The 113,764-nt window shown below is 62.8% G+C and carries 105 protein-coding genes, 1 tRNA gene, 2 pseudogenes and 1 riboswitch (2 of these 109 cut by a window edge); of the genes and pseudogenes, 64 read left to right on the top strand and 44 right to left on the bottom strand.

From position 1 onward, the window contains the following. Window positions 1-56, top strand: partial view of an ABC transporter substrate-binding protein gene (locus tag IVA95_RS20325; RefSeq protein WP_247512070.1) — the final stretch only. It extends 1,159 nt beyond the left edge of the window; the window shows 56 of its 1,215 coding nt (coding positions 1,160-1,215); its start codon lies off the left edge, out of view; its stop codon occupies window positions 54-56. Window positions 57-395: 339 nt separating this feature from the next. Continuing rightward, window positions 396-1,975, top strand: a pseudogene (locus IVA95_RS20320) (tannase/feruloyl esterase family alpha/beta hydrolase). 35 nt (window positions 1,976-2,010) lie between these two features. Here IVA95_RS20320 and IVA95_RS20315 read toward each other — a convergent pair. Continuing rightward, window positions 2,011-3,285 (bottom strand): NAD(P)/FAD-dependent oxidoreductase, encoded by a 1,275-nt coding sequence (locus IVA95_RS20315; RefSeq protein WP_247512069.1) that lies wholly within the window; start codon window positions 3,283-3,285, stop codon window positions 2,011-2,013. Window positions 3,286-3,481: 196 nt separating this feature from the next. Here IVA95_RS20315 and IVA95_RS20310 point away from each other — a divergent pair, with 196 nt between their 5' ends. The 7 genes from IVA95_RS20310 (at window position 3,482) to IVA95_RS20280 (ending at window position 9,820) form a co-directional block, all read left to right on the top strand. Next, window positions 3,482-3,811: a hypothetical protein gene (locus IVA95_RS20310; protein WP_247512068.1), complete on the top strand. Its 330-nt coding sequence runs from the start codon at window positions 3,482-3,484 to the stop codon at window positions 3,809-3,811. Then, entirely contained in the window at window positions 3,812-4,699 is an 888-nt protein-coding gene (locus IVA95_RS20305; protein WP_247512067.1) for a sigma-70 family RNA polymerase sigma factor, read from the top strand. It begins immediately after the preceding gene. Between the two features lie 330 nt (window positions 4,700-5,029). After that, the gene (locus IVA95_RS20300; RefSeq protein WP_247512066.1) at window positions 5,030-6,205 is read left to right on the top strand and encodes an ABC transporter substrate-binding protein; all 1,176 of its coding nucleotides are present in this window, start codon (window positions 5,030-5,032) and stop codon (window positions 6,203-6,205) included. 260 nt (window positions 6,206-6,465) lie between these two features. Beyond that, complete coding sequence (locus IVA95_RS20295) at window positions 6,466-7,383, top strand: branched-chain amino acid ABC transporter permease (protein WP_247512065.1); 918 nt, start codon at window positions 6,466-6,468, stop codon at window positions 7,381-7,383. Further along, a complete protein-coding gene (locus tag IVA95_RS20290) occupies window positions 7,380-8,327 on the top strand; it encodes a branched-chain amino acid ABC transporter permease (RefSeq protein ID WP_247512064.1) in 948 nt (315 codons plus the stop codon). Before IVA95_RS20295 ends, IVA95_RS20290 begins: the two co-directional genes overlap by 4 nt. Before the next feature lie 4 nt (window positions 8,328-8,331). Then, on the top strand, window positions 8,332-9,099 hold the full coding sequence (locus tag IVA95_RS20285; RefSeq protein WP_247512140.1) for an ABC transporter ATP-binding protein: 768 nt from the start codon (window positions 8,332-8,334) through the stop codon (window positions 9,097-9,099). Then, complete coding sequence (locus IVA95_RS20280; RefSeq protein WP_247512063.1) at window positions 9,092-9,820, top strand: ABC transporter ATP-binding protein; 729 nt, start codon at window positions 9,092-9,094, stop codon at window positions 9,818-9,820. Before IVA95_RS20285 ends, IVA95_RS20280 begins: the two co-directional genes overlap by 8 nt. Window positions 9,821-10,012: 192 nt before the next feature. On the opposite strand, the gene IVA95_RS20275 is transcribed toward IVA95_RS20280, so the two are convergent. After that, window positions 10,013-11,449 carry a glutamine synthetase family protein gene (locus IVA95_RS20275; RefSeq protein ID WP_247512062.1) on the bottom strand — a complete coding sequence of 479 codons (1,437 nt, stop codon included), beginning with the start codon at window positions 11,447-11,449 and terminating at the stop codon, window positions 10,013-10,015. Between the two features lie 183 nt (window positions 11,450-11,632). After that, entirely contained in the window at window positions 11,633-12,991 is a 1,359-nt protein-coding gene (locus IVA95_RS20270) for an aromatic ring-hydroxylating dioxygenase subunit alpha (RefSeq protein WP_247512061.1), read from the bottom strand. A 95-nt stretch (window positions 12,992-13,086) separates the two neighbouring features. Here IVA95_RS20270 and IVA95_RS20265 point away from each other — a divergent pair, with 95 nt between their 5' ends. Continuing rightward, on the top strand, window positions 13,087-13,878 hold the full coding sequence (locus tag IVA95_RS20265; RefSeq protein ID WP_247512060.1) for an IclR family transcriptional regulator C-terminal domain-containing protein: 792 nt from the start codon (window positions 13,087-13,089) through the stop codon (window positions 13,876-13,878). A 186-nt stretch (window positions 13,879-14,064) separates the two neighbouring features. Here IVA95_RS20265 and IVA95_RS20260 read toward each other — a convergent pair whose 3' ends face one another. The 3 genes from IVA95_RS20260 to IVA95_RS20250 form a co-directional block, all read right to left on the bottom strand. After that, window positions 14,065-14,292 (bottom strand): hypothetical protein, encoded by a 228-nt coding sequence (locus IVA95_RS20260; protein ID WP_247512059.1) that lies wholly within the window; start codon window positions 14,290-14,292, stop codon window positions 14,065-14,067. A gap of 26 nt (window positions 14,293-14,318) precedes the next feature. Continuing rightward, window positions 14,319-14,678 carry a PilZ domain-containing protein gene (locus IVA95_RS20255; protein WP_247512058.1) on the bottom strand — a complete coding sequence of 120 codons (360 nt, stop codon included), beginning with the start codon at window positions 14,676-14,678 and terminating at the stop codon, window positions 14,319-14,321. Between the two features lie 162 nt (window positions 14,679-14,840). Beyond that, on the bottom strand, window positions 14,841-15,782 hold the full coding sequence (locus IVA95_RS20250; RefSeq protein WP_346658027.1) for a helix-turn-helix transcriptional regulator: 942 nt from the start codon (window positions 15,780-15,782) through the stop codon (window positions 14,841-14,843). Window positions 15,783-15,873: 91 nt separating this feature from the next. Between IVA95_RS20250 and IVA95_RS20245 the strand changes: the two genes are divergently transcribed. From IVA95_RS20245 to IVA95_RS20220, 6 genes are all read left to right on the top strand, one after another. Next, entirely contained in the window at window positions 15,874-17,430 is a 1,557-nt protein-coding gene (locus IVA95_RS20245; protein ID WP_247512056.1) for a benzoate-CoA ligase family protein, read from the top strand. A 214-nt stretch (window positions 17,431-17,644) separates the two neighbouring features. Further along, complete coding sequence (locus tag IVA95_RS20240; protein WP_247512055.1) at window positions 17,645-18,463, top strand: alpha/beta hydrolase; 819 nt, start codon at window positions 17,645-17,647, stop codon at window positions 18,461-18,463. Window positions 18,464-18,502: 39 nt separating this feature from the next. Further along, complete coding sequence (locus IVA95_RS20235) at window positions 18,503-19,021, top strand: DUF309 domain-containing protein (protein ID WP_247512054.1); 519 nt, start codon at window positions 18,503-18,505, stop codon at window positions 19,019-19,021. Between the two features lie 106 nt (window positions 19,022-19,127). Beyond that, on the top strand, window positions 19,128-20,816 hold the full coding sequence (boxC, locus tag IVA95_RS20230; RefSeq protein WP_247512053.1) for a 2,3-epoxybenzoyl-CoA dihydrolase: 1,689 nt from the start codon (window positions 19,128-19,130) through the stop codon (window positions 20,814-20,816). Between the two features lie 161 nt (window positions 20,817-20,977). Then, entirely contained in the window at window positions 20,978-22,414 is a 1,437-nt protein-coding gene (gene boxB, locus IVA95_RS20225; RefSeq protein ID WP_247512139.1) for a benzoyl-CoA 2,3-epoxidase subunit BoxB, read from the top strand. Between the two features lie 25 nt (window positions 22,415-22,439). Beyond that, the gene (locus IVA95_RS20220) at window positions 22,440-22,724 is read left to right on the top strand and encodes a hypothetical protein (RefSeq protein ID WP_247512052.1); all 285 of its coding nucleotides are present in this window, start codon (window positions 22,440-22,442) and stop codon (window positions 22,722-22,724) included. Window positions 22,725-22,881: 157 nt separating this feature from the next. Here the strand turns inward: IVA95_RS20220 and IVA95_RS20215 are convergent, their stop codons facing one another. After that, window positions 22,882-23,682 (bottom strand): SDR family oxidoreductase, encoded by an 801-nt coding sequence (locus tag IVA95_RS20215; protein ID WP_247512051.1) that lies wholly within the window; start codon window positions 23,680-23,682, stop codon window positions 22,882-22,884. A gap of 175 nt (window positions 23,683-23,857) precedes the next feature. Next, window positions 23,858-24,916 (bottom strand): polysaccharide deacetylase family protein, encoded by a 1,059-nt coding sequence (locus IVA95_RS20210; protein WP_247512050.1) that lies wholly within the window; start codon window positions 24,914-24,916, stop codon window positions 23,858-23,860. A 167-nt stretch (window positions 24,917-25,083) separates the two neighbouring features. On the opposite strand from IVA95_RS20210, the gene IVA95_RS20205 reads away from it, so the two are divergent. The 10 genes from IVA95_RS20205 to phoB all read left to right on the top strand — a co-directional run bounded on the left by IVA95_RS20205 (window position 25,084) and on the right by phoB (window position 34,898). Continuing rightward, entirely contained in the window at window positions 25,084-26,478 is a 1,395-nt protein-coding gene (locus tag IVA95_RS20205; protein ID WP_247512049.1) for an OmpA family protein, read from the top strand. Between the two features lie 2 nt (window positions 26,479-26,480). Next, complete coding sequence (locus IVA95_RS20200; protein WP_247512048.1) at window positions 26,481-26,777, top strand: hypothetical protein; 297 nt, start codon at window positions 26,481-26,483, stop codon at window positions 26,775-26,777. A 276-nt stretch (window positions 26,778-27,053) separates the two neighbouring features. Then, on the top strand, window positions 27,054-28,112 hold the full coding sequence (locus IVA95_RS20195) for a lysylphosphatidylglycerol synthase domain-containing protein (RefSeq protein ID WP_247512047.1): 1,059 nt from the start codon (window positions 27,054-27,056) through the stop codon (window positions 28,110-28,112). Between the two features lie 46 nt (window positions 28,113-28,158). Beyond that, window positions 28,159-29,457, top strand: a complete 1,299-nt coding sequence (locus IVA95_RS20190; protein ID WP_247512046.1) for an ATP-binding protein — start codon at window positions 28,159-28,161, stop codon at window positions 29,455-29,457. A 139-nt stretch (window positions 29,458-29,596) separates the two neighbouring features. Next, entirely contained in the window at window positions 29,597-30,607 is a 1,011-nt protein-coding gene (pstS, locus tag IVA95_RS20185) for a phosphate ABC transporter substrate-binding protein PstS (protein WP_247512045.1), read from the top strand. Window positions 30,608-30,788: 181 nt separating this feature from the next. After that, window positions 30,789-31,787 (top strand): phosphate ABC transporter permease subunit PstC, encoded by a 999-nt coding sequence (gene pstC / locus IVA95_RS20180; protein WP_213254660.1) that lies wholly within the window; start codon window positions 30,789-30,791, stop codon window positions 31,785-31,787. A gap of 4 nt (window positions 31,788-31,791) precedes the next feature. Further along, window positions 31,792-32,637, top strand: a complete 846-nt coding sequence (gene pstA / locus IVA95_RS20175) for a phosphate ABC transporter permease PstA (protein WP_213254658.1) — start codon at window positions 31,792-31,794, stop codon at window positions 32,635-32,637. Continuing rightward, on the top strand, window positions 32,634-33,455 hold the full coding sequence (pstB, locus tag IVA95_RS20170) for a phosphate ABC transporter ATP-binding protein PstB (protein ID WP_213254656.1): 822 nt from the start codon (window positions 32,634-32,636) through the stop codon (window positions 33,453-33,455). The genes pstA and pstB overlap by 4 nt, the downstream gene beginning before the upstream one ends. Before the next feature lie 11 nt (window positions 33,456-33,466). Then, entirely contained in the window at window positions 33,467-34,183 is a 717-nt protein-coding gene (phoU, locus tag IVA95_RS20165) for a phosphate signaling complex protein PhoU (protein WP_247512044.1), read from the top strand. Window positions 34,184-34,193: 10 nt separating this feature from the next. Beyond that, window positions 34,194-34,898: a phosphate regulon transcriptional regulator PhoB gene (phoB, locus tag IVA95_RS20160; RefSeq protein ID WP_028351834.1), complete on the top strand. Its 705-nt coding sequence runs from the start codon at window positions 34,194-34,196 to the stop codon at window positions 34,896-34,898. A gap of 174 nt (window positions 34,899-35,072) precedes the next feature. Here phoB and IVA95_RS20155 read toward each other — a convergent pair whose 3' ends face one another. Next, on the bottom strand, window positions 35,073-35,582 hold the full coding sequence (locus IVA95_RS20155; RefSeq protein ID WP_028351833.1) for a GcrA family cell cycle regulator: 510 nt from the start codon (window positions 35,580-35,582) through the stop codon (window positions 35,073-35,075). Between the two features lie 494 nt (window positions 35,583-36,076). Here IVA95_RS20155 and IVA95_RS20150 point away from each other — a divergent pair, with 494 nt between their 5' ends. The 3 genes from IVA95_RS20150 to IVA95_RS20140 all read left to right on the top strand — a co-directional run bounded on the left by IVA95_RS20150 (window position 36,077) and on the right by IVA95_RS20140 (window position 39,388). Then, window positions 36,077-37,285, top strand: a complete 1,209-nt coding sequence (locus IVA95_RS20150; RefSeq protein WP_247512043.1) for an aspartate aminotransferase family protein — start codon at window positions 36,077-36,079, stop codon at window positions 37,283-37,285. Next, complete coding sequence (argF, locus tag IVA95_RS20145; protein WP_247512042.1) at window positions 37,285-38,211, top strand: ornithine carbamoyltransferase; 927 nt, start codon at window positions 37,285-37,287, stop codon at window positions 38,209-38,211. The genes IVA95_RS20150 and argF overlap by 1 nt, the downstream gene beginning before the upstream one ends. A 175-nt stretch (window positions 38,212-38,386) precedes the next feature. Further along, on the top strand, window positions 38,387-39,388 hold the full coding sequence (locus IVA95_RS20140) for an Hsp33 family molecular chaperone (protein ID WP_247512041.1): 1,002 nt from the start codon (window positions 38,387-38,389) through the stop codon (window positions 39,386-39,388). A gap of 157 nt (window positions 39,389-39,545) precedes the next feature. On the opposite strand, the gene IVA95_RS20135 is transcribed toward IVA95_RS20140, so the two are convergent. From IVA95_RS20135 to IVA95_RS20110, 5 genes are all read right to left on the bottom strand, one after another. Then, on the bottom strand, window positions 39,546-39,773 hold the full coding sequence (locus IVA95_RS20135) for a hypothetical protein (protein WP_247512040.1): 228 nt from the start codon (window positions 39,771-39,773) through the stop codon (window positions 39,546-39,548). Window positions 39,774-39,911: 138 nt separating this feature from the next. Then, entirely contained in the window at window positions 39,912-40,283 is a 372-nt protein-coding gene (locus IVA95_RS20130; RefSeq protein WP_247512138.1) for a signal transduction histidine kinase, read from the bottom strand. A gap of 1,789 nt (window positions 40,284-42,072) precedes the next feature. Further along, window positions 42,073-42,852, bottom strand: a complete 780-nt coding sequence (locus tag IVA95_RS20120) for a sensor histidine kinase (protein WP_247512038.1) — start codon at window positions 42,850-42,852, stop codon at window positions 42,073-42,075. 106 nt (window positions 42,853-42,958) lie between these two features. Beyond that, window positions 42,959-43,342 (bottom strand): response regulator, encoded by a 384-nt coding sequence (locus IVA95_RS20115; RefSeq protein WP_247512037.1) that lies wholly within the window; start codon window positions 43,340-43,342, stop codon window positions 42,959-42,961. A gap of 206 nt (window positions 43,343-43,548) precedes the next feature. Beyond that, window positions 43,549-43,782, bottom strand: a complete 234-nt coding sequence (locus tag IVA95_RS20110) for a hypothetical protein (RefSeq protein WP_247512036.1) — start codon at window positions 43,780-43,782, stop codon at window positions 43,549-43,551. Window positions 43,783-44,259: 477 nt separating this feature from the next. On the opposite strand from IVA95_RS20110, the gene IVA95_RS20105 reads away from it, so the two are divergent. Further along, a complete protein-coding gene (locus tag IVA95_RS20105; RefSeq protein ID WP_247512035.1) occupies window positions 44,260-44,520 on the top strand; it encodes a DUF1488 domain-containing protein in 261 nt (86 codons plus the stop codon). A gap of 193 nt (window positions 44,521-44,713) precedes the next feature. On the opposite strand, the gene IVA95_RS20100 is transcribed toward IVA95_RS20105, so the two are convergent. Then, window positions 44,714-45,031 carry a hypothetical protein gene (locus tag IVA95_RS20100; protein ID WP_247512034.1) on the bottom strand — a complete coding sequence of 106 codons (318 nt, stop codon included), beginning with the start codon at window positions 45,029-45,031 and terminating at the stop codon, window positions 44,714-44,716. A 742-nt stretch (window positions 45,032-45,773) separates the two neighbouring features. Continuing rightward, window positions 45,774-46,166 (bottom strand): Co2+/Mg2+ efflux protein ApaG, encoded by a 393-nt coding sequence (gene apaG / locus IVA95_RS20095; RefSeq protein WP_028351829.1) that lies wholly within the window; start codon window positions 46,164-46,166, stop codon window positions 45,774-45,776. A gap of 249 nt (window positions 46,167-46,415) precedes the next feature. On the opposite strand from apaG, the gene IVA95_RS20090 reads away from it, so the two are divergent. From IVA95_RS20090 to IVA95_RS20080, 3 genes are read left to right on the top strand one after another with little or no spacing between them, the layout of a single operon-like run. Further along, entirely contained in the window at window positions 46,416-47,660 is a 1,245-nt protein-coding gene (locus IVA95_RS20090; protein ID WP_247512033.1) for an OpgC domain-containing protein, read from the top strand. Further along, window positions 47,657-48,418: an SGNH/GDSL hydrolase family protein gene (locus IVA95_RS20085; protein ID WP_247512032.1), complete on the top strand. Its 762-nt coding sequence runs from the start codon at window positions 47,657-47,659 to the stop codon at window positions 48,416-48,418. The genes IVA95_RS20090 and IVA95_RS20085 overlap by 4 nt, the downstream gene beginning before the upstream one ends. Window positions 48,419-48,430: 12 nt before the next feature. Next, window positions 48,431-49,462 carry an SGNH/GDSL hydrolase family protein gene (locus tag IVA95_RS20080; protein WP_247512031.1) on the top strand — a complete coding sequence of 344 codons (1,032 nt, stop codon included), beginning with the start codon at window positions 48,431-48,433 and terminating at the stop codon, window positions 49,460-49,462. A 127-nt stretch (window positions 49,463-49,589) separates the two neighbouring features. On the opposite strand, the gene IVA95_RS20075 is transcribed toward IVA95_RS20080, so the two are convergent. After that, window positions 49,590-50,783: an O-succinylhomoserine sulfhydrylase gene (locus IVA95_RS20075; protein WP_247512030.1), complete on the bottom strand. Its 1,194-nt coding sequence runs from the start codon at window positions 50,781-50,783 to the stop codon at window positions 49,590-49,592. Between the two features lie 70 nt (window positions 50,784-50,853). Then, window positions 50,854-50,933: riboswitch (SAM riboswitch) on the bottom strand. 120 nt (window positions 50,934-51,053) lie between these two features. Between IVA95_RS20075 and IVA95_RS20070 the strand changes: the two genes are divergently transcribed. After that, window positions 51,054-52,160 carry a 2'-deoxycytidine 5'-triphosphate deaminase gene (locus tag IVA95_RS20070; protein WP_247512029.1) on the top strand — a complete coding sequence of 369 codons (1,107 nt, stop codon included), beginning with the start codon at window positions 51,054-51,056 and terminating at the stop codon, window positions 52,158-52,160. Window positions 52,161-52,179: 19 nt separating this feature from the next. Here the strand turns inward: IVA95_RS20070 and IVA95_RS20065 are convergent, their stop codons facing one another. The 5 genes from IVA95_RS20065 to IVA95_RS20045 all read right to left on the bottom strand — a co-directional run bounded on the left by IVA95_RS20065 (window position 52,180) and on the right by IVA95_RS20045 (window position 57,673). Next, window positions 52,180-53,076 carry an alpha/beta hydrolase gene (locus IVA95_RS20065; protein WP_247512028.1) on the bottom strand — a complete coding sequence of 299 codons (897 nt, stop codon included), beginning with the start codon at window positions 53,074-53,076 and terminating at the stop codon, window positions 52,180-52,182. 13 nt (window positions 53,077-53,089) lie between these two features. Then, window positions 53,090-53,815 carry an ABC transporter ATP-binding protein gene (locus tag IVA95_RS20060; protein WP_247512027.1) on the bottom strand — a complete coding sequence of 242 codons (726 nt, stop codon included), beginning with the start codon at window positions 53,813-53,815 and terminating at the stop codon, window positions 53,090-53,092. Next, complete coding sequence (locus IVA95_RS20055; RefSeq protein ID WP_247512026.1) at window positions 53,812-54,945, bottom strand: ABC transporter permease; 1,134 nt, start codon at window positions 54,943-54,945, stop codon at window positions 53,812-53,814. Before IVA95_RS20055 ends, IVA95_RS20060 begins: the two co-directional genes overlap by 4 nt. A gap of 11 nt (window positions 54,946-54,956) precedes the next feature. Beyond that, entirely contained in the window at window positions 54,957-56,186 is a 1,230-nt protein-coding gene (locus IVA95_RS20050) for an acyltransferase (protein ID WP_247512025.1), read from the bottom strand. A gap of 149 nt (window positions 56,187-56,335) precedes the next feature. Next, window positions 56,336-57,673 (bottom strand): sorbosone dehydrogenase family protein, encoded by a 1,338-nt coding sequence (locus tag IVA95_RS20045; protein ID WP_247512024.1) that lies wholly within the window; start codon window positions 57,671-57,673, stop codon window positions 56,336-56,338. A 206-nt stretch (window positions 57,674-57,879) separates the two neighbouring features. On the opposite strand from IVA95_RS20045, the gene IVA95_RS20040 reads away from it, so the two are divergent. Then, window positions 57,880-59,319: an MATE family efflux transporter gene (locus IVA95_RS20040; protein ID WP_247512023.1), complete on the top strand. Its 1,440-nt coding sequence runs from the start codon at window positions 57,880-57,882 to the stop codon at window positions 59,317-59,319. A 131-nt stretch (window positions 59,320-59,450) separates the two neighbouring features. Here IVA95_RS20040 and IVA95_RS20035 read toward each other — a convergent pair whose 3' ends face one another. The 5 genes and pseudogenes from IVA95_RS20035 to IVA95_RS20015 form a co-directional block, all read right to left on the bottom strand. Next, on the bottom strand, window positions 59,451-59,921 hold the full coding sequence (locus tag IVA95_RS20035) for a hypothetical protein (protein WP_247512022.1): 471 nt from the start codon (window positions 59,919-59,921) through the stop codon (window positions 59,451-59,453). Window positions 59,922-60,047: 126 nt separating this feature from the next. After that, window positions 60,048-60,449, bottom strand: a complete 402-nt coding sequence (locus IVA95_RS20030; protein ID WP_247512021.1) for an SRPBCC family protein — start codon at window positions 60,447-60,449, stop codon at window positions 60,048-60,050. Window positions 60,450-60,624: 175 nt separating this feature from the next. Then, complete coding sequence (locus IVA95_RS20025; protein ID WP_247512020.1) at window positions 60,625-60,984, bottom strand: VOC family protein; 360 nt, start codon at window positions 60,982-60,984, stop codon at window positions 60,625-60,627. A gap of 53 nt (window positions 60,985-61,037) precedes the next feature. Continuing rightward, on the bottom strand, window positions 61,038-61,877 hold the full coding sequence (locus IVA95_RS20020) for an AraC family transcriptional regulator (protein WP_247512019.1): 840 nt from the start codon (window positions 61,875-61,877) through the stop codon (window positions 61,038-61,040). Window positions 61,878-61,886: 9 nt separating this feature from the next. Further along, a pseudogene (locus IVA95_RS20015) lies at window positions 61,887-62,135 on the bottom strand (MGMT family protein); the annotation flags it as partial. A gap of 33 nt (window positions 62,136-62,168) precedes the next feature. On the opposite strand from IVA95_RS20015, the gene IVA95_RS20010 reads away from it, so the two are divergent. Beyond that, a tRNA-Gly gene (locus IVA95_RS20010) sits at window positions 62,169-62,242 on the top strand. Between the two features lie 57 nt (window positions 62,243-62,299). Here the strand turns inward: IVA95_RS20010 and IVA95_RS20005 are convergent. After that, window positions 62,300-62,770 (bottom strand): NUDIX domain-containing protein, encoded by a 471-nt coding sequence (locus IVA95_RS20005; RefSeq protein WP_247512018.1) that lies wholly within the window; start codon window positions 62,768-62,770, stop codon window positions 62,300-62,302. A gap of 374 nt (window positions 62,771-63,144) precedes the next feature. Between IVA95_RS20005 and IVA95_RS20000 the strand changes: the two genes are divergently transcribed. Both IVA95_RS20000 and IVA95_RS19995 read left to right on the top strand, forming a co-directional pair. Then, a complete protein-coding gene (locus IVA95_RS20000; RefSeq protein WP_247512017.1) occupies window positions 63,145-63,711 on the top strand; it encodes a thiamine pyrophosphate-binding protein in 567 nt (188 codons plus the stop codon). Continuing rightward, the gene (locus IVA95_RS19995; protein ID WP_247512016.1) at window positions 63,708-64,307 is read left to right on the top strand and encodes a thiamine pyrophosphate-dependent enzyme; all 600 of its coding nucleotides are present in this window, start codon (window positions 63,708-63,710) and stop codon (window positions 64,305-64,307) included. Before IVA95_RS20000 ends, IVA95_RS19995 begins: the two co-directional genes overlap by 4 nt. Before the next feature lie 52 nt (window positions 64,308-64,359). Here IVA95_RS19995 and IVA95_RS19990 read toward each other — a convergent pair whose 3' ends face one another. Beyond that, window positions 64,360-65,283 (bottom strand): LysR substrate-binding domain-containing protein, encoded by a 924-nt coding sequence (locus tag IVA95_RS19990; protein ID WP_247512015.1) that lies wholly within the window; start codon window positions 65,281-65,283, stop codon window positions 64,360-64,362. Between the two features lie 59 nt (window positions 65,284-65,342). Here IVA95_RS19990 and IVA95_RS19985 point away from each other — a divergent pair, with 59 nt between their 5' ends. Beyond that, entirely contained in the window at window positions 65,343-66,575 is a 1,233-nt protein-coding gene (locus tag IVA95_RS19985) for a rhodanese-like domain-containing protein (protein WP_247512014.1), read from the top strand. 36 nt (window positions 66,576-66,611) lie between these two features. On the opposite strand, the gene IVA95_RS19980 is transcribed toward IVA95_RS19985, so the two are convergent. Beyond that, window positions 66,612-67,328: a DNA-3-methyladenine glycosylase I gene (locus IVA95_RS19980; RefSeq protein WP_247512137.1), complete on the bottom strand. Its 717-nt coding sequence runs from the start codon at window positions 67,326-67,328 to the stop codon at window positions 66,612-66,614. Window positions 67,329-67,630: 302 nt separating this feature from the next. Here IVA95_RS19980 and IVA95_RS19975 point away from each other — a divergent pair, with 302 nt between their 5' ends. The 3 genes from IVA95_RS19975 (at window position 67,631) to IVA95_RS19965 (ending at window position 71,310) form a co-directional block, all read left to right on the top strand. Continuing rightward, a complete protein-coding gene (locus tag IVA95_RS19975; RefSeq protein WP_247512013.1) occupies window positions 67,631-69,502 on the top strand; it encodes a DEAD/DEAH box helicase in 1,872 nt (623 codons plus the stop codon). Between the two features lie 57 nt (window positions 69,503-69,559). After that, on the top strand, window positions 69,560-69,847 hold the full coding sequence (locus IVA95_RS19970) for a DUF1330 domain-containing protein (protein WP_247512012.1): 288 nt from the start codon (window positions 69,560-69,562) through the stop codon (window positions 69,845-69,847). 206 nt (window positions 69,848-70,053) lie between these two features. Beyond that, entirely contained in the window at window positions 70,054-71,310 is a 1,257-nt protein-coding gene (locus tag IVA95_RS19965; RefSeq protein WP_247512011.1) for an aminopeptidase, read from the top strand. On the opposite strand, the gene IVA95_RS19960 is transcribed toward IVA95_RS19965, so the two are convergent. Genes IVA95_RS19960 through IVA95_RS19950 form a run of 3 tightly spaced genes read right to left on the bottom strand, consistent with a single transcriptional unit; the run spans window position 71,311 to window position 74,282 of the window. After that, window positions 71,311-72,363 carry an amidohydrolase family protein gene (locus tag IVA95_RS19960; RefSeq protein WP_247512010.1) on the bottom strand — a complete coding sequence of 351 codons (1,053 nt, stop codon included), beginning with the start codon at window positions 72,361-72,363 and terminating at the stop codon, window positions 71,311-71,313. 54 nt (window positions 72,364-72,417) lie between these two features. Then, window positions 72,418-73,419 (bottom strand): alpha/beta hydrolase, encoded by a 1,002-nt coding sequence (locus tag IVA95_RS19955; RefSeq protein ID WP_247512009.1) that lies wholly within the window; start codon window positions 73,417-73,419, stop codon window positions 72,418-72,420. A 44-nt stretch (window positions 73,420-73,463) separates the two neighbouring features. Further along, window positions 73,464-74,282 (bottom strand): MBL fold metallo-hydrolase, encoded by an 819-nt coding sequence (locus tag IVA95_RS19950; RefSeq protein WP_247512008.1) that lies wholly within the window; start codon window positions 74,280-74,282, stop codon window positions 73,464-73,466. Between the two features lie 151 nt (window positions 74,283-74,433). On the opposite strand from IVA95_RS19950, the gene IVA95_RS19945 reads away from it, so the two are divergent. Then, entirely contained in the window at window positions 74,434-75,372 is a 939-nt protein-coding gene (locus IVA95_RS19945; protein WP_247512007.1) for an alpha/beta hydrolase, read from the top strand. 179 nt (window positions 75,373-75,551) lie between these two features. After that, window positions 75,552-75,680, top strand: coding sequence for a hypothetical protein (locus IVA95_RS38815; RefSeq protein WP_256470241.1), 129 nt, complete (start codon window positions 75,552-75,554; stop codon window positions 75,678-75,680). Between the two features lie 16 nt (window positions 75,681-75,696). Here the strand turns inward: IVA95_RS38815 and IVA95_RS19940 are convergent, their stop codons facing one another. The 4 genes from IVA95_RS19940 to IVA95_RS19925 form a co-directional block, all read right to left on the bottom strand. After that, window positions 75,697-76,095 carry a type II toxin-antitoxin system VapC family toxin gene (locus tag IVA95_RS19940; protein WP_247512006.1) on the bottom strand — a complete coding sequence of 133 codons (399 nt, stop codon included), beginning with the start codon at window positions 76,093-76,095 and terminating at the stop codon, window positions 75,697-75,699. After that, window positions 76,092-76,343 carry an AbrB/MazE/SpoVT family DNA-binding domain-containing protein gene (locus IVA95_RS19935; protein ID WP_247512005.1) on the bottom strand — a complete coding sequence of 84 codons (252 nt, stop codon included), beginning with the start codon at window positions 76,341-76,343 and terminating at the stop codon, window positions 76,092-76,094. Before IVA95_RS19935 ends, IVA95_RS19940 begins: the two co-directional genes overlap by 4 nt. Before the next feature lie 92 nt (window positions 76,344-76,435). Next, window positions 76,436-77,959, bottom strand: coding sequence for a permease (locus tag IVA95_RS19930; protein WP_247512003.1), 1,524 nt, complete (start codon window positions 77,957-77,959; stop codon window positions 76,436-76,438). After that, entirely contained in the window at window positions 77,956-78,708 is a 753-nt protein-coding gene (locus IVA95_RS19925; protein ID WP_247512002.1) for an ABC transporter ATP-binding protein, read from the bottom strand. The genes IVA95_RS19930 and IVA95_RS19925 overlap by 4 nt, the downstream gene beginning before the upstream one ends. A gap of 287 nt (window positions 78,709-78,995) precedes the next feature. On the opposite strand from IVA95_RS19925, the gene IVA95_RS19920 reads away from it, so the two are divergent. The 6 genes from IVA95_RS19920 (at window position 78,996) to IVA95_RS19895 (ending at window position 85,864) form a co-directional block, all read left to right on the top strand. Continuing rightward, window positions 78,996-79,871: a branched-chain amino acid ABC transporter permease gene (locus IVA95_RS19920; RefSeq protein ID WP_065733248.1), complete on the top strand. Its 876-nt coding sequence runs from the start codon at window positions 78,996-78,998 to the stop codon at window positions 79,869-79,871. Further along, on the top strand, window positions 79,871-81,022 hold the full coding sequence (locus IVA95_RS19915; RefSeq protein ID WP_247512001.1) for a branched-chain amino acid ABC transporter permease: 1,152 nt from the start codon (window positions 79,871-79,873) through the stop codon (window positions 81,020-81,022). The genes IVA95_RS19920 and IVA95_RS19915 overlap by 1 nt, the downstream gene beginning before the upstream one ends. After that, window positions 81,019-81,777 carry an ABC transporter ATP-binding protein gene (locus IVA95_RS19910; RefSeq protein ID WP_247512000.1) on the top strand — a complete coding sequence of 253 codons (759 nt, stop codon included), beginning with the start codon at window positions 81,019-81,021 and terminating at the stop codon, window positions 81,775-81,777. The genes IVA95_RS19915 and IVA95_RS19910 overlap by 4 nt, the downstream gene beginning before the upstream one ends. Before the next feature lie 10 nt (window positions 81,778-81,787). Further along, window positions 81,788-82,567 (top strand): ABC transporter ATP-binding protein, encoded by a 780-nt coding sequence (locus IVA95_RS19905; RefSeq protein WP_247511999.1) that lies wholly within the window; start codon window positions 81,788-81,790, stop codon window positions 82,565-82,567. Between the two features lie 165 nt (window positions 82,568-82,732). After that, the gene (locus IVA95_RS19900) at window positions 82,733-84,571 is read left to right on the top strand and encodes an AMP-dependent synthetase/ligase (protein ID WP_247511998.1); all 1,839 of its coding nucleotides are present in this window, start codon (window positions 82,733-82,735) and stop codon (window positions 84,569-84,571) included. Window positions 84,572-84,664: 93 nt separating this feature from the next. Continuing rightward, window positions 84,665-85,864, top strand: coding sequence for an ABC transporter substrate-binding protein (locus IVA95_RS19895; protein ID WP_247511997.1), 1,200 nt, complete (start codon window positions 84,665-84,667; stop codon window positions 85,862-85,864). A gap of 256 nt (window positions 85,865-86,120) precedes the next feature. Here the strand turns inward: IVA95_RS19895 and IVA95_RS19890 are convergent, their stop codons facing one another. From IVA95_RS19890 to IVA95_RS19875, 4 genes are all read right to left on the bottom strand, one after another. Further along, on the bottom strand, window positions 86,121-87,041 hold the full coding sequence (locus IVA95_RS19890) for a transporter substrate-binding domain-containing protein (RefSeq protein ID WP_247511996.1): 921 nt from the start codon (window positions 87,039-87,041) through the stop codon (window positions 86,121-86,123). After that, window positions 87,038-87,388: a cytochrome c gene (locus tag IVA95_RS19885; protein ID WP_247511995.1), complete on the bottom strand. Its 351-nt coding sequence runs from the start codon at window positions 87,386-87,388 to the stop codon at window positions 87,038-87,040. Before IVA95_RS19885 ends, IVA95_RS19890 begins: the two co-directional genes overlap by 4 nt. A 13-nt stretch (window positions 87,389-87,401) precedes the next feature. After that, window positions 87,402-89,066 (bottom strand): methanol/ethanol family PQQ-dependent dehydrogenase, encoded by a 1,665-nt coding sequence (locus IVA95_RS19880; protein WP_247511994.1) that lies wholly within the window; start codon window positions 89,064-89,066, stop codon window positions 87,402-87,404. A gap of 277 nt (window positions 89,067-89,343) precedes the next feature. Next, window positions 89,344-90,120, bottom strand: a complete 777-nt coding sequence (locus tag IVA95_RS19875) for a transglutaminase-like cysteine peptidase (protein WP_247511993.1) — start codon at window positions 90,118-90,120, stop codon at window positions 89,344-89,346. Between the two features lie 683 nt (window positions 90,121-90,803). On the opposite strand from IVA95_RS19875, the gene IVA95_RS19870 reads away from it, so the two are divergent. Next, window positions 90,804-95,276: a VCBS domain-containing protein gene (locus IVA95_RS19870; protein WP_247511992.1), complete on the top strand. Its 4,473-nt coding sequence runs from the start codon at window positions 90,804-90,806 to the stop codon at window positions 95,274-95,276. 74 nt (window positions 95,277-95,350) lie between these two features. Further along, entirely contained in the window at window positions 95,351-97,579 is a 2,229-nt protein-coding gene (locus tag IVA95_RS19865; protein ID WP_247511991.1) for an adenylate/guanylate cyclase domain-containing protein, read from the top strand. Between the two features lie 195 nt (window positions 97,580-97,774). Here the strand turns inward: IVA95_RS19865 and IVA95_RS19860 are convergent, their stop codons facing one another. Next, the gene (locus IVA95_RS19860) at window positions 97,775-99,388 is read right to left on the bottom strand and encodes an ABC transporter substrate-binding protein (protein ID WP_247511990.1); all 1,614 of its coding nucleotides are present in this window, start codon (window positions 99,386-99,388) and stop codon (window positions 97,775-97,777) included. Between the two features lie 204 nt (window positions 99,389-99,592). Between IVA95_RS19860 and IVA95_RS19855 the strand changes: the two genes are divergently transcribed. From IVA95_RS19855 to IVA95_RS19825, 7 genes are all read left to right on the top strand, one after another. Continuing rightward, the gene (locus tag IVA95_RS19855) at window positions 99,593-101,251 is read left to right on the top strand and encodes an ABC transporter substrate-binding protein (RefSeq protein WP_247511989.1); all 1,659 of its coding nucleotides are present in this window, start codon (window positions 99,593-99,595) and stop codon (window positions 101,249-101,251) included. A 215-nt stretch (window positions 101,252-101,466) separates the two neighbouring features. Next, entirely contained in the window at window positions 101,467-102,420 is a 954-nt protein-coding gene (locus tag IVA95_RS19850) for an ABC transporter permease (protein ID WP_247511988.1), read from the top strand. 2 nt (window positions 102,421-102,422) lie between these two features. Continuing rightward, window positions 102,423-103,310: an ABC transporter permease gene (locus IVA95_RS19845; protein WP_247511987.1), complete on the top strand. Its 888-nt coding sequence runs from the start codon at window positions 102,423-102,425 to the stop codon at window positions 103,308-103,310. Window positions 103,311-103,314: 4 nt separating this feature from the next. Beyond that, the gene (locus IVA95_RS19840; protein ID WP_247511986.1) at window positions 103,315-104,406 is read left to right on the top strand and encodes an oligopeptide/dipeptide ABC transporter ATP-binding protein; all 1,092 of its coding nucleotides are present in this window, start codon (window positions 103,315-103,317) and stop codon (window positions 104,404-104,406) included. Beyond that, window positions 104,403-104,600 carry a hypothetical protein gene (locus IVA95_RS19835; protein ID WP_213248727.1) on the top strand — a complete coding sequence of 66 codons (198 nt, stop codon included), beginning with the start codon at window positions 104,403-104,405 and terminating at the stop codon, window positions 104,598-104,600. The genes IVA95_RS19840 and IVA95_RS19835 overlap by 4 nt, the downstream gene beginning before the upstream one ends. Next, a complete protein-coding gene (locus IVA95_RS19830; RefSeq protein ID WP_247511985.1) occupies window positions 104,597-106,009 on the top strand; it encodes an amidase in 1,413 nt (470 codons plus the stop codon). Before IVA95_RS19835 ends, IVA95_RS19830 begins: the two co-directional genes overlap by 4 nt. Beyond that, entirely contained in the window at window positions 106,006-106,989 is a 984-nt protein-coding gene (locus IVA95_RS19825) for an ABC transporter ATP-binding protein (protein ID WP_247511984.1), read from the top strand. The genes IVA95_RS19830 and IVA95_RS19825 overlap by 4 nt, the downstream gene beginning before the upstream one ends. Window positions 106,990-107,147: 158 nt before the next feature. Here the strand turns inward: IVA95_RS19825 and IVA95_RS19820 are convergent, their stop codons facing one another. After that, window positions 107,148-107,474 (bottom strand): hypothetical protein, encoded by a 327-nt coding sequence (locus IVA95_RS19820; RefSeq protein WP_247511983.1) that lies wholly within the window; start codon window positions 107,472-107,474, stop codon window positions 107,148-107,150. Between the two features lie 51 nt (window positions 107,475-107,525). On the opposite strand from IVA95_RS19820, the gene IVA95_RS19815 reads away from it, so the two are divergent. The 3 genes from IVA95_RS19815 to IVA95_RS19805 all read left to right on the top strand — a co-directional run bounded on the left by IVA95_RS19815 (window position 107,526) and on the right by IVA95_RS19805 (window position 111,323). Then, a complete protein-coding gene (locus IVA95_RS19815; protein ID WP_213248718.1) occupies window positions 107,526-107,795 on the top strand; it encodes a GlsB/YeaQ/YmgE family stress response membrane protein in 270 nt (89 codons plus the stop codon). A gap of 475 nt (window positions 107,796-108,270) precedes the next feature. Next, complete coding sequence (locus IVA95_RS19810) at window positions 108,271-110,019, top strand: type I secretion system permease/ATPase (protein WP_247511982.1); 1,749 nt, start codon at window positions 108,271-108,273, stop codon at window positions 110,017-110,019. Next, window positions 110,016-111,323, top strand: coding sequence for an HlyD family type I secretion periplasmic adaptor subunit (locus IVA95_RS19805; RefSeq protein WP_247511981.1), 1,308 nt, complete (start codon window positions 110,016-110,018; stop codon window positions 111,321-111,323). The genes IVA95_RS19810 and IVA95_RS19805 overlap by 4 nt, the downstream gene beginning before the upstream one ends. Before the next feature lie 105 nt (window positions 111,324-111,428). Here the strand turns inward: IVA95_RS19805 and IVA95_RS19800 are convergent, their stop codons facing one another. After that, window positions 111,429-111,911 carry a CinA family protein gene (locus tag IVA95_RS19800; protein ID WP_247511980.1) on the bottom strand — a complete coding sequence of 161 codons (483 nt, stop codon included), beginning with the start codon at window positions 111,909-111,911 and terminating at the stop codon, window positions 111,429-111,431. 138 nt (window positions 111,912-112,049) lie between these two features. Between IVA95_RS19800 and IVA95_RS19795 the strand changes: the two genes are divergently transcribed. After that, complete coding sequence (locus IVA95_RS19795; protein ID WP_247511979.1) at window positions 112,050-113,129, top strand: amidohydrolase family protein; 1,080 nt, start codon at window positions 112,050-112,052, stop codon at window positions 113,127-113,129. Next, a protein-coding gene (locus tag IVA95_RS19790) for an amidohydrolase family protein (RefSeq protein ID WP_247511978.1) crosses the window boundary here: on the top strand, window positions 113,126-113,764 show its 5' portion. 531 nt of this gene lie beyond the right edge of the window; 639 of the gene's 1,170 nt are visible here — the first part of the coding sequence; its start codon is at window positions 113,126-113,128; its stop codon lies off the right edge, out of view. The genes IVA95_RS19795 and IVA95_RS19790 overlap by 4 nt, the downstream gene beginning before the upstream one ends.

Here is a 113,764-nt window from a genome sequence, read left to right as displayed (position 1 = left end):
CGGCCGACCAGGCCTTCCGCCCGCTTGCCGACGGCGGCTGCTCGCTGGTGAAGTGAAAGGCACTGCTGCGCCCTTTCCCGCTTGCGGGAGAGGCATAGGCGGCCTGTGGCCGCCGTTCTTCAGAAGGACGCCGATGCGGAGCATCGGCTATGGGTGAGGGTGTCTCCGCATAACCGATGTCAGACGCGAGGCAGGCACAGCGCAATCTTATTTCGATTGACGTCCGCACGGCGCGAACCATTGTTGGCCTGACGGCCGGCCGAAAAACGCGGCTGCAGGACGATAGAGTGGAGGAAACGATGCAACGCCACAAGTTCGATATGCGTGCGTGGGTTCAGTTGGCTGCGCTGGCCGCTGCGAGTTTGTTCTTCGCCGCGAATGCGATGGCCGCGAAGATGACCGGCGATCCCGCCGCGACCTGCAGCGATCTTATCCGGCCGACCGACAATGCCGTGCGGATCGATTCTGCGACCATGGTCGCGCCGTCGCCGCTCGCCGTCGCCGAAAGAGGACCGACACCGGCAGCGCGCATCACCCCGGCCAATCCGGAATTCTGCAAGGTGCTCGGCCAGATCGCGCCGGCCGATCCCAAGGCGCCGCCGATCAAATTCCAGGTCAATCTGCCCGTGGAGTGGAACGGCCGCTCGCTGCAATATGGCGGCGGCGGCTTCAACGGCGTGCTGATCACCGGCCTTGCCTTGCCGCCGGCTTATCCGTTCGGCGCGCCGTCGCCGCTGGCGCGCGGGTTCGTCACCTACGGCACGGATTCCGGCCACGAGACCAAGCCGGGCGAGCCGCCGCAGACGTTTGCGCTCAACGACGAAGCCTTTGAGAATTTCGCCCATCGTTCCTACAAGCGCGTGCGCGACGCCGCGGTTGCCCTGATGGTGCGTGCCTACGGCAACCCGCCGGCCAAGCTGTATTTCATGGGATCGTCGGAAGGTGGCCGCGAGGGGCTCACGATGGCGCAGCGCTATCCCGACGATTTTGACGGCATCTTTGCCCGCGTGCCCGTCATCAACTGGGTCGGATTGCAGCATGCCGGGACGCGGTCGGGGCTCGCAACGATGGGCGAGGGCTGGATACGCCCTGCGCAGGTCGAACTCGTTGCCAAGGCGGTGCTTGCTGCTTGCGACAAGGCCGACGGCGCCGAGGATTCCCTGGTGCTGGACCCGGTTGGCTGCAAGGCGAAATTCCAGCCGGACACATTGCGTTGCGCGGCGGGCCAAAGCGGCGATCAGTGCCTGAGCGAGGCGCAGATTGCGGCAATCAAAACGCTGCATTCGACGTACAAGTTTTCGTTTCCGCTGGAGAACGGCCTCGACGACTATCCGGGCTGGGGCGTCTCCGGCGAAAACATTCCTGCCTTCGGTCCGACCGGCGGCTGGGTCGCCTGGTGGCTCGGCAAAGCGGCGCCGGCGCAGCCGCCAGTGCCTGCGAACGGCATCGCCTGGATCTACGGCGCGGGCGGCATTCAATATGTGTTCGCGCGCGATCCGAAGCTCGACGTCATGACCTACAGGCCCGAGGATCACAAGGAGCGGCTGCTGCAGGTATCGCGGTTGATGGACTCGACAATCCCGACTTGAGCCGCTTTGCCGCGCGCGGCGGCAAGCTCGTGATTCTCGAGAACATGGCCGACTATGCCCAGAGCCCTTACGCGGGGATACGCTACTTCGAGAACGTGCAGCGCACATTGGGCAAGGAAAAGACCGCGGAGTTTGCCCGCCTCTACACGGCGCCCGGTGTCGACCATGTCGGCTCCGGCGCGCCCGCCAATGTCGACATGCTGGCCGTGCTCGTCGATTGGGTCGAGAACGGCAAGGCGCCTGGCGATCTCGAAGTGATCGAGCAGAAGGTCGAAGCGCCGGCGTTCGAGACGACGCGTTCGCTGCCGCTTTGCCAGTGGCCGGCATGGCCGCATTACAAATCGGGGCCGACGAGTAGCGCGGCCAGTTTTGCCTGTGCGCCGTGAGGGGCTCCGCCCGCACGATCCCTGCGAGGCGAAACCTATCCCGTGACCTTGCTCGAACCCTGCGTGATCAGCCGCGCGGCGCGCTGGTCGCGGGCGTGGATCCACAGCCAGCTCAAGGCAACGCTGAGCCGGTTGCGCAGGCCGATCAGGAAATAGATGTGGGCGATGCCCCAGATCCACCAGGCGAGGTTGCCGCGCAGTTTGATGCGGCCAAAATCGATCACCGCCTTCTTCTTGCCGATCTGCGCCAGGCTACCGGCATGCTTGTAGCGGAACGGCGGCAGCGTGCTGCCGGAGAGGCGTGCCTTGATCAGCGCCGCCACGTAGCGCCCCTGTTGCTTGGCCGCCGGCGCGATGCCGGGCACCGGATTGCCGTCGGGGCCTGCGATCGTCACCGTATCGCCAATGGCAAAGACATCGGGATGGCCGGGCACGGTCAGGTCAGGCTCGACCTTCAAGCGATAGGCGCGATCGGCCGGCGCCTTCATCCATTCCGCCGCGCGCGAGGCGCGCACGCCGGCCGCCCACACAATGGTTCTGGCCTCCAGCCTGTTGCCGCCATAGACCACGCCGTCGATGGCGCACTCGGTGACGGGCTGCCCTAGCACCACCTCAACCCCGAGCTCCTCAAGCGCGCGCTGCGCATAGGCGGAGAGATCCTCGGGAAAGCCGGCGAGCACGCGCGGGCCGGCCTCGATCAGGACAACGCGGGTCTTGTGGGTATCGATGTTGCGAAAGTCCGGCGGCAGCGTGTCCCTGGCGAGGTCGGCAATTGTTCCAGCCATTTCGACGCCGGTCGGGCCGGCGCCGACGATAACGAAGGTGAGTAGCGCCGCGCGCCGCGCCGGATCCTTCTCGCGCTCGGCGCGCTCGAAGGCGACGAGGATGCGCCGCCGCAACGTGGTGGCATCCTCCAGCGTCTTCAGGCCCGGTGCGAACGGCTCCCATTCATCGTGGCCGAAATAGGCGTGGCGGGCGCCGGTGGCGAGGATCAGCGTGTCGTAGGAAATCGTATCGCCGTCTTCGAGCAGCACGCGCTTTCCCTCGGTATCGACGCCATTCGCGTTGGCGAACAGCGTCGTCACTTCGGGGCGGTCGCGCAGGAGATAGCGGATCGGCCAGGCAATTTCCGACGTCGCCAGCGAAGCGGTCGCGACCTGGTAGAGCAGCGGCTGGAACAGATGATGGTTGCGGCGGTCGATCAGCGTGATCCTGACCGGCGCACCGGCGAGGCCAAAGGCGGTCTCCAGACCGCCAAAACCGGCGCCGACGATCACGACGTGATGGGGTTCTTTCGGCACTGTTGTCATGGAACGCGACCCCGGTTTCAGATGTCTCAACGCATTGGATTATGTAGCCATTTTCGCCTGCGGTCCAAACGCCTTTGCTAATCGGCCGATAACGAAAGTGCATCGCGGACGACGAAAAGATTTTTTCCGGGACCGCATCCTTTGCCTGTTCCGAAACGTCCTTGGGGTCGAGATGGCCGCAGAACAGGAGGAAACCATGAGACGGACCGTAATCAGGTACAAAACCAAGCCGGAAATGAGCGACAGGAACGCCGAATTGGTGGCGGCGGTGTTTGCCGAATTGCAGGCGGCGCAACCGGAAGGATTCCGCTATCTGTCGCTGCGGCTGGAGGACGACACGTTCATCCACTTCGTCGAGACTGAAGCCGATGACGGATCCAGCGCCTTGCCGAAACTGGCGGCGTTTCAGGCGTTCCAAAGCGGCATTCGCGAGCGTTGCGCCGAACCGCCGCTGCCGAAAGGCGTGACCATTGTCGGCAACTATCGCATGTTGCGCGAGACCGAGAACGCGCTTGCCGGAGTCTGAATGACAGTGGTTCCCGAGACGTCCGCCGCCTTCGACATCGAGCGCCTGCTGGTGGCGATGCGGCCCAGGCTGCATCGCTATTGCGCGCGCATGGTGGGCTCCGTCATCGACGGCGAAGACGTGCTGCAGGACGCACTGATCAAAGCGGTGGAGGCGCATGCCTCCGCCGGCACGCTCGGCAATCCCGAAGGCTGGCTGTTCCGCATTGCGCACAACACCGCGTTGGATTTTCTGCGCCGGCGCAACCGCCAAGAAGCGTTCCGGGGACCAGCGGAGGTGGACATGATCGTTGACCAGCTCGATGCCGTGGCAAGCCGCCAGATCGCCGCGACCTCCTTGCGCACGTTCATGCGGTTGCCGGTGCCACAGCGTGCGAGCGTGATCCTGATGGACGTGCTCGGCTGCTCGCTGAAGGAAATCTGCGAGGTGATGGATTGCAGCCTGCCCGCGGCCAAGGCTGCGCTGCATCGCGGCCGCGCGCAGTTGCGTGAGATTGCGGATGAGCCGGACGACGCGCCGCAACAAAAACTATCCGACGCCGATCGTGAGCGGCTCGGCGCTTATGTCGCGCATTTTAATGCCCGCGACTTTGATGCGATCCGCGCCATGATCTCGGACGATGTCAGGCTCGACCTGGTCAGCAGAACCCACTTGCGTGGCAAAGCCGAAGTGTCCCGCTATTTCGGCAACTACGACAAGGTCAGCGACTGGCATCTGGTGCCGGGGCTGGTGGAGGGGCGCCCCGCCATCCTGGTGTTCGATCCCAGTGAAGGCGATGCCAAGCCGAAATATTTCGTGCTGCTGGGCTGGGCGGCCGGCAAGGTTGCGACCATCAGGGATTTCCGCCACGCGCCTTACGTCATTGATGGCGCTGAATACCTGATCTGAACGAGCGCTTCTGGAAGTTGCGTCATGACGCTCGTCACGGCGCGCCGCCCAACTGCAACAGTCGACCCATCAGGCTCCCCGGCCCTCAAAACCGCGACAATTGTTGCCGGGGCAACCGGCATTATATTTCTTGCCATCCCCGCCATCCGCGAATTATGGTGCAGGTGGCTTAAGCATGCGCCGAAGGTTCTAACCGGAGCCTTGGGTTCATGCTTGCCGCTGACCGGCGATTTCGCGCACAAAATACCTCACAGATAAGAGGCGCGCGGAGAAGCGTTGCCGGTCGCCCGGTTGACCGGGTTTTGAGTGATAAACAGGAGGGGAGTGATTATGAAAAAGGCATTCTGGCTGGCTGGCGCAACAATTCTGGCGCTGGCGCAGCCCGCGCTCGCGGGCGACACCATCAAAATCGGCTTTGTCTCGACCTTCAGCGGCCCGACCGCTGTGATCGGCAATGACATGCGCAACTCGTTCGAACTGGCGCTCGACCATCTCGGCCGCAAGATGGGCGGCAAACCGGTCGAGGTGATCTATGAGGATGACGGCCAGAAGCCCGATGTCGGCAAGCAGAAGACCGAAAAGCTGATCCAGTCCGACAAGGTCGATTTCATCGTCGGCTATATCTGGTCAAATGTCTTGCTGGCCTCGCTGAAGACCGCGGTCGATTCAAAAACCTTCCTGATCACGGCCAATGCCGGCCCCTCGCAGCTCGCCGGCGAGCTCTGTTCGCCCTACGTGTTCTCGACCTCCTGGCAGAACGACCAGACCCCGCAGGCGGTCGGCACCTACATGAACCAGAAGGGCGTCAAGTCGGTGTTCCTGATCGGCCCGAACTACGCCGCCGGCAAGGACATGCTGGCCGGCGTCAAGAGCACCTTCAAGGGCCAGGTCGTCGGCGAGGAATATACGGTATGGCCAAGCCAGCTCGACTTCTCCGCCGAACTGACCAAGGCGAAGAACTCCAAGGCCGAGTCGATCTTCGTGTTCTATCCGGGCGCGGCCGGTGTCCAGTTCCTCAATCAATACGCCCAGGCCGGACTGAAGGGGCAGATCCCGCTCTATACCGCGTTCACGATCGACGAATTGTCGCTGCCGCTGCAGAAGGAAAACGCGATCGGCGTGCCCGGCGCGCAGCAATGGGTCAACGATTTGCCGTTCCCCGAGAACAAGAAGTTCGTCGAAGACTACCGCAAGAAGTACACCGGCCTGCGCCCGACCTTCTACGGCGCGCAGTCCTATGACGCCGCAAACCTGATCAACAGTGCGGTGGTTGCGGTGAAGGGCGACACCTCGAAGAAGGACGAGATGAAGGCCGAGATGGAGAAGGCCAACTTCAAGTCCGTGCGCGGCCCGTTCAAATACGGCAACAACCACATTCCGATCCAGAACTTCTACCTGCAGGACGTGGTCAAGGATGCCGACGGACAGCTCTCGCTGAAGACGGTGGCGACCATCGTCGAGAACGACCAGGATCGCTTCCACGACAAATGTCCGATGAAGAAGTGATTGTTGGCATGGCCGGTGCATGATCGCCGGAGCGCGCCCTCGGGCTTGACCCGAGGGCGGTTAACGACAGATCATCCGCCCAACAAGAAAAATGGCGGCGGCGCAGATGTGCTGCCGCTGTTTTGTTAGGGCATGATCCGGACCCGGAGGGCCACGTTAGTGCAAAGTGGGAGCCGGTTTTCCGAAAAGATCATGCTCAAAGCATAGACATCGAGCGGGATGACGAGTCATCCCGCTTTAGGCCCAGAGTTTAAGGATTCATGCTCGTCCTCGTTGAACAATCGCTGAACGGTTTGCAGTTCGGCCTGCTGCTGTTTTTGCTGGCAGCCGGCCTGACGCTGGTGTTCGGCATCATGGACTTCGTCAACCTGGCGCACGGCTCGCTCTACATGATGGGCGCCTATTTCGCAGCCACCTTCGTGGCGTGGACCGGCAGTTTCGTGTTCGGCATCCTGCTCGCGCTCGGCGCCACGCTGCTGCTCGGCATTCTGCTTGAGTTCGTAGCGCTCCGGCATCTCTACGGCCGCGACCATCTCGATCAGGTGCTGGCGACCTTCGGGCTGATCCTGTTCTTCAACGACGCTGTGCGGCTGATCTGGGGCCCCGCCGGCCTGTCGCTGCCGCTGCCGGCCTGGCTGACCGTGCCGGTGCAGATCGTCCCCGGCGTGTTCTATCCGGCCTACCGGCTGTCGATCATCGTGGTCGCGCTGGCAGTCGCAGCCCTGCTTTATATCGTGGTGATGCGGACCAGGATCGGCATGCTGATCCGCGCCGGTGCCTCCAACCGTGAAATGATCGGCGCGCTCGGCATCAACATCAAGCTGCTGTTCACGCTGGTGTTCGGGCTGGGTGCGGCGCTCGCGGGCCTTGCCGGGCTGATGCAGGCGCCGATCCTCACGGTGCAGATCGGCATGGGCGAGAACATCCTCATCCTTGCCTTCGTTATCATCGTGATCGGCGGCATCGGCTCGATCCGGGGCGCCTTCATGGCCGCGATCTTCGTCGGCATGATCGATACGCTCGGCCGCGCCTTCCTGCCCGATCTCCTGCGCACCGTGCTGAGTTCCGCCGCCGCCTCCACCGCGGCACCCGCATTATCGTCGATGCTGATCTATCTGCTGATGGCCATCGTGCTGGTGGTGCGGCCGGAGGGGCTGTTTCCGGCCGCCAAGCGATGAAATCTCACATCAACGCCCGCAACGTCATCGTGGCGCTCGTCGCGCTTGGCCTCACGCTGCTACCGGTCTATTCGGCGCTGACCGGCAACATCTTCATCCTGACGCTGTTCACCCGGATCGTCATCTTCGCGCTGGCTGCCGCAAGCCTCAATCTCATCATGGGCTATGGCGGCATGATGAGCTTTGGCCACGCCGCCTATCTCGGCATTGGCGGTTATGCGGTGGGCATCCTCGCCCACGAAGGCATCGGCTCCGGCTTCATCCAGTGGCCGGTCGCGCTGGCGCTGTCGGCGCTTTATGCGCTCGTGATCGGTGCGCTCTCACTGCGCACCCGCGGCGTCTATTTCATCATGATCACGCTCGCCTTCGCGCAGATGGCCTATTACATCGCCTCGGGTCTCTCTCGCTATGGCGGCGACGACGGCCTCACCATCTACAAGCGCAGCACTTTCGGCGGCCTGATCGACCTGTCGAACCGCGTGCAGTTCTACTACCTCTGCCTCGCCTGCCTGTTCGGCGGCGTCTATTTGATTTGGCGTATCATCAATTCCCGATTCGGCATGGTGGTGCAGGGCGTCCGCTCCAACGAGCAGCGCATGCAGGCAATCGGTTTCCACGCCAATCGTTACAGACTCGTCTGCTTCGTCATTTCGGGCACGATCTGCGGCCTGGCCGGCGCGCTGCTCGCCAACAACACCGATTTCATCAGCCCAGCCGGGATGTACTGGACCCGCTCCGGCGAACTCATGGTGATGGTGGTTTTCGGCGGCATGGGCTCGCTGTTCGGTCCCGTCCTGGGCACCATCGTGTTCCTCCTGCTGGAAGAAGTCCTGTCGCAATTCACCGAATATTGGGCGCTGATCATGGGCCCGCTGTTGCTGCTGATCGTGCTGTTCGCGCGCGGCGGCATCATGGGCCTGCTCGGGAGGTTGAGCCGTGGCTGATTCTTTGGCTGATCCTCTGCTCCGCGTAGAAAACCTGGTCCGAAGTTTTGGTGGCATCAAAGCCACCGACAATCTGTCGCTCGATGTCGTGCCGGGCGAACTGCATGCCATCATCGGTCCCAACGGCGCCGGCAAGACCACGCTGATCAGCCAGTTGACCGGACAGTTGATGCCGAATTCCGGCACCATTCACTTCGCCGGCCGCGAGGTTACGCGGCTCCCGCCCTATCAGCGCAGCCGACTTGGCCTTGCGCGCTCGTTCCAGATCACCTGCCTGCTGCCGGATTTTACCGCAGCCGACAATGTCGCGCTCGCAGCCCAGGCCCATGACGGCCACTCCTTCCGCTTCTGGGGCAACGCGCGCAAGGAGAGGCATCTGCGTGAAGCAGCGCAGGCGGCGTTGACGCGAGTAGGGCTCGCCCGGCGCGCCGACGTGCTGGTGTCGGAGTTGAGCCACGGCGAACAGCGCGAGCTCGAGCTGGCGGTCGCACTCGCCACAAAGCCGCAATTGCTGCTGCTCGACGAGCCTATGGCCGGCCTCGGCACCACCGAATCCGCGCGCATGGTGGCCTTGCTGAAGGAGCTGCGGAAGGAAGTCACCATCGTGCTGGTCGAGCACGACATGGAGGCGGTGTTCGCGCTCGCCGACCGCATCACGGTGCTGGTCTATGGCCGCGTGATCGCCTCGGGTGATCCCGACGCCATCCGGAATAATGAGGAAGTCAAGCGCGCCTATCTCGGCGACCAGCATGTGGTGGTTAGCCATGGCTGAATCGAAAGCTGCCGAAACCCTGCTCGAAGTTGAAGGAATCGAGACCTGCTACGGCCTAAGCCAGGTGCTGTTCGGCCTGTCGCTGAAAGTGCGCGCCGGCGAGATGGTCGCCCTGATGGGGCGCAACGGCATGGGCAAGACCACGACCATCCGCTCCATCATGGGCATGACGCCGGCCCGCGCGGGCAACATCCGCTTCGCGGGTGAGCAAGTGCGCAGCCTGCCGTCCTACAGAATCGCAAAACTCGGCATCGGCCTGGTGCCGGAGGGACGCCAGATCTTTCCGAATCTGACGGTGTACGAGAATCTGGTGGCGGCCTCGGGCAACCGCGCCGGCAATGCCGATCCCTGGACCATCGAAAAAATCCACGCGCTGTTTCCGCGGCTCGCCGAGCGCAGCAGCAACATGGGCGTGACCTTGTCGGGAGGCGAGCAGCAGATGCTGGCGATCGGCCGCGCGCTGATGACCAACCCGAAGCTTCTGATCCTCGACGAAGCCACCGAAGGCCTCGCACCGCTGATCCGCGAGGAAATCTGGAACTGCCTGTCGATGCTGAAGGGCCGCGGCCAATCGGTGCTTGTCATCGACAAGAACGTCGCCAACCTCTCCCGCATCGCCGACCGCCACTACATCATCGAACGCGGGCGCACGGTATGGACGGGGACGAGCGAGCAGTTGATTGCCGAGCCGGATTTGCAGCACCGGTATCTCGGGATTTGAATTCACTGTCATTCCGGGGCGATCCGGTAGCATCGAACTATGATGCGCAATTGCGCATCTGAGAATCTCGAGATTCCCCGGTGTGCAATTGCACACCTGAGGTCTGGTCCTTTGGACCATCCCGGAATGACGGGCTCTTAAATTGCTTCGTCGCTTCGCTCCTCGCAATGACGGCGGAGGGGTTTACGCCCCTCAAAACATCTCGAAATATTCGCGGTGCTCCCAGTCCGACACTTCGGCCTGAAAACGCTCGATCTCGGCATTCTTGATGTGGACGTAATAGTCCACGAACTCAGCCCCGAGCGCTTGCCGGAAGAACGAATCGTCCTGCAGCGCGAACACCGCTTCTCGCAGGCTCGTTGGCAACAGCGCCGCCTTGGTCTCGTAGGGCGTATCCGCGGACGGCCCGGGATCGAGCTTGCGGTCGGCGCCGTCGAGACCGGAGAGAATCTGCGAGGCCATGTAGAGATATGGGTTCGCCGCGGGCTCGCCGATCCGGTTCTCCAGCCGCGTCGCGCTATCGCCCGCGCCGCCGAGCACCCGGATCATGACGCCGCGGTTATCGCGGCCCCAGATCGCGCGGTCCGGCGCCAGCGAGTAGGAGCGGTAACGTTTGTAGCCATTGATGGTCGGCGTCGTGAACACGGTGGACGCGCGGGCGTGTTCCAGCAGTCCCGCGAGATAGGCCCGGCCAAACGGACTCAGCACCTCGCCTCTGTCGCCGGCCATGAACGAGTTTTCGCCGCTCGCGCGCGAGACCAGCGATTGATGCAGGTGCCAGCCGGAGGCGAAGACATTGGGCAGTTTCGGCCGGCACATGAAGGTCGCGTGATAGCCGTGGCGGCGTGCGATCTGTTTTACGGCCGATCTGAACAGCACCATGTTGTCGGCGGGCACCATCCCCTTGGTCGGCTGGAAGGTGAATTCGCACTGGCTCGGCCCGAACTCGACCTCGATCGAACGCAAGGGAAGGCCGAGCGCCAGCACATCGCGGCGGATGATTTCCAGCGCCGGCTCCATGTGGTCGTAGCGCTGCTCGGTGAGATACTGATAGCCGTGCGACAGCAGGCTGACCGATGGCGGCCGACCCGGCTGTCCGGCATCCTCCGGCGCCATATGCGGGTCGTCGAGCTTGAAGAGATGGAATTCGACTTCGAGCCCAGCCACGAAATCGTAGCCGCGCTGTCCGAGCTGATCGATCACCTTGCGATAGAGATGTCGCGTCGCGAACGGCACCGGACGGCCATCGTTGAAATAGAGATCGCACAGCAGCCAGCCGGTGGTCGGCACCCATGGCAGCACGCGAAAGGTAGTGGGGTCGGCGACCATCAAGACGTCGGCGGCGCCTTCCATCTCCTTCATGCCGAAACCGCCGCCGGCGGTGAACACGGGGAATACCGTCTTGTGCGAGGTATCCTTGGCGAGCATGGTCGTGGTGATGGAGCAGCCGCTTTCGAGCGAGGCAGTCGCTTCGCTGGCCACCAGCGTCTTGCCGCGCAAAATGCCGTGCTGATCGGGGAATGATAGGCGGATGACTTCGAGCTTCTGCTCTTCGATAATTTTGCGCAGGCGGCTGGCCGCCTCCTGCTGCTCCCTAGACCATAGCCCGTGACGTTCCACAAAACTCAACGCGTCACTCCCCCGAGTCTGAACTGAATAATTGAAATGGCGCTATCTCGGCCGCCATTGCGAGCCAACGGGTCGCGCGAATGCGCGCCCGATGACAGGCTCCGCGAAGCAATCCATGGCACCGCAAGCGTTGGCATGGATTGCTTCATTGCTGCGCTCCTCGCAATGACGGAGGAGAGACCATCACTCCGCTGCCGTGAGGTGGGGGACCTTGCCGGCAATCTCCGTCGGCACCGGCGCGGCCCACGGCGCGCCGCGGCGGCGCTTGACGTCGATTTCCATCCAGTAGATTTCCCAGCCCTGCGTGGGTCCTATGCCGTCCATCGTTGCCGGGCCTTGGATGCTCCGCGCGTGGGCCGCGTCGAGGAACAGCATCGGCTTCTCGCCGCCGACAACCTTCTCGATCTCCTGCCGCAGCAGCCGGCGATACTGCACGATCGCCTTGTCCGATTGTCCCAGATGCTCGTTGGTGCGGTCCTGGATCGCGCCCATCGATTCCACCGCCCACTGGTCGTGGACGTTGATGTCGGTCCCCATGCCGGTATAGGTTTCCGTGGCCTGTTCGTGCGGATCGAAGCCGTAATCGTTGCTCTTGTTCTTGCGCGACTTGTAATCCGGCAGTTCATAGAGTTCGAGGCGCTGGTCGCGCATCTTCTTCTTGTCGACCGGCGTCGTATAGCTGGTGAAGATCGCGTACCAGTAGCAGTTCTCGTCATCGATAGGCACGTGCCACTGCGTGATCGTCATCTCCGTGCTCATCGGGATGACGAAGCCGTGCGGGAAGAGCTGGTTGGTGACGCGCACATGCGTGCGCTCCGCATCTAACTCGCGCAGCGCGATCAGGCGCAGGCCATACTCGGTATGTTCGACATTGATGATCGGGTTGTCGTATTCGCGCAAAATCTTCGTCATCGGCATGTCGCTGCCGGCGGACGCGCCGCGGAACTGCTTGCCGTAGGCGGTGGAAGCGTCCTCGTCCTCGAAGAAGCGGTGCAGGAACGAGGCGTGCGCCGGATCGATGCCGACTTCCAGCGCCTGCAGCCAGTTGCAATTGATGTGGCCCTTGAATGCAAAAGTATGGCTGTCGGGCGCCACAAAGCAGTCGATCTCCGGAAACGCCGGCGGTTCGCCTTCGCCGAGAAAGGCCCAGAGGATGCCGCTCTTCTCGACCACGGGATAGGAGCGCTGCTTGATGCCCTGGCAGAGCTTTGAGTCCTTCGGCTCGGCCGGCGTCTCCAGGCACTGGCCGGAGACATCGAACAGCCAGCCATGGAAGGCGCAACGCAAGCCGCCGTTCTCCAGCCGTCCGAAGGCGAGGTCGGCGCCGCGATGGGCGCAGTGGCGGTCGATCAGGCCATAGCGGCCTTGCTCGTCGCGAAACAGCACGAGGTTTTCGCCGAGCAGTTTTACGGGCCGCACCGGCCGCGGGCCCTGCAGCTCATCCACCAGCGCCGCCGGCTGCCAGTACATCCGCATCAGCTTGCCGCAGGGGTCCTTGCGACCGGTGCGGGTGATCAGGTCGTTCGCTTCCTGGCTCATCATGGCGAGAATCTCCGGTGGTTGGATGTTCGCCTATTGAACTTTTGTGCGATTTTAACGTAGGCTGGGCGTGAGGCAAGCGGATTATGGAGGCAGTAATGCCCAAGCTGAAGCGCGCGGTGGGCGCAGACAACCGCGGCGCCACCGATTTCATCGAAAGCCTCGACCGCGGCCTGCGTGTGCTCGAAATATTTGCCGGCAGCCGGCAGCCGATGACGCTGAGCGACCTTGCCAAGGCCGCTGAGCTGCCGCGTGCCACCGCACGGCGCATCCTCTTCACGCTCGAACGCGCCGGTTTCGTTGCCACCGACGGCAAGCTGTTTCGCCTGATGCCGCGCGTGCTGGTGCTGGCATCAAGCTTTCTCGCTTCCAACCATGTCGTCTCGGTGCTGCAGCCGGCGCTGGATCGGCTGTCGAGCGAGGCGCAGGAAACCTCATCGATGGCCATCCTCGACGGCAATGAGGTCGTCTTCATCGCGCGCGCCAGCCCGACGCGGATATTTTCGTCAGGTATCGACATCGGCTACCGGCTGCCGGCATTCTGCACCTCGGTCGGCCGCGTGCTGCTGTCGCGGCTGGCCGACGACGAACTGGCCGCCGCGCTCGACGGAATGGAGCTTGCGCCACTGACGCCGTTCACCGTCACCGACAAGAAGCTGCTCCTGAAGACGATCATCGCCGATCGCGCGCAAGGCTATTCGCTGGTCGATCGCGAAGCCGAACCGGGATTCCGCTCGGTCTCCGTGCCGGTCCGCCGCTACGACGGCGCCATCGTCGCCGCCATCAACATGGGCGCGCATGTCGATCGCGTGTCCGCGGCCGAGATGATCGAACGCTTCCTGCCGCGTCTGCGCGAGACGGCAGAGTCGGTCAAGTCGATGCTGGTCTGACGGGAGCCTCACTATCTCCGCCGTCGTTGCGAGGAGCGAAGCGACGAAGCAATCCATTCTATCCCGAGTCGCGCGATGGATTGCTTCGCTGAGCCTGTCATCGGGCGCGCATTCGCGCGACCCGTTGGCTCGCTATGACGGAATCAGGACCCGAGGAAGTTTGCCACGTCGTCTGATCAGTCCCGCTTAAGACGGCGGCAAGCGTTTGAATGCGGCTTCGATCGCTTCGAACTTGGCGACGATCTGCGGTGTCACCAGATAATGCAGCGTCGCCGCGACCGACAGGCCGACAATCATCGCGATGATCGCGTACTGCGTCATCAACGCTAGCAATATCGCCCGCAGCCGGCGCCGCCGGATCTTCGGCGGCTTGGCGGCAGGGAGGAGGACGTCTTCGCCTTCAGCCGTGCTCATGCGGTCGTACCGGACAACATCGCGTTCTAATGCTCGGACAGAAGCTGATCGAGGCGCGACTGCAGCCGCCGGTTGGCCCGTTCGGTCGCGCGCAGCTTGCGGGCCCATTCCAGCGGAATGACGTCGCTCGTCTCTTCGACGTCTGAAAATACCAGCCCGGCCGCGTTGTGGTCGCGCCAGACCAGGCGGGCGAGGCAGGAGAGGCCCCTCCGCTCGATTTCGAAATCGATCCGGTCGGGGATGATGGCCGAGTTCTCGAATTCGACCTTCGCGCCGCGCCTGCTGAAATTGCGCACGACACAGGCAAGCGTCGAATTGCGCGCGTTGAATGCGACCATCCCGCCGTAATAGACGCGGGTTCTTTGGTGTTGACGGCGCTCCAGCATCATTGGTCCTCTATGCGATTAACGCTTTAGTAACACTCCCTCAGCGTGTATTACAGTCGCCGCTCGCATGGAACTTGTGCGGTGGTTAACGGTCGCGCTTGCCGTCGGATGCAACCGTCGGCTTGGCCGGAAATCAGCCGTTTACGAACGGCGTGGAAGCGATCAGGAGGCCGCGCTGCGCAGGCCGAACGCGTGCTTGTCATGCAGCACCGGCGCCACCGCATCGCTCAGCCGTGCGGCGGCGGCATCCACCGAAAGCCCTGCGGTATCGACCACGGCGGAGGCGCGGGCGTAGAGCGGTTCGCGGCTGACCAGGATGTTGCGCAGCTCCGCCATCGCGGAGCGATCGTCCGCCATCGGGCGCAAATCGCCTTGACGGCGGACGCGGGCCATGTGGTCTTCCGGCTCGGCCTTCAGCCAGATGGTGTAGAACGACGACAGGATCACGTCGAAGGTGAGTGGCTCGGAGACGATGCCGCCGCCGGTCGCCAGCACCATCAGCTCCTTGCGCGCCAGCAATTGCGAAAGCGCCGCCTGCTCCATGCGCCTAAAGCCTTCCTGGCCGTAGAGCGCGATGATCTCGGCGACTGATAGTCCGTTCTGCGCCTCGACCTCTTTGTTGAGCTCGACGAACTTCCAGCCGATCTTCTTCGCCAGCATCTTGCCGAGCGTGGATTTGCCGGCGCCGCGCAGGCCGATCAGAGCGATGCCGGCGAACGAGATCCGCCGCTGCGCCGACAGGCCGCCGCCGGCCAGCGCATCCTTGGCCTGCGCGATCTGGGCCGGCGTTGCCTTGCGCAGCAGATCGCGGATCACAGCCCAATCCGGCGCGGGCTCGGCTGAGGGAATCAGATCTTCGAGATGCGCGCCCATCGCGTTCGACACACGCCTGAGCAGCACGATCGAGACGTTGCCCTTGCCGCTTTCGAGCTGCGCGATATAGCGCTCCGAAATGCCAGAAACCTTGGCGAGCACTTTTCGCGACATACCGCGAAGGGCGCGCATGGTGCGCACACGCTGGCCAAGCTGCTCGAGAAAGCCGGATTCGGGGTCACTGGCCTCGGTCATTTCCCTCGTTCGGGCATTGCGTCGGGGTGAATGGATTTCGGAAACATAATGCCGATGAGGATTGACAGCAAGCGCAGCCGGTGTCTTTGTATGAATTATAATTCTTAAAACTCAGGGGAGATGCGTCGTGAGCGGCACGTCCGGTTCGTACAATGCGGTGACCTGGCTGCTCGACCGCAATGTCGAGGAGGGGCGCGGCGCGAAGCTCGTCTTCACCGACACCGTCACCGAACTCACCTATGGCGAGCTGCAGCGGCAGACCCGCCGCGTCGCCAACATGCTGCGCCGGCTCGGCGTCCGCCGCGAAGAGCGCGTGGCGATGATCATGCTGGATACGGTGGATTTCCCCTGTGTGTTTCTCGGCGCGATCCGCGCCGGCGTCGTGCCGGTACCGCTCAACACGCTGCTGACGTCGGAGCAGTACGCCTACATTCTCGGGGATTGCCGTGCGCGCGTCCTGTTCGTCTCCGAAGCGCTGCTGCCGGTCGTCAAAGATATCGTCGCGCAGATGCCCGACCTCGAGCATATTGTCGTGTCAGGCAGGGACGCGCACGGCCACAAGAAACTTTCCGATCAGCTGGCGCGAGAGAGCGATACGTTTGCGACCACGGCGACGCATCCGGATGAGCCGGCGTTCTGGCTCTATTCCTCGGGCTCGACTGGCATGCCCAAGGGCGTGCGGCATCTGCATTCCAACCTCGCCGCAACGGCCGACACCTACGCCAAACAGGTGCTCGGCATTCGCGAGGACGATGTCTGTCTCTCGGCAGCAAAACTGTTCTTCGCCTATGGCCTCGGCAATGCGCTAACATTTCCGATGTCGGTCGGTGCGTCCACGATCTTGCACACGGAACGGCCGACGCCGGCTGCGATGTTCGCGCTGATGAACAAATACAACCCGACCATCTTCTACGGCGTGCCGACGCTGTTCGCCGCGATGCTCAACGACGAGGCGCTGAAGGACGCCCGCGCCGGCAATCGCTTGCGCATCTGCACCTCCGCCGGCGAAGCGCTGCCGGAATCGGTCGGCAACGCCTGGAAGGCGCGCTTCGGTGTCGACATCCTCGACGGCGTCGGCTCGACCGAACTGCTGCACATCTTCCTCTCCAACGCGCCCGGCGACATCAAATACGGGTCATCGGGGCGTCCAGTGCCCGGCTACAAGGTGCGGTTGGTCAATGAAGCCGGCGCCGAGGTGGCCGATGGCGAGGTCGGCGAATTGCTGGTCGATGCGCCCTCGGCCGGCGAGGGTTACTGGAATCAGCGTGCCAAGAGCCGTTCGACCTTCGAGGGCCACTGGACCCGCACCGGTGACAAGTACATTCGCGACGCCGACGGCCGTTACACCTTCTGCGGCCGAAGCGACGACATGTTCAAGGTTTCGGGCATCTGGGTCTCGCCGTTCGAGGTCGAGAGCGCGCTGATCACCCATCCGGCCGTGCTCGAGGCCGCCGTCGTGCCGGAAGCCGATCCCGAAGGATTGTTGAAGCCGAAAGCCTTTGTCGTGCTGCGCGCCGGCGCGAAAACCGATGACCTGCATGAGGTGTTGAAAGAGCACGTCAAGCAGAAGATCGGTCCATGGAAATATCCGCGCTGGATCGACGTGGTGGAATCCCTTCCGAAGACGGCGACAGGGAAGATTCAGCGGTTCAAGCTGCGGGATAGCGAGACGGCGAAGGCATGATGGACTTGTCGTTCGAAATGCAAAGCGTTGCCGCAAGTGGCGATCGTTCCCTCCCCCCTTGCGGGGTCCGAGGCGAGCGAAGCTCGCTCTCGAGGCTAGGGAGAGGGGTGGCGGCAACGGCAACGGCGGTGTGTGTGGCCTACCCCTCTTCCCAACCCTCCCCCGCAAGGGGGGAGGGAGCTCACCGCGCCGTGTTGTGAGGGGAGCGGTTACAATGACAACCCTTACCTCCCAGGGCTTCCTCACCGTCGGCGCCTCGCATCTCGAATATCGCATGATCGGCCCGTCGCCCGAGCACGCGCCTGTTATCGTGATGCTGCATGAGGGGCTCGGCTCGACCGGACTGTGGGGCGACTTTCCGGACAAGCTGCAGGCCGCGACCGGCGCCGGCGTGTTCGTCTATTCGCGCGCGGGCTACGGCGCATCGACGCCGGTGAAATTGCCGCGCCCGCTCGACTACATGCATGTCGAGGCGCTCGACGTGCTGCCAAAGCTACTCGACAAGATCGGCTTTCGCCGCGGCCTGCTGCTCGGCCATTCCGATGGCGCTTCGATCGCCGCGATCTATGCGGGCTCGCATCAGGATCACCGCGTGCAGGGGCTTGCATTGATCGCCCCACATTTCATCGTCGAGGATATTTCGGTGGCCTCGATTGCGGAGATCAGGAGCGCCTACGAGACCACGAACCTGAAGGGGAAGCTCTCGCGCTGGCACCGGGACGTCGACAACGCCTTCTATGGCTGGAACGGCGCCTGGCTCGATCCGAAATTCCGCAACTGGGATATTTCCGAATACCTCGCCTATATCCGCGTGCCGGTGGCGATCCTGCAAGGCGTGGATGACCAGTATGGGACCATGCGCCAGGTCGAGATCGCCAGGGAAGAGTGCTACTGTCCGGTCGATGTGACTGTGATTCCGGGCGCGGGACATCAGCCGCATCGCGAAGCGCCGGAGGCGACGCTCGATGCGATTTCGGAATTCGCAAAGGCGGTGTTGCACGTGCAGGACGGCTCGCAGGGACGGGCCGCGTAACGCATTCTCTTCTTCTGTGCTTGCCGAGGCGCTGTTCCGATGACTGCGCCGCCCTCAGGCATCGGACATCTGCCGCTGCCGCGATGGGCTTATGTGCCCGGCCAGTCCAAGGAAGTCGCCGCCGATTACGAAACGCTGGCCCAAATCGCCACTCAGGTGCCGGCGCGCTTTCAGGGCTACGTGCCGGCGCGCCACCCGGCGCTGCGCTACGGCATGGCGCTCAACGACCATGGCTACTTCTGGGAATCGCAAGAAATCCTGGAAGCGGTATGGGCGGCGGCGCCGCAGGGCGGCCGCGAGCGGATATTGTTGCGCGCCTGTATCCTGATTGCGACCGCCAATCTGCGGCTGCACATGCAAAAGCCGCACGTCGCGGTGCGGCTGTTCGGTGAAGCGCTCGGCGAACTCGAGGCGCTGGGCATGCGGAATGCCGGTGGCGACGGCTTTGCCGACAGCTTTCCGGTTGCGGCCCTGGCGGGCCGCATCAAGGCCAAATTGGAGCAGCCGCAGCTCGCCAAGGCCGATTGGGTGGCCTTCGCGGCCGCCGGCCGAACATGAAGCAAAATGCATGTTCCGGCGTTTTTAGCTAGACTCAATCAAAAACATGCACTATTGTGCATCTAACGAACCAAGCAAATCCTGAGAAAACGACAGAGGGTGGCTCATGGCCGGTGAAGATCGCGTCCTCGCAGGCGGCGCGAAGTACATCGATTTCCAAACCGATCCGTCGCGCTACCGGCACTGGAGGCTGGCGGTGGAGGGCGAGGTCGCAACCCTCACCATGGACGTCGACGAGAATGCCGGCTTGTTCGAGGGCTATCAGCTAAAGCTGAATTCCTACGATCTCGGCGTCGATATCGAACTGGCCGACGCCGTGCAGCGGCTTCGGTTCGAGCACCCCGAAGTGAAAGTGGTGGTGATGCGTTCCGGCAAGAACCGCGTGTTCTGCGCCGGCGCCAATATCCGCATGCTGGCGGGCGCGACCCACGCCCATAAAGTCAATTTCTGCAAATTCACCAACGAGACCCGCAACGGCCTGGAAGATTCGTCGGAAAATTCCGGGCAGCGCTTCATCACTGTCGTCAATGGCACCGCGGCCGGCGGCGGCTATGAGCTGGCGCTGGCGACCGATCACATCATCCTGGCCGACGACGGCGCCGCCGCAGTCGCTCTGCCGGAAGTGCCGCTGCTCGCGGTGCTGCCGGGCACCGGCGGACTGACGCGCGTGGTCGACAAGCGCAAGGTGCGCCGCGACCATGCCGACTTCTTCTGCACCATCGAGGAAGGAATTAAGGGCAAGCGTGCGGTTGCCTGGCGGCTGGTCGACGAGATCGCGCCGAACAGCAAGCTGGAGGCCAAGGTCGCCGAGCGCGCAAAAGAATTCGCCGCCAGTTCGAAGCGCAACGGCAGCGGCAAGGGCATCACGCTGACGCCGCTCAACCGCACCATTGACGACAGCGGAATCCGCTATGGCTTTGTCAACGTCGACATCGACCGCGCCGCGCGGATCGCCACCATTTCGATCAAGGCGCCGGACGCCGCGCCGCCGGCCGATATCGACGGCCTCATCGCGCAGGGCGCGTCGTTCTGGCCGCTGCAGGTGGCGCGCGAGTTGGACGATGCGATTCTTCACCTGCGCATCAACGAACTCGAAATCGCGATGCTGGTGTTCAAGTCTCATGGCGATCCCGCCAATGTGGTGGCCTGCGACGCCTTCCTCGAAGCCAACAAGGCGCACTGGCTGGTCAACGAGATCAGGCATTACTGGAAGCGGGTGCTGAAGCGCATCGACGTCACCTCGCGGACGCTGGTGACGCTGGTCGAGCCCGGCTCCTGCTTTGCCGGCACGCTCGCCGAACTCGTGTTCGCCGCCGACCGCTCCTATATGCTGATCGGCTCACGCCAGGGCGACAACCGCCCGCCGCCGGCGATCCAGCTCACCGCGCTGAATTTCGGTCCCTATCCGATGAGCCACGGCCTGACCCGGCTGCAATCGCGCTTCCAGGCCGATCCGGCCGATCTGGAGCGCGCGGAAGCCACCATCGGCACCACGCTCGACGCTGAGGAAGCAGAAGAGCTCGGTCTGGTCACCTTCGCGCTCGACGATATCGATTGGGACGACGAGGTGCGGGTGTTCCTGGAAGAGCGAACCTCCTTCTCTCCCGACGGCCTCACCGGCATGGAAGCAAATCTGCGCTTCGTTGGTCCCGAGACCATGGAATCGAAAATCTTCTCGCGCCTCACGGCGTGGCAGAACTGGATCTTCCAGCGCCCCAACGCGGTCGGCGAAGAAGGCGCGCTGCGCCGCTACGGCACCGGCCAGAAGGCGCAATTCGATATGACGCGGGTTTGAGTCCGTGTCCCAGGCGCTGCGCGGCACGCTTGTGACGCGGCTCGCAGCACCGGGACCCACCTCAGCCACCGAAATAGGTCCCGGCTCTGCGGTGCATCGTGAAGAACGCTGCACCGCGTCCGGGACACGAGAGCGAACCACGGGAGCCCCCAATGAACTTCATGAACGTCGACTATTCGACCAAAATCCCAAACAACGTGAATCTCAGCGAAGACCGCCAGGTGCTGAAGGCGCTGGAAGGCTGGCATCCCGGCTACATGGACTGGTGGGGCGACATGGGGCCGGAAGGTTTTCAGCAGTCGCTGGTTTACTTGCGCACCGCCTATTCGGTCGATCCGCGCGGCTGGGCCAAGTTCGACTACGTCAAGATGCCGGAATACCGCTGGGGCATTCTTCTTGCTCCCCAGGAAGAAAACCGCGTCATTCCCTTTGGTGAGAATTACGGCAAGCCGGCCTGGCAGGAAGTCCCCGGCGAACACCGTGCCACGTTGCGCCGCCTGATCGTGATCCAGGGCGACACTGAGCCCGCCTCCGTCGAGCAGCAGCGCCATCTCGGCAAGACCGCGCCTTCGCTCTATGATTTGCGCAACCTGTTCCAGGTCAATGTCGAGGAAGGCCGCCATCTCTGGGCGATGGTCTATCTCCTGCAGAAATATTTCGGCCGCGACGGCCGCGAGGAGGCCGACGATTTGTTGCGGCGCCGCTCGGGCGATGCGGATTCCCCGCGCATGCTCGGTGCCTTCAACGAGGCGACGCCGGACTGGCTGTCGTTCTTCATGTTCACCTATTTCACCGATCGCGACGGCAAGATGCAGTTGCACTCGCTCGCGCAATCCGGCTTCGATCCGCTGTCGCGCACCTGCCGCTTCATGCTGACCGAAGAGGCGCATCACATGTTCGTCGGCGAGACCGGCATCAGCCGCGTCGTGCAGCGCACCTGCGAGGCGATGAAGGCGGCCGGCATCACCGATCCGACCGACATCGCCAAGGTCCGCGCGCTCGGCGTGATCGACTTGCCGACCATCCAGAAGAAGCTGAACCTGCACTATTCGCTGTCGCTTGATCTGTTCGGCTCGGAAGTATCGACCAACGCGGCGAATGCCTTCAACGCCGGCATCAAGGGCCGCTACAAGGAAACCCAGATCGACGACGACCACCAGCTCAAGAACGCCACCTATCCGGTGCTCAAGCTGGTCGACGGCGTGATAAAGCGGGTCGACGAGCCGGCGCTGACCGCGCTCAACATGCGGCTGCGCGACGACTACACGCAGGATTGCGTCAAGGGCATGCTGCGCTGGAACAAGGTGATCTCGACCGCGGGCTATCAGTACAAGCTGACCCTGCCGAACGTCGCGTTCCACCGCCAGATCGGCGAATTCAAGGATGTGCACGCGACGCCCGATGGCGTCCTGATCGACGACGCCACCTGGAACCAACGCAAGGGCGAATGGTTGCCTTCGTCGCAGGACGGCGACTTCATCGCCTCGCTGATGAAGCCGGTCACCGAAGCCGGCCAGTACGCCTCCTGGATCTCGCCGCCGAAAGTCGGCATCGACAACAAGCCCGGCGATTTCGAGTACGTGAAGATCGAGACCTGAACCACCCCGCATCGGGGAGCAGCACATGGACCCCGACAATGACCTCGAAGCAATGGACCGCGACCAACTGGTCGCGGAGGTGAAGCGTCTAAGGGCAGGCATCCGCACGCACCGCGACAGTACCGGTCACGATTTGTGCTGGCATCATCCCGACCTCTGGGGACTGCTGCCCGAGCGTGTCGCGCCGGAAGTGGCTGTCCCGCCTTGGCCGAAATTCCTGCGCGGATGCCTGCGATACCGTGAAGCGCTGGAGCGTGAGTTGCCCAACGCGCCGCAGGCTGATTTCGAGTATGATAAGGACGAGCCGTGAGGGAAGCGCAAACGGCATCCTCAATGCACGCCGTCATCACCCGCGAAGGCGGGTGATCCAGTAAACACCGGCATCAATTGCAGAAACGCCGCGGTCAACCAGTTGAAGCCGCAGCGTACTGGATACCCTGCTTTCGCGGGGTATGACGGCTGTGGGGCTACCCTGCAATTTCGCTGCCCGCCGTGGCATACACCACGCCGCCGTCCACCGCGATCGTATTGCCGACGACATAATCACCCGCACGCGAGGCGAGGTAGATCGCGACACCCGCCATATCCTCGTCCGTGCCGACGCGCCGTGCCGGAACGCGCTTTGCCACTTCATCGGCGTGATCGCGCGCGGCGCGGTTCATGTCGGACTTGAAGGCGCCCGGCGCAATCGCAGTGACGTTGATATTGTCCTTGATCAGCTTGGTCGCCATGCGCCGCGTCAGATGGATCACCGCCGCCTTGCTTGCCGCATAGGAATAGGTCTCCATCGGATTGACGAAGATGCCGTCGATGGAGGCGATGTTGATCACCTTGGCGGGACGATCGGGCGAGGCGGCTGCGCGCAGCGGCTTCGCCAGCGCCTTGGTCAGGAAGAACAGCGACTTGACATTGAGGTCCATGACCTTGTCCCAGCCGTTTTCGGGGAATTCGTCGAACTCCGCGCCCCATGCGGCTCCTGCATTGTTGACGAGGATGTCGAGCTTCGGCTCCAGCTTGATGATTTCGCCAGCCAGCTTGTCGCAGCCTTCGACCGTCGAGATGTCGATCGGCAGCGCGATGCATTCGCCGTCATAGGCGGCGGTGAGTTCTTTGGCGGTCGCCTCGCAGGGACCTGCCTTGCGCGCGGTGATGTAAACCTTCGCCGCGCCCTGCGCGAGAAAGCCGGCCGCGATCATCTTGCCGATGCCGCGCGACCCGCCCGTCACCAGCGCGACGCGGCCATTGAGCGAGAACAGATCCTTGAACATTGCGTTCCTCCATTGTCTTGCCGCCGGTTTTGGGCGGGGGAGGGCGACGAGTCAAGGAAGGGAAATGGACCCGTAGCCCGGATGGAGCGAAGCGCAATCCGGGAAATCTAGCCACTTGCGAGAGGTCCCGGATTTCGCTTGCGCTCCATCCGGGCTACGGCGCTACGAATTGTATCTACGCCGCGTCGATGCGGCGAAAGCCGTTCCACATGGCGGTGGCGGCGCCGGAGGTCAGGATGGGGATGATCCGTTCGTCCTGGTAATTGCCGTTCAGCGAGATTCGCTGCAGCGCCGTCAGGTGGTCGGCGCTTTCCGGAAAAATCATGCCCGGCCGCGTCGTGACTGCCGTCTTGAATCCTGCCGCCTTCGCCAGGCGGAATTCGCGCTGGCCCGCGGCGGTCCGGTCGCCATAGGGATAGGCGAGATGAAGCACCGGCCGCTGCAACGCCGCTTCGATCCGCGCGCGGCTTTCGGCCAGTTCGAACGAAGCGGTTTCTTCGCTCTGCCGCGCCAGATTGCAATGCGTAACCGTATGCGCGCCGATCGTCACCAGCGGATCGTCCGCGAACGCCTTCAGCTCCTCCCAGGACATGCAGAGATCGCTGGCGATGAGATACTCGTCGACGTCATGGCGCGTGCATAGCGCGGAGATTTCGCGCTGCAGGTCGTGTTCGCCCGGCAGTCGGCGCAGCCAGTCGTGCACGCGGTCGAAGGTGGTCTGTTTGGCTACCGGCGTCGAGGCATCGAGGCGGATTGCTGTGCCGCCGATCGGGACTTCGATCGAGGAAGCCTTGGCGATCACCTTTTCGAGCGCGACCCACCACAACCTTCCGGTGCCTTCGGCGAAATCGCTCGTGACATAAACGGTGAGGGGCGCGTCAAACTCACGCATCACCGGCAGCGCGTAATCGCGGTTGTCGCGATAGCCGTCGTCGAGAGTGAAGCAGGCAAAGCGCCGCGCGAAACTCGGCTTCTGGAGTCGCTGATGCACGTCGTCCATGGTGACGATATCGACGTCGAGCGTGCGAAGATGCGCCAGCATCGCACGCAAGAACTCCGGCTCGACTTCGAGATGATGATTGGGCTGAAACTCACCGTCGCGGCGCGGACGGACGTGGTGCAGCATGAAAATGGCGCCGATGCCTGCGAAGATTGGTCGCAGCAGGTAGTGCGCTCCGGAGAAGTACAGCGCTTCCAGCCCGGCGCGAATGACGGTGTTGCGAAGCAGTTTCATCGAGATACAGGGCTGCCCGGTTAATTACCGGGACGAAACTAGCGACAGAGCGCTGAAGAAACGGTTAGCCGGACCGATTTCCTCTCGTTTCTCGCCTGCGACATTTCGGGTTTGACAGCCTCGCAAGGGTTTGTTTTCTCTCCGTTCCAGACCCGGCGGGAACTCGAATGCGCGGACTTTTCAGGTGGAGTAGCAAATGGTGGCCGGGTGTCATTCCGCTGGTCATTTGTTGGGCTATCGCGGCCTGGACGAGCACAGAACCACTGGAAGTTGACTTGGCGCAGCGTTCGGCCGCCGCGCTCAAGGGCACCATCCTCGATAAACGGCGGATCTCGGTCGAAGGCCGCGACGTGACCCTGGCCGCAGACGCATTCTCGGAAGACGGCCGGCAGAGTGCGGTGGCTTCTGTGGAAGCGGTGCTGGGCGTGCGTTTGGTTAACGACGAAACCCGGCTCGTTCCCGAAGCCAAGCCGTTCGTCTGGTCTGCCGAACGCGACGTCGTCCGGGTAACGCTCTCGGGCAATTCGCCCCTGCCGGCGAGCAAGAGCCGGTTGATGGAGGCGGCGCGCGTCAATCTCGGCGGTGTCGAAGTGGTCGACCGGATGAATTTGTCGCGCGGGGCGCCGCCGCATTTCGACAATGCCGCGCTGTTGCTGCTCGACCAGGTCGGCAAGCTGAAGGAAGGCAAGATCACGCTGTCGGACACCAAGGTCAGCCTGTCCGGCATGGCGCGTGAACTCGGCGGCCGGGAAGCCGTCGCCGCGGCGCTGAAAAATCTGCCCGAGGGTTTTTCGGTCGCGGCCAACGACGTCAAGGCGCCGCCCTACATCTTTCAGGCCTATAAGGATCCCGTCGCGGTAACGCTGACACTGACCGGCAACGTGCCCGACAACAACGTCCACGCCACGCTGGTGGCGGCTGCGGGGCGCAAATTCTTCAGCGAAAAAGTCGTCGATAACCTCAAGACGAGCATCGGCGCGCCCGCAGGTTTCGCCAACGCGGTGGTATCAGCGCTAGGTGCGCTGTCGCGGCTGTCGACCGGTACGTTGGTCGTCTCCGACCGCGAGGTGAAGCTGTCGGGCGATGCGCTCTATGACGCCGCCGCCAGTCAGATCCGCGCCGGCCTCGGCAAGGACTTTCCGCAGGGCTGGCAGTTCAAGCCGGAAATTTCGGTCAAGCCGGCCGCCGCGCCGGTGGACGCGACGGTCTGCCAGCAATTATTCACCGAGCTGCTCGGCAAGGCCCGGATCCGCTTCGAACCCGGCAAGGCCGACATCGTCGCCGATTCCGCCGGTCTGCTCGACCGCCTGATCGAAACCGCGTTGCGCTGTCCGGCCGCCAATATCGAGATATCAGGGCATACCGACGGCGACGGCGACGAGGCGGCCAACCAGGCGCTGTCCGAGAAGCGTGCGCAGGCGGTCGCCGACTATCTGGTTAAGGCGGGATTACCCGCCAACCGGTTCAGTGCGGTCGGCTATGGTTCGACGCAGCCAATTGCGGGCAACGAGACCGACCAGGGCAAGGCGCAGAACCGCCGCATCGATTTCGTGGTGAAGTGAGCATGGCGTATCTGACCACATTCTACTGGGGCTGGCTCTTGGCATCGGTGCTGCTCGGCTTCGCCATGGGCTGGATATCCGTGGTTCAGCACGGCGAAGGCATCTCGCGAAAATGGCGGTGGGCGCTTTCGGCTTTGGTCGCGGCGCTGGTCGCAGCCGCGCTCGCGCGCGTCGTGCCCGGCCGTTTCGGCTACTGGCTCGATCTCGGCCTGATCATGTTCGCACTCTACCTCTGCGGCTGTGCGGTCGGATCATCGTTGCGCGACTGGGTGGTCTCGCGCAGTGCGCCCCCGGCCTGACTGCATGATGCGCCGGCCCGTTTTACCGCCGTTACCGTCACGGGTTGTTGACCAGTCCAGGCTATGGTCCGGAACCCCCATCGGGCGGCGGAATACAGCAAAACTGTGCTACCGCCGTCATCAACGGCGCCTAATATGTTGAAGAAGCGCGTTTTATTGTCGTCCGGCGAATTCCACTTCGGCCCAAAACGCGCTACCAGAGGGGCAAGGGAGCCGCGTAGCGGCGGCGGGGTTCGCGCCAGCGCCGTCGTCGCAGAAGCGCAATTCGAGGTGTAGATGCTGGAAGCAATACGCAGGGCGACTTCGTTTCTGCGCCAGAAACAGGTCCTGCATAAGCTCGGGGTCGTTATCAGCATCACGGTCATCGCCGTTGCGTGCTACGTGCTCTATCACATGCTCCGCGGCATCGACACCAACGAGGTGATCGAGGCCATCAAGGGCACCGAGCCGCGCCGGATCGCGCTGGCGGCCCTGTTCGTGGCGGCGGGCTATTTCACGCTCACCTTCTATGACTGGTTCGCCGTCCGCGCCATCGGCCAGCACCACGTACCCTACCGCATCAACGCGCTGGCGGCCTTCACCTCCTATTCGATCGGGCACAATGTCGGTGCCAGCGTCTTCACCGGCGGCGCGGTGCGCTACCGGATTTATTCGGCCTGGGGGTTGAACGCGATCGACGTGGCCAAAATCTGCTTCCTGGCCGGGCTGACCTTCTGGCTCGGCAATGCCGCGGTTTTGGGCCTCGGCATCGCCTACCATCCGGAAGCCGCTGCCGCGATCGATCAACTGCCGGCCTGGCTCAACCGCGTTGCAGCGTTTGGAATCATCATCGCCCTGGTCGGCTATGTCGCCTGGGTCTGGGCCCAGCCGCGCAGCGTCGGCCGCGGACCGTGGACGGTCACGCTGCCGGGCGGCCCGCTGACGCTGCTGCAGATCGCTATCGGCATCGTCGATCTCGGCTTCTGTGCGCTCGCGATGTACATGCTGGTGCCGGACGAGCCCGATATCGGCTTTGTCGTCGTCGCGGTCATCTTCGTATCGGCGACGCTATTGGGTTTCGCCAGCCATTCGCCGGGCGGGCTCGGCGTCTTCGACGCTGCCATGCTGGTCGGCCTCTGGCAGATGGACCGGGAGGAACTGCTCGCCGGCATGCTGCTGTTCCGCGTCCTCTATTATATTGGCCCTTTTGTCATATCTGTAATCTTGCTGACGCTTCGGGAGATTATCATCGGCGCGCGATCGAAGCGCCTGCGCCATTTGGCGCCTGCCGCCGACCCCGAGCCGAGGCATGAGGCCCCCGTCTATGTGCGCGAGCGTGGAGACACCGGCGCCTGATGATGCGGCGGGCGCCTCGCGAACAGCGGAAGAAAAGCCTGCGTCCATGGCGATAGACGATTCGAACTCCTCCTTCTTTGCGCCGTGGCCGGATCGGCTGCGGCATTCGGCCATCATCCTGTTGGCCGCCGGGCTGGCGCTTTGCGCGCTGGTGCTGCTGGCCGATCTCTCGTTGGCGCGTGCGGTTGCGGTCTTCATCTGCATCGCCGCCGCAGCGCTGGTGCCATGGCGGCTGCATGACACCGTCGGTTCCCGCGAGGATGTCCGCGCCGTCAGTCCGGTTGAATCTGCTGCCGTTAGCGCCGTCGTTGCCGGCATGCCGGACCCGGCCGTGCTGCTCGACCGCGCCGGCCGCGTCATTCACCTCAATGCGGCGGCCGCCCAGCTCGCGCCGGCGTTGCGCAAGAACGAACTCGCCCAGTTCGCGCTGCGCTCTCCCGAGATCATCACCGCATTGCGCGAGGCGATCGCGACCAGCGAGCCGCGCCGCGCCAACTATCTCGACCAGGTGCCGGTCGACCGCTGGATGGAACTGATCATCACGCCGGTACCGGTGCCGACGCTGTTCGGCGGCACCGAACGGTGCATGCTGATGACCTTCCACGACCAGACGCCGTTGCGCCGGGTCGAGGAAATGCGCGCCGATTTCGTCGCCAATGCCAGCCACGAGCTGCGCACGCCGCTCGCCGCTTTGTCGGGTTTCATCGATACGCTGCAGGGCCCGGCCAAGGATGACGCCAAGGCGCGCGAGCGCTTTCTGTCCATCATGCATACGCAGGCGACCCGGATGGCGCGGCTGATCGACGACCTGCTGTCGCTGTCGCGGGTCGAGCTGTCGGCGCATGTCCGCCCCGAAGCTTGCGTCGATATCGTGCCGATCATTCGCCAGGTCGCCGACGGGCTGGAGCCGCTGGCCAGGGAACGCCAGGTGGCGATCGAGATCGATCTGCCGGAGACGCCGGTCGCGATTGCGGGCGATCGCGAGGAACTGCTGCGGCTGTTCGAGAACCTGATCGAGAACGCGCTCAAATATGGCGCGTCCGGCGGCAGGGTGATCGTGTCGCTGAACCAGGTCGCCGCGGGAGAGGGCGCGCCGGAAGTCCGCGTCATGGTCCGCGATTTCGGCCCCGGCATCGCGCCGGAACACCTGCCGCGACTGACCGAGCGGTTCTATCGGGTCGATGTCGGCGACAGCCGGGCGCAGGGTGGAACCGGGCTCGGTTTATCCTTGGTGAAACATATTCTTAACCGCCATCGCGGCCGTCTTTTGATCGAAAGCGTGCCGAAAAACGGCGCCACCTTTACTGCCTGTTTTCCTCCGGCGAAACCCCCGACGACGGCATAAATACAAGCAATTTCAATCGCTTGGATATGTCATCCAACTGTCATCGAACCTTCGTAAAAGCTCTATCGACCGCGCCTACACGGGCGGCATGAGCGCGATCGGACGCAACAGCGCTTCGCTCAGGAGATGGAGATCAACCATGAATTTCGTCAAGACAATCGTCGCCGCCGGCCTGGTCGCCGCGTCGACCTCGGCGTTCGCTGCCGATATCACCGGCGCGGGCGCCACCTTCCCGTTCCCGCTCTATTCGAAGTGGGCCGACGCCTACAAGAAGGAGACCGGCAACGGTCTGAACTACCAGTCGATCGGCTCCGGCGCCGGTATCAAGCAGATCGTGGCTAAGACCGTGACCTTCGGCGCCAGCGACATGCCGCTCAAGCCGGAGCAGCTCGAAAAGGACGGCATGATCCAGTGGCCGCAGGCGATGGGCGCCTTAGTGCCGGTCGTCAATCTTGAAGGCATCAAGCCGGGTGAACTGGTGTTCTCGGGCGAACTGCTCGGCGACATCTATCTCGGCAAGATCAAGAAGTGGGACGATCCCGCGATCGCCAAGCTCAATCCCAAACTGAAGCTGCCGAGCGAGGCCATCACGGTGGTTCGCCGCTCGGATGGATCGGGCACGACCTTCCTCTGGACCGACTATCTCTCCAAGACCAATGCCGAATGGAAGGCGAAAGCCGGCTCCGGCACCGCCGTGGAGTGGCCGACCGGCGTCGGCGCCAAGGGTAATGAAGGCGTCGCCGGCAATGTCAGCCAGACCAAGAACTCGATCGGTTACGTCGAGTACGCCTATGCCAAGCAGAACAAGCTGACCTATGGCGCGGTCATCAACAAGGCCGGCAAGACCGTGCAGCCGACCATCGGTGCGTTCCAGGCCGCAGCCGCCAATGCTGACTGGGCCGGCGCCAAGAACTATTACGTGATTCTGACCGACCAGCCCGGCGAAGCCTCGTGGCCGATCACCGGTGCGACCTTCATCCTGATGCACCGGGAGCCTGTGGACAAGGCGGCCTCGGCCGAAGCCATCAAGTTCTTCAAGTGGGCGTTCGAGAAGGGCGACAAGATGGCTGAAGAACTCGACTACATCCCGATGCCGGACTCGGTCGTCAAGCAGATCGAGAAGACCTGGACCTCCGAGATCAAGAGCTGAAGCAGACGTTGAGCACGTCGCGCCCCGTCATTCCGGGGCGCGACGAAGTCGCGAATCCGAAATCTCGAGATTTCTGGCCCTTCGGACCATCCCGGAATGACGCCGGGTAAATCGTCAAGAAGATCGCCTCAAAGCAGAAGCGACATTTTTCGGGCGTTGAAGTAAAAGACAGGGGACCAGCGTGGCAGAAATGGCGGTTGAAAGCGACGTAATGGAAGCTGCCGGACCCTATGACCGCGCCCGGGCCCTTGGCGCTTTCAAGTTTGGCGATATTACCTTCTACTGGATCACGCGCGCCTGCGCGATCTCGGTCCTCCTGATCCTCGGCGGCATCATCCTTTCGCTGATCGTCGGCGCCTGGCCCGCGATCCGGGAGTACGGCGCAGCATTCCTGTGGACGCAGCGCTGGGCGCCGTCGGCCGATCCACCGGTGCTGGGTGCGCTCGGCCCGATCTACGGCACGCTGGTCACCTCCGTGATCGCGATGATGATCGCCATTCCCGTCGGCCTCGGCATTGCGGTGTTCCTTACCGAGATCTGCCCGCTCTGGCTGCGTCGTCCGATCGGCCTTGCCATCGAACTGCTCGCCGGCATTCCCTCGATCATCTACGGCATGTGGGGCTTCTTCGTGCTGGGGCCGTTCCTGGCCAACAACTTCCAGCCGTTCATGATCAGCGTGTTCGATGGCGTCCCGGTGCTCGGCACGATCTTCGCCGGCCCGCCGTCCTATCTCAGCCTGTTCAATGCCTCGCTGATTTTGGCGATCATGGTGCTGCCCTTCATCACCGCAATCTCGGTCGACGTGTTCAAGACGGTGCCGCCGGTTTTGAAGGAGGCGGCCTACGGCGTCGGCTGCACCACCTGGGAAGTCGTCCGCAACGTCGTGATCCCCTATACCCGGGTCGGCGTGATCGGCGGCATTATGCTGGCGCTCGGCCGCGCGCTCGGCGAGACCATGGCGGTCACCTTCATCATCGGCAATTCGTTCAAGATCCAGTCCTCGCTCTTCGCGCCCGGCACCACGATCTCTGCTGCGATCGCTTCCGAATTCGCCGAGAGCGACGGCCTGCACCAGTCCGGCCTGATCCTGCTCGGCCTGTTGCTGTTCATTTTGACGTTCTTCGTTCTTGCTGCCGCAAGGCTGATGCTGATGCGGCTGGAACAGAAAGCGGGGAACTGAGATCATGAACCCGATTTACGTATCTCGCCGCCGCAACAACATCATCGTCAAGTACCTGTGCATGGGCGCCGCGCTGTTCGGCGTGACCTGGCTCGCTTTGATCCTGTTCACGCTGTTCTTCAATGGCCTTTCCGGCATCAATTTCGCCGTCTTCACTCAGGATACGCCACCGCCCGGATCGACCGACGGCGGCCTGCGCAACGCCATCATCGGCTCGATCATCATGACCATGGTTGGGGTCGGCATTGGCGCGCCGCTCGGCCTGTTCGCCGGCACCTACCTCGCCGAATACGGCAAGCACGACAAGCTCACCTCGGTGATCCGTTTCATCAACGACATCCTGTTGAGTGCGCCCTCGATCATCATCGGCCTGTTCATCTACGGCGCCATCGTGGTGCCGATGGGCGGGTTCTCGGCGTTCGCCGGATGTCTCGCGCTCGCCGTGATCGTGATCCCCGTGGTGGTCCGCACCACCGAGGACATGCTGGGATTGGTTCCCAATCCCCTGCGGGAAGCGGCGTCCGCGCTCGGCATGCCGCGCTCGCTGGTGATCCGGCGCATCGCCTATCGTGCCGCGCGCGCTGGCCTGATCACCGGCGTCCTGCTCGCGACCGCCCGGGTCGCCGGCGAAACCGCGCCGCTCTTGTTCACCGCGCTCTCCAACCAGTTCTTCAGCCTGGATATGACCAAGACGATGGCGAACCTGCCGGTGACCATCAACAACTTCGTCCAGAGCCCCTATGCCTACTGGAAGCAACTCGCCTGGGCCGGTGCCCTGTTGATCACGCTCACCGTATTGGCCCTAAACATTGGCGCGCGCATTCTTGGCGCCGAGAGGATATCCAAATGACCGAACTCTCCGTATCCGTGAGTAACGCGAGCGGCCCAGTTCCGCAGGTGGCGCTGCCGGAGGCCGCACCCAAGGTGACCGCCCGCGGCCTGAACTTCTACTATGGCGAGCACCACGCGCTGAAGGACATCAATCTCACGCTCGGCACCCATCGCGTCACCGCCTTCATCGGCCCGTCCGGCTGCGGCAAATCCACGTTGCTGCGGATATTCAACCGGATGTATGATCTCTATCCGGGTCAGCGCGCCACCGGTCAGCTCTTGCTCGACCAGACCAACGTCCTCGACCCGAAGCTCGACCTCAATCTGCTGCGGGCCCGCGTCGGCATGGTGTTCCAAAAGCCGACGCCGTTCCCGATGACGATCTACGAGAATATCGCCTTCGGCATCCGTCTCTATGAGAAGATCTCGAAGTCCGAGATGGACGGCCGGGTCGAGAAGGCGCTGCGCGGCGGCGCGCTATGGAACGAGGTCAAGGACAAGTTGAACGCCAGTGGCCTCTCGCTGTCCGGCGGTCAGCAGCAGCGGCTATGCATCGCGCGCACCGTTGCGGTCAGGCCCGAGGTGATCCTGTTTGACGAGCCCTGCTCGGCGCTCGATCCGATCTCGACCGCCAAGATCGAGGAACTGATTCAGGAACTGGCGGAGGACTACACCATCGCCATCGTCACCCATAATATGCAGCAGGCGGCGCGCGTCTCGGACAAGACCGCCTTCATGTATCTCGGCGAGCTGATCGAATTCGACGATACCAACAAGATTTTCACCTCGCCGCGCGATCGACGTACCCAGGACTACATCACGGGGCGGTTTGGTTAAGGAGATAACAGATGGCTTCTGAGCACACCGCCAAGGCATTCGACAGCGACCTTCAGGAATTGACGCGCCTTGTTGCCGAGATGGGCGGCCTGGCTGAGCGCATGATCACCGAATCCGTCGACGCGCTGGTCCGCCGCGACGTCGCGCTCGGCAAGCACGTCGTCGCCACCGACGTCGAGATCGACCGCCTGCAGCATCTGATCGAGGAGCGCGCGGTGCTGACCATCGCCCGCCGTCAGCCGATGGCGATCGATTTGCGCGAAATCGTCGGCTCGATGCGGGTTGCCACCGATCTGGAACGGATCGGCGACCTCGCCAAGAACATGGGCAAGCGTGTCGCGGCGCTGGAGAACGATTTCCAGCCGCTGAAGCTGATGCGCGGCCTCGAACACATGACCGACCTGGTACAATCGCAGGTCAAGTCGGTGCTGGACGCCTATGCCGCGCACGATCTGCCGGCGGCGATGGCGGTGTGGAAGGGCGACGAGGAAGTCGACGCCATCTGCACCTCGCTGTTCCGCGAACTCCTGACCTATATGATGGAAGATCCGCGCAACATCTCGTTCTGCATCCATCTGATGTTCTGCGCCAAGAACATCGAACGGATCGGCGATCACGCCACCAACATCGCCGAAACCGTGTTCTACATGATCGAGGGTCAGCAGATGCTCGACAAGCGCCCGAAGGGCGACATGACGACCTTTGCCACCGCGGTTCCGAATAGCTGAGGGATACGAGATGAGCGCGCGCATTATGGTGGTCGAGGATGAGGAAGCGCTGACCACGCTGTTGCGCTACAACCTCGACGCTGAAGGCTATGAGGTCGAAACCGTCGGACGCGGCGACGATGCGGATACGCGGCTGAAAGAGCGCGTGCCCGATCTCGTCGTGCTTGACTGGATGCTGCCGGGGCTCTCCGGCATCGAGCTGTGCCGCCGCCTGCGCGCCCGGCCGGAAACCAAGCAATTGCCGATCATCATGCTGACGGCGCGCGGCGAGGAGAGCGAGCGCGTGCGCGGGCTTGCGACCGGCGCCGACGACTACATCGTCAAGCCGTTCTCGGTTCCGGAACTGCTGGCGCGGGTGAAGGGCCTGTTGCGGCGGGCAAGCCCCGAGCGGCTCGCCACTGTGCTGACCTATGGCGACATCGAACTCGATCGCGAAAAACGCCGCGTCGCGCGCTCGGGCCGTCAGATCGATCTCGGTCCGACCGAGTATCGCCTGCTGGAATTTTTCCTGGAGCATCCCGGCCGCGTCTTCAGCCGCGAGCAGTTGCTCGACAGCGTCTGGGGCCGCGACATCTACATCGACGAGCGCACCGTCGACGTCCACATCGGCCGCTTGCGCAAGCTGCTCAACCCCGGCCGCGAGCAGGACCCGATCCGCACCGTCCGCGGCGCCGGTTACGCGCTGGATGACCGATTTGCGAAGGTGGAGCCGTAAGGCTCCATCGTTGTCCGCGCGAAAGCGGGGACTCTCTCATCGTCATTGCGAGCGAAGCGAAGCAATCCATCGTGCGGCAAAGCAAGTATGGATTGCTTCGCTACGCTCGCAATGACAGTGGAACGCGTAGCCCGGATTTCGCTTCGCTCCATCCGGGCTACGACGAACCGCGACTTACCTTGTCTGCTTCGGCTGCTGACGGCGGCGGTCGGCGGCGGGCTGGTAGGCGATGCGCGAGTGGTGGGCGCAATAAGGCAGGCCAGTGAGCGCTTTGCCGCCGCAGAAGAAGAATTCCGGGCTTGAGGGATCGCCGACCGGCCAGTGGCAGGTCGCCTCGTTCAGTTCGAGCAGCGACAGCCGCTGGCTCATCGGCACGACATTGTCGAAGGCGATCGGATCCGGCTCCATCTCGACTTCGAAGGCGTGCGCGAGCGCGGTATTGCCGCGCGAGACCGGGCGCGACACGCGCATCATCGGCTGGGCGGGACGTGCCTTGCGCTGCCGCGGGGCGGCCGAGGAGGGGCTCTTGGCACGGCCGGAGAGACCCAGCCGGTGCACTTTGCCGATTACGGCGTTTCGTGTCACATTTCCGAGTTCCGCGGCGATCTGGCTTGCCGACAATCCGGCTTCCCAGAGCTTCTTAAGCTGCTCGACGCGATCGTCGGACCAGGTCAAAACCGTCATCGTAATCTTCCCTTCGCATCGCGCCGGCCAATCGGGGCGGCGCTGGCGATGTCATCGTCTCAAAAATCCCTGCGGTCAGAATCCCTTAGCCCTCGCCGGGCGCGCTAACCGCGCCCGAACGTTTACGCCTGCACAAAAGGACTCCAGGGATCAGAACTGCCGCACGAGATGTCGTATCCGACAGCCCAAACGCTACAATATGGCGTGACTCCGGCGCAAGAGTCCGGGCCCGAGCGTCCACATGTTCTGACATCTAGGCATTTCACTGCGTGTTTTCCACCACACCGCAATCCTACGGATTTCAGCCCCTTGCACTGCAGGAAAAGCCGTTCCGTGGCGTGTTGACAGCGCTCCCCGCCCACATAGAATGCCTCTCACGTGCCGCCCTTAAGAGGCGGCACGTTTCGTTTTCGCAAGACCGGCTGTTGCCGCGTTCGCGCCAATGCACGCCCGCGGCAGGTCTCAAAGGCAGGTCTCAAACCTCAGTGATTGCCATGACCAATAGCGCCACGTCGCATCTGCTCCCCGTCTTCGCCAGGGTCGATCTCGGCTTCGAACGCGGCGAAGGCTGCTGGCTGACCGCCACCAATGGCGAGCGTTATCTCGACTTCACCTCAGGCGTCGCGGTGAATGCGCTCGGTCACTGCCATCCGCACCTGATCAAGGCGTTGCAGGAACAGTCGACGAAGCTCTGGCACATGTCGAACCTGTTCAAGTCGCCCGATGGCGAGAAGCTGGCCGCGCGGCTCTGCGAGCAGAGCTTTGCCGACCTGGTGTTCTTCTGCAATTCCGGCGCGGAGGCGATGGAAGGCGTGATCAAGGTCGTGCGCCGCTATCAATTCTCCAAGGGCCATCCAGAACGCTATCGCCTCATCACCTTCGAGGGCGCGTTCCACGGCCGCACGTTGGGCACGCTCGCGGCCACCGGCTCCGCGAAATATCTCGAAGGCTTTGGGCCGCCGATGGACGGTTTCGACCAGGTGCCGCATGGCGATCTCGAAGCGGTCAAGAAAGCGATCGGCCCGCAGACCGCGGGCATCCTGATCGAGCCGGTGCAGGGCGAGGGCGGCGTGCGCTCGGCGCCGCAGTCTTTCTTCAAGGCGCTGCGCCAGCTCTGCGACGAGAAGGGCCTGTTGCTCGCGTTCGACGAGGTGCAGACCGGCATGGGCCGCACCGGCGATCTCTTCGCCTACAAGCGCGTCGGCGTGACGCCGGATGTGATGTCGCTGGCAAAGGCGCTGGGCGGCGGTTTCCCGATCGGCGCGGTGCTGGCCACCGCCGAAGCGGCGAGCGGCATGACACCGGGCTCGCACGGCTCGACCTTCGGCGGCAATCCGCTGGCGATCGCTGCGGCCAATGCCGTGCTCGATGTGATGCTCAAGCCCGGCTTCTTTGATCACGTGCAGAAAATGTCGCTGCTGTTGAAACAGAAGCTGGCCTCCGTCGTCGACCGCTATCCCACTGTTCTCTCGGAAGTGCGCGGCGAGGGGCTTTTGGTCGGCGTCAAGGCCGTGGTGCCGTCGGGCGATCTCGTCAATGCGTTGCGTGACCAGAAGCTGCTGACGGTCGGCGCCGGCGACAATGTGGTGCGGTTTCTGGCGCCCCTGATCGTGACCGAGGCCGAGATCGACGAGTCGGTCCAGATGCTGGAGCGAGCCTGCGTCGTGCTGTCGAGCTCGCAGTTGAAGAAGGCGGCGGGATGATGAGCAAGTCCGTCCGTCACTTTCTCGACATCAACGAACTGCCGTTAGATGAATTGCGCAGCATGCTGGCGTTAAGCGCCACCATGAAGGCGAAGCTGAAAGCGCATGAGAAAAGCAAGAAGCCGCTCGAAGGCAAGACGCTGGCGATGATCTTCGAACGCCCCTCGACCCGCACCCGGGTGTCGTTCGACGTCGGCATGCGCCAGCTCGGCGGCGAGTCCATCATGCTGACCGGGGCCGAAATGCAGCTCGGCCGCGGCGAGACCATCGCCGACACCGCGCGCGTGCTGTCGCGCTATGTCGATGCGATCATGATCCGCATTCTCAACCACGATGCGCTCCTGGAGCTGGCCGCGCATGCCACCGTGCCCGTGATCAACGGCCTGACGCGGCGCTCGCATCCCTGTCAGGTGATGGCCGACCTGATGACGTTCGAGGAGCATCGCGGCCCGATCGAAGGACGCACCGTGGCCTGGACCGGCGACGACAACAACGTGCTGGCCTCGTGGGCGCATGCGGCCGAGCGTTTCAAGTTCAAGCTCAACGTCGCAACCCCGCCGCAGCTCGCGCCGAACAAGGCGATGAAGGACTGGATCAAGGCGACGCAGGCGCCGATCGTGCTCGGCACCGATCCCGAAGCCGCCGTGCGCGGCGCCGATTGCGTCGTCACCGACACCTGGGTCTCGATGGGCGACAAAGACGGCGAACATCGCCACAATGTGCTGAAACCTTATCAGGTCAATGCGAAGCTGATGTCGCTGGCCAAGCCGGACGCGATCTTCATGCACTGCCTTCCCGCGCATCGCGGCGAAGAAGTCACCGATGAAGTGATCGATGGCCCGCAATCGGTCGTGTTCGACGAAGCCGAAAATCGCCTGCATGCGCAAAAGGGCATTCTGGCCTGGTGTTTTAACGAAGTGGCGTGAGCCCTAGTTGCGTTCCCCGGACGCTGCGCAGCGCGTTAGCGGTGCGCTGCAGAGCCGGGGTCCACACCACTTGCAATTGGGTCCCGGCTCTGCGGAGCAGCGTTGCACGCTGCACCGCGTCCGGGACACGGATCACCCCTTTCGTTTTGCATTCCGAGCCCCCAGATAAGGCGCCATGGATTCACAATCAGACATCAAAATCACAACCGAGGCGCCGATCCGCGCGCCCTCGTCCGTTCCCGTCGATGACGCAGTGCTGCCGTTCGAGGTCGCTTCGCTCGATCTGCGCGGACGGTTGACCCGGCTCGGCCCCGCGCTCGATGACATCCTGGCCAAGCACGATTATCCGGCTCCGGTTGGAAAACTGCTTGGCGAAGCGATCGTGCTGGCGACGCTGCTTGGCTCGGCGCTGAAGTTCGACGGCCGTTTCATTTTGCAGACGCAGACCGACGGTCCGGTGTCGTTTCTGATCGTGGATTTCCAGTCGCCGGATCGGCTCCGCGCCTATGCGCGCTATGACGCAAGGCGGCTGAAGGACGGGCAGGATTCAGGCGCCCTGCTTGGCAAAGGCCATCTCGCGATGACCATCGATCAGGGCGCGGACATGAGCCGCTACCAGGGCCTAGTGGCGCTCGACGGCGGTAGCCTCGAGGATGCCGCCCATGAATATTTCCTGCGCTCCGAGCAGATCCCGACCCGCGTGCGGCTCGCGGTCGGCGAAGAATGGCGCGGCGGCGACGGCGGCAAGCATCGCTGGCGCGCCGGCGGCATGCTGCTGCAATTCCTGCCGAAGTCGCCCGAGCGCGCGCGGCAGGCCGATCTGCATCCGGGCGATGCGCCGGAAGGCGCGGTGACGCATACCGTCGCCGAGGATGATGCGTGGGTCGAGGGGCAGTCGTTAATCGGCACTGTCGAGGACGTCGAACTGATCGATCCCGATCTGTCGGGCGAGCGACTGCTGTATCGCCTGTTTCACGAGCGCGGCGTGCGCGTGTTCTCGCCGCTGACCTTGCGCGCACAATGCTCCTGCTCGCGCGAGGCGGTCTCCGCGATGCTGAAAAGTTTTGCGCCCAAGGACCGCGCCGAGATGGTCAAGGATGACAAGGTGATGGTGACCTGCGAGTTCTGCTCCTCGGTCTACCAGTTCACCCCGCACGAAGCGGGCGTGGAGGAGTAGGGCGATCGCCGGGTGTGAAGGCGTTCGCCGCAACCAACCGGATTGCCGGATTGGGGTATAGCGTTTTCGCGCGAAGTGGATATCGCTTCGCGTGAGGGAAACGCGTCAAAACAAAATCTAGAGCGTCGGTTCTGATTCAATCGGAACCGATAATGCATTAGCTCAACAACGTGCGGACCTGGGTGGCAGCATCATAGATTTCGATCTGGAGCATCGGATAAGTCGATTTCAGTTTCCGGCCCGCTGCTTCGGCAGCCTCGGCAGTGTCGAACTTTGACTTGAAATGGCCGTCGACAACCATCACGAAGCCCTCGGTAGGAAGCCGGTCGGCTCGCGGTGCTTTTTTCGACTCCGGTTCGTCAATTGAGAGAATGGGCTTTTTCATCCTTGGTCCTTTGGCTCGTTGCGATATTTAAGGCGATCTGGATCGCGCGGGGCGCTGGCCGTGCTGCCAGCGCGGCACATTGCCGAAAATCGTGCTGATCTTGTCAGACATCGTAGGGCCTCGTTTGGCAGACCCGACTCAACCCAGCCTGAGAAACTCCGGCGGCAAGGGCAGGCGTACAAGGCCCCCCAGGTCCAGGGCCTCGCCGCTTTCCGTGATATCCGAGAACAGCACCTCGACATAGGGATGCTGGCGGTTATAAGCGGCGCCCCGTTGGTATTTCGCTTTCACGATCCGCTCAATCGCCGCAAGATTGCGCTTGCCCAACGCGTTGTACTGATCGCGGAACAGACTCTGCCGTCCTCCCCGGTGCTCGATGGATTCGACCCAGACGTCCATCACCTTGCGGCCTATGAACGCTTCGACCCGTTCAGTTCCGTCGCGCGCGAAAAGCCGTAGCCCGTCCATGTTGTGCGGGCCGTCATCGATGCCGAATTTTGTCAGTGACATGTTTTTACGTGACATGGGGTATCCTCCTGTTGCCGAAATTGGTTCACCTCGGCAGTCCGTCGGGGACTGCGCCTAGCTCATCGTCCCATCGCGACAGAGCCGCGGCGCGCGATTTCGCGTCGCGATGCGTATCCTCCGTCGAAGCCGTTTTGTGGACCGGCATGGTTCTTATGCTTGTGCAGATTACGCGTTACTCTTTGAATCAGGCGAGCGCAGCCACCGGCTCATGTGCGCGCCAGTTTCCGCCTGCTCAGCCCGCCTTAGAATCGCCTCGCGCACGACACCAGGGGGAAGCGATTTAGCTTCATCGCGCAGCCGCGTCGCATGTTCAATTAGCCGCTCTTCAAGAGGCTGCGTCTGTGTGAAACGGTGTCGGTACTGTGTGAAACGGTGTCGTCGTTTCTGCATCGCTCTGCGCCCTCTTTCGAGTAAGGCGGGAGCGCAACTGTCTCTCAGTCACCGATAGATGCCACGTAGGGGGCGGCGATGATATGAAGATGGGTATCCTGTCCGTCGAATATAAGAGCGCTAGTGCATATAGTCTGAGTTTAATTCGAGGACTTGGACATCTGCCGAGCTCCGCAAGCGGTAGCCCGCCCTAAGCTAACTGGATCGGCTTTGCCGGGTGCGCCGTTTAGGACGATCGTGCAGGTACGAAGCCAAATAGTTTAGAATTATAACGTCCTCCGCCACAGCCGTTTCGAAAAGGTTCTCTTGCACGTCGCGAGGCTAGTCCGCCCACAATGCGAGGGCGGCCTTCCCCAATTAAACGTTCAAATTGGCGCACCCTTACGTGGGCGCTTGCAGTTGTCCGCGAAGCCATGTGTGGGTTCTGAGGGACTTCATCGGGTCGATTAGTAGTTCGACCACAGTCTGATGGAGGTGACTGCACGCAGGGCATTCGAACGTCCGGATGTCGAAGCCGATCGGGCCGGGTGTAACCCGCGCCAACATGGTTCTTGTTTGGCAGAAGAAGTCGCGGCGTTAAGCGTCTATTTTGGGAACGATTGAGCATCCTGTTACTTGAATACCCAAATATCTTAGAGGAATCCGATGAATATACTGCCAGTTGATCGCGCGCTGAATATTTATGGGGCCCTCGCCGACCGCTCCGAGTTGGAAGGTGTGCGGGAGCGACTGTCCAAGCATCTTATGAAAAGGTATATCGAAGGAGAACGAGACGAGCACCGTCTGACCGTGGAAGGCCTATCATATTTGCGAACCCTTTATCGCGAACTGGATTCTCGAAAATAGAGATGAGCCGTTTGCTCTTCGCGCTGTTTCTTGAGTGATCGGCGCCGACTTATCTCTGCTTTCGCAGCGAGCACGGCGTCATTTCTATTTGTTTGTTTTCGGATTGTTGAAGTGTCGCAATGTCCTCCTGCTGTGGGCATTAGAGGAAGCGCCGCACAAATCGTGAGGTGCTGACTAGTTTGAGTGCTCATCGGCCCAACACACGTTTTCTGATTTTTTGTAAGTGGCATGGATATCCTCCAGTTGCCGAAATTGGTTCACCTCGACAGTTCGTCGGGGACCGCGCCACCACATCATAGGTCACCGGGTACGACCCGATAGGGCGCGTGGGTGCTGGCGCCGCGTGACGAGCTTTCATCGCTGATAACCGTTCCTGACGAATACGGGTTGCAACTGTTGTCGCCGGGATCGTTTGATTGGGGCGACCGGATGCCATACCCCTTGGTATCCGATGAATGACGGCCTCAGTACGCCCCTGTGCTGGGGCCGTTCTTTCCCAAATACGATTTGGCTTCCGCAGTACCCGAGTACGAGCTTATGCGGCCGCTGAAGTCAGAGAAGCCATCGGCACGTCGAGTGCGTAGACGAAACCGGTCGGCGCATAGGTCAGCCGCACGTCGCCCCGGAGCTGCCTGCCGAGCGTCTCGATCAGCCGTGTCCCGAAGCTGCGCTTTTCGGGCGGGCGGACCGCCGCACCGTTCTTCTCGGCCCATGTGAGGTGCAGGCGCTGCGACTGTTGATCGAGCGTCCAGTTGATGTCGACTCGCCCTTGCGGGACCGACAGGGCACCAAATTTCGTGGTGTTGGTGCAAAGCTCGTTCAGTGTCATCGCGATCGCAATGACGGCACCAGACGTCATCCGGATATCGGGTCCCGAAATCGAGAACTTCGGCTCGTCGGGATTATCGAAGGCTTGGGTAGCGCTGCGGACGATCGTGCCAAGGTTCGCGCTGGTCCATCTTGCCTGCAAAAGCAGATCGTGCGCGCGTCCGAGCGCGAGCAGCCGGCCCTCGATGGCGTGCTGCGCGTGCCCGGCTTCGGGCAGATCGCGCAGGCTCTGCGAGACGATGGCGCCGACGGTTGCAAGCGTATTCTTGATGCGGTGGTGCAACTCCTCAAGGATCAGCTTCTGCAGCTTGTCGGCCGCCTCGCGCTCTCTGGCGTCGATGCCTGCCGTGGCCAGCAAATTCTGCGCATTGATCTCAGCCTGCGCGAGCAGAAGCCGCAGGCTGACATTTTCTGCCGCCAGATCGTCCTGGTATGATGTTGCGCTGCTTGCAGGACGCGGGTCGGTTCGGAGGTCGGCTTCAGGCATCGCCGATTGTATCATCATAGGCTGGGTACCGCACTGATCTTCGGGGGCTGGGTTTCTGCCGCAATCTCGCGCTTTGGGCCGTATCGGAGTGAAAAGCGCTGGCGTCTCAGGCGTAGCCGATCATGTCGCGCATTTCGGCTATCACTTCCTCGGCATTGAGTGGCTTGCCGAGAAACCTGCTGCGGGGAGGAAGATCGAGGTGCGGCAGGTTCAATTGCCCCGATACCACGATGATCCTGATGGTCGGCCAACGCTCATGCACGGCATGCGCAAGTCCGACGCCGTCCATTTGGCCAGGCATCTGGATATCGGTGCACATCAGTACGATGTCGGATCGGGATTCCAGGATGGCGACGGCCTCGGCGGCATCCAGCGCCTCGAGCGGCGTGTATCCGGCGTCTTCAACAATATCGACCGCGCGCATGCGGAGCACCATCTCGTCCTCGACAATGAGAACGACAGCGGGAATGCATGAATGATCAAGTACCATCGTAAGCGCTCGCGGGGGGAACGGCCGTCGACCGGACAGGCGTTCGATTTGGGACAAGCATCTCGCTGTCCATATGATCCACGCTGGCTCAACAATGACGCAATAAAGTCGCCGTCAACACTCGCGATTCGGGCGATTGATCGCCAACTCTCCACCGGGCTTCCGCTCTGAAAAAGAGCGTTCCAAAAGCCACCCCAGCGGTGTCGTTATTCGGCCGGTCTGTTGCGCTTGCCGCAGAGCAGTTCGTGAATCTCGACGGCATTTCGAAGGACGATTGCTTTGTGAATCGCCTCGGTGCGCTCATCCCCCGGCGACATCTCGCGAGCCTCGTCCATGGCGATCACCGCCCTGGCATCCAGATCGCGCGCAAGCGCCGATTGGGTTTGTTTGGTCGGAGATAGCCCGCCCCGCAGTGAAACCGCGCTACGCTCGATCACCATTGAATAACCATCGCAGCGGCGACCAGCAGCACAAGAAAGATCGGCATCAGTACTGGGGGTACCAGCCACTCACGAAGATTGAATGCGGGGAATTTTGGCATATGACCGCCCTTTTGGTTGAGGCGGGAGCGCAACGCTCTCAGTCACCGATAACAGCCCGGGGCGCGCGGTGATATCTTACATATAGCCACTGTCTGCCGAATAGCGAGGAGAATCGCAAATTTGTTTTCCGGGGGCTGCCCGGCAGGCATTGTAATGCGGCATTGAATAGCCATCTGAATGCCAGCGCCATCGTATGCTTCTGCATCGCCCTTACGGCAGCGCGAAGCTTAGCCACGACAAATCTTGTCAGCGACATTGACCAACCGCATATCGCTTCGCTGTGCGCGTCCTGGTTTGAACGAAGCCTCGACACAGGTCGTGCAAGAGCCGGTGAGGCGCGTTGTTCATCCGCTGTTAATCCAATCGGTACCATCCATGATTGAGTTTCCAAATCATAGCCGCTCATATGATCAAACCCGGCGAGCCGTGCGGTTCTGGGGGCACGACAGTGCGCTGGAAGCGACATTCTTCATAGACGAGGGCGCATTGAGGCGGATTCAGCCAGATGCCCGCCCCGACGAGTCCGGTTTCCTGAATGCGTTCGATTGCAACCGTGATGTGATATGCGCGGCGGCCGCGAAGGTTTACGTCCGTGGAAGCCGGGGCTCTTACGATCTGGTCGCGGGAAATTTTTGAAACGAGCGCTTTTTTTAAGAAGCGCCGCAGCGAGCAAACGCCCCTCACGTGTGAAGACCGGCCAAGTTGAGCGCCGCATGTCGGAGCGCCGGCTCGACGCCGGCTGAACACCCATTCCGAGCGATTCGTTCGCATCCGAAAAAGCCGCGGATTTCTCCGCGGCTTTGCTCGTATTCAGACTGTTTCGGCTTTCTCAGTAGCGATCGGTGCCGATTCCGACGCTGACGCCGGGCGCGCGGATGCCAATGCCGCCACGTTCCTCATAGCCGCGGCGCTCGATGTAACGCTCGCGACGGGGAGCATACCCGTATGAATGACGGTGCTCACGGACAATGACACGGCGTTCACCACGTTGGCGCCAGCACTGGCCTGCGTCATTGCAAACCATGCGGACGTTCTGAATGTTGCTCTCCGGAGCGACTGATACATTCGGGGAAAGCGGTGCCGCGGAAGCGGCCGTCACGAGAAGGGCACTTGCGCCGGCTGCCAGATAGATCGCGAGGTTTTTCATAATGTCTCTTTCCAAAAAGTAATTGTGTCAGGAGACCAATAGCCTCGCGAGGCAATGGTTCCAGGAGCTAGCTGTAATTGTCATTGATCGCAGGTGGTGGATTTCGTCGATGCTGAAAGGTTTGCCGGAAAAGACTGCTGCCGGGATGGTCAAGGACGGCAAGGTGGTGGTGACCCTGCGAGTTCTGCTCCTCGGCCTACCAGTTCGCGCCGCATGAAGCGGGCCGTGGAGGGAGTAGTGGCGCCATTGCGGTGCAGGGTGGGCAAAGGCGCGAAAGTCGTGCCTACCATCTATCAGCGATCACACTTCTCGATGGTGGGCACGCTTCGCTTTGCCAACTCTACGACTACCAACTGGCATATGTGATCTCTTGCGTGACTGCCCGACGGGCAAATCACTAAAACCTGTCCAGCCCTTCGCGCAAAAATAAAAAGCCATTGCGCAGGGAAGGCCGGGATGCTCCCGCTGTACCTGTATGCTCGTGTGCGCGTTCTTAGTGCGCAAATTGCACACGAGACCGCGGGTGCGGCGCGCACCCGGTCTTCCCTGCGCCCTCTGAACAGGAGGGCGGAAGGCTATGATGCAAGCCTCGGGCGAAACATGCCGCGAGAATGCGAAGTCATGCGGCAAACACATACGTCATGCCCGGGCTTGACCCGGGCATCCATCACTTTGAGAAAGACTCATGCAAAGAAAGATGGATCACCAGGTCAAGCCGGGTGATGACGAGCGAGGACGCTCGTCAATTCAACACCCGCTTATTATCCGGGCTGTCCAGCGAGAACGTCGGCACGTCGATCTCGAAACGCTCGCCGCTTTCGCTGACCATTTGATAGCGCCCGGTCATGAAGCCCGACGCGGTCGGCAGCGGTACGCCGCTGGTATATTCGAAGCGCTCGCCTGGCGCGAGCACCGGCTGCTCGCCGACCACGCCCTCGCCGCGGACTTCCTGCTTGCGGCCGGTAGCGTCGGTGATGATCCAGTGCCGGGTACGAAGCTGCACGGTCTCGGCGCCAGTATTGGTGATGACGATGGTGTAGGACCAGAAATACTGGCCCTTGTCGACCGACGAGCGTTCGGGGAGGAAGTTCGGCTCGACGGTGACTTCGATCTGGCGGGTGACGGCGCGGTACATGCGGGCAAGCTTCCGGAAATCCTGTTCGCATCATAGCCGGGAATGCCGGGGGAACCAATCTCCGCTGCGCCGGGTTGCCGCTTGCTTCATCGCGGTTTCAACATAGTTCCGTTCTAGAGCGCAGCCGCGCTGCCCGGCCCCGTACCTTCCGCTTGCGTATCCCTTGCGTATCTGGCGTGCAAGTTGCGGGCCGATATTATCTTTCCGGACAGTGCGCGCGCAAAAGCTCAACTGCCCAAACGGTGCCAGATGTCGTCCATTGCCGATCCAGTCGCCGGAACGCCTCGCAGCGACGCCAAGGCCGCCGCTGCATCTTCCGCACCGGCGATTGCGCTCCCGGTGGCCGGCGAGCGCGAATTGCGACTCGACCTGTTTCGCGGCATGGCGCTGTGGCTGATCTTCATCGACCATCTGCCGACCAACATCCTGACCTGGTTCACCATCCGCAATTACGGATTTTCCGACGCCACCGAGATCTTCATCTTCATCTCCGGATACACCGCCGCCTTCGTCTATGGCCGCGCAATGCTCGAGGCCGGCTTCGTGGTGGCGACCGCGCGCATCATGCGGCGCGTGTGGCAGATCTACGTCGCCCATGTGTTCCTGTTCACGATCTTCCTCGCCGAAATATCGTACGTCGCCACCCGTTTCGAGAACCCGCTCTATAGCGAGGAAATGGGCATCATGGATTTCCTCAAGCAGCCGGATGTCACGATCGTCCAGGCGCTGCTGCTGCGATTTCGGCCCGTCAACATGGACGTGCTGCCGCTCTACATCGTGCTGATGCTGTTTCTGCCGGTCATCCTGTGGCTGATGAAGTGGCGGGCCGACGTGGCGCTGGGGCTATCGGTGCTGTTGTACGCGCTGACCTGGCACTTCGACTGGTATCTCACGGCCTATCCGAGCGGCTTCTGGATATTCAATCCGTTCTGCTGGCAGTTGCTGTTCGTGTTCGGTGCTTGGTGTGCGCTGGGCGGGGCGCAGCGCATGTCCCGCATCTTGGCATCGCCGGTGACGATGTGGATCTGCATCACCTATCTGGTGGCCGCATTCTTCGTTACGCTCACTTGGCACATTCCGCAGCTCAGCTTCCTGATGCCCAAGCGGATCGAGCAGTGGATGTATCCGATCACCAAGACCGACCTGGACGTGCTGCGGTTTGCCCATTTCCTGGCGCTGGCCGCGCTCACCGTGCGCTTCCTGCGTAAGGACTGGTCGGGCCTCAAATCGCGCTGGCTGCGACCATTGATCCTGTGTGGCCAGCATTCGCTTGAGATATTCTGTCTCGGCGTCTTCCTGGCCTTCGCAGGACACTTCGTGCTGGCCGAAATTGGTGGGGGTGCCCTGACGCACGCCCTGGTCAGTCTTGCCGGTATCCTCATCATGTGGGGCATGGCGTGGGTGATTTCGTGGTACAAGCATTCGGCCGACAAAGGAGCCTCGAAGACGAAAAGCACGGCAATCAACGCCGACATGGCGGGAGGAAGCGCATGAGGCCCGGCTCGGGAGCTGTGCTGGTCCTGACGCTGCTTGCGGGCCTTGCAGCGGCCGGATCGGCTCGTGCCCAGGATGCCGCCTCCCAGGCTTGCGAAGTTCCCTCCCATCTCCTCTCCACCGAGAGCACGCTTCCGAAGGTGGCCGAGGCCGTCAAGAATGCCCGGCCGCTGACCATCCTGGTGGTGGGGAGCCGCTCATCGACCATCCTGTCCTCCGAAAACAGCGCCTATCCGGCCAAGCTGCAGGCGGCGCTGAAGGAGAAGCTGCCCTCCACCCCAATCAACCTCTCCGTAGAACTCCAGACCGGCAAGACCGCCGAGGAGGTCGATCCCAGCCTCGTTAAGCTGGTGGAAGCAAAAAGGCCTACTTTGGTCATCTGGCAGACGGGAACCGTCGATGCTATGCGATCCGTCGATCCCGACGATTTTCGTGGCGCCATCGACGACGGCGTTGCTGCGCTGCAAAATGCCGGAGCCGACGTGGTTTTGGTCAATCTGCAATACAGCCCGCGCACGGAAACTATGATTTCCGCACCGCCGTACCTAGATAATATGCGCGTAGTGGCTCAGCAGCATAATGTTCCGCTGTTCGATCGGTTCGCTATTATGCGTCATTGGAACGACGCCGGAGATTTTGACCTGTTCAGTACCTTTCATGGCACCGACATGGCCAAAAGGGTTCACGCCTGCCTCGGCCGCGCGCTGTCGAAATTCGTGCTCGACGCCGCCCGCCTCGACCAGGCGCAGCAGAATTAGGGACTAGCGTTAATGAGTTCTCACTGCCCTTTTCGTTTGTCGACATTGCTGACTGTCACGGCCGCGGGCCTCGCGCTGCTGATGCCTGCCTCGGTGTTGCCGCTGAATGCCCAGACGGCTTCGCAACAAACCGGCCAGCAGGCGGCACTGTCCGATAACCCCAAAGCCGAAAGCAACCCGGAAAAGAAACCCTCGGCTGAAAGCGCCCCGCCGCAGGCCGCACCGGCGGCCACCGGCAATCCGGCCGCGCAGAAGGGCGTCACCGGCAAAGCGATCGACAAGGTGAAGGAAGTCGCGAAATCGGCCGGCGACATCTTCAGCCGCGTTCCCTGCCTGCCGCCGAAGGGCGCTTCCAAATCGATGGGATCACTGCCGCGTGTCGCGAGCAAGCTCGTCGCGGGCCAGCCGGTGGTGATCGTCGCTTTCGGATCGTCATCGACCCAGGGGTACGGCTCCAGTTCACCGGAGTTTACGTATCCGAACAGGCTCGCAGCGCAGCTACGCCGCAAATATCCGACGGCCGACATCTCGGTCATCAATGCCGGCAAAGGCGGCGAGGACGCGCCGGAAATGATGAAGCGGCTGCAGACTTCCGTGATCGACTTGCATCCTGACCTGGTGATCTGGCAGGTCGGCACCAATGCGGTGCTGCGCAATCTGGATCCCGCCGAGACTGCCAAGCTCATCGACGAAGGCATCACGCGCATTCAGGCTGCAGGCTCCGACGTCGTGCTGATCGATCCGCAATATTCGCCGCGGGTCAACGAGCACGCCGAAAGCGCCGGCAAGTTGATGAAGCTGCTGAACAAGACGGCCGAGCTTCGCAAGGTCGGCGTCTTCCCGCGCTTCGCGGTGATGAAGGACTGGCACGAGCGGCAGGCGATTCCGATCGAGAATTTCGTGATCGCCGACGGCCTGCACATGAGCGACTGGGGCTATGCCTGCTTCGCCCAACTGCTCGGCGACGACATCATCAAGTCGGTCGGCCAGATCAAGCTCGGCGTCGCCGTGCCCTCGGACGTGCGGGCCTATCGGCCGATGTGAGGTGATGTGGGGACGCCGTCATTGCGAGGAGCGTTAGCGACGAAGCAATCCATTGCTCCCGTAGGAAAGATTCTGGATTGCTTCGCTTCGCTCGCAATGACGACGGAAGCACCGTCCATTCGCCTGCTCACGCCTTCTCCAGCGCCTGCGCAAAATCCTCGATCAGATCATCGGCGTGCTCGAGCCCGGCCGAGAAGCGGATGAAGCCCTCGCTGATGCCGAGTTCGGCGCGCGCCTCCGGCGTCAGCCGTTGATGCGTCGTCGTCGCAGGATGCGTGACTAGGCTCTTGGCGTCGCCGAGATTGTTGGAGATCTTCGCAAGCTTCAACGCATTGAGGACGCGGAAGGCGGCGGCCTTGCCGCCCTTGACCTCGAAGCCGATCAGCGTCGAGCCGCCGCGCATCTGCTTCTTCACCAGCTCCGCTTGCGGATGATCGGCGCGGCCAGGATAGATCAGTCGCGAAATCTTCGGATGGCTTGCTAACGCCTCGGCGATTTTCGCCGCGTTGTCGGTCTGCGCGCGTACCCGCACTCCCAGCGTTTCCAGTCCCTTGAGCAGGACCCACGCGTTGAAGGGCGAGAGCGATGGCCCGGTCTGGCGCATGAAGTTGTGAATGTGCTCTGCGATGAAAGCTTCGGACGAGAGAATAATGCCGCCGAGGCAGCGCCCTTGACCGTCGATATGTTTAGTTGCGGAGTAGACCACGACATCGGCGCCGAGCGAAAGCGGGCTCTGCCAGATCGGCGTGGCGAAGACGTTATCGACGACCAGCCGCGCGCCGCCCTTGTGCGCGATCTCGGCAATCGCCGGAATATCGAGCACATCGAGCGTCGGGTTGGTCGGGCTCTCCAGAAAGAAGGTCTTGGTGTTAGGCCGCAATGCGCGCTGCCATTGGTCGAGATCGAGGCCGTCGACCAGCGTCGTTTCGATCCCGTAGCGCGGCAGGAGGTCCTGCACGACATAAAGACACGAGCCGAACAGGGCTTTGGAGGCTACCACATGATCGCCGGCTCTGAGCGGTGCAAGGATCGCGGTCGTCACCGCGGCCATGCCGGTGGCGGTGGAGCGAGCAGCTTCCGCGCCTTCAAGCTCGATCATGCGGCGCTCGAACATTGAAATTGTGGGATTGGAATAGCGCGAATAGATAAAGCCGGGATCCTCGCCCTTGAAGCGCGCCTCGCACTGCTCCGCGCTGTCGTAGACATAGCCTTGGGTGAGAAACAGCGCTTCCGACGTCTCGCCAAATTGCGAGCGCAGCGTCCCGCCATGGACAAGCCGGGTTTCGGGACGAAAACGCTTGGTAGAACCAACTTCAGACATGTGACCTCCGCCGTGACCACCGGAAAATGGTCACAAAAAACCGGCCTGGAATAATTTCCACAGGCCGGGATCACACGTGTCCCCGGCCTGTTTAGCGATTTATTTAACGTGGCTGCAAGCCGGCCGGCTCAAATCACCACGGGATAAGTCATGCTGATATTCGCTTGCGCTCTTTCAGTCAAGGCGGCCATCGGATAACCCCTAAAAGCCCATATTTATGAGGTTTGGATGACATTTGGCCATCCAGGGCCACCTCAGAGGACCCGCGCCGTGTCGTTCACGCTTCCGCCCGACGGTAACGGAATTCTACCCGACCGCATGATCGCGGCGATGGCGGATGCGGGCCTGATCCTGCCGGCCTATCCGTTTGTCGAAAGCCAGATCCAGCCGGCGAGCCTCGATTTGCGCCTTGGCGACGTTGCCTACCGGGTACGCGCGAGCTTCCTGCCCGGTCCCGGCGCGACCGTCGCCGAGCGCATCGACGAATTGAAGCTGCATGAAATAAACCTCTCCGACGGCGCGGTGCTGGAGACTAATTGCGTCTACATCGTGCCGCTGCTGGAAAGCCTCGCGCTGCCGCCGGAGATCGTGGCCGCGGCCAACCCGAAGAGTTCGACCGGACGGCTCGACGTTTTCACCCGCGTGATCGCCGACGGCACCCGCCGCTTCGATATGATCGGCGCCGGCTATCACGGCCCGCTCTATGCCGAGATCAGCCCGAAGACGTTTCCGGTGCTGCTGCGCGAGGGCTCGCGGCTATCGCAAGTGCGTTTCCGCACCGGCGACGCCATCCTCGATGCCGACGAGCTCGACGCGCTGCATGGCGCCGAGCGATTGGTCGATATCGACGATGCCGATCTCGCCAATGGCGTGGCGCTGTCGGTCGATCTCTCCGGCGAAAATACGGGCAGCTTCGTCGGCTACCGCGCCAAGCGCCACACTGGTGTGGTCGATATCGACCGCCGCGGCGGCTATGCGGTCGACGAATTCTGGGAGGCGATCCCGGCTCGATCGGACGGCAGCCTCATCCTCGATCCCGGCGAGTTCTACATCCTGGCCTCGAAGGAGGCCGTGCAGGTGCCGCCGGATTACGCCGCGGAAATGGTGCCGTTCGATCCGCTGGTCGGCGAATTCCGCGTGCATTACGCCGGGTTCTTCGACCCCGGCTTCGGTTATGCCGGCGCCGGCGGGCAGGGCGCGCGCGCCGTGCTCGAAGTGCGCTCGCGCGAGGTGCCGTTCATCCTCGAGCACGGCCAGATCGTCGGGCGTCTGGTCTACGAGAAAATGCTGTCCCGGCCGGATGCGCTGTATGGGCAGCGCATCGGCTCGAACTATCAAGCCCAGGGATTGAAGCTCTCCAAGCACTTCCGGGTGTGACGCCTGCGCCGGACCGCCCTCAGTCGCGCACCTCAGAGATAAACTCGCCGATCTGCGCAATCGCCTGACGGGCCTCCGGCAACACCGGCACGAACAATTGCCAGACGTGCGGCATACGCCGCCAGATCTCGAGTTTGCTGAGCGAATTGTGCGACCGAAGCTTCTCCGCCATGCGGACCGCGTCGTCTCGGAGAATTTCATCGCTGCCGACCTGAATAAGCACCGGCGGCAATCCGGCGGGATCGCCGTAGAGCGGCGAAGCATAGGGCGTGCGCGGATCGGCTCCGCCGAGATAGAGTTTCGCCACACCGGGAAGATCCTCGACATTCAACATCGGATCGGCCGCGGCATTCGTCTTCAGCGAGGCGCCCGTAAGGGCCAGATCGGTCCAGGGCGACAACGCGACGGCCGCGGCAGGAAGCGGTTGGCCGTCATCACGCAGTCTCAACAGCAAACCCAGCGTCAGGCCGCCGCCAGCCGAATCTCCCGCCACGAACAACTGGCGGCTATCGGGCGTGTTATCGACGAGCCAACGATAGCCCTCCACGGCATCCCCAAGCGCTGCCGGAAACGCGTGCTCCGGAGCGAGGCGGTATTCAAGCGCCCAGACGCGGGCTTGCAAGGCGTCGGCAATCCGCCAGAGGAAGTGCCGGTAATAGACCGGCGCGCCGGACACATAGGCGCCGCCGTGGAGATAGAGCACGTTCCGTTCGGGTCGGGATGCTGGCGTGATAACCCGGTGAAACCGCACCCGACCGGCCTCGATCTCGACCGTTGTGCTCCGGGCGGGCGGATGCGGCACAAACCGCTCCATCGCACGCATGTTTCGCCGCCATTCCTCGACATCGAGACTTCCGCCGCGCCGCTTGAGCAACATGCGAATGCCCAGGCGCAAGAGTTCTGCCCGCAGGCTCATGGCGGCCCTGACCTCAGACCCTGAGCGGCACGGCTGTGGGCATGCGCGGTCGGTCGGTACGCTCTTGCACGATAAGACCGTCCTCGATCTCGACGATGCGATCGGCGAAGGGGACCACGCGCGGATCGTGGGTGACGACTAGCACCGCCCGCTCACGCTTATGGGCGGTATCGGCGAGAATACGCATGATGCTCTGGCCGTTTTTTCCATCCAGTGCGCCGGTCGGCTCGTCGGCAAGAACGACAGAAGGGTTTGCGACGAGCGCGCGCGCGATCGCGACCCTCTGCTGCTCGCCGCCGCTGAGCCCGCCCGGCAAACTGTCCACCTTCTGCTCGAGCCCGACCATCGCAAGGGCCTCCCGCGACTTCTGCGCCGCCCGCCTGCCGTGCTCGTCACGAATATCCAGCGCCAACTGCACGTTCTGGGTCGCGGTCAGCGTCGGGAACAAATGATAGGACTGGAATACGAAACCGACATGCTCACGCCGAATCCTGGCAAGTGTTTCCTTGTCGGCGTTCGCTGTCGGCGTCCCGCATACGGTGACGCTGCCCGAATTCGGCGTCAGCATGCATCCGAGCACCAATAGCAGCGTGGTCTTGCCGCTCCCCGAAGGGCCCATCAGCAGTGTCAGCTCGCCCCGGCGCAGCGAGAGATCGATGCCGCGCAGCGCCTGCACCTCGCCGGCGCCGCGACCCAGCGTCTTCTCGACCGACTTGGCTTCGACCACATAGTCATTCATCGCATGAACACCGTTGCTGGATCGATACGAACGACACGGATGATTGCCCCAATGCCGGATGCTACGCACATCACCACCGTCAGCGCGAACAGTGCCGCCATCAGCCACGGCGTGATGACTATCGGCAACGCGCTTTTGGCGGTCATCTGAACGACGATCGAGCCGATCCCGGCGGCGATGGCAAATCCGATCACCGCGTTGATGAGTGCCTGATAGATGATCACGGTGTAGATATAGGCGTTCGAGGAACCCATCGCGCGCAGGGTGGCGAATTCGTTCAGATGATCCTTGGTGCTGGAGTAAAGCGTTTGCGCGACGATCACGGTGCCGACGATCACTCCTAGCAATGCGCCGGCAAACAGCGCGGCTCCGGCCCCCGTGCCAAACAGCCAGAACGACCGGCTGCGGCTGCGGAATTCGTCCGAAGTAAGAACCTCTGCATCGCCGACCTGCGCGCGAATGTCGCTGAGTGCCTTCTCCCGATCGGCATCGCTTTTCAGCCGGACCAGAACGCTGCTGGCGCGATCGCGCGGCGTTCCGGTGTAGTTGCGCGCGTTTTTCAAGTCCACAAATATGTAAGGCGTCGTGGCGAACGAGCGGATGCCGTCCGTGACGGCGACCACGCGCACCTTGCGGCCGCGGATCTCGGCGGTCGAGTCGACGCCGCTGACACCGAGCCGGTCAAAGTAGGAGCGGTCGACCACAACGTTCGCGCCTTGCGTCAACGCCTGCACGTTGCCCTCTACGACGTTGAACGGTTGCAGGCTGCCCTCGCGCAGGTCGGCTCCCACAATGAAGACCGGCGTCAATTCACCGCTTTCCAGGCGCCAGTCCGAAAATCCGATCACCAGCGGGACCGCAGAACTCACGCCGTCGACGGTCGCGACGCGGTCGCGCAGCTTGACGTCGAGCAGCGAAGGATCCTCGAAGCATTTGGCGCCCTTGGGCAGGATCCACAAATCGGCGGAGGCATGGTCGATCATCGTCGTGACCATTCGGCCGAACCCAAGGAACAGGCCCATCTGGATCATGACGAGGACGACCGAGAAGACGATTCCAACCATGGTCGCGACGAAGCGAAGCCGATCGTGGAACAGGTTGCGGGACGCAAGTGTCAGTACCAGCGACATGTCGGCATCCGTTATCGCGGTTGATTGGCGATGGCTCTCTCGTCTCGTGGCTCGGAATGGCGCGAAACGAGAGCTCTCACGCCAATTTTCATTCCAGCGCTCGCAGCCAGACTTGCGGCGAGCGCAGCGGCAAAAACGATCGTCGCCTTGCCGATCGCATTGAGATCGACATCCAACAACGCGTATTGCAGCCACACGACCACGACGTAGTGCAGCAGATAGATGCTGTAGGCATTGCTGGAGAGGCTATCAAGCAGGCGGTCGCGCGATTGCAGCAGCCGAAGGCAGATCGCGAGCAGACACAGGGCGGCGGCCGCGGAAGCAACTGGAAACGCCAGCGCCGAAGCCAGGCGAAAGAGCGGTGCGCTTGCCCACCACTCCGGCATCGTCAACGATGTGAGTCCGCCCCACGCGGACATGCTAGCGATGGCGGCCGCAAGCCAGGCCAGCCAATGACGTGCAAGCGGACCATCGGAACGCAGCAAGCTGTGCTCGGGCCGATAGCTACCTATCGCAAATCCAGCAAAGAAATAGACGACATAATGCAATGGCCGGCTGAGCTGAAATGAAAATGGGCCGAGAAAGGTCCATTCCCACGGCGTGAAGACCATCGCCAGCGGCACATAGGCCAGCGCAGAGAGCGCCGCCAGCGCGAGGAAGAACAAAAGCGGGCGATCAGCAATGCGCGCCGTGAGCGCGCTAAATGCCCTAAGCCAATGCGGGGCAAACGCGTGGAGAGCGGCCGCAACGGCGCCCAGCAGAAAGATCTGCCACAAGAACCATTGCGGCCCGGCAGGCCACATCGGAAGCGCGCGCCAATGTTGCCAGAAGGCGCTGAAGGAGGGATCGGCCGCGGTCAGCCGATAGGACGCGAAGTAGGCGAGAGGGCTGAGAACGCCGACGGCAATAACGAACGGCAGGCCGATCCGCCACGAGCGCTCCAAGGTGTAGGTGCGAGGCCCCTTGCGGCCGAGGCTGGATGGTGTGAACAGACCGGCCAGCAGAAACATCAGCGACATCAGGCTGACATCCTGCCACGCGCAAAACAGGTCGAAGCCGAACCAGCGTTGATTATCGAGGATTGGGAATGCGATCCAGCGATAGGGCGGTGCGTCGAACGGAAATGGATCGGCCGGTTGCGATGCGAGGTACGGCAGCACGGAGTGAAATGCGACCACGATGACGATGGTGATCGCGCGCAAGTTGCTGAGGGGCACATTGACCTGTGATGACACGGCCATTCGTCCACGCTGCCATCCCACCGATTTGGGAACCGGCAGGGGTTCAACGTGAAGCCGGCGGGCTCGTTCCTGTTAACGGGCGGAACTCCGCGCCCCCTTCGGGAGCGTGGTCTCCCAGCCGGGTCGACCCCCGGGAGATCGTGTTGCTTTTACCGCGATGCCGACCTCGCCGCCGGCGTCACGCGCCAAATCGTGTTGCCGACATCATCAGCCACCAGCAGCGCGCCCTGCTTGTCGAGCCGCACCCCGACCGGGCGGCCCTGCGCCTGGCCCTTGTCGTTGAGGAAGCCGGTGAGCACGTCCTGCGGCGGTCCGGATGGCTTGCCATCCTTGAAGGGGACAAAGATTACTTTGTAGCCGGAGGGGGGCCTGCGATTCCAGGAGCCGTGCTGGCCGATGAAGGCGCCGCCCTCCATCTCGGCCGGAAACAGCTTGCCGGTGTTAAACGTCAGCCCGAGGCAGGCCGTGTGCGCGCCCAACGCATAATCCGGCGCCATCGCCTTCTGCACGAGATCAGGCCGTCGCGGCTCGACGCGGGTGTCGACATGGTCGCCAAAATAGCTGTACGGCCAGCCGTAGAACGCGCCGTCCTTCACCGACGTCATGTAATCAGGGACCAGGTCGTTGCCGATCTCGTCGCGCTCGTTGACAACGACCCAGAGTTCGCCGGTGTGCGGATTCCAAGCGGGGCCGTTCGGATTGCGCAGGCCCGAGGCGAACACGCGCCATTGACCGCTGGCTCGATCGACTTCCAGTACCGCCGCGCGGTCCTTTTCGGCATCCATGCCGTTTTCACCGACGTTACTGTTCGAGCCGACTGTTGCATAGAGCTTCGTTCCGTCGGGGCTGGCGGTGAGATCCTTGGTCCAGTGATGATTGAGCGTGCCGGCAGGCAGGTCTGCAAGCTTGACGCCGGGTCCGCTGACCGTGGTGTCGCCTTCGCGATAAGGGAATTTCATGATCGAATCAGTATTGGCGACATAGAACTCGTCGCCGACCAGCACCATGCCGAACGGCGAATTCAGCCCGCTGATGAAGGTGCTTCTCAACTCGGCGACGCCGTCGCCGTCGGCATCGCGCAGCAGCGTGATACGGTTGGCGCTGGGAACGCCGGCGCCGGCCCAGTTCTGCGCCTGCTTGTAGATAAAGCCCTTGATGCTCATGCCGCTGCCCTCCCTCGGCGGCGCGTTGCTCTCGGCGACCAGCACGTCGCCGTTCGGCAGCGTGTAGACGGTGCGCGGATGGTCAAGATCGAGGGCAAAGGCGCTGACCGTCATGCCGTTGGCGGCGGTCGGTGTGGCGCCGTTCGGCCAACGCCTGACAGTTGCGATGTCCACCGTCGGGATCCAGGAATGCTCTGGCGGGGGCAGGTTGGGCGAAGGACCATAGCTCTGCGCCACGGTCGCGGTTTCCTTGGGGTCGCTACAGGCGGTCAGCGGCAGCGCCAACGCGCCGATGCAGATGGCCAGGAGGAGGGTCTTGCGCATGGCAGGGTTCTCCGGGATATCGCCCGTACAATGCAGTGCCGGCCCGAACGTTCGTGTTCCGGCATGAATTCCCTGTGAAACGGCCGGCCGAAGGCCCGCCACGCAATCCCGCAGGCCCCCATTGCGCCTCGCGCACGTGGAATCAGCCTCCGCCATGCTAGGAAGCAGCGCGACGCAGGCGACCAAGTCCGCGCGCGGGAGCAGAAATGTCCGATCTCGGCGTTGCCGAAATTCCCGTAGACGAGAACGAGCGTCCGCTTCCGCCACCGGCGGCGCCGGCGAAAAACGCGCTACTCGACGGCCCCATTCTGCGCACGCTGCTGTGGCTGGCCTGGCCGAACGTGATCGCGCTTACCGCGGGCACCTGCGTGGTCATCGCCGAGACCTCCTACATCGGACGGCTCGGCGTGGAGTCGCTCGCCGCGATGGCGCTGGTGTTTCCCACCGTGATCCTGACCATGACCATGTCGGGCGGCGCCATGGGTGGGGGCGTGGCGTCTGCGATCGCGCGTGCGCTCGGCGCCGGAGAGCTCGACCGCGCCTCGACGTTGGCCGCGCACGCGCTGCTGATTGGCCTTTGCTTCGGGCTGGCCTTCATGCTGGGCATGCTGATCTTCGGGCCAAAGCTGCTCGAACTGCTCGGCGGCCGCGGCAACGTGCTGACCCAGGCGGTGGCCTATACGCAAATCTTCTTCGGCGGCGCGGTCGTGCCGTGGCTGATGAATACGATGGCCGGCATTTTGCGCGGCACCGGCAACATGAAGCTGCCGTCGCTGTTGATGCTTTCGTCGGCGATTTGCCAGATCATTCTCGGTGGCACGCTTGGCTTGGGTCTAGGCCCGATCCCGCAATTCGGCATGCGCGGCGTCGCGGCCGGCTCGCTGATCGCTTACCTGATCAGCATCTCCGTGATGTCCTGGTATCTGTTTTCCGGCCGCGCGCGCGTCGTGCCCAAGGTCAGGGGCCTTCGTATTCAGTGGTCGATGTTCATCGACATCCTGAAGGTCGGGGCTATCGCCTGCTTCTCGCCGCTGCAGTCGGTGCTGACGATCAGTATCTTCACTTACATGCTGGCGAGTTTCGGCACCGAGGTCCTCGCCGGCTATGGCATCGGCGCGCGGCTCGAATTCATGCTGACCTCGATCTCATTCGCGGTCGGCATCGCCTCGGTTCCGATGGTCGGCATGGCCGTCGGCGCGCAGCGCATCGCGCGGGCCCGCAAGATTGCCTGGACGGCGGGGCTCGTCGCATTCGCCTCGGTCGGCACGTTCGCGACCTTCATCGCAATCTTCCCCGACATCTGGGTCAACCTCTTCACCGACGATGCGGCCGTGCGTGCCGCGAGCCGTCAATATCTTTCGACGGCAGCGCCTATGTACGCCTTCCTCGGCCTTGCCACGGCGATGTATTTTTCGTCGCAGGGCGCGGCCAAGGTGATCGGCCCAGTGATGGCGCAGACCGCGCGGCTGTTGTTCATCGGCGCCGGTGGCTGGTGGCTGTTGACGCACGACGCCACCGCGCAGAACTTCTTCATGCTCGCCGCTGCATCGATGGTGCTGCTCGGCGTGCTGTCGTGGACCAGCGTGGTGCTGACGCGCTGGGGGCCGAAGCAGCGGGTGCCCGTGGTTAGGCCTGTGCTGTCGTGAGGATTGTCATTGCGAGCCAACGGGTCGCGCGAATGCGCGCCCGATGACAGGCTCCGCGAAGCAATCCATCTTTCCACTCGCGGAGATATGGATTGCTTCGTCGCTTGCGCTCCTCGCAATGACGGTGACGACTACCGCCGCCGGTGACGCTTGGCCGATCGGCCGCCGCCGACGTTGGCCATGCGCATCAGTTGCGGGACCATGCTCATCAGCTCGCCGCCGTCAGCGCCGCCGAGCATGCCCATGAAGTCGCCGCCGCCCGAGCCGCCCAGATTCATGCTCCCAGCGTTCACGCCGTAACCCTCGGGCACATAACCGCCGCCAAAACTGCCGGGGATGCCGCCGCCCATCCCGCCGATTCCGCCGCCGCCCTCCATCATCCGGCTCATCATCGGGCCCATGGTCTGCATCATCATGGCGAAGCGGCGCTTGCCTATCTTCGCCTTCATCATCTCCAGCATCGGCGCCATCTGCGTCATCATGTCTGCGCCGCCTCCGCCGCCGCCGAAGCCGGCGAATTGCGCCTTTGCCGGCATCGACGTCAGGGTGAACAGCAACAGCAGCGTGGCCGCCTGGCACACCACTTTGTCAGCTCCAGTCATGGTTCTGCTCCTCATGCGCCGGCGGCCGCGGGCGCGGCGCCGTTCGGACGCATGGGGGAACGCTAGGAGCGGGAATTGAGCCAATCTGTGAGAAAGATCACGCCAGCTTGTGCCGGTAACGCATGGTCACGCCGCGCTCCGTCCGAACGCCTTCTGCATGGCAAGCACGCCCTGATCCATCTGTGAGGAGACATAGGGCGCGATCTCGTTCGGCAATACGTCGACGATCCAGACCAACCGGCTGCGCGCGTCGTCATCAGCGAACACCTGGGCCGACGCGCTATAATGCTTCACACGATCGCTGTTGATCGCATAGACCAGCCGCATTCGTCCGTCGTCGCAATCGACCAGCGTCTCGCGCGCGACGGTGCCGTTGGCAAAGGTGACGATGCGCGCGTTGCCGTCGAGCTTGGTGTCAGTGACGAACCCCGGCACCAGCCGGGTATGCAGCGCGCCGAAATCGCGCAATGCGTCCCAGATGTCGTTAGGGGAAGCGTCGAGGGGGATTTCTTTGTGGATGGAAGCCATGATGATAAGTCCTTATGAAAGGCGATTGACGTTGAGCCGTCACTGCGAGCCAACGGGTCGCGCGAATGCGCGCCCGATGACAGGCTCCGCGAAGCAATCCATCTCTCTGCTTGCCGTGGCATGGATTGCTTCGTCGCTTCGCTCCTCGCAATGACGTGGAGAGAGAGGGGCGCCCTTACGTACAAACCGCCTCGACATTGTTGCCGTCGGGGTCGATCAAAAACGCCGCGTAATAGGTCGGGCTGTAATCCGCGCGCGGTCCCGCGCCGCCATTGTCGCGGCCGCCGGCCTTCAGGCCCTCCGCGTGGAATTGCTTGATTGCCGCATGATCCTTGGCTCGAAATGCGACATGGGCGCCGGTGCCGGCCTTGCCCTTGTGCAAATGCAGCCAGAGCGCGGGCGCGCCTTTCGGGCCAAAGCCTGCGCCGGAATCGTCCCGCGAGCACAGCACGAAGCCGAGGGGCGCGAGCGCGGCCGTATAAAAGCGCACGCTGGCGTCGAGGTCGCCGACGCGTAATCCGATATGGTCGTACATGATCTTCTCCAGTCAAAAGCGCGCTGATGTCGCGCGGCCTGGAGAAAGCCTAGCTAGTGAAGGGCCAGCCGTTCTTGGAAAATCTTGCGCATGCCCCGCGATGCCTGCCGGAACTTGAGCGGCGAGGCACCGGCGGCGCGGCCAAATGTGCGCACGAAGTTGGAAAGGTCGGCAAAGCCGACGTCATAGGCGATATCGGTGATCGGGCTGTCGTCGTCGGCGAGCCGGCGCGCGGCATGGCGCAGCCGCGAGCGCACCAGATATTGGTGCGGGGTAACGCCCAGCGCTTGCGAGAACAGCCGCAGGAAGTGAAACGGGCTGATCCCGGTCTGCGCGGCGGCGTCCTCCAGATTGATCTGATGGTGAGAATTGGCATCGATCCACAACGCGGTCTCCACCGCGCGGCGGCGGTCGCGCGCCGCATCAGGGCCGGGTTTGCGCGGCTTGCCGGATACCACCTCGACAAAGCGGCTCGCCAGCACCTGGCCGATTTCGTCGAGGCCAATGTCGCTGCTGCCATCTGCTGCCGCCTGCGCCAGTTCGCCGAGCACGACGAGCTCCGGCAATGGCGGCGCGGAGCCGATCTGCCACGGCGCCCGGCTGTCGCCAATGGTTTCCACCAGCTCGGGCGCCAGGAAGAACGACAGGCACTCGTCGCCGCAGACGTGCTCGTGGGTGCAGGTATATTCGTCGCCGGGATGGCCGATCAGCACCGATCCCGCCACCAGCTCGCTGAACTTGCCGCGGCAATGCAGGCCGAAACTGCCCTTGCGCACATAGGAGATCGAGTGGCCGCCATGCTGCTCCGGGAACGGCTTGTCGCTTGGTCCCGCGGTGCAGCGGAAGTCGGAAACACAGATCGATTTGCGTTCAAGAAGCGTGGTCGCGATCATCCCGCCTACTTAAGGATGCGGGCGCGGCGCTGCAACCGGCAGCAGCACGTCGAACAGCGTCTTGCCGGAGGTCTGGCTGGCGCCCTCGATCGAGAGCAGCCGCCGCTTGGAGATCGCCCCTCCATAAGCTGAGATCTTGTCGGCATAATTGCCGGCTTCGAGCACGCGATGGCAGGGTACGATGATCATAAAGGAGTTGTGGCCGATCGCCTGCGCCACCGAATACACTGCGCCCGAAGCTGGAACAGCTTGGCGAATGGCGCGCGGTCGGCTAATCATGGGGCGCGACCCGCGGGCGTAGTTCAATGGTAGAACGGCAGCTTCCCAAGCTGCATACGAGGGTTCGATTCCCTTCGCCCGCTCCAGCCCCTTCGAGAGCGCGTGAGAAGCGGCCGGCCTTTCAAAAAAGTCGGCAAGAACGACTATTTTTCTGATGCTTTTCCGCAAAGCCGTTCCAATCGATCGAGAAACGGCTGCTGGCTTGCGAGGATCTTCTCCCTGGCGGTGGGCAGGCTAAACCACGCTGCCCGATCAATCTCGGGAAAGTTGATGATTCGACCGCTTTGCGGAGGCCATTCCATCGCAACCTCATTGCATCTGATGGAGCTGACATCGAGATCGCCTTCAAGCGCATAGCCCCAGACGATCTTGCCGGCGCGCTGTCGTACCTGGCCTAAGGACTGCAGGGAGCCGGGCGCTTCGATCCCGAGCTCTTCCGCGAACTCGCGCCGCGCTGCTACTTCCGGATCCTCTTCGCCATCTAATTCTCCCTTCGGGAGCGACCAAGCTCCCCGATCGCGGGTGCGCCAGAACGGTCCGCCGGGATGAACGAGCAGAACCTCTATGCCGCCTTTACGGCGGTACATCAGGATGCCAGCACTGATGACCACCATGGACGTAACCTGCGAATATCCAAATCATTCCGCAGCTGCACTGGCCGCCTTGGCCTTTTCCTGCAGAACCGCCGCGATGGCGTCGTCGACCCGTCGCGGGCCAGAGCGCGGCGCACCAACTCGGCGTCACCGCTATCGAGAGGCGCGATGCTCGGTATGTGGGCTTGGCGCATGATGTCCGCCAATAGCAGGGTATCGGGATTGGATGCTGCAGGAGCCGGCAGGTTCCCGAAATATTTTGACCACATGGAGGGCTCCGCCGAGCCTTTCAATTTTGCGATAGAAGCCATGTCGACATTCAAATTCCTCGAACCCTCGCCGCGATCTATTCTGCACGCCAATCAACCCGGGAATCGCGGAGGAAATTGAGCCTGATGGCGGAAGCAGCAAAATCACGCGCCGAGGCCACACCGGCGCTGCCGACGTGGCCGGATGAGATCTACCGCGTGCTCAAGGACGCCGGCATTCGCCAGGTTGCGATGGTCCCGGACGCTGGCCATAGCCGCCTGATCCGCTCCTTCGAGGCCGATCCCGAAACCCGCGTCGTGACACTCACGACGGAAGAAGAGGGCGTAGCGATGCTGGCGGGTGCGTGGCTCGGCGGCGAGCGCGGTGTGCTGCTGTTGCAGTCGAGCGGCGTCGGCAACTGCATCAACATGCTGTCGCTGCCGGTCATCTGCCATATGCCGCTGTTGATGATCGTCACCATGCGCGGCGACTGGGGCGAGTTCAATCCGTGGCAGATCCCGATGGGGCAAGGCACGCGTCCCTCGCTCGAAGCCATGGGCGTGATCGTGAACAAGGTCGATGAGCCGCATCTCGTTGCCTCCGCGGTGCAGGGTGCGGCGAACCTCGCTTTCAATACCTGGAAACCAGTAGCGGTCCTGGTCGGCCAGCGTGTGCTCGGCGCCAAGAATTTCAAGGAGCTTGCCCGCAAATGAGCAATCCGAACGCGCTTCTGCATCGCCGCGATGTCGTCAACGAATTGTTGCGCGACCGCGCCGATCTTCTCGTCGTCGCCGGGCTCGGCGCGCCGAACTGGGACGTCTCGGCCGCCGGCGACCATCCCAACAATTTCCCGCTGTGGGGCGCGATGGGCGGTGCCTCGATGATCGGGCTTGGCCTTGCTTTGGCGCAGCCGAAGCGCAAGGTGCTCGTCGTCACCGGGGATGGCGAGATGCTGATGAATGTCGGCTCGCTCGCCACGATCGCGGTGGAGGCGCCGAAGAATCTCACGATCGCGGTCCTCGACAACGAGCGCTTCGGCGAGACCGGCATGCAGAAGACGCCCACCGCCTCCGGGGTTGACCTTGCCGCCATCGCGACCGCTTGCGGCATCCGCACCTCCCGCATCGTACGCACGATGGCCGAGGTGACCGAACTGCGCGACCTCGTTCATGAAGGCCGCGGAACGGCCTTTGCGCAGATCAAGATCAATCCCGAGGCGCTGGTGTTCGTAATGCCGCCAGCCGATGGCGTGATCCTGACGACACGCTTTCGGCAATCGGTGCTGGGAGACGAGGCGCTGTTTAATTGAGGCACAGTGCTTACGAAGGCGGCCATGACGGAGAGGGAATGCGCAGCCATCGCTACGCAGTCATGTTGATCTTCCAGAGGCCTTCCCGGGAGAGCTGTTGAATCTCGGACACGATCAGCGTCGCGATCGTCGTCGTTGCGATCGACGGCGGGTGGGCGATCGGTGACGCCAGAATCAGTTCGCGCGACACGGCGGGACTGACCGCAGCCATCTCCAGGCGTTTCGCCGCCACCTCGGTGCGGATGGCCGAGGGCGGCAGCAGCGTATAGCCGAGGCCTTCCTCCATCAGGCTGATCTGGGCGCGGTAGGAATCGACCTCGATCATGGCTTCTATCTTCAGTTTTTCGCGCGCCAGCGCCTTCTCCAAGAGTGCCCGCAAGCCATGAGAGATGCTCGGCAGGATCAGCTTCTGCTTCACCAGCCACTTCAGATCGACCTGCTTACGCTTGTTCAAGCCGGATCCTGGCGGCCCGACCGCGACGATATCCTCGCGGCCGATCGACTGCACCTGAAGATGGAGATCGACCGCCGGACCATAGATGATCGCGAGGTCCATCTCGCCGCGGTGCAGCCACTCGACCAGATGCCCGCCATAGCTCTCCACGATGCGCAGCGAGACGTCGGGAAACTCGTTGAGGACGCGGCGGGCGAACCGTCCGGACAGGACGGCGCTGACCGTCGGCACCAGCCCGAGGATGACCCGGCCCGACGGATTGCCGTTCGCCGATTTGAGGTCGTCGCTGACCTGCTCGATCTGGCGGATCAGGCCGGTGGTGCGGTCGAGCAGCATCCGGCCGGCGCTGGTCAGGAGCATGCCGCGCCCGTTGCGGACGAACAGCTCGACGCGAAGCTCGTGCTCGAGCAGCTTGATGTGCCGGCTCAGCGCCGGCTGCGCAGCACGCAGCCGATCCGCGGCCTTGCTCAGGCTTCCGAGTTCGGCTACGGCCCGGAACGTCCGCAATTGTTTGAGATCCATCGGGTACCCAGCGTGCCCATTATGCAAACGATCATATGCCGTTTTCGGAATCTCCGTCCATGACCGTCCCCTCAGTTACCCCCTCGCAAGTCCGCACCGCGCTGCTGCTGCGCGAGGAAATCGCGCTGCTCGATGTCAGGCATGAGGCCGTGTTCGCCACCGGCCATCCGCTGTTTGCCGCCAACACGGCGGCCGACCGGATCGGGCTCGAAGCGGATGCGCGGCTGCCGCGAAAGGACGTGCCGATCGTGCTCTATGACGCCGGCGAGGGCCTCGTGCTGCAGGCTGCGGATTGCCTGAAGGCTCTCGGCTACACCAATGTCCGCCAACTCGATGGCGGGCTGCAAGGCTGGAAATTGGCGGGGTTTGAGCTGTTCCAGGACGTCAATTCCTACGCCAAGGCGTTTGGCGAACTGGTCGAGTCGCGCCGCCACACGCCTTCGCTCGCCGCCGAGGAAGTCGGCGCGCTGATTGCGAGCGGCGCCAACATTCAAATCCTCGACGTCCGTCGCTTCGACGAATACGCCACCATGAACATTCCCGGCTCCATCAGCGTGCCCGGCGCGGAATTGGTGCTGCGCGCGGGCCGCGCCGCGCCGGATCCCGAGACCACCATCATCGTGAATTGCGCAGGTCGCACCCGCTCGATCATCGGCACCCAGTCGCTGATCAATGCCGGCGTCGCGAACAAGGTGCGGGCGCTGCGCAACGGAACGATCGGCTGGACCCTGGCCAAACAAAGTCTCGAACATGGCAGTGACAGGCGCGGCGCGATCGGCGCCATCGAGGGCGGCGAAACCAATGCGCGGGACGTTGCTTATCGCGCCGGTGTCCGGCATATCGGATCAGAGGAAATGGCGGCGTTGAGGGAGCAGGCCAACCGTACGCTCTACTGCTTCGACGTCCGCTCGGAGGAGGAATATACGGCCGGCCATCTCGCGGGCTTTCGCCATTACGCCGGTGGGCAGTTGGTGCAGGAGATCGACATGGCAGCGCCGGTGCGCGGTGCGCGGATCGTACTGACGGATGATCGAAGGGTCCGCGCCGACATGACGGCGTCCTGGCTGGCGCAGATGGGCTGGGAAACCTATGTTCTCGAAGGCGACTATGATCGCTCGCTGGAGATCGGCCCGCCGCTGGTCATCCCAAAGCCCGATCCGTCACACCGCTACCGCCGTCCCTATGAGGGCACCGATGTGCAGGAAAGCGCGATGCAGGCTTATCTTGACTGGGAATACGGCCTCGTCGAGCAACTCCGCCGCGACGGCACGCATGGATTTTTCGTCATTTGAGATCGCGTAGGATGGGTGGATCGCAAGCGATACCCATCATTCATCCATGCCGAAACTTGCCAACTTCTCGGCCGAATAATTCTCGCCGATCGACAGCGCGCATATCCGCGAGAGTTGCACGTAGGCCAAACCGGTCTCCTCGGCCCATTCATTGAACTGCGCCTGCACCTTCGCGAGATCGCGCTTGGAGGTGACGGTCTCGGCAATGTCGAGCCCGGCATCGCGCAGGCACAGCACGACGTCTCGGGAGGTGACGAATCCGTCCCAGCCGAGGAAGCGCAGCATCATCTGCCCGGTATTGCCGCCGAGCCGGCTGCCGCGCTTGGCCAGCAATTCCAGCAATCCGGCTTGATCCGACGACGGCCAGTTCGCAAGGAACTTGCCGAAACTACCGTGCTCCTTGGCGATATCCTGGAGGAAGCCGGCATTGGCCCGCACCGACATGATCTTGGCGCCGTTGCGCACGATGCGGGTGTCCTTCATCAGGTCGTCCCAGAAATCGTCCGGCTGCAGCGTCAGAGGCCCGGGCTTGAAGCCGAGAAACGCCTTCTCGAACCCAGGCCATTTGTTCTCGATCACGCTCCAGGCAAAGCCCGCCGAGAACACCCGCTTGGTCATTTCCGATAAGATCCGGTCGTCGCCGAGCTTGGCGAGCGCCTTCGGGTCCGGCTTGGCTGGCAGCAGCTTGGCGAGTGCCTTCGGCCCGCCCTTGCGCTTCTCGGCGCGGGCGCGGATGGTCTTGAATGCGGTCACGGTGCATGGCCCCACATGGCTAAGTTGAAACCACGGCTGAAATACCCGGAAAGCCGTAGTGTAGCGGATCATCCCGGAATTCCCAGCCGGCAGCCTCGGAGGTTAACCGTCGCAGAAGTGATCGGCTGATCTGCAAAGAATGGATGGCGTCCCGGCTGGATTTCGCCTAAAGCATCCCCACCTCATTTAAATCCGTCAGGCCGTGCGGCTGCGCGTCGTCAATGCGCAGCTTTTGAGTCATTTCGGTTCGAGGCGCCCTTTCATATTCCCGGCCGACAACGCCAACCAAGGTCTGACATCTCGTGACATTACTGCCCGCAAATGCGCCGCTCGCCCGAGCTTTGGCGGAACGCAACTATGATCGGCTGACGCCGGTGCAGACAGCGGTGTTGGCCGACGACGCTGACGGCCGTGACCTGCTCGTTTCTGCGCAAACCGGCTCCGGCAAAACCGTCGCCTATGGTCTGGCGATTGGAACGAACCTGCTGGATGGCGCCGAACGATTCGAGCGGGCTGCCGCACCCCTGGCGCTGATTGTCGCGCCGACGCGCGAGCTTGCGCTTCAGGTCCACCGCGAACTCGGCTGGCTTTATCAGCACGCGGAGGCGCGCGTGGTTTCCTGCGTCGGCGGCATGGACCCTCGCCGCGAGCAGCGCGAGTTGGCCGCGGGCGCCCATATCGTGGTTGGCACGCCGGGGCGGCTCTGCGACCATCTGCGTCGCGGCAGGCTCGACGTTTCGGAACTGAAGGCCATCGTGCTCGACGAGGCTGACGAGATGCTCGATCTCGGTTTCCGCGAGGACATGGAGTTCATCCTGCAGGCCACGCCGGAGAGCCGCCGCACGCTGTTGTTCTCGGCCACCCTTCCGCGCGGCATCATCGCGCTGGCGAAGGAATATCAGCAAGACGCCTTTCGCGTCGAAGTCGCGGGCGACGAGGGCGGCCATGCCGACATCGAATATCGCGCGATCCGGATCGCCGCCGGCGATGTCGAGCACGCCGTCGTTAATATCCTGCGCTACTTCGAATCGCCGGGCACGCTGGTGTTCTGCAATACGCGCGAGGCCGTACGGCATCTGCAGGCGATACTGCTGGAGCGAGGCTTCTCGGTGGTGGCGCTGTCGGGCGAGTTGACCCAGAACGAGAGGACGCTGGCGCTGCAGGCGTTGCGCGACGGCCGCGCCCGCGTTTGCGTTGCGACCGACGTTGCCGCGCGCGGCATCGATTTGCCGAACCTCGACCTCGTCATCCATGCCGATCTGCCGAACGATCCGGAAGTCATGCAGCATCGCTCCGGCCGCACCGGGCGCGCCGGCCGCAAAGGCGTCAGTATATTGCTGGTGCCGCCGGCGCGGCGGCGTCGCGCGGATATGCTGCTTAAGCTCGCCGGCATCGACGCGGCCTGGGGCTTGGCGCCGCAGCCGGATGAAATACGCAAGCTCGATCAGGAGCGGCTGCTGCGCGATGAGGTGTTCGCAGGCGAAATAACTGCAGAGGATGAGGTACTCGCGCAGACCTTACTTGCTGAACGGTCGTCGCAAGAGATCGCCACCGCGCTGGCACGGCTCTATCGCGCGCGATTGCCCTCTCCCGAGGACATCGTCGATCCCGGTGAGGAGCGCGTCAAATCTCGTGCCGAGCGCGCCCGCGAGCGGACCGATCGCGAGGCCGGAAGGGCAGTGAAGCCAACGAAATCCTTGACGCGCCACCGCATGGCGGAGGACACCGTGTGGTTCAGCGCCGCGATCGGACGCCGGAAGAACGCGGAAGCGCGCTGGTTGCTGCCGATGTTGTGCCGCCGCGGCAGCATCAAGAAGGAAGATATCGGCACTATCCGCATTCTCGATACCGTCACCGAGTTCGAGATTTCCGCGCGCGTCGCCGACCGCTTCGCCGCCAGGGTTCGCCGTCCCGACAAGGAAGACAGCATTCGCATCGAGGCGATGACAATTGCCCCGCCGCGCGAGGAGGTTCGCGCACAGGAATGGACACCGAAGCCGCACGGCAAAACCGCAAAGAGCCCCGACCGGGCGGGGTTTGACAAGGAAGTGCGTTACGATAGGAAGAAGCCGCATCGGGACAAACCGGCTCACGCCGGAAAACCGAGGCACGAGCGCGAGGCGCCCGCGGCGCCTGCATTCGGCAAGAAGAAAAAGAAGAAGTTTCGCGGCTGACCGGCAAGACCGGGACCTCAACGGGCCCGTCGCGGAGCCCGCAAATGAGGTGCCGTCATGAGCGTCTACATCATCGCGCAACTGAAATTCACCCGCCGCGAACTCTACGACCGCTATCAATCGCGCTTCATGGGCGTGTTCAGGAAGTTCAAGGGCAAGCTGCTGGTGGCGGACGCACATCCGGTCGTGCTGGAAGGCGAATGGCCGCGCGACAAGGTCGTGATCATGGAATTTCCTGACGACGCCTCGGCAAGGGAATTTCAGAATTCGCCGGAGTATCAGGAGATCTCGGTCGATCGCAAAGCCGGCGCCGATGCCATCGTGCTGGCGGTGAGGGGTTTGTAGGATACCCGCCTTTGCCACGTTGACTTGATCCGCGCCGGGGGTTCCCGGCGAGGCATTATTGCATTCCGGAACATCAACGAGGCCGGCTTTCGCCGAACCATTCTTGTGCTATTGCTAGTATCAGACGCTTCGCTCGCTTGGACATGATTGCGTCATCATGCCGAAGCTTGCGAAGCCTTAATCCTTCAGCATTGGCCGAAAGAATCATGACCGCACTTGAGCGCAACGCTTCCGTCTCGATCGATCCCGTAAAGCTTGATCGCCTCGCCGAAGTGGCGGTCAAGGTCGGCTTGCGGCTGCAGCCGGGGCAGGACCTGCTGCTGACCGCGCCCTCGGTCGCGCTGCCGCTGGTGCGCCGGATTGCCGTACATGCCTACAAGGCCGGCGCGGGTCTGGTGACCCCATTACTGTCGGACGAGGCGATCACGCTGGCGCGCTATCGCTACGGCCACGAGGCCGGTTTCGATCGTGCCGCCAACTGGCTCTACGAGGGCATGGCGAAGGCGTTCGGCGCCAACACTGCGCGCCTGGCCATCGTCGGCGACAATCCGATGCTGCTGTCGGGCGAGGATCCGGTGAAAGTGGCGCGCGCGAGCAAGGCCAATTCGATCGCCTATCAGCCGGCGCTGGAGAAGATCGTTAATTTCGATACCAACTGGAACATCATCGCCTATCCGAGTCCGTCCTGGGCCAAACAGGTTTTCCCTGATGTCCCCGAGGACGTCGCGGTGGCAAAACTGGCGGATGCGATTTTTGCGGCGTCCCGCGTCGATCAGGATGGCGCCGTCGCCGCCTGGGAAAAACACAACGCCGTGCTGCGCGAGCGCACCGAATGGCTGAACGGCCAGCGCTTCCATGCGCTGAAGTATTCCGGCCCGGGCACCGATCTAACGATCGGTCTTGCCGACGGCCACGAATGGGAGGGCGGCGCCTCGACCGCGAAGAACGGCATCACCTGCAACGCCAACATCCCGACCGAGGAAGTCTTCACCACGCCGCATTGCCGGCGCGTCAGCGGCCATGTCGTCTCCTCCAAGCCGCTGTCCTATCAGGGCACGCTGATCGACAACATCGCGGTCAGGTTCGAGGAAGGCCGCATCGTCGAGGCAAAGGCTTCGCGCGGCGAAGAGGTGCTCAAGAAGGTGCTCGACACCGACGAGGGCGCGGCGCGTCTCGGCGAAGTGGCGCTGGTGCCGCATTCCTCGCCGATCTCCAAAAGCGGCCTGTTGTTCTTCAACACGCTGTTCGACGAGAACGCCGCTTCCCATATCGCACTCGGCCAGTGCTACTCGAAGTGCTTCGTGGGTGGCGACAAGCTGACGCCGGAGCAGATTGCGGCCCAGGGCGGCAACAAGAGCCTCATTCACATCGACTGGATGATCGGATCGGCCGAAACCGACATCGACGGCATTCACGCCGACGGAAGCCGCGTGCCGGTATTCCGCAAAGGCGAGTGGGCGTAATCAGCCCAGCTCGAGCTTGTAGAAGTTGGTCGCCGTCTTCGAAAACAGCGCGGTCTTCTCGGCTTCGCTGTACTGCGCGGCGAGCCGCTTGAAGGCGTTGAAGATCACCTGATAGCTGCACTGACCTTTATCAGGCGGAAAATTGCTTTCGAACATGCATCGATCGGGTCCAAAGGCCTCGATGCAGGTTTCGATATAGGGCCGCCACGCGGTGGCGGCCTGTTCCGAAGACGGCGGCTTTGGGCGCAGGTGAAAGTCGTAGCCGAGCAGGCACATCGCGAGCCCGCCGAGCTTGACGACGACATTTTCGCATCGCGCGATTTCCTGAATCGAAGCCTTCCATTCCGGGAACACTTCCTCGCGCCGGCCGGCAAAGCGGCCGATGCCGACCGGGCCGCCGCAGTGATCGAGCACGATTTTGGTCTCGGGAAAGGCGCGGGCGAGATCGGTGAGTTCGCCGATCTGCGGATGAAACAGCCAAGCGTCGAAGCTCAGGCCCAATGGTGCGAGGCAGGCAAAGCCCCTGCGGAACGTGCCGTCGAGTAACAGCCCCTGCGGCCGCGTCGCATACATGCCGGCGACCTTGGGATCGGCATCCCAGGCTGAGGAATGACGGATGCCGCGGAAGCGGCCGTTGCCGGCAGCGATCTCCGCTTCCAGCACGCCCTTCGCGCCTTCGCCGAGCAACAGGTTGACGTGGCTGACGATGCCGGCGCAGATCGCAGCCTTGCCATAGCCGCCGCTCGCCGCCATCGCCGCAACGCCATTGGCGAACTCAACCTCGCCGACCGGGCGAAACGCTTCGGGGCCGTGCGCGCGGTACATCGATCGGCAATCGACATAGACAGTGGCGATAATGTTATGACCGGAGGCGATGTCTGTAGCCATCTCCTCGATCATGTAGCGCAGGCCGCCGCGGTCCCAGAGATGGTGATGCGGATCGACGATCGGGCGGGCGGGATCTATGATCTCTTCGGTGTGCTGCGCCAGCCAGTCTTCGCGCGGATCGACGTAGAGCCCGCTTCTAGAGGCGGGTGCGGTGCTGGCGGCCATGAATTTTCGCTCCCTTCGATTTATTGTTGGCGTGACCTTCCGTTGGCCACACTGTCAGCCCGGCAGGCCGCGTATGAAATCGATGATCGCGGCATTGACCTCGCTTGGGCGCTCCTGCTGGGTCCAGTGTCCGCAGCCGGGCAGAATTCGCACGTCACGCAGTGTCGTGACGATTTGCCGGAGGTTGGCGATATGGTGGTCCATGCCAGGGGGAGCAGCCATCACCATGTCGTGGTCGCCAGCGATAAAGAGCGCGGGGACGTTTACCGTGACGCCTGCAAACGCCGCCATGAGTTCCCAATTGCGATCGATGTTGCGGTAATAGTTGAGCGGACCGCGGAAGCCAGTCCGTTTGAATTCATCGGCATAGAAATCAACGTCCGCGTCGCTGAGCCATGCAGGTAATTTCGGCGGGGGCGCAGCTTCGCGCAACCAACTGCCGTTGCGCGGCACCATGCCGGGGGTTCCTGTTTTTTCGCCGCGGGCTGCGGCCGCGCGAAATGCCGCGGCGCCTTCGCCCGACGCGCCATAAAGAGAGTTCAGCACCCAAGCCCGTGGATCCCGCTCCATCTCCGCCTCGGCCACGCCGGGCTGCTGGAAATAAAGTTGGTAGAACTGCGCGTCCGCGGTCTGCGGCATCACGCTGGTGGGCCGCGCCGGGCCGCGCGGCCGAAGCGGTACGCTGAGGCTTGCAACGGCGCGGAAGCGGTCGGGGCGCAGGCGCGCCGCTTGCCAGGCAATGTGCGCGCCCCAGTCGTGGCCGACGACAACGGCGGTCGGCACTTCGAGGGCATCGAGCAACCCTATCAGGTCGCCGATCAGATGGAATATCGTGTATTGATCGATTGCCTCCGGCCGGTCGCTCTTGCCGTAGCCGCGCATGTCCGGCGCCACCGCGTGGAAGCCCGCTGTGGCCAGCGCGCTGAGTTGATGGCGCCAGGAATACCAGGATTCCGGAAATCCGTGGCACAGGATGACCGGCGGCCCCTCGCCCTGCTCGGCGATGTTGAGGCGAATGCCGTTGCTCTCGATGATCCGCTGCGTCGGTCCGCTCAAGCTTCTCCTCCTTGCTTCGGTTCCGAAAGCACATTTACGCCGCGTCAGACCCCTTCCAGAATGATCACCGTCGGCGTACCCGGCAGCGTATCCCGTGAAATCTTCAGGGTCCGCTCGGTCCGCTGGTCGATCTGGAATTGCTGCCCGATCAGGCGCATGAATTCGTCGAGTGGTGTGGCGAAACGGTGCATCGGCAGCACGATGGAGGAACGCAGCCGCCGGGTGATCTCAGAGACGCCGTCGAGCGACATCGTATAGGTGCCGTCGATCGGCACCATCACGATGTCGAGCCGGCCGATCGCCGCAAAATGCGTTTCATCGAGTTTGTGATGCAGATGTCCGAGATGGCCGATGCAGAGGCCGGCGACTTCGAAGATGAAGATCGAGTTGCCGTCCTTGATCATCCCCCCGCTGGAGCCCTCGCCATAGTAGCGGCGGATGTCGGTCGGGACGTTGCGAATATAAACGTCGCCGACGCGTGTTGAGATATGCGCCGCCTGTCCGTTCTCGCCCCAGCCATGCAGGACGTGCGTAATTTTTGGATCGGGAAACAAGGTGTAGTGGGTCGAGTGCGCACGGTTCATGGTAACGACGTCGGGAAGTCGTCCGGTCCGGTAGGCACCGTTGAAATCGGTCCCGATCCGCACGCCGCCCGGCGTGTCGATATAATAAGTGGAATGTCCGACATAGGTAATCGCGACCTCTTCCACCTTGGCGGCGGTACGGCGCAGGCTGACCGGAACGGCGCGTGGCGGCGCGTTCGCCATTGCGAGGCACTCGCTGCGTAAAGGCTGCTGCTGGGCGGCCGCTGGGACGATCAGCGAACCGAGGAAGGCGAGGGCGACAGCAAGGGATCGCAACATGGCATGACCCGTCAGCGGTGAGGACCGTGGGCGACACTGTATCGCCGAATTTTGCAGCCGTCATGATGACATTCACGCTCAGCCCTGCGCTGCAATCACTTCATCGGCAGGCGGCCCTGTCATATGGTGAAATCCAACCTGGGAGTTCGTCTTGACCGAAAACGCCCCCGCTGCGCCTGCCCCATCATCGAAGCGGTTGGAGCCGTTGCGCCAGGTCAATGCCGGCCCGCTCAGCATCGCCTATTACGAGGCAGGCCCGGCAGATGGCCCCGCCGTGATGCTCATGCATGGCTTCCCTTATGACATTCACTCCTATGTCGACGTTGCGCCGCAATTGGCCGCGCAAGGCTGCCGTGTCATTGTTCCCTATCTGCGTGGCTATGGCCCGACCCGGTTTCGCGATACCGCAACGCCGCGCTCGGGCGAGCAGGCGGCGGTCGGCGCCGACATGATGGCGCTGATGGATGCGCTCGACATAAGCCGCGCGGTGTTCGCCGGCTATGACTGGGGTGGACGGGCGGCCTGCGTCGGCGCGGCGCTATGGCCGGAGCGCTGCCTCGGGCTCGTCTGTGTCAATTCCTATCTGATCCAGGATATTGCCAACGCCATGGTGCCAATGCGCCCCGAACGCGAGGTGGCGCTGTGGTACCAGTATTACTTCCAGCTCGAGCGCGGCCGCGCCGGCCTTGCAGCCAACCGGCGCGAGATCGCCCGAATATTGTGGACGCAATGGTCGCCGAACTGGTCGTTCGACGATGCCTGCTTCGAGCGAACTGCGAGCGCTCACGACAATCCCGATTACGTCGATGTGGTGATCCACAGCTATCGCCACCGCTTCGGTCTGGCCGAAGGCGATCCGCAATATGCCGACATCCAGCGCAGGCTGGCGGCACTGCCTCCCGTCACCGTGTCGTCAATCACGCTGGACGGCGCTGGCGATGGCGTGGCGCCCGCGAGCGACGGCGCTGCCAGCGCATCGAAATTCACCGGCCGCCGCGTTCATCGCGTGGTGCCGCGCGTCGGGCACAATCTGCCGCAGGAAGCGCCGGAAGCCTTTGCTGCGGCTGTGATGGAGCTGGTTCGCGGATAGTCGACTTTGCCGCATGGCAAGCTGCATCGAAAGCCGTCATCTTCCCTGCACAAGTCCTCCAAGAAGGACGAAAATTTCGTGGGGTGGAACACCATGGCAAAGCGTCACGTCGTTGCACGGCGGCGGGCGGTGGTCGACAAACGGGCGGAAGCCGGCACGCGGCGCTCTCGTCGGAGCACGTGCGCACGCATTTCGAAAAGGTCGGCACCCGCCCGATGGTGTTGAAGGCCGAGATGATCCCGTTCATCGAAGAGGCGATCGCGCGTTGGCGCGACGTCATCGAGCGGCCGGGGCTGGAGAAGCAGTAGCCGTCCGCATGTCGCACTAAGGCAGTAGCCGCGCAGACTGACCTTGTTCATCCATCAGCTTGACAGCTCGCTTGTCGAAGGAAACGAAAGTGTCTGCGCCGAGCCAGCTTCCCTCGTAGGCGATAACGCCATCGGCGAAATCACCGCCCGCGTCCAGAAACGTCAGCCCGGCTTCTGCTGCCGGACGGTTCACTTCGACATTTTCGCCATTTATCAGGTGCCGGATTGCAATCGCAATGTCCTTTGATGCAACTTTATAGCCCTGTGAAAGAACCCAAACCAACTCGCAAAGTGCGGGGACGGAAATCGCAACCAGTTCAGCTCGCTTCAAGGCCGATTGCGCTGCTTTGCTCTGCGATTCATGGTCTTCAGTGATGGCTCGAACCAAGACGTTGGTGTCGGCGGTGATCTTCATCGTTTGCCGGCCCACCCTCGCGCGGCGATCTTGTTCATCTCCTCGATTGTCAGCGATGGCCCACCTTTTCTCTTCAGGAGGCCGAATACATCGGAAATCTTGCCGGTCGGCCGGGCGGCCCTCACTTCTATCCTGCCATCGGGGAGTTTGTTCACGGTGATTTTCTCACCAGGATGCACGCCCAGATGTTCAAGCACATCCTTGCGCAGTGTAACCTGACCCTTCGCGGTGACCGTGAGTGTGCTCATGGCAGACCTCAAGCTTCTACGCTGGATATGTAAGGTAAAAACGCCTTACATTCAAGCCTCCCCCGGTATCTGTCTGTGATAACTGGCGCCGCTCATCCCCGCCGCGGGCTGATCTTCCACGTCGCGGCCAGAATGCCGGCGGTCAGCGCGCCGCTGATCACGGCGGCGATCGGGATCGTGACTGCCAGCGCCGTGGTCGCGGCCCAGCCGATTGAGCAGAAGGCTTCGGCGAAGGTCGCAAGTCGCGACGAAGTCTGGCGGCGGCGGAACTGGCTGCGTTTGGCCTGCACGCGAAACCAGAGCTGGATCGCGGCGGCGGAGACGGTGGCGATAATGACGCCGAGAGCAGTGACGATCGCCTGCGTCAAGGAGGCAAACGCAAGGGCTGCGATCAGCGGCGTGAAGATGGCACCGATAGAGATCAGCACCACCTCGACCTTGGCGCGGATCACGCGCGAGGGCGGCAGCGGTGCGGTTGCGACCAGGTCGGCGACATCTTCTCCTGATATCGTCAGCCATGCGAGGCCGCCGGCAAGCTGGCCCGCCGCCATTACAATCACGGGCGTGATCAGCACGATCGCGTCAGAGCTTTCGGAAAAACTTCGCCACAGCATCAGGGCCGGCGGCACCAGATAGAGCAGCTGCATCAGGGTTTGCGACAGCAGCCACGGGTCGCGCCGCAGCAGCAGGAACTCCTTGGTGCGTAGCGCCCGTTGCCGCGAGCCGCCGCGAAATGCCGTCGCGCGCGGCCCGCAACGGACAGCGCGCGTGGTTGCGGCGACACGGACGACGGTATCGGCAAATCGCGGCGAAAAGGCCGCCATCACGGCGCCGAGCAGCAGGAGCCCGCCGGCCAGGAGCCATGACAGCACCATGCCGTCGCCGATCGCCGCACGCGCCGGCCACCACAGCGGACTGTCGAGATCAGGCGCATAGGCTGAAGCGGCATCGGAGGTCAGCACGGCAAAACGAGACAACGTGCCGTAGGAAAGGATGGCCGCGACCTGCAGCGCGATGACGAAGCCGGCGCCGATGACGGCGGCCACGATCTGTGCGACGAGGCGGGTGCAGCTCGGGCCGATCAGCCTGAACAGCAGCACGGTGATCGCGATCGCTACCGCTGCAGCCGAAAGGCCAATGGCGACGACGACGCCGAACGCCGAGAGCCAGCGTGCGCCGCCGCCGATCACGAGAACGTCGACAAAGGGCGTCGACAGCAGCAGCGCCATTCCGATGACGGACAGCGCGATCGCCGCGATCCGCACCGAGAACACGTTGGCGAGGTTCGCCGGTGACGACATCAGGAGGTCGAGATCGGCGCGAGCGTAAAACACCCGCGTCACGGATTCGATCGCCTGCGACAACATCAAGGCCCAGGCGAGAAAGATAGTCGCGGTGATGACGATCAATTCCTGCTTGCCGAGCGGGGCTTGCAAATCCGCAAAGCGGCCGATCACCGCATAGGCCGGCAGGTGCATGAAGGCGGCGAACACGACCAGGGCGATGATCGCGCGCTTTCGCTTGCCGCGGCTGCCGGTCAGCATCGCCAGCCATTCGCGCCAGGCCAGCCGGATTTCGTGCCGGGCAAACCAGGTGAGCGCGGCGGCTGAGCTCATGCGGCGGCCGCGTCGGCGTCGACGAGCGCGATGAACATGTCTTCGAGGCTGGTGTCGCCGCGGCCATTCTGCTGGCGTAGTTCGCCGAGCGTACCCTCGGCCACCAGCCGTCCGGCGGCGATGACGCCGATCCGGTCGGCCATCCGCTCGGCGACTTCGAGAATGTGCGTCGTCATGATCACCGTGCAGCCGGAGCGGACGCGCTCCTGCAGCAATCCTTTGACATGCCGCGCCGACAGCGCGTCGAGCCCGGTCAGCGGCTCGTCCAGGATGATCAGCCGGGGATCGTGAACCAGTGCGCCGGCGAGCGCCACCTTCTGCCGCATGCCCTTGGAAAATCCCTCGCAGCGTTCGTGCAGATGCGGCTCCAGTCCGAGCGACGCCAGGAGCTGGTGAGCGGAATTTACGGAAGCCGCTGAAGCGATGCCCCAGAGGCCGGCGACGAATTCGAGATATTCCAGCGGCGTCAGCTTGTCGTAGATCATGGGCTCGTCGGAAACCCAGGCCATGATCTGCTTGGCAGCGACGGGATCGGCAAGCGCATCGATGCCCAGTATCGAGACAGCGCCGGCGTCGGGCCGCAGCAGACCGGCCACCATGCGCAAGGTCGTGGTCTTGCCGGCGCCGTTGGGGCCGAGCAGGGCATAGAACTCGCCGGTGCGAACGGTGAGGTCGAGCGCATCGACCGCCGGGCGGTCAAAACGCTTCGTTAACCCTCGCACCTCGAGCGCCGATACATCCGCTTTCATGATTTCGGAACGATCCAGTTGTTCGTCGCGGACCATGAACCGAAGAACTTTCGGCGCGGTGAATCTGGTGGACCAAATCGCGCTGAACCCCGCAACTTCCCGGGCTGCGGCATTTCTCCGCAATTGTTAACGGCGCCGCTCGCAGCGCTTTGTTGACAGCGGTCGGCGCTTTGGGCTCAATGCAACGGGACATATGCGGCTGCAGGGATCGTCGATGCCCGGCAGCGTGTAGACACAAGATGCGAAAGAGGCGATCGACAGAATCGCCGGCATCGGGGAGGGAAATGATGCTGGACTTCGTTCAGCAGCTGGTGAGTGGCATCGCGCTCGGCTGCGTCTATGGCCTGATCGCACTCGGCTTTGTGCTCATTTACAAGGCAACCGAGGTCGTCAACTTCGCCCAAGGCGATTTGATGATGCTGGGCGGATTCTTCGCCTTCACATTCATCGGCATGCTCGGCCTTAATTACTGGCTTGGATTCGCTGGTGCGGTAGCAGCCATGGCTCTGTTCGGCATGCTGGCCGAACGCGTGGTGGTGCGTCCGATCCTCGGCTATCCGCAGTTTTCAATCATCATGGCAACGATCGGGCTCGGATACTTCCTGCGCTCCGTGGTCGGCATGATCTGGGGCACCGACGATTTCAAGATCGAGACGCCGTTCAGCGACGGCGTGCTGCGGATTGGTTCACTGGTGCTGGCATACGACAAGCTCTCAGTGATCGCCGCCACCATCATCCTCTGCGCGCTGTTGTACCTGTTCTTCAACCGCACCACGCTCGGCACCGCGATGCGCGCCAGTTCGGAGAACATGCTCGCTGCCTACTACATGGGCATTCCGGTCAAGCGTGTGGTGTCGATCGTGTGGGCGATCGCTGCGGCGGTCGCGACCGCCGCCGGCGTGCTGCTGGCGCCGATCACCTTCATTCACTCCAATGTCGGACTGGTGCTGGGCCTGAAGGCATTTCCCGCCGCCGTGCTCGGCGGTTTCGGCTCGATCCCCGGCGCCGTGGTCGGAGGCGTGCTGATCGGCGTGATCGAGAGCATGGCCGGCTTCTACCTGCCGCAGGGCTGGAAAGACGTCGCGCCCTACATCGTCCTTCTGGTGGTGCTGCTGCTCAAGCCCGAAGGCCTGTTCGGTGTTCACATGCGGAAGAAGGTCTAATGCGTTTTCTCTTCAAGACGGACTACGAAGACGACATCAAACTGTTTCCGCACAGCGGCTACATCGTCTCCTATGGCATCCTGCTGGCGTTCTTGGCGATCGCGCCTTTCGTGCTTTCGAGTTACCTGGTCAGTCAGCTCGTGTTCGTCTGCATCTACGCCACTGTGGGTGTCGGGCTGATGATTCTCACCGGCTTCACCGGACAGGCCTCGCTCGGGCATGCCGCATTTCTGGCGATCGGTGCCTACACGGCGGGTTATCTGCAGCAATACAACGTCCCGTTTCCGGTCTACTTCCTGGCCGCCGGCCTGATCACCGGCGTGGTCGGTGCGCTGGTCGGTTTCCCGGCGCTGCGGCTGCAGGGCATCTACCTCGTCATCGCGACGATTTCCTTTGGCTTCATCGTCGAGGAAATCCTGGCACGCTGGGAGACGGTGACCCACGGCAACGAGGGCATGCGAGTCAAGACTTTGAGCTTGTTCGGCGCCGCGGTGCCGCGCGACGGCCCGACATTCTACTTTCTCTGCCTTGGCGTGTTGATCCTGACCATCGTCGGCACGCTCAACCTGCTGCGTTCGCCGACTGGCCGCGCCTTCGTCGCAATCCGCGACAGCGAAACCGCGGCGCGCAGCATGGGCGTCAACGTCTCGCTCTACAAGGTGAAGTCGTTTGCGATCAGCGCGGCGATCACGGGATTCGCCGGCGTACTGTTTGCGCACAAAATGTCCTTCATCAGTCCGGAAATGTTCACGCTGCAGCTCTCGATCGAGTTCATCATCGTGATCCTGATCGGCGGCATCTTCAGCCTGCACGGCGCGGTGCTCGGCGCGATCTTCCTGGTTATGATCGATCCGTTCCTGACTTACCTGAAGGATGACCTGCCCGTCATCATCGCCGGCATCGCCGCAACCTTCGGCGCTGACAGCCTTACGGCGGGTAAAATTCACGGCAACGTCGCCGCCATTGCGTCCGCCAACGGCCTGAAGGGCGCCATCTACGGGGTGATCATCGTGCTGTTCGTGCTGTTCGAGCCGCTCGGTCTGTACGGCCGCTGGCTGAAGATAAAACTCTTCTTCCAGCTCTTCCCGCTCTACAAGCGCGCCACCTTCAAACGCCAGAAGATCTACGTGAAGTCGGAGCGGAACCGATGAGCTATTTCCGTGCGGAAAACCTGTCCCTGCACTTCGGCGGACTGAAGGCGGTCGATGCCGTCAGCTTCGCCGTGGAGAAGGGCGAGATCCTCTCGATCATCGGCCCGAACGGCGCCGGCAAGAGTTCGATCTTCAACCTGATCTCGCGCATCTACCCGCCGACCTCAGGCAGGATCTTCTTCGAGGACCAGGACATTACCAATCAGCCGGCCTACGAGATTGCAGGGCTCGGCATCGCCCGCACCTTCCAGAACATCGAATTGTTCGAGAATGCGACCATGCTAAGCAACCTCTTGGTCGGCCGGCACCGCCACTCCACCACGCGGCTCTGGCAGGAGCTGTTGTTCCTGCCGAGCGTGCGCGCCGGCGAAAAGATGCATCGCCGCCGCGTCGAGCAGGTGATCGAATTCCTCGATCTCGAAGCCTACCGCGACAAGCTGATCTCGGGGCTGCCTTACGGCGTCCGCAAGGTGATCGAGCTGGCGCGCGCGCTGTGTACCGAGCCGAAGCTGATCCTGCTGGACGAGCCATCATCCGGGCTCAATGTCGAGGAGACCGAGGACATGTCGTTCTGGATCCGCGACATGAAGACCGAGCTCGGCATCACCGTCTTGATGGTCGAGCACGACATGACGCTGGTCAATCGCGTCTCCGACCGCGTGATTGCGCTCAACTACGGCCGGGTGCTCGCGATGGGCTCGCCGTCCGAGGTGCAGCGCCATCCCGACGTCGTCGCCGCCTATCTCGGCGCATGAGGATGATGCCATGAGCGCTTCCGACATCATCCTCAAGCTCAGCAATATCGAGAGCTATTACGGGCCGATCATGGCTATCCGCGGTATCAGCCTGGAGGTGCCGCGCGGCCGCATCGTCACCCTGCTCGGCGCCAACGGCGCCGGCAAGACCACGGTGCTCAAGACAATCTCCGGCATTCTCGATCCGCAAAAGGGTACAATCGAATTCTTGGGCAAACCGATCCAGCGCATGGAGGCCGACAAGATAGTGCGGCTGGGTTTAAGCCACGTGCCGGAGGGGCGCGAGGTGTTTCCGTTCCTCTCGGTGCGCGAAAATCTGATGATGGGCGCCTATCCGCGCAAGGATCGCGACGGTGTCGCCGAGGACCTCGATCGCGTCTACGGCTACTTCCCGCGGCTGAAGGAGCGCATCAACCAGCCGGCCGGGCAGCTCTCCGGCGGCGAGCAGCAGATGCTGGCGATCGGGCGCGCGCTGATGAACCGGCCGACCCTGCTACTTCTAGACGAGCCCTCGCTCGGCCTGTCGCCGATCCTGGTGAAGGAGATCTTCACCATCATCAAGCGCGTCAACGAGGAGCAGGGCATGTCGATCCTGCTGGTCGAGCAGAACGCCAAGGTAGCGCTGGAGACTGCGCATTATGGCTACGTACTGGAAATCGGCCGGGTCGTGATGAACGACACCTGCGACCGCCTGATGAATTCAAAGGACATCCAGGAATTCTATCTCGGCGCCAAGGAAGAGGGCGCCCGCGGCGAACGGCGCTGGAAAAAGAAGAAGACCTGGCGGTAGAAGACTTGGTTTTAAAAGACTTGGCGTTAGAAGACCTGGCGTTAACCGTCGCAGTCAAAAACATGGCGTTTAGAACGAGTTAGAGCTAAATTCGAGCCCTGCTTCGAAAACCAAGACCGGTCCAAATGCCGGCACCGGAAGCAGGCGACACAGGGAGGAAAGAGCATGGCCAGACCGGCAGTGCTGACGGTCGCCGATACGATCGCGAAGAGCTTCTTGTTGTCCGTGGAAACACGCGGCGACCGGCCGGCGATCCGCGAAAAGAAGTTCGGCATCTGGCAGCCGACCAGTTGGCGCGAGTGGCTGCAGATCTCCAAGGACGTAGCCTATGGTCTGCATGCCAGCGGGTTCCGGCCCGGGGACGTCGCCTCGATCATCGCCAACGCCGTCCCGGAATGGGTCTATGCCGACATGGGCATTCTCTGCGCCGGCGGCGTTTCATCCGGCATCTATCCGACCGACTCCTCGTCGCAGGTCGAATATTTGATCAATGATTCCTCGACGAAAGTAATCTTCGCCGAGGACGAGGAGCAGCTCGACAAGATCCTGTCGTGCCGTACGCGTTGCCCGACGCTGCAGAAGATCGTCGTGTTCGACATGGAAGGCCTCCACGGTTTCAGCGACCCGATGGTGCTGTCGCTCGCTGAATTCATGGCGCTTGGCCGCAACCATGCGCAGGGCAACGAGGCGCTGTGGGATGAGATGATCGGAAGCCGCAGCGCAGGCGATCTCGCCATCCTCGTCTACACCTCAGGCACTACCGGCCCACCCAAGGGGGCCATGCATTCCAACCGCAGCGTGACGCATCAGATGCGCCACGCCAACGATCTGTTTCCATCGACCGATTCCGAGGAACGGCTGGTGTTCCTGCCGCTCTGCCATGTCGCCGAGCGAATCGGCGGCTACTACGTCTCGCTGGCGTTGGGATCGGTGATGAATTTCGCCGAAAGCCCGGAAACCGTGCCGGACAATCTGCGCGAGGTGCAGCCGACCGCCTTCCTCGCAGTGCCGAGAATCTGGGAAAAGTTCTATTCCGGAATCACGATCGCGCTGAAGGACGCGACCACGTTCCAGAACTGGATGTATCGAAACGCGCTCGCCATCGGCAATCGGATGACCGAGTACAAGCTGCAGGGCGATACGCCGCCACTATCCTTGCGGCTCGCCAACCGCGCCGCCTATTGGCTGGTGTTCCGCAACATCCGCCGCATGCTCGGGCTCGACCGCTGTCGGCTGGCGTTTACCGGCGCGGCCCCGATCGCGCCGGATCTGATCCGCTGGTATCTCGCGCTCGGCCTCGACATGCGCGAAGTCTACGGCCAGACCGAGAATTGCGGCGTCGCGACCATCATGCCGCCCGACCGCATTAAGCTCGGCTCGGTCGGCAAGGCCGCGCCGTGGGGGGAGGTAGCGATCTCGCCGCAGGGCGAGATCCTGATCCGCGGCGATTTTCTGTTCATGGGCTATCTGAACCAGCCGGAGAAAACCGCCGAGACCATCGACGCCAAGGGATGGCTGCACACCGGCGACGTCGGCTCGATCGACAATGAAGGCTTCGTCAAGATTACTGACCGGATGAAGGACATCATCATCACCTCGGGCGGCAAGAACATCACGCCGTCTGAGATCGAGAACCAGCTAAAATTCTCGCCTTACGTTTCGGATGCCGTGGTGATCGGCGACAAGCGTCCGTATCTGACCTGCCTCGTGATGATTGACCAGGAGAATGTCGAGAAATACGCGCAGGACCACGACATTCCCTTCACCAATTATGCCAGCCTGTGCCGTGCGCAGGAAATCCAGGACCTGATCCAGCGTGAGATCGAGGCGGTCAACGCCAACTTCGCGCGCGTCGAAACCATCAAGAAATTCTACCTGATCGAGCGTCAGCTCACGCCCGAGGACGAGGAACTGACGCCGACCATGAAGTTGAAGCGCAGCTTCGTGAACAAGCGTTATGCGGCCGAGATCGAGGCGATGTATCGCGAGAAGGCGGTGGCATAGGCGATATTTGGAACCAAAATATTTGAAAATGGCGAAGGACTGAGAAGGCCCCACCCCTTCGCTCAACACGGGCCAAACGAAGAGGAGACTGCAATGTCGAAATCGTTCAAGGCGCTGGGCCTTGCGGTGAGCGCCCTTGCGCTGACCCAACTGCCGGCCGCAGCCCAGACCAAGATTACCGATCAAGGCATCTCGGCGACCGAGATCGTCGTCGGCACTCATCAGGACCTGTCCGGTCCGATCAAGGTCTGGGGCGTGCCGGTTTCCAACGGCATGAAGATGGCGGTGGAAGAGATCAATGCCGCCGGCGGCATCCACGGCCGCAAGATCAAGCTGATCATCGAAGATAGCGGCTACGATCCGAAGCGCGCCGTGCTGGCGTCGCAGAAGATGGTCGAGCGCGACAAGGTTTTCGCCATGGTTGGTCCGATGGGTTCGCCGACGGTGCTGGCCTCGCAGGATATCCTGTTCGATGCAGGCGTGCTGCAGCTATTCCCGCTGACGGCGGCAGAATTCACCTTCAAGTTCGATCCGGCGAAGCCGCAGGAAAGGCTGAAGTTCAACAATCTGCTGCCCTACGTCGAAAGCACGCGCGCCGCCGTCAAATACATGATCGAAACGAAGAACTTCAAGAAGCCCTGCATCATGTATCAGGACGACGAGTACGGAAAGAACGTGCTTGACGGTTTCAACCAGCAGGTCACCGCGATGAAGCTCCAGCCTGCTTCGGTGACGAGCTACAAGCGCGGCGCTTCCGACTTCAGCGCGCAGGTCGCGAAGATGAAATCCGACGGCTGTGATATGGTCGTGCTCGGCACGGTTATTCGCGAAACCATCGGCGCGATGGGCGAGGCCAAGAAGCTCGGATGGGACGTCACCTTCCTCGGCGCCACACCGACCAACGTGCTGGAAGTCCCGGCGCTCGGCAAGGACGCCGTCGAAGGCCTCTACGCCGCGTCCGGCTTCGAAATCCCGTACGAGGACACGGCAAAGGGCAAGGTCAAGGATTGGCTGACCAACTACAAGAAGATGTTCGGCACCGACGCCAACACCCAGGCGATCATCGGCTACAACGCCATGATGACGTTTGCGTTCTATGCCGAGAAGGCTGGCAAGGACCTGACCGGCAAGAAGATGATGGATGCGCTGGAATCCGGTGAGCAGTTCCGCGACATCTTCAACTCGCCGCCGACCAAGTTTTCCAAGACCGACCATCTCGCCAACACCATCACCCAGGTCCAGCAGATCAAGAACGGCCGCTGGGTGCTGGTCAAGGAAGGCCTGATGTTCTGAGCGCTTCGCTCTAAGCGCAATGACCAGGGGCTGCGCGAGACGATCGCGCAGCCCTTAGTTTTTTGTGCTGTCATTCCGGGGCGATGCGAAGCATCGAACTACGATGCGCAATCGCGCATCGGAGAATCTCGAGATCCCGGGTTCGCGCTAGCGCGCGCCCCGGGATGACGTCGTTACATCGAAGCAAATGCGCGGAGTTCACATCCATTTGTCGCAGAGGGAAAACAGGCGTTCGACTGCGACACGCGGCTCGCCGCTATTGCTGAAGTACCTTCTGCAACTGGTCGCCGAGTATGGCGGGTTCTACCGGCGGCAGATAGGTGAGGCCAGCCGCCTTCGCGAGGTCGGCTATGGTTCCTGCCGCCTGCAGATCAGAGAGCGCCTTGTTGACGGCGACGATGAGAGCCGGATCGCTGGCGAGGCCGACATAGCCCCTGTTAACGCCGATGGGATAATAATATCCGGATGCTGTGAGCTTGGTGTCCGGATGGGCGGCGCGGTGGGCATCGAAACGGCGCAGGTCGAGCAATGTCGCATCGAAGTCACCGCGATTGAGTGCGCCCAGCAGGTCGTCTCGTCCCGGAACCAGATGCGTAATGTTGTCGATCAGCCGTCCTTTTTCAAACGTCATCAGGATAGCATCGGCCAACGTGCCGCTTTCAATCGCGATGCGTAGCCCGGCGAGATCGCCGATGCCGGAGATCTTGCGACCGCGCGCCTTCTCACCGAGCACAACGGTCAGCGGCGAGTAAACATAGGGCTGGCTCGGCGCAAGCACGCCGACCGGCGCCCGGCGGCGGCGGTCGTCGCGGGTGGCGCCCTCGAAATCCGGCAGCTTCGCCGTCTTGACGCCGGGTACCGCAAGCGCGTCCTTGGTAAGGGCATAGCTGCCGACCAGCGCGCAGCGGCCGTCGGAGAGCAAGGCATTGGCTTCAAGCGCCGGGCTCGAGCTTTCGTCGAGCTTGCTTTCGAACCATTGGATCTTGAGCGGTCGGCCGAGGCGGCCGGCAACGGCCTGCGCTAGCGCGACGTCGAACCCGCTGTCGGGCTTTCCACGCTGATGCATCGAGAGTGGAGGCAGGTTCTCATCGAGACAGACCTTCAGCGGATCTTCAGCCGCGCGCGCTGTCGTCGCCGTCGCAAGGAGCACGGCAGCGACTACGAGCCGGCGCTTCATCGATTCCTCCGGCTCGATACAAAGGCCCAGATCTCCGTAATCTCCTGATCGCTCAGAATGTCCTTCCAGGGCGGCATGTTGTTCTTGCCCTGCTTCACCGTCGTGGTGAAACGCTCGTTGTCGTCCGGGAATGCGCGCAAGTCGGGTGCGACCGTACCGGCAGTGACCATGTTGGGACCATGGCAGTGCCCGCATTTCTGCGCATAAGCGGTCCTGCCGGGACCGATCAGCGCCTGATCGATGGCGGCTTGTTGCTGTGCGGTGGCCGGCATCGTCATCCACGCGATAGCTGCCACCGCGACGGCGGCAAGAGACGCCGCCGTCCACTTCCGTATCGTATTCGTCATTCGTGTTCCGCGATCAGTTCTTTATCGCGAATAACCACAGGGAGCCGCCTGTAGGCACTTTGGCAAGCCGCTCATCGCCGGAGAAGATCGAGTAGACGCCGCCATAGCCGCTGGTGACGGCGATATACTGGACACCGTCCTGTTGCCAGGTCACCGGTTGTCCCTCGATGCCCGAGCCGGTCTGGAAGCTCCACAGCTTCTTGCCGTCGTTGGCGTCAAAGGCGTCAAACTCGCCGGTCAACTGGCCGGAGAACACAATCCCGCCGGCCGTCGACAGCACGCCAGAGAAGCGCGGTATATCGCTCGGCACTTCCCACTTTGCCTTTCCGGTCATGGGATCGATGGCCTTGAGATGGCCGCGCGGTCCGTCAGGCCACGCCCAGATATCGGTCAGGTCCATGCCGAGATACCATTCGCCTTGTTTGTAGACGGCTGGCTCGGCCTTGTAGTTGCCGCCGAAGTTGAGCGTATTGGCGTAGGCAAGGCCGGTCTGCGGATTGTACGACATCGGCTCCCAGTTCTTGCCGCCGAGAATCGACGGGTGAACCGTAACCTTCTTGCCTTCGCGGGCATCCTTGGAGACGTCGGTCTCAATCGGACGGCCAGTCTTCATGTCGATGCCTGAGGCCCAGTTCACCTTCACATACGGATTGGCCGCGAGCAGTTTCCCGTTCGTCCGATCAAGGACGTAGAAGAAACCGTTGCGGTTGGCATTCATCAGAGCCTTGGTGGGCTTGCCTTCGATTGTCATGTCGGCAAGCACCATCTCGGCGACCGCGTCATAATCAAACGGATTGTTCGGCGAGAACTGATAGTGCCATTTGATCTTGCCTGTCTTCGGCTCGAGCGCGAGGACCGCGCAGGTGTAGAGATTGTCGCCGGGACGCACCGCCGCATTGAACGGGCCCGGGTTGCCGACGCCCCAATACACCGTGTTCAGTTCAGGATCGTAGGAGCCGGTGATCCAGGTCGATCCGCCACCGAGCTTCCAGGTGTCGCCTTTCCAGGTGTCGCCGCCGGGCTCCTCGGGGCTGGGTATCGTGTGGGTTCGCCACAGGCGCTTGCCCGTCTCTGGATCATAACCATCGATGAACCCGCGCGTCCCGAACTCCGCACCGGAAATGCCGGTGATGACAACGCCGTCGGCGACGAGCGGCGCCACGGTCATCGAGTAGCCTTCCTTGAAGTCGGCCGCTTTCTGACGCCACAGCTCCTTGCCTGTCTTCATGTCGAGCGCAATGACGTGGGCGTCGAGCGTGGTGCGGAAAAGCTTGCCGTTATAAATCGCACCGCCACGGTTGATGATGCCGCAACACACGATGCGCGGCGTCTCTGCCGGGTATTCGACCTTGGTCTTCCAGATCTGCTTGCCGGTCTTTGCGTCAACCGCCATCGTGGCGTTGTGACTGGTGACGTAGATGACGCCTTGGTATACCAGCGGCTGCGACTGCGCGCTTCGATCATCTGCGAAGCTGTAGTTCCACACCGGCACCAGGTTCTTTACGTTATCCTTGTTGATCTGCGTAAGCGGACTGAACCGCTGCAGATGATAGCCCATACCATAATTGAGAACGTTGGCAGTATCGGTCGCTCCCTTGACCAACTGTTCGGTCGTCTGAGCACTTGCACCGACCGGCGCAAGAACGACAAGGCTTGCGGCTAACGCAATGCTCTTCATGCGGTCCCTCCCAATGAACTTCCTGCGCGCCTATTTGCTGGCACTGTGGACCAACCATCCCTGAAACGGGAAAAAGCGTCAACACGAAAGTCGAAGATGACGCGCGAGCTCTCCTCGAAGAGAGCAAGGAGCTTGCTCGTCGTGCTTTCGGATGCGCCGGGCATCACGGCTGCACCGCACCATTTCATGAGAGAAGGAAGATCAGGCAAGGAAAGCAGATTGTTGTCGACTGTCTCCGCGCAACATTTGCGCGCCGTCAGTCGGCAAGCTCGAGCAGTCAGTCCGCGAAGGCAGCCAGATAGCTTACGACGAGCGGAGCCACAGGGTTGTTGACCGCTTCGGCGAGTACGGGAGAATCAGCGTATCGCATCACGCCGTGCTCACCGATTGCGAATGTCGGCTGGTAGTTTCTGACGTCGGAATCGCTGACCATGGCCATGCGGCGATTGTCGAGCATCAACCAACGCCCATCCAGCCGCGCGGCAGCGACGGCGTGAGCTTCGCCCTGCATGGTATCGTGCATGACTACGATCCTGAGGTCGTCGGGCGCAAGACCGGCGCGGCGCAAGGCAACGAACTTCGCAATCGCGTAGTCTTCGCAATCGCCGCCGCCCCGTTCGAGCGTGGCGAGCGGGGAACTCCAGACGTCGATCTGGCCGTGCTGGGCGAGGTCGCTCGCCGCCCTGATGGAAAGATTGACGGCGCGGTTGATTTCGCCGAGCCGTGCACGGCCTTCGCGCAAGCGCGCGGCGTCGATAATGTCGAGGAATTTCAGCGCGGCCGGAGACGCGCAGCCGTCACGGTCGCCTTCGCAGAGCGCAAGCTGCACCATTTCGTCGTCGAGCCGGCGTTGCACGCCAAGCCATTTATCGTGCAGTCCACCGCTGGCAAGGGAAGATGCGACAAGCCCGAATGGCTCGGCTAACCGCTGGATCAGCTCGACCGGCGCGGATGGCTCCGGCGTCTCCGCGCGCAACTCGGCAGGCCCGAACCAGGCCAAGCCGCACGCAACTATGCCCGCACGCCATGCGCGCGCGTAGACTGACAACCCCATCTGACACCCCTTGTCCGGGCATCGGCGGGCTTGCTCTGCCTGCTCGTGCCCGGATCATTTCAGAATGGGCAGGATGGGCAACGGCGCTTTTGATCCGTTTAAAACGAGGGGGAGACCTATCGGAAGTTTGCGAAGCAGCGTGAACGCAGCCTTGCCGGTTTGCAGAGGATTTTATCGATCACTCAGATCGGCGCTCATCACGGCCGCTCGGTTATCCGGGACAGGACGCGGGACATGGCGCAAAAGTTCACGGTTGCGAAAGGGTCACAGATCATCGAATTAACCCTACCCACGGGATCGCTCGGTGCGCGACTGCAACCTGTCCCGGACGCCTTGGAGGGGATGACGGCTTCGAATGGATTCGCGAGTTGATCAGTCTCCGGCCACTGTCGCCTTCCCGCAGGAAGCGGCATTCGCTGCGCTGCGACAGAGATAAAGTATTGTGACTGCTTATCTTATGCCTTGAGAAGCCGGTGCCCATTTTTCGATCAGTTCGAGTAGGTTCCCGGCCTTTTCCTCGCCACAGTTTCGCCCGACAGTTTTTCCGGACCTTTTCGGTCCTGTTGCAGACTTACCCATGTTGAGGGTATTCGCGGCGTGCGAGCTTTTGTGTTCCCTACCTGCGTGGTATGAAAACCCCGCAGGAAATTTCATACTTCTTAACCATTTAGATTGGTGTTCCATTGAACTATGCCGGCAAATTCGGATCGGGGGACCTCGACCCTTTTTCCGGCGCGGATATCGGCCTTGGGCCTCTGCTGTCACCGCACGGCCATCTTTCGTCTCCCGGCAAGTTCCACGTCGACAAGGTTTCGACACATGCGCCATCCGACGCCATAATTGTTTCTGATGCTCACCTGCTCTTCAGCGGCGACTTCAAGCGATCGGGCGTCGACCTGATCCTCAGCAGCAGCGACCGCGAGGTCGTGCTGCGCGATTACTTCAAGGGCGAGAAGCGCGCCGCGCTGGCCTCGCCCGATGGCGCCCATCTCACCGGCGACATCGTCAACGCGCTGAGCGGCCATACCCAGTTCGCGCAAGCCGACGGCAGCGCCAGCGTCGCGCCGGCCATCATCGGACATGTCACTAAGCTGACTGGGAATGCGACCGCGATCCGCAACGGCGTCTCGATTATCCTGAACCAGGGCGAAACCGTCCATAAAGGCGACGTCGTCCAGTCCGGCTCCGATTCGACGCTCGGCATCACCTTCATCGATGGCACCGTGTTCGGCCTCGCATCGAACGCCAGGATGGTGCTGAACGAAATGGTCTACGACCCCAACGGGTCGGACAACAAGTCGCTGCTGAGCCTGGTGCAGGGCACGATCTCGTTCGTCGCCGGCGCCACCGCCAAGAAAGGCGACATGAAGGTCGACACCCCGGTCGCGACCATGGGCATCCGCGGCACCGCGGTGCTGGTCGAGATCGACTTCGAGGTGCCCGGCTCGGGTATCGCGCCGCCGGCGAAATTCCAGGTGCTGGTCGAGCCCGACGGCACCACCGGCTCCTACATCCTGTTCGACAAGACCACGCTGACGCCGATCGCGACCGTCAACCGGGCCGGTACGCAGACGATCATCAATGGCCAGGGCACGGTCAGCTTCCAATCGTCGGTGCAGCTATCGCCCGACGCGCAGAAGATCATCAGCGACGTGTTCTCGCTGAAGTTCACCGACTTGAACAACCCGAACACCAAGCTCACCACCAATTTTACCGACACGATCGTTCCGGAAACGTTTTTCGTGAAGCTGGCCGGCGGGGAGTTCATTCCCGTGACGCTTCAGTTGCTCAACATCCCGAGTGGGGCTACTCCCTCCGCGGATCCGGGGCCGCCCCCCAGGCTCGTGCATATTCCCGGGCCGCCGCAGGCCGCGGCGCACGGCGGCGCGATTACCGAACGAATCGATGTGACCGCGAGCTCCGCGCTCGACAGCATCTCCGGTGTCGTCAACTATATCGACATCAACCCCGGCGACACTCCGAGCGTCAGTACGCAGTTTTCTTCCTTTGTCTATCAGAACGCGCAGGGCGCCGACGTCACTGCCACGCTGACGGCGCAGCAACTGGCTGCGATCAAAGCGGTCGAAGTGCCGCTGTCCGTAGTGCAGGATCCCAACGGCAAGAACATCGGTACGGCGACCTGGACCTACAACATCGCCGACGGCGCGTTCGACTTCCTCGCCGCCGGCGAGACGCTGAAGCTGACCTACATGGCGCGGGTCGACAACAATTATGCGCCGAGCAACGAGACGACGTTTGTGCCGTTTACGATCGTCGTCACCGGCACCAACGACAAGCCGACGATCTCCGCGACCGGGGGCGAGATCACGGAGCGGATCGGCACCGGCAATACGGTGATCAATACCGTGTCCGGTACCGTTACCTTCGGCGATGTCGACCTGACCGACCGTCCCATCGTCAGCGCGGCAATCTCCACGACCGATCCGTTCCGCTATTACGATGCGCAGGGCAACGACATCACCGCGACACTGACGCCGGAACAGTTGGCGGCGATCCTGGCCGTCGAGGTGCCGCTCAGCGTGGTGCAGGGAGCCGGAAACACCAACAACGGCACGGCGACCTGGACCTACAGCATCGAGGACAGCAAGTTCGACTTTATCGCCAAGGGCGAGACGTTGACTCTCAACTATGTCGCGCAAGTCGATGACGGCCACGGCGGCGTCATCTCCACGCCGATCACGGTTTCGATCCAGGGCGCCGACGTCGTCGTCATCGGCACCAACGACGTTCCGACCGTCGAGGTGACGAACGCTGCGTTCCCCGAGCTGGTGAACCCCAGCCAGCCGAATCCGACCGGATCCTCGGCGATCCATACGGTGTCGGGCACGATCAGCTTCACCGACGTCGACCTCACCGATCGCCCGGTGGCGAGCGCGGCCTTCACGTCTTTCACCTACAAGAACGCCGCCCTCACCGACATCACCTCATCGGTCACCGCAGCCCAGCTCGCCGCGATCGCGGCTGTCGACGTGCCGCTGACGGTGGTGCAGGCGAACGGCAATACCAACAACGGTTCGGCAAGCTGGAGTTACAGCGCAGCCGACGGGGCGTTCGATTTCCTCGCCGACGGCGAAATCCTGACGCTGACCTATACGGCCACGGTCGATGATGGCCATGGCGGTGTAGTGACCAAGCCGTTTACCGTCACCGTCACCGGCAGCAACGATACGGCTGATATCACCAGCGACCCGCAGACCGCGACCATTGCCGAACGTGCCGACGCCCACGATTCAGCGACGCCGGATACTGCCAGCGGCGCGATCACGTTCACCGATGCCGATCTGATCGACACCCACGACGTCAAGATCACCGGCGTCAGCGCCTCCGGCGTGATGACCGGCCTCGCCAACGGAACGGTCCAGCTAAGCTGGCTGTCGCTGGGGCCGCTGACCGATTCCACCGATGGCGTGCAGGGCTCGAAGAGCTGGTCGTTCTCGGCGCCGGATAGTTATTTCGACTACCTCTCCGATGGCGAGATGGTCACGCTGACCTACACGGTGGAGGTCGACGACCATCATGGCGGCGTCACCTGGCAGGATGTCGTCGTCACCATCGACGGCAGCAACGACGCGCCTGAAATCGCCGATATCGCGCAGCAGGGCCTCACCGAGCGAACCGATGCCGCGGCACTGATGGCGACGATCCCTGTTACGTTCAACGATCTCGACCTGTCCGACGTCGGCCACACCGCAGCCGTCACTGGCGCGGCGGCGTCCGGTACCACCATGGGTCTCGCGCTCAACGAGGCCGCGCTGATCGCGCTGGTGGCGCCCGGCGCGGTGACCAAGGGCACTGGTTCATCGTCCGGCTCGGTCGATCTCAGCTTCTCGGCCGCATCGTCTGCTTTCGATTATCTCGCGGCCGGCGAGCAACTGACGCTGACCTACACGGTTTCGATCGACGATGGCGATGGCGGGGTAGCCGAGCAGACCTTCGTCGTCATGATCGCCGGCACCAACGATGCGCCGGTGTTCACCGGCGCCAGTCTCGCGTCGACCTATCAGGCGGGCGACGCGGCGGTCGCTCTGGCCGGCAGTGTCTCGGCCAGCGACGTCGATAGCAGCAGCTACGCCGGCGGATCGTTCACCGCGACAGTGACGGCTGGCGGAAGCCAGGGTGATACGCTTGCCATTGCCAATGGCGACGTCATCTCGCTCAGCGGCACCGACATCCTGTACGACGCGGACGGGGCCGCCGGCCCAGGCAGCGCCAAGGTTGTCGGAACGCTCTCGGACTATGACACCAGCAGCCTGCTGGTGGCGCTGAACGGCAACGCCGACGATGCGGCCGTCGCGGCGCTCGCACAGGCGATCGAGTTCTCGAACACCACGCCGGACGCGGTAGCCGGCGAGCGCACCGTAACGTTCACACTCAAGGATGGCGGCGGCACCGCCAATGGCGCGACCGACAACGCGTTCTTCACCACCAAGTTGACGGTCGCCGAACCGCCGCCCAGCAACAACGCGCCGGTCATCCAGACCGACCAGCTCAGCATCACCGACCACCGCGAGGGAACGACCACCCTTTTCGGCCTGTACGTTGCCGATCCCGACGCGGGAGACACATTGTCGGTCAGCGTCGTGCTCGCAAGTGTTGCCGGTAGTGTCGAGCTGTCGGAGGTCTCCGGCACGCTGGCGCAGGTCAACGATGCGCTGAGCGTCGTTAACTATCATGACGGCCAGGGAACTCAAGAAACCGACATTGTGACGGTTACGGTTTCGGATGGCTCCGCCACCGATACCGTCAACTTCATTTTCAATGTGGCTGGAACGGACGGTCTGGACACCTCGACGCTGGCGACCTCCGGCAAGGACGTGATCTTCTCGACCGAGAAGGCCGACACTTTGGTGGGCGGCGCCGGCGCCGACCAGTTCGTCTTCGCGGAAGAGATGGGCAAGGACACGGTCGCCGATTTCAAGCCGGGCCAGGACAAAATCGACCTCCTCGCCTACCTCCCGTTCACGCCAGATGATTCCGGCTCCTTCGATGTGTGGCTCAACAGCAGCGCCGTCGAGCAGGTGGGCTCCGACACCCTCATTCAGTTTGATGCAGGCAACAGCATTCGGCTGTCGAGCGTTGCCAAGGCGAACCTGCAGATGAGCGACTTCATCCTTCACCCCGGCGGATATATCTGATCCTGCTCGTAGGTCCGGTATGCCCCCGCGAGAGCAGGCATGCCTGACGTTCCGATGCGTGATATCCAGACAGTATGAAACAACTGCGGGTACTACGGCGATGGTTTGCGCGGCGCATCGGCTACGCCCGGCTGCTGTGCCTTGTGCTGCTGATCGGGTTCGCCGCGCTTCGCGCCGCCGATCCTGCCCCCGTTGAGGAAATCCGCGTCAGAACCTTTGATGCCTTCCAGCGCATCGACCCGCGCAAGAAGACGGCACGGCCGGTCACCATCGTCGATATCGACGACAGGAGCCTCGAAAAGCTTGGGCAGTGGCCGTGGCCGCGCACCCGGCTTGCTGACCTCATCACCGAACTGACCCAGCTCGGCGCGGTCGTGATCGCGTTCGACGCGGTGTTTCCGGAGCCCGACCGGCTCAACCCTGCCTTGGCGGCGGACACCTTCCGCAATCTCGACGAGGAAACCCGCGCCAAGCTGCGAGCCCTGCCGAGCAACGACCAGATCTTCGCCGACGCCATCCGGAAATCGCGCGTCGTGCTCGGCGAATCCGGCCTGCCGGAGGAAATCGCAACGCTGGACAAGACGCTGCCGGTCACCGGGCTCGCGATGCTGGGCGAGGAGCCGCAGCGCTTCATGTTCGATTTTCCCGGCCTTCTGCGCAACGTTCCGGTGCTGGAGCATGCTGCCGCCGGGCGCGGCCTGTTCACCATCAGGCCCGAACGCGACGGCATCGTGCGGCGGGTGCCGATGATCATGCTGGCGCAGGGCCAGACCATGCCGTCGCTGACCTTCGAGATGCTTCGGGTGGCCAGCGGGTCCGGCACCATCCTGATCAAGGCCGAAAAGGCCGGCATCAAGAGCCTTGGCATCAAGGGCGTCCAGATCCCGACCGACCATAATGGCCAGCTCTGGGTCCACTACGCCCGCAACGATGCCTCGATCTATGTTCCGGCGGTTAACGTGCTGGAGAAAAACGTCGCGCCCGACATGATCGCGGGCAAGCTGGTGCTGATCGGCACCTCGGCGGTCGGCCTCAACGACATCAAGACCACGCCGGTGTCCCGCGCCATGCCGGGCGTCGAGATCCACGCCCAGGTGCTCGAAAGCGCGCTGACCGGCGCGGTGATCTCGCAGCCGAACTATGGCATCGCCGTTGAATTCGCGACCGCGCTGCTGTTCGGGCTTCTGGTTATTGCGTTCGCGCCGCTGTTCGGGCCGGTCACGCTGGTCGCGCTGGGAGCGGCGTTTGCGGCCGCGTTGCTCGGAACGTCGGTGTATTTCTACACGCAGCACCGGCTGCTGATCGATTTCACCTATCCCCTGATGTCGACCACGGCGATCTATCTCACGCTGATCTTTTCGAGTTTTGTTCGGGAACAGCAGCAGCGTAAGCAGATTCGCGGCGCGTTTGCGCAGTATATGTCGCCCGTGCTGGTCGAGCAGCTGGCCCAATCGCCGGAAAAGCTCGTGCTCGGCGGCGAGGAGCGCGAGATGACCATCATGTTCTCGGATGTTCGCGGCTTCACCACAATCTCGGAGACTTACAAGAACGATCCGCAGGGCCTGACAGCACTGATGAATCGCTTCCTGACGCCGCTGACCAACGCGATCCTCGCGCGCAAGGGCTATATCGACAAGTATATGGGCGACGCCATCATGGCGTTCTGGAACGCGCCGCTCGACGACAAGCAGCATGAGATCAACGCGTGCGAGGCTGCGATCGATATGCTGGGGAAGATTGATGAGGTCAACAAGCAGCGCGAGCAGGAAGCCGCCGATGGCGGCCACGTCTACATCCCGCTCAACGTCGGCATCGGCATCAATACAGGCATCGGCGTGGTCGGCAACATGGGGTCCGATCTCAAGTTCAACTATTCGGTGCTCGGCGACAGTGTCAATCTCGCTTCACGCCTGGAAGGCCAGTCCAAGGAGTACGGTTTTCCGATCATCGTCGGATCGAAGACCGCGATGGCCGCGAAGGAGAAGTTCGCGATCCTCGAGCTCGACTTCATCATGGTGAAGGGAAAGACGGAGCCCGAGGTGATCTATGCCATCGCCGGCCGCGAGGACGTCGCGCAGTCCGGCCGCTTCCAGCGCCTCCGCAATCTCACCATCGAGATGCTCGCCTGCTACCGCAACCGCGACTGGGATGGCGCGCTCGCGGCCATCGAGCGCGGCCGCAAGACCGACGAGGCAAACGTCCTGGAGCGGCTCTATGATCTCTACGAAGCCCGGATCCGCGGCTATCTCGAAAACCCGCCGCCGGAAGATTGGAACGGCGCCTTCGCGCTGCTGACGAAATAACGCCGCAGCGAGTAGGATGGGTGGAGCGAAGCGATACCCATCAATCCCTCGGCGTAAGCATGATGGGTTTCGCTGCGCTCTACCCATCCTACCGACTCGTCATGCGCGGGCTTGACCCGCGCATCCATCACTCTTCAGAAGAATCTTGCGAACGAGATGGATTGCCGGGTCAAGCCCGGCAATGACAGTGGGCCCTCACTCCAGCCCGATCTGCGTCAGGTCCTGAAACCAGTGCTGCGCCTGCACGAACTTCTTCACCTTCGGCGACAGCGCGTGCGGGTTGGTGTCGTGCACGACCCAGACCAGCGTGGCGTCATCGACAATTTGCGCGTGTGCCTGTGCCAGCAGCTCGTCCTGCTTGGCGACGTCGAACGTCTGCTTGGCCTCGTCGATCAGCGCGTCGACCTTCGGATTCTTGTAGCCGCCCCAGTTGACGCCGACCGGCGCGATCTGGCCGGAGTGGAAGAAGCGCACGATCGCGTAAAGCGGGTCCGAGGTGACATAGGCGATGTTGTTCGATGTGATGCCGGCGTTCATCTCGTCGGCCGCGCCCTTGCGCCAGGCCGTGTATAGCGTCTCGAGCTCGACCACCTTGAAATCGATCTCGATGCCGATTTCCTTAAAGCTCTGCTGCAGGAATTCGTTCATCGGCAGCGACAGCATCTGTCCGGTTCCGCCTTGCGCGATGATGAAGGTCGTCTTCAGCGGCTTTTCTTTCGAATAGCCGGCCTCCTGCACCAGCTTCTTCGCCGCCGCGACATCATATTTGAGTTCGAAGGAGGGCTTGCCGAACCACGGGCTCGACGGGTCAACCTGGCCTTTGGCGGGTTTTGCCAGGCCGTTCATCAGCCCCACCACGGCCTCGCGATCGATCGCGAGGTTGAGCGCCTTGCGCAGGCGGATGTCGGTCCAGGGCGAACCGGGCAACACGCTCAAATGATAATTCCAGACATGCGGCGTGACGTTGTCGACGATCTTCATGCCGGCGGATTTGAGCTGCGGCACTGCGTCCGGCGCCGGCGTTTCGATCAGGTCGACCTGTCCGGCCAACAGCGCATTGGTGCGCGTCAGCGCTTCCGGCATCGGGATCAGTACGATCTTGTCGGCCTTCGGAAGCCGCTTCTTGTCCCAGTAGTCAGCATTCTTCGTCAGTTCAGCGAGCTCGCGCGGCACCAGTTTTGTGAGTTTGAACGGTCCCGTGCCAGAGGGCTGGCTGGCGAACTTGTCCCAGTCCTTGCCGAGCTTTTCATACTGCGCCGGGCTGGAGACCAGAAACCACAGCATCTGGTACGGAAAGAAGGAATCGACGGCCTTGGTCGTGATCTCGATGGTCGCATCGTCGATCTTGGCGTAGCTCGCGACAGAGGGCAGGCGGGTCTTGACCTGCGCGCTCTGGCGCTTGTCGAACTGCGGTGCCTTGTCGTTGAGCACCTTATCCAGATTCCAGATCACGGCGTCGGCATTGAACTCGCTGCCGTCATGAAATTTGACGCCCTTACGCAGAGTGAAGCGCCATTTCTTCTTGTCGCTGTCATCGACCTTCCATTCGGTCGCAAGCCCCGGCACCAGCTTGCCCGGCCGGTCGGCCACATCCATCTCCCAGGCCACCAGCGGATCGTAGATCGTATAGGCAGAAAACTGATAGGCACCGGCGCCGCGGTCGGGCTGGCCTGTGGTCAGCGGGATGTCCGCCATCGAAATGCCGTAGCGCACAACGGTCTCGGCCTGCGCCGAAATCACGGAGATGCCAAGAGCCAAACCTACGGCTAGAGTTGCGGCAGGAAGAAGCATCGAATTTCGTGTGCGCATGAATTAGGCTCCATCGGCGAGGTTTGGAGCTAAAAATGCAAGCTTGGTGCCAGCTTAGGCATCGGACGTGACTTGCATGCGCGCTTCACAAGGAGTTGTGCGGTCAAACGCATAGCCCGGAGGGAAGCGCGCCGTTTGGCACAGGCGTTGCATACGGCTGCATAAGAATTAGTCACCGAAGCGTGGAGAAGGGGATTGCTGCAAATGCGTAACGACAAATCGAAGAAGACGGCCACCGCGTGGCTGCTGGCGACGGCGCTGGTGGTCGGGTTGCCGCAACTCGCAAGCGCCGAAACGGTGCTGCGGATCGGCATGACGGCTGCCGATATTCCGCGCACGCTCGGCCAGCCCGATCAGGGTTTTGAGGGCAACCGATTTACCGGGTTAACGATGTATGACGGCCTGACGATGTGGGACCTCTCGTCCCGGGATAAGGCAAGCGTCATGATTCCAGGCCTTGCGACCGAATGGAAGGTCGATGAAGCCGACAAGAAGAAGTGGACCTTCAAGCTGCGCCCGGGCGTCAAATTCCATGACGGCTCACCATTCAACGGCGACGCCGTGGTCTGGAACGTCGAGAAGGTGCTCAAGCAGGATGCGCCGCAGTTCGACGCCAGTCAGGTCGGCGTCACCGCCTCGCGCATGCCGACGCTGGCATCCGCGCGCAAGATCGACGACATGACGGTGGAATTGACCACCAAGGAGCCGGACAGCTTCCTGCCCATCAACCTGACCAACCTGTTCATGGCGAGCCCTGCCAAGTGGCAGGCGTTCTATGACAAGGCTGAAGGCGCCGACGCCAAGGCGAAATCGCAGGCCGCCTGGGCCGCGTTCGCCAGGGACGCCTCGGGCACCGGCCCCTGGAAGATGTCGAAGTTCACGCCGCGCGAGCGGCTCGAACTCGTCAAGAACGAAGGCTATTGGGACAAGGGCCGCGTGCCCAAGATCGACCGGATGGTGCTGCTGCCGATGCCGGAAGCCAATGCCCGCACCGCGGCATTGCTGTCCGGCCAGGTCGATTGGGTCGAGGCGCCGGCGCCCGATGCGGTCAAGGAGATCAAGGCGCGCGGCTTCCAGCTCCAGGCCAATGAATCGCCGCACGTCTGGCCGTGGCAGTTCTCGCGTATCGAGGGCTCGCCCTGGAACGACATCCGGGTCCGCAAGGCCGCCAATCTCTGCGTCGACCGCGAAGGGCTCAAAGAGGGGCTGCTCGCGGGCCTGATGGTGCCGGCGACCGGCACGTTCGAGCCCGGCCACCCCTGGCGCGGAAAGCCGACCTTCGAGATCAAATATGACCTGAAGGCCGCTCAGAAGCTGATGCAGGAGGCCGGATACGGCCCGAACAAGAAGCTGACGGTGAAGACGCAGACTTCGGCGTCGGGATCGGGCCAGATGCAGCCTCTGCCGATGAACGAATATCTGCAGCAGGCATTGGCCGAATGCTACTTCGACGTCCAGCTCGACGTCATCGAGTGGAACACGCTGTTCACCAATTGGCGCCGCGGCGCCAAGGACCCGAGCGCTAACGGCGCCAACGCCACCAACGTGACCTACGCGGCGATGGATCCGTTCTTCGCGCTGGTGCGCTTCCTGCAGTCGTCGATGGCGCCTCCCGTCTCGAACAATTGGGGCTACATCAACAACCCCACGTTCGACGAGCTGGTCACGAAAGCGCGCCAGACCTTCGATCCGGCCGCGCGTGACGCGGCACTGGCCGAACTGCACGCGGCTTCGGTGGACGATGCGGCGTTCCTCTACGTCGCCCACGACGTCTCCCCCCGGGCCATGAGCCCGAAGGTGAAAAGCTTCGTGCAGCCGAAGAGCTGGTTCGTCGACTTCTCGCCGGTGTCGATGGCGCCGTAAGGGCGGAGAGCGTGATGTTTGCTGCCCCTCTCCCCTTGTGGGAGAGGGTGGATCGAATGAGCGAAGCGCATTCGAGACGGGTGAGGGGTTCTCTCCGCGGACCTACCTCTCTCGTTTGCAACGTCTGCATCCGCGGATAGAACCCCTCATCCGGCGCGGACCAAGGTCCGCGCCACCTTCTCCCACAGGGGGAGAAGGGAAGAAGAGAGTTGCTCGTGTTCTCTTACATTGCCCGGCGTATCGTCTACGTCATTCCGATCGTGATCAGCGTCGCGCTGGTGTGCTTTCTGCTCGTGCACATCACGCCCGGCGATCCCCTGGTCGCCGTGCTTCCGGCGGATGCCTCGCAGGAACTTGCGGCGCAAATGCGAACGGCTTACGGCTTCGACCGGCCGCTCCCGGTCCAGTTTGGCCTTTGGCTGTGGCGCGCTATCCATGGCGATCTCGGCAGTTCGATAGCGACCGGTCGCCCGGTGCTGACTGAGGTGTTGCGGGCGGTCGGCAACACGGTCACGCTTGCGATTGCCGCCGCGCTGATCGGCTTCACGCTCGGGCTGATGTTCGGCCTGATCGCCGGCTATTTCCGCGACACCTGGATCGACAAGGTCGCGACCTCCATCGCGATCGCCGGCGTCTCCGTGCCGCATTACTGGCTCGGCATGGTGATGGTCATCATCTTCTCGGTGCAGCTGAACTGGCTGCCCGCCGTCGGCGCCGGCCCCGGCGGCTCCGGTTCGTGGGGCTGGGACTGGGAGCACATGAAATATCTGATCCTGCCGGCAATCACGACCTCGGTCATCCCGATGGGCATCATCACCCGCACCGTGCGCGCGCTGACCGGCGACATCCTTTCGCAGGACTTTGTTGAAGCGCTGCGCGCAAAAGGCCTGCGCGAATGGGACGTGTTCCGCCACGTCATCAAGAACGCCGCGCCCACCGCGCTTGCGGTGATGGGCCTGCAATTGGGTTACATGCTCGGCGGCTCGATCCTGATCGAAACTGTGTTCTCCTGGCCCGGCTCCGGCCTGTTGCTGAATTCGGCGATCTTCCAGCGCGACCTGCCGCTGCTGCAGGGCACGATTTTGGTGCTGGCGCTGTTCTTCGTGACGCTCAATTTGCTGGTCGATATCGCGCAGGCCGCGATCGATCCGCGCATCAAGCGGGGCTGATCATGACCGTGATGTCGGATACCGCCCTGCAAGCTGCGCCCGCCACCAAGGCGCGCGGCTATTGGGCGACCGTTGGCCGCCGCATCGCGCGCGACAAGGTCAGCATGATCTGCGCCTTCGTGCTGGTGCTGATCTTCGCCTCGGCGCTGCTGGCGCCATGGCTCGGGCTGGCCGACCCCTATCAGGGCTCGATGATCCGCAGGCTTCGCCACATCGGCACGCCGAACTATCCGCTCGGCACTGATGAACTCGGCCGCGACATGCTGGCGCGACTGATCTATGGCGGCCGGCTGTCGCTGATCATCGGCATTCTGCCCGTGATCTTCGCCTTTGTGATCGGCACCTCGCTCGGCCTCGTCGCCGGCTATGTCGGCGGCCGGCTCAATACAGCGATCATGCGTACGATCGACGTCTTCTACGCTTTCCCCTCGGTGCTCTTGGCGATCGCGATCTCCGGCGCGCTGGGCGCGGGCATCGTCAACTCCATCGTTTCGCTGACCATCGTGTTCGTGCCGCAGATCACCCGCGTCGCCGAAAGCGTCACCACCGGCGTGCGCAACATGGATTTTGTGGAAGCCGCGCGCGCCTCCGGCGCCGGACCTTTCACCATCATGCGCGTGCATATGCTCGGCAATGTGCTCGGTCCGATCTTCGTCTACGCCACTGGATTGATCTCGGTCTCGATGATCCTCGCCGCCGGCCTGTCATTCCTCGGCCTCGGTACAAAACCGCCGGAGCCGGAATGGGGCTTGATGCTGAACACGCTGCGCACCGCGATTTATGTCAATCCCTGGGTGGCGGCGCTGCCGGGCGTCATGATCTTTGCGGTGTCGATCTGCTTCAATCTTTTGAGCGACGGCATGCGCAGCGCCATGGACATCAGGAACTGACGTGATGAATGAGACAAGCCCGTCAGTCGATCATCTGGAGCCGGTCGAGGACATTGGCGGCGCGGCGCAGCCGCTGCTGCAGGTCGTTGGCCTCACCAAACACTTTCCGGTGCGGGGCGATCTGTTCAGCCCCCGCAAGACGGTGCGCGCGGTCGATGATGTTTCTTTCTCGATCGCCAAGGGCGAAACGGTCGGCATCGTCGGTGAATCCGGCTGCGGCAAGTCGACCACCGCGCGGCTTCTGATGCATCTGATGAAGCGCGACGCCGGCGATATCGTCTATGACGGCCTGCAGGTCGGCCGCGCACTGTCCTTGCGCGAGTTGCGCCGCGGCATGCAGATGGTGTTTCAGGACAGTTACGCCTCGCTCAACCCGCGCCTCACCATCGAGGAATCGATCGCCTTCGGCCCCAAGGTCCATGGCATGGCCGACGCCGCCGCCCGCACACTGGCGCGCGAGCTCCTCGGCAAAGTTGGCTTGCGTCCCGAAACTTTCGCCAACCGCTACCCGCACGAGATTTCCGGCGGCCAGCGCCAGCGCGTCAACATCGCGCGTGCGCTGGCGTTGTCGCCGCGGCTGGTGATCCTGGATGAAGCGGTCTCAGCGCTCGACAAATCGGTCGAAGCCCAGGTGCTCAACCTGCTGGCCGATCTCAAGCGCGAATTCGGCCTGACTTATCTGTTCATCAGCCACGATCTCAACGTGGTGCGCTACATTTCGGACCGCGTGCTGGTGATGTATCTCGGCGAAGTGGTCGAACTCGGCCCGGTCGACAAGGTCTGGGATGCGCCGGCACATCCCTACACGCGGGCGCTCTTGGCGGCTATGCCGTCGTCCGACCCTGATAACCGCACCGAAACGCCGCCGATCTCCGGCGATCCGCCCAACCCGATCGATCCGCCGTCCGGTTGCCGGTTTCACACCCGTTGCCCGTTTGCGGAGCCGCTCTGCGCAAATGCGACGCCAAAACTCAGCGATGTCGATACAATGGGCCATCAGGCGGCGTGCTACATGGCCATACCCGGCTCCGGGCATAGCCGCGCACCGGCCAAAGAAAACGCCAAGAAAAATGACATGGGAGTAACCGCTGCATGACAAGACCCGATCCCAAACAGGTCAAGGTAATGACCGACGTCGCCGGCGTGCCGCAGGATGCGGAAGTTTCCGCTCGCATCGCCAATTCCATCGGCCCGGCCTTCGACGGTTTCGCACCGGTAGCCGGTACTCTGCCGCTCGATCTCGAGCCCGCGACTTTTCTGCTGGTGCAAACCGCGAAGGTGGCGAAGTGAGCAGCGAACCCGCCTTGATGTCAGCGGTCGCGGTCGCGAAGGCGATCGCCGCCAAGAAACTCTCCTCGCGCGAGGTGACGCAATCCTGCCTCGACCGGATCGCGCAATGGCAGCCGCGCGTCAACGCCTTCATGGCGATTGAGGCGGAGGATGCACTCGCCGCCGCTGACGCCGCCGATGCGGCGCTCGCCAGGGGCCAAAATCTCGGCCCGCTGCACGGCGTGCCGATGGCGCACAAGGACATGTATTACGAGGCCGGCAAGGTCGTGACCTGCGGGTCGAAAATCCGCCGCGATTTCGTGGCGACGACGACCTCGACCGCGTTGCAGCGGCTGAAGGACGCCGGCTCCGTCAGGCTCGGCTCGCTGCAGATGGTGGAGTTCGCCTATGGCCCGACCGGCCATAACGTGCATTACGGCGCGGTGCGCAACCCCTGGAATGTCGATCACATCACTGGCGGCTCGTCGTCCGGCTCGGGCTCCGCGGTCGCGGCGCGGCTGACCTTCGCGGCGCTGGGTTCGGATACCGGCGGCTCGATCCGGATGCCCGCGCATTTCTGCGGCGTCACCGGCTTCAAGACCACGGTCGGCCTGATCAGCCGCGCCGGAGCAATGCCGCTGTCGCAATCGCTCGACACCGTTGGCCCGCTCGCGCAAACGGTCGAAGACTGCGCGCTGCTCGTCGGGCTGATGGCGGGCGCCGACCCCGAGGACCCGACCACGTCCACGCGGCCGGTGCCGAATTACATGGCAGCGACCACAGGCTCGGTGAAGGGTCTGAAGATCGGCGTGCCCACAGCGTTCTATGTCGACGATCTCGATTCCGAAGTGGCGCGGGTGCTGGACGAGACCATCGCTACCCTCAGAAAAGAGGGGGCCGAGATCGTCAAGGTCGAGCTGCCGGACCAGCGCCAGCTCACGGCCGCCTGCCAGATCGTGCTCGCCACCGAGGCAGCTGCCTTCCACAAGCGCTGGATGATCGAGCGGCCGCAGGATTACGGCGGTCAGGTCTTGATGCGGCTGCAGAACGGGCTCGCCATTCCGGCCGTGACCTATCTCGAAGCCATGCGCTGGCGCGGTCCGGCGCTGGCCGCCTACCTCGCTGCGGTGGAAGGCACCGATGCCGTGATCGCGCCGGTCGCGCCGATGCCGGCGGCGACCATTGCCGAGAGCGATGTCGGCAACAGCCTCGATGCGGAAGCCGTCATCCAGCGCATCACGCGCTTCACCCGCCCGATCAACTATCTCGGCCTGCCGTCGCTTTCGATTCCGTCAGGCTTCACCAAGACCGGTCTACCAGTCGGCATGCAGTTGATCGGCCGCCCCTTCGATGAGGCCGGGCTGGTGCGAATCGGCGCGGCGTTCCAGCGCGTCACCGACTACCACCAGCAGGTACCCAAACTGGCATGAGCAACCTCGTCGATATCCGCGACCTCAACATCCGCTTCACCGGCGAACGTACGGTTCATGCCGTCAACGATATCTCGCTCTCGCTCGGTGAGGGCGAGGTGCTCGGCCTGCTCGGCGAATCCGGCTCGGGAAAAAGCGTGACCCTGCGCGCGCTGATGCGGCTATTGCCGAAGAAGCGGACGCAGATTTCGGGCACCGTGAAGGTGTTGGGACGCGACGTGCTCGCGATGAACGACGAGGAGCTGTCGGCGTTTCGCGGCCAGACCGTCTCGATGATCTTTCAGGAGCCGGCGCTGGCGCTCGATCCGGTCTACACGATCGGCCGCCAGATCGCAGAAACCGTGGTGCGCCACGAAGGCAAGAGCGAAAAGGAGGGACTCGCGCGCGCGCTGGAAATGCTGGAGGTGGTGCGAATTCCCTCCGCCAGGCGCCGCCTCGAAGCCTATCCGCACGAAATGAGCGGCGGCATGCGGCAGCGCGCCATGATCGCACTGGCGCTGGCCTGCAAGCCGAAAATACTGCTGGCGGACGAGCCGACCACGGCGCTGGACGCCACCGTGCAGATTCAGATCCTGCTGCTGCTGCGCGAACTGCAGCGCGAGTTCGGCATGTCCGTGATTTTCGTGACCCACGATATCGGCGTCGCCATCGAAATCTGCGACCGCGTTGCCGTCATGTATGCCGGCCAGATCGTGGAGCAGGGCCGCTTGCGCGACATCGTCCGCACCCCGGTGCATCCCTATGCCAAGGGGCTATTGGCCGCGACCGTCCACGGCGCCAAGCGCGGCCAGCGGCTGGAGACCATCCCGGGCACGCCACCCTCGCTTGACAAGGCGCCCGTCAGTTGTTCGTTCGCGCCACGCTGCACGGTTGCGCAGCCGCGCTGCGTCGAGCGATTGCCGCCGAATGTACAGGTGTCGTCGGATCGAACGGCGCGCTGTGTGTTGGCGGAGCCGATCGAAGTTTCTGCAGCTCCTTGATGTGATGAGGCGAGGCTGCCCTTGGCGTTCCCCGGATGCAGCGCAGCGCGCCGCCCTTGCGGCGTGGTGCGCTGCTGATCCGGGGTCCAGTTGCTGCGGCTAGGTCCCGGCTCTGCGGCGCACCGCTTCGCGCTGCACCGCGTCCGGGGACACGAGCTTTATCCACCCAGCCCTGGATCAGCCCATTGCTCGATTTGCGCCGGTCCAACGACCTGTTTTGGCTGATGGGGATTGAGCGTGCCCGCGCTGGCGGACCAGCCCTTGGCCAGGATTTGCATCGCAAAAAGTTTAGCGTCGATTTCCGATTTAAACGTGCGGGTCGAGCGCGCCATGCCCTCCGCCGTCTCGTCCGTCCTGTCCGGACTAAAAGTCACATACCAAATGTCGCCGTGCTTCATGCCGACATAACGCGTGTGACGTAAAAAAGTTTCACTTCGCGGGCGTCGTTGATTGGTGCGCGGATTGCGGCTCGTCACATCGGACAATCATGGGATAGGCTGACATCCGGCCTGCGCCGCGAACCTGGGGGACTTCAAATGCAGATTTCCAACGAAGGCATTCTCGTCATTCTGTTTGTCGGCCTGGTGGCCGGCTGGCTCGCCGGCAAGATCGTGCGCGGCACCGGCTTTGGTATCATCGGCGATATTCTCGTAGGCATCGCCGGCGCGCTGCTCGCGAGCCTGCTGTTTCCCAAGCTCGGCATCCGTATCGGCACCGGACTGGTGTCCGAGATTGTCTACTCCACCATCGGCGCCGTCATTTTGCTGCTGATCGTGCGGCTGTTGCGGACCGGCGGACGGTTCTAGCGCCGCGGGCGCGCAGACCGGCAGACCCTTCACCGCGAGCAAGCGGTTCGAACTTCAGCGGTGCTTGGCGGATTGGACCCACGGCGTTGCCCATCCGTTCCAGGACGTGGTGGCGGACCCAATCTGACGGCTCAGTTGTTCCGCCAGCCGGAAGGCCGCTGGCTCGGCGTCCGCGCAAGCCCGATGGTGTCGGCGGGCGGGCTGAGCGTCGGAAGCGGCGTCCTGCTTGGTATCAACGGCGAGATCGGCCGGGTCTGGATTCGATGATTCTGGTGCCGTTTCCGCGCCAGCCGAAGGCTGAACCCGCCGAAGGGCTCGCGCCGGCGTCAAACTAGCTGCCCAATCGCGCGAATGCCGCCTCCAGCCGCTTCATTGGGGTGAACTGGAACGGGGTTAACGTGACTTAAATAGACGATGCCCGAAAACATCGGTAAAACCTGCACGTCACCCGATCCATTTGAAGAGACACGCATTTATGGTAGCCGCTCCCGGCGTCCGGCGTTCCGAACTCGGTGAGGCGTTGCGCGCCTGCCGCAACGCCTTTATCGGCGTCGGCGTCATGAGTTGCATGATCAATTTGCTGTACCTCACCGGCTCGATTTTCATGCTCGAGATCTACGACCGCGTGCTGCCGAGCCGCAGCGTGCCGACCCTGGTTGGTCTCGTGATTCTCGCTGGCGGACTCTACATCGCGCAAGGCGGCCTCGATCTGATCCGCGGCCGCATTCTCGGCCGTATTGGAACCGCGCTCGACGAAGCCATCAATGCGCGCGTGTTCGAAACCGTGGTCCGTCTGCCGCTGATGGTCGGCAGCCGCAATGAAGGCCTGCAGCCGTTGCGCGATCTCGACAATGTCAGGTCGTTCCTGGGCAGCATGGGGCCGGGCGCGTTCTTCGATCTGCCGTGGCTGCCGTTCTACCTCTTGATCTGTTTCGCCTTTCACTGGCTGCTCGGCGTCACCGCCCTCGGCGGTGCCATCATTCTGGTGGCGCTGACGCTGATCACCGAGTTCCTGTCGCGCGCGCCGGCCAAGGAGGCAATGTCGCTGGCAGCGCGGCGCAACGATCTCGCCGCGACCAGCCGGCGCAACGCCGAAGTGCTGGTCGCGATGGGCATGTCCGGACGTCTGATGAAGCGCTGGGGCGAGACCAACGAGACTTATCTCGCCGGCAATCAGCGCGCCAGCGACATCGCCGGCGGCCTTGGCGCGGTGGCCAAGGTCCTGCGCATGATGCTGCAATCGGCGGTGCTCGCGGTCGGCGCCTATCTCGTGATCCACCAGGAAGCCACCGCCGGCATCATCATTGCGGGCTCGATCCTGAGCGCACGGGCGCTGGCGCCGGTCGATCTCGCCATCGCCCACTGGAAAGGTTTTGTCGCCGCGCGGCAGAGCTGGCATCGCCTGTCAAAACTCCTGCAGCAAATGCCGGCGGCGAATGAACAGACGCTGTTGCAGGCGCCGTCGAAGCGGCTGTCGGTCGAGGCGGTCAGCATCGTCCCGCCAGGCGACCAGCGCGTCATCGTCCAGGACGTCAACTTCGCCGTCGAAGCCGGGTCCGGCGTCGGCGTTATCGGTCCGAGCGGCTCCGGCAAGTCGTCGCTGGTGCGCGCGCTGGTCGGCGTCTGGACGCCGGCCCGCGGCAAGGTGCGGCTCGACGGCGCGGCACTCGACCAATGGTCGTCGGACGTGCTTGGCCGCCACATCGGCTATCTGCCGCAGGACGTCGAACTGTTCGCCGGCACCGTGGCGCAGAACATCTGCCGCTTCGATCCCGACGCGAAGTCTGATGCGATCATCGCCGCCGCCAAGGAAGCCGGCGTGCATGAGATGATCATCAAGATGCGCGAAGGCTACGATACCCAGATCGGCGAGCAGGGCGCTGCTCTCTCCGCCGGTCAGGCGCAGCGCGTGGCGCTGGCACGCGCGCTTTATGGCAATCCGTTCCTGATCGTGCTCGACGAGCCGAACTCCAATCTCGACAGCGAGGGCGACGAGGCGCTCACCCGCGCCGTGCGAGCCGCCCGCGAGCGCGGCGCCATCGTGGTCGTGGTAGCGCACCGGCCGATCGGCATCGAGGCGGTCGATCAGTTGCTGGTCTTGAAGGACGGCCGCATGCAGGCGTTCGGCCCGAAGGAAACCGTGCTCGGACAGGTGCTGCAGCGGGTCCCATCGCCGACGCCGATCAAGATCGTGTCCGAAGCGGGAGCTGCGAAAAAATCATGACCGCGGAGCTGAAAGGCGCGCGTCGCTCGATACGCTCGCACCTTATCGTGGGTCTTGCGCTGATGCTGGTTCTGGCCGGCGGATTCGGCGGCTGGGCCTCCACGGTGCAGATTTCCGGCGCGCTGATCGCACCGGGCTCGGTGGTGGTCGATTCCAACGTCAAGAAGGTCCAGCACCCGACCGGTGGCGTGGTCGGCGAGGTCCGGGTGCGCGACGGCGACGTGGTCAAGGCGGGCGACGTCGTGGTGCGGCTCGACGAGACCGTGGTCAAGGCGAGCCTTGCCATCGTGGTCAAGACGCTGAACGGCTTGTGGGCGCGGGCGGCGCGGCTGGAGGCCGAGCAGCGCGGCCTCGACAAGATCAAGTTCCCGCCGCAGCTGGCCGATCGCGCCGACGACCCTGACGTTCGCGACGTCATCGCGAGCGAAACCAAACTGTTCGAGGTTCGCGTGTTCGGGCGCGCCGGGCAGAAATCGCAACTGCGCGAGCGCGTGGCCCAGCTCCACGAGGAAATTGCCGGCCTCACCGCGCAGGAGCAGGCCAAGGAAAAGGAAATCGCGTTGGTCGAGAAAGAGCTGGTCGGCGTTCGCCAGCTCTATGAGCAGCGCCTGATCCAGATCTCGCGCCTGACGATTTTGGAGCGCGATCTCGCCCGCCTGTCGGGCGAGCGCGCGCAATACATCGCCGCGCGTGCGCAGGCGAGGGGCAAGATCACCGAAACCGAACTGCAGATCATCCAGATCGACAAGGACGTAGTCAGCGAGGTTTCCAAGGATCTGCGCGAGACCAACGACAAGATCGGCGAGTTCGTCGAGCGCAAGGTCACGGCGGAGGATCAGCTCCGCCGCATCGATATCCGGGCGCCGCAGGACGGCGTCGTGCTGCAGTCGACGGTTCACACCGTCGGCGGCGTCATCACCGCGGGCGATGCCATCATGATGATCGTGCCGAAGGCCGACGATCTCTCGGTCGAGGCCAAGGTCAATCCGCAGGACATCGACAAGCTGCAGATCGGGCAGAAGACGCTGCTGCGGCTATCCGCCTTCAACCAGCGCACCACGCCGGAACTCAATGGCGTGGTGACCCGCGTCTCCGCCGACGTCACCACCGACCAGCGCAGCGGCCAGAGCTACTACACCATCCGCGTCTCGCTGCCGCCCGACGAGGTCAAGCGCCTCGGCGAGGTCAAGATCATCCCGGGCATGCCGGTGGAAGCCTTCGTGCAAACCGGCGATCGCACCATGTTCTCCTATCTGATGAAGCCGTTCAGCGACCAGCTGATGCGCTCGTTCCGGGAGCGGTGAGGTTGTCGCTGTGTAGCCCGGATGGAGCGAAGCGCAATCCGGGAATGGTACATGCGGCTTCCACTGCCCCGGATTTCGCTGCGCTCCATCCGGGCTACGATCGCTTCACTTCGACAAATTCTCCAGCAGCAAATTCAATGCCGTCTTCGCAAACGCCTCCATATTGCCCTGCCGGTCATTGCTCCCGGTCTCCAACGTGAACACCGCAGTTTGCGGTCCTGCCACCGCCATGCAGCAATGGCCGGCGGCGTCGCCATAGCGGTTGCCGGTCGGTCCCGTTGCGCCGGTTTCCGACAATCCCCAGTCGGTCGCAAAACGCTGGCGGATTTGGGCGGCGAGCAAGTTCGCGTATGGCTCGGACGCCGAGCGAATGCCCTTCATCGCCTCATCCGGAATATCCATCAGCAGCCGCCGCGCGTCGCGGGTGTAGACCACGGCGCCGCCGAGGAAATAGGCCGATGCGCCGGGCACCGACAGGAGCGCCGCCGAGATCAGGCCGCCGGTCGAGGATTCCGCGACCGAAATCGTCTGTTTCCGCGCGGTCAGTTGCGTCGCAATCTTTTCGGCGATCGTAACGAGCTCTTTCATTTCAACTCCTGCGCGTACGCCATTGGTCCAGTCATGCCTTCCTAACACAGGAGGGTTACGCTTGCCGAGTTGCGGCGCGCGAGCCGCCCTGATTGAATGCGTCAAAACAGCCGCATCGCGCGCATACGAGGAAACACCATGACGTCGCCGATCGCGGGTGGCGTGGACTGCGACCTGCATCCCGCCGTTCCGCATCTGACCAGCCTGTTGCCCTACATGAACGACTACTGGCGCGACCAGGTGACGACGCGCGGCATGACCGATCTGATCTCGCAATCCTATCCCACCCATTCGCCGATCTCGTCGCGGCCGGACTGGCGGCCGGCGCAGGGCAAGCCGGGCGCCGATCTGGCCGACATGCAGAAGCAGTCGCTCGACCGGTTCGGGGTCGCCTACGGCATCTGCAATCCGCTCTATGGCGTGCAGATGGTGTTTTCCGAGGACATGCAGGACGCGTTCTGCCGCGCGCTGAACGACTGGCTGGCCAAGGAATGGCTCGACAAGGACGATCGGCTGCGCGGCTCGATCGTGATACCCTCGCAAAGCGTCGAGAAGTCGGTCGCGGAGATCGAACGCTGCGCCAAGGATAAGCGCTTCGTCCAGGTGCTGATGCTGGTCATGGGCGACATGCCGCTGGGCAAACGCGCCTATTGGCCGATCTACGCCGCCGCCGAACGGCTGGGCTTGGCCGTCGGCATCCATGCCGGCGGCGCCTATCACAACCCGCCGACCTCGATCGGCTGGGGCTCCTATCACATCGAGGATTATGTAGCGCAAGCGACCGCGTTCCAGACCCAGCTCACCAGCCTGATCGTCGAAGGCGTGTTCGCTCGTCATCCGAATCTGAAGATGGTGATGCTAGAAAGCGGCTTCACCTGGCTGCCGGCCTATCTTTGGCGGCTGCACAAGTTCTGGCGCGGCATCCGCATGGAAACCCCGTGGATCGATCGCGCGCCGCTGGAGATTGTACGCAGCAACATCCGCTTCTCGTTGCAGCCGGTCGATGCGCCGCCGGATCCCGCAACCCTGCATCGTTTGTTTGACCATATGCAGTCGGACGAATTGCTCCTATTCTCGACCGACTATCCGCATTGGCAGTTTGACGGCGACGACGTGCTGCCGCCGGGATTGTCGTCCGATCTTGTCCGCAAGATCATGATCGATAATCCGCTCGCGACCTACGGCCGGTTGCAGATGGTGAAGGAGACGACGCCATGAACGTCCAGTTCCGCCCAGAGCCTACGGCATCGGTCAGCATCAAGACCGCGATCGCCGATTGCGACATTCACCCAGCGCGCGCCACCAAGGACGAACTTTATCCGTTCATGGCGAAGCGCTGGCATTCGCATCTGGAGACCTATGGCATCGGGGCCTATCACGGCATGATGGAGGGCCCGCCCTATCCTAAGGCGCAGCCCAACGCCTCGCGCCGCGATGCCTGGCCGCCGGAAGGCGGGCCGCAGGGCTCCTCGCTGTCCTTCATGCAGAAGCAGCTTCTCGATCCCTACAATGTCGCACTCGGCGTGCTCAATCCGCTTGCCACCGGGCAGGGCTTGCGCAACCACGATCTCGCCGGCGCGCTCTGCTCCGCGATCAACGACTGGCAGATCGAGAAATGGACCAGCAAGGACAAGCGCTTGAAGGCTTCGATCGTCGTCCCCAATGAGGACGGTCCTGCCGCCGCCGCCGAAATCCGCAAGCGCGCGGGCGACAAGAATTTCGTCCAGGTGCTGCTGCTCAGCCGCAACGTCGAACCGCTCGGCCAGCGCCGCTATTGGCCGATCTACGAGGCGGCGCAGGAGATCGGGTTGCCGGTCGGCGTCCACGCCTTCGGCTTCGGCGGCAATCCGCTC

Origin of the sequence: Bradyrhizobium sp. 157 (assembly GCF_023073815.1) — a bacterium.
Taxonomy (GTDB): Bacteria; Pseudomonadota; Alphaproteobacteria; order Rhizobiales; family Xanthobacteraceae; genus Bradyrhizobium.
The sequence above is the reverse complement of the archived record's forward strand: the minus strand, read 5'-3'. Positions and strand labels throughout refer to the sequence as shown.

Bases quoted from the DNA above. Each gene is read 5' to 3' on its own strand.
- IVA95_RS20000 (WP_247512017.1), top strand. From the start codon at position 63,145: ATGGCGGAAGCAGCAAAATCACGCGCCGAGGCCACACCGGCGCTGCCG.
- IVA95_RS19860 (WP_247511990.1), bottom strand. From the start codon at position 99,388: ATGCGCACACGAAATTCGATGCTTCTTCCTGCCGCAACTCTAGCCGTA.
- IVA95_RS19840 (WP_247511986.1), top strand. From the start codon at position 103,315: ATGAATGAGACAAGCCCGTCAGTCGATCATCTGGAGCCGGTCGAGGAC.
- IVA95_RS19995 (WP_247512016.1), top strand. From the start codon at position 63,708: ATGAGCAATCCGAACGCGCTTCTGCATCGCCGCGATGTCGTCAACGAA.
- IVA95_RS20240 (WP_247512055.1), top strand. From the start codon at position 17,645: ATGACAACCCTTACCTCCCAGGGCTTCCTCACCGTCGGCGCCTCGCAT.
- IVA95_RS20265 (WP_247512060.1), top strand. From the start codon at position 13,087: ATGCCCAAGCTGAAGCGCGCGGTGGGCGCAGACAACCGCGGCGCCACC.
- IVA95_RS19910 (WP_247512000.1), top strand. From the start codon at position 81,019: ATGAGCTATTTCCGTGCGGAAAACCTGTCCCTGCACTTCGGCGGACTG.
- boxB (WP_247512139.1), top strand. From the start codon at position 20,978: ATGAACGTCGACTATTCGACCAAAATCCCAAACAACGTGAATCTCAGC.
- IVA95_RS19845 (WP_247511987.1), top strand. From the start codon at position 102,423: ATGACCGTGATGTCGGATACCGCCCTGCAAGCTGCGCCCGCCACCAAG.
- boxC (WP_247512053.1), top strand. From the start codon at position 19,128: ATGGCCGGTGAAGATCGCGTCCTCGCAGGCGGCGCGAAGTACATCGAT.
- IVA95_RS19990 (WP_247512015.1), bottom strand. From the start codon at position 65,283: ATGGATCTCAAACAATTGCGGACGTTCCGGGCCGTAGCCGAACTCGGA.
- IVA95_RS19925 (WP_247512002.1), bottom strand. From the start codon at position 78,708: ATGAAAGCGGATGTATCGGCGCTCGAGGTGCGAGGGTTAACGAAGCGT.
- IVA95_RS19875 (WP_247511993.1), bottom strand. From the start codon at position 90,120: ATGGGGTTGTCAGTCTACGCGCGCGCATGGCGTGCGGGCATAGTTGCG.
- IVA95_RS19835 (WP_213248727.1), top strand. From the start codon at position 104,403: ATGACAAGACCCGATCCCAAACAGGTCAAGGTAATGACCGACGTCGCC.
- IVA95_RS19885 (WP_247511995.1), bottom strand. From the start codon at position 87,388: ATGACGAATACGATACGGAAGTGGACGGCGGCGTCTCTTGCCGCCGTC.
- IVA95_RS19985 (WP_247512014.1), top strand. From the start codon at position 65,343: ATGACCGTCCCCTCAGTTACCCCCTCGCAAGTCCGCACCGCGCTGCTG.
- IVA95_RS20305 (WP_247512067.1), top strand. From the start codon at position 3,812: ATGACAGTGGTTCCCGAGACGTCCGCCGCCTTCGACATCGAGCGCCTG.
- IVA95_RS20220 (WP_247512052.1), top strand. From the start codon at position 22,440: ATGGACCCCGACAATGACCTCGAAGCAATGGACCGCGACCAACTGGTC.
- IVA95_RS19900 (WP_247511998.1), top strand. From the start codon at position 82,733: ATGGCCAGACCGGCAGTGCTGACGGTCGCCGATACGATCGCGAAGAGC.
- IVA95_RS20255 (WP_247512058.1), bottom strand. From the start codon at position 14,678: ATGCTGGAGCGCCGTCAACACCAAAGAACCCGCGTCTATTACGGCGGG.
- IVA95_RS20215 (WP_247512051.1), bottom strand. From the start codon at position 23,682: ATGTTCAAGGATCTGTTCTCGCTCAATGGCCGCGTCGCGCTGGTGACG.
- IVA95_RS19795 (WP_247511979.1), top strand. From the start codon at position 112,050: ATGACGTCGCCGATCGCGGGTGGCGTGGACTGCGACCTGCATCCCGCC.
- IVA95_RS20155 (WP_028351833.1), bottom strand. From the start codon at position 35,582: ATGACGGTTTTGACCTGGTCCGACGATCGCGTCGAGCAGCTTAAGAAG.
- IVA95_RS20020 (WP_247512019.1), bottom strand. From the start codon at position 61,877: ATGATCGCGACCACGCTTCTTGAACGCAAATCGATCTGTGTTTCCGAC.
- IVA95_RS20025 (WP_247512020.1), bottom strand. From the start codon at position 60,984: ATGTACGACCATATCGGATTACGCGTCGGCGACCTCGACGCCAGCGTG.
- argF (WP_247512042.1), top strand. From the start codon at position 37,285: ATGAGCAAGTCCGTCCGTCACTTTCTCGACATCAACGAACTGCCGTTA.
- IVA95_RS19865 (WP_247511991.1), top strand. From the start codon at position 95,351: ATGAAACAACTGCGGGTACTACGGCGATGGTTTGCGCGGCGCATCGGC.
- IVA95_RS20150 (WP_247512043.1), top strand. From the start codon at position 36,077: ATGACCAATAGCGCCACGTCGCATCTGCTCCCCGTCTTCGCCAGGGTC.
- phoB (WP_028351834.1), top strand. From the start codon at position 34,194: ATGAGCGCGCGCATTATGGTGGTCGAGGATGAGGAAGCGCTGACCACG.
- IVA95_RS20195 (WP_247512047.1), top strand. From the start codon at position 27,054: ATGCTGGAAGCAATACGCAGGGCGACTTCGTTTCTGCGCCAGAAACAG.
- apaG (WP_028351829.1), bottom strand. From the start codon at position 46,166: ATGTACCGCGCCGTCACCCGCCAGATCGAAGTCACCGTCGAGCCGAAC.
- IVA95_RS20280 (WP_247512063.1), top strand. From the start codon at position 9,092: ATGGCTGAATCGAAAGCTGCCGAAACCCTGCTCGAAGTTGAAGGAATC.
- IVA95_RS20040 (WP_247512023.1), top strand. From the start codon at position 57,880: ATGTCCGATCTCGGCGTTGCCGAAATTCCCGTAGACGAGAACGAGCGT.
- IVA95_RS20205 (WP_247512049.1), top strand. From the start codon at position 25,084: ATGCGCGGACTTTTCAGGTGGAGTAGCAAATGGTGGCCGGGTGTCATT.
- IVA95_RS20210 (WP_247512050.1), bottom strand. From the start codon at position 24,916: ATGAAACTGCTTCGCAACACCGTCATTCGCGCCGGGCTGGAAGCGCTG.
- IVA95_RS20085 (WP_247512032.1), top strand. From the start codon at position 47,657: ATGAGGCCCGGCTCGGGAGCTGTGCTGGTCCTGACGCTGCTTGCGGGC.
- IVA95_RS20295 (WP_247512065.1), top strand. From the start codon at position 6,466: ATGCTCGTCCTCGTTGAACAATCGCTGAACGGTTTGCAGTTCGGCCTG.
- IVA95_RS19815 (WP_213248718.1), top strand. From the start codon at position 107,526: ATGCAGATTTCCAACGAAGGCATTCTCGTCATTCTGTTTGTCGGCCTG.
- IVA95_RS20130 (WP_247512138.1), bottom strand. From the start codon at position 40,283: ATGTCACTGACAAAATTCGGCATCGATGACGGCCCGCACAACATGGAC.
- IVA95_RS19800 (WP_247511980.1), bottom strand. From the start codon at position 111,911: ATGAAAGAGCTCGTTACGATCGCCGAAAAGATTGCGACGCAACTGACC.
- phoU (WP_247512044.1), top strand. From the start codon at position 33,467: ATGGCTTCTGAGCACACCGCCAAGGCATTCGACAGCGACCTTCAGGAA.
- IVA95_RS19940 (WP_247512006.1), bottom strand. From the start codon at position 76,095: ATGAAGATCACCGCCGACACCAACGTCTTGGTTCGAGCCATCACTGAA.
- IVA95_RS20075 (WP_247512030.1), bottom strand. From the start codon at position 50,783: ATGTCTGAAGTTGGTTCTACCAAGCGTTTTCGTCCCGAAACCCGGCTT.
- IVA95_RS19855 (WP_247511989.1), top strand. From the start codon at position 99,593: ATGCGTAACGACAAATCGAAGAAGACGGCCACCGCGTGGCTGCTGGCG.
- IVA95_RS20140 (WP_247512041.1), top strand. From the start codon at position 38,387: ATGGATTCACAATCAGACATCAAAATCACAACCGAGGCGCCGATCCGC.
- IVA95_RS19890 (WP_247511996.1), bottom strand. From the start codon at position 87,041: ATGAAGCGCCGGCTCGTAGTCGCTGCCGTGCTCCTTGCGACGGCGACG.
- IVA95_RS19970 (WP_247512012.1), top strand. From the start codon at position 69,560: ATGAGCGTCTACATCATCGCGCAACTGAAATTCACCCGCCGCGAACTC.
- IVA95_RS20315 (WP_247512069.1), bottom strand. From the start codon at position 3,285: ATGACAACAGTGCCGAAAGAACCCCATCACGTCGTGATCGTCGGCGCC.
- IVA95_RS20050 (WP_247512025.1), bottom strand. From the start codon at position 56,186: ATGGCCGTGTCATCACAGGTCAATGTGCCCCTCAGCAACTTGCGCGCG.
- IVA95_RS20090 (WP_247512033.1), top strand. From the start codon at position 46,416: ATGTCGTCCATTGCCGATCCAGTCGCCGGAACGCCTCGCAGCGACGCC.
- IVA95_RS20120 (WP_247512038.1), bottom strand. From the start codon at position 42,852: ATGCCTGAAGCCGACCTCCGAACCGACCCGCGTCCTGCAAGCAGCGCA.
- IVA95_RS19825 (WP_247511984.1), top strand. From the start codon at position 106,006: ATGAGCAACCTCGTCGATATCCGCGACCTCAACATCCGCTTCACCGGC.
- IVA95_RS19935 (WP_247512005.1), bottom strand. From the start codon at position 76,343: ATGAGCACACTCACGGTCACCGCGAAGGGTCAGGTTACACTGCGCAAG.
- IVA95_RS20105 (WP_247512035.1), top strand. From the start codon at position 44,260: ATGATTGAGTTTCCAAATCATAGCCGCTCATATGATCAAACCCGGCGA.
- pstA (WP_213254658.1), top strand. From the start codon at position 31,792: ATGAACCCGATTTACGTATCTCGCCGCCGCAACAACATCATCGTCAAG.
- IVA95_RS20080 (WP_247512031.1), top strand. From the start codon at position 48,431: ATGAGTTCTCACTGCCCTTTTCGTTTGTCGACATTGCTGACTGTCACG.
- IVA95_RS19895 (WP_247511997.1), top strand. From the start codon at position 84,665: ATGTCGAAATCGTTCAAGGCGCTGGGCCTTGCGGTGAGCGCCCTTGCG.
- IVA95_RS20035 (WP_247512022.1), bottom strand. From the start codon at position 59,921: ATGACTGGAGCTGACAAAGTGGTGTGCCAGGCGGCCACGCTGCTGTTG.
- IVA95_RS20190 (WP_247512046.1), top strand. From the start codon at position 28,159: ATGGCGATAGACGATTCGAACTCCTCCTTCTTTGCGCCGTGGCCGGAT.
- IVA95_RS19965 (WP_247512011.1), top strand. From the start codon at position 70,054: ATGACCGCACTTGAGCGCAACGCTTCCGTCTCGATCGATCCCGTAAAG.
- IVA95_RS19805 (WP_247511981.1), top strand. From the start codon at position 110,016: ATGACCGCGGAGCTGAAAGGCGCGCGTCGCTCGATACGCTCGCACCTT.
- IVA95_RS20200 (WP_247512048.1), top strand. From the start codon at position 26,481: ATGGCGTATCTGACCACATTCTACTGGGGCTGGCTCTTGGCATCGGTG.
- IVA95_RS20055 (WP_247512026.1), bottom strand. From the start codon at position 54,945: ATGTCGCTGGTACTGACACTTGCGTCCCGCAACCTGTTCCACGATCGG.
- IVA95_RS20060 (WP_247512027.1), bottom strand. From the start codon at position 53,815: ATGAATGACTATGTGGTCGAAGCCAAGTCGGTCGAGAAGACGCTGGGT.
- IVA95_RS19930 (WP_247512003.1), bottom strand. From the start codon at position 77,959: ATGAGCTCAGCCGCCGCGCTCACCTGGTTTGCCCGGCACGAAATCCGG.
- IVA95_RS19920 (WP_065733248.1), top strand. From the start codon at position 78,996: ATGCTGGACTTCGTTCAGCAGCTGGTGAGTGGCATCGCGCTCGGCTGC.
- IVA95_RS19880 (WP_247511994.1), bottom strand. From the start codon at position 89,066: ATGAAGAGCATTGCGTTAGCCGCAAGCCTTGTCGTTCTTGCGCCGGTC.
- IVA95_RS20110 (WP_247512036.1), bottom strand. From the start codon at position 43,782: ATGGTGATCGAGCGTAGCGCGGTTTCACTGCGGGGCGGGCTATCTCCG.
- IVA95_RS20135 (WP_247512040.1), bottom strand. From the start codon at position 39,773: ATGAAAAAGCCCATTCTCTCAATTGACGAACCGGAGTCGAAAAAAGCA.
- IVA95_RS20045 (WP_247512024.1), bottom strand. From the start codon at position 57,673: ATGCGCAAGACCCTCCTCCTGGCCATCTGCATCGGCGCGTTGGCGCTG.
- IVA95_RS20005 (WP_247512018.1), bottom strand. From the start codon at position 62,770: ATGGTGGTCATCAGTGCTGGCATCCTGATGTACCGCCGTAAAGGCGGC.
- IVA95_RS20300 (WP_247512066.1), top strand. From the start codon at position 5,030: ATGAAAAAGGCATTCTGGCTGGCTGGCGCAACAATTCTGGCGCTGGCG.
- IVA95_RS20100 (WP_247512034.1), bottom strand. From the start codon at position 45,031: ATGAAAAACCTCGCGATCTATCTGGCAGCCGGCGCAAGTGCCCTTCTC.
- IVA95_RS20290 (WP_247512064.1), top strand. From the start codon at position 7,380: ATGAAATCTCACATCAACGCCCGCAACGTCATCGTGGCGCTCGTCGCG.
- IVA95_RS19950 (WP_247512008.1), bottom strand. From the start codon at position 74,282: ATGTTGCGATCCCTTGCTGTCGCCCTCGCCTTCCTCGGTTCGCTGATC.
- IVA95_RS20270 (WP_247512061.1), bottom strand. From the start codon at position 12,991: ATGATGAGCCAGGAAGCGAACGACCTGATCACCCGCACCGGTCGCAAG.
- IVA95_RS20310 (WP_247512068.1), top strand. From the start codon at position 3,482: ATGAGACGGACCGTAATCAGGTACAAAACCAAGCCGGAAATGAGCGAC.
- IVA95_RS19915 (WP_247512001.1), top strand. From the start codon at position 79,871: ATGCGTTTTCTCTTCAAGACGGACTACGAAGACGACATCAAACTGTTT.
- IVA95_RS20260 (WP_247512059.1), bottom strand. From the start codon at position 14,292: ATGAGCACGGCTGAAGGCGAAGACGTCCTCCTCCCTGCCGCCAAGCCG.
- IVA95_RS20065 (WP_247512028.1), bottom strand. From the start codon at position 53,076: ATGAGCCTGCGGGCAGAACTCTTGCGCCTGGGCATTCGCATGTTGCTC.
- pstS (WP_247512045.1), top strand. From the start codon at position 29,597: ATGAATTTCGTCAAGACAATCGTCGCCGCCGGCCTGGTCGCCGCGTCG.
- IVA95_RS19960 (WP_247512010.1), bottom strand. From the start codon at position 72,363: ATGGCCGCCAGCACCGCACCCGCCTCTAGAAGCGGGCTCTACGTCGAT.
- IVA95_RS19810 (WP_247511982.1), top strand. From the start codon at position 108,271: ATGGTAGCCGCTCCCGGCGTCCGGCGTTCCGAACTCGGTGAGGCGTTG.
- IVA95_RS20030 (WP_247512021.1), bottom strand. From the start codon at position 60,449: ATGGCTTCCATCCACAAAGAAATCCCCCTCGACGCTTCCCCTAACGAC.
- IVA95_RS19905 (WP_247511999.1), top strand. From the start codon at position 81,788: ATGAGCGCTTCCGACATCATCCTCAAGCTCAGCAATATCGAGAGCTAT.
- pstB (WP_213254656.1), top strand. From the start codon at position 32,634: ATGACCGAACTCTCCGTATCCGTGAGTAACGCGAGCGGCCCAGTTCCG.
- IVA95_RS20235 (WP_247512054.1), top strand. From the start codon at position 18,503: ATGACTGCGCCGCCCTCAGGCATCGGACATCTGCCGCTGCCGCGATGG.
- IVA95_RS20115 (WP_247512037.1), bottom strand. From the start codon at position 43,342: ATGGTACTTGATCATTCATGCATTCCCGCTGTCGTTCTCATTGTCGAG.